Source organism: Polyangium fumosum (assembly GCF_005144585.1).
Taxonomy (GTDB): Bacteria; Myxococcota_A; Polyangia; order Polyangiales; family Polyangiaceae; genus Polyangium; species Polyangium fumosum.
Genome location: NZ_SSMQ01000004.1, coordinates 173,015 through 288,357 on the forward strand (window position 1 = coordinate 173,015; position 115,343 = coordinate 288,357).

Consider the following 115,343-nt stretch of genomic DNA (forward strand, 5'->3'; position numbering starts at 1 on the left):
GTTGGAACCATACATACGTAACATCATGAATTTGTTTCGTTCATTGACGACAGAAGGCAAAGACCAAATAGTTCTTATGTCACGACGCGCAGCGTTGGACGCGGAGCGTTGAGCCATGCACGGAACCTCCTCGCAGGTCGCCATCCTCGGTACGAAATCCCCCTCCCAGGACGATGTGCTCACGCCCGAGGCGCTTCGCTTCGTGGCCGAGCTCACGCGCACCTTTCGCGGGCGCATCGACGCGCTCCTCGCCCGACGAGCCGAGCGGCGCGCGCGCTTCCGCGCCGGCGAACGCCCCGAATTCCTCGAAGAGACGGCCGAGCTCCGCGCCGCCCCTTGGTCCGTCGCGGCCATCCCCGACGACATCCAGGATCGCCGCGTCGAGATCACCGGCCCCGTCGACCGGAAGATGATCATCAATGCCCTGAACTCCGGCGCGAACGTGTTCATGGCCGACTTCGAAGACGCGACGTCGCCGACATTCGCGAACCTCGTCGAAGGGCAAAAAAATCTCGCCGACGCCGTGCGCGGCACGATCGGCTACGTCGATCCCACGTCGGGCAAGTCGTACACGCTCGGCGAGCGAACGGCCGTCCTCTTCGTTCGACCGCGTGGGCTGCATCTGCCGGAGAAACACGTGCTCGTGGACGGTCTGCCCGTGCCCGGGTCGCTCTTCGATTTCGGCGTGTACTTCTTTCACAACGCCTGCGCCCTCGTGGAGCGCGGCAAGCGCCCCTATTTCTACCTGCCGAAGCTCGAGAGCCACCTCGAGGCGCGCCTCTGGAACGACGTCTTTTTGCGCGCGCAGGCCGAGATGGATCTGCCGCCCGGCACCCTTCGCGCCACCGTGCTCATCGAGACGCTGCCCGCTGCGTTCGAGATGGACGAGATCCTCTACGAGCTGCGCGAGCACTCGGCCGGGCTGAACTGCGGCCGCTGGGACTACATTTTCAGCTTCATCAAGAAGCTCGGAGCGGACCCGGCATTCATCCTGCCAGACCGTGGCCTCATCACGATGGATCGTCCGTTCCTGAAGGCCTACACGGACCTCGTCGTCAAGACGTGCCACCGCCGCGGCGCCCACGCGATGGGCGGAATGGCCGCGCAGATCCCGATCAAAGGCGACGAGGCGCGCGGACGTGCCGCCCTGGACAAGGTCCGAGCAGACAAACTCCGCGAGGTGCACGCGGGACACGACGGGACGTGGGTCGCGCACCCGGGGCTCGTGCCGATCGCGCGGCAGATCTTCGACGCGCACATGGACGGACCGAACCAGCTCGACGTGAAGCGCGAAGACGTGCGGGTCCTCGCGGAGGATCTGCTGCGTGTCCCCGACGGTCCGCGCACGGAGGCAGGGCTGCGGCACAACATCAAGGTCGGCATCCTCTACATCGAGGCATGGCTACGCGGCGTGGGATGCGTGCCGCTCTACGACCTGATGGAGGACGCCGCGACGGCCGAGATCTGCCGCGCGCAGGTCTGGCAGTGGCACCACCACGGCGTGTCCGTCGAGGGCACGCCGCTCGATCACGCGCGGCTCATCCGGACGATCGACGAGACGATGGAAGAGCTCGCGAAAGAGCGCGGCGCCGAGGCCTTCGCCCACGGTCGCTTCGAGGAGGCCCGCGAGCTCTTCACGACGCTGAGCACCTCGGACGATCTCGAGGAGTTCCTCACGCTGCCCGCGTACGAACGTCTCCTCGCCCTGTCTTCCAGGTTGGCGGGGGAAACCGACACGTCGCCCGTCGCTGCATGAACCGCTGAAGGAGAGAGACCCATGTCCGTCGCGTACCCGCTGCCCGTTCGATCGTCCGCCGTCCCTAGCACTGGCCTCGTGCCGAACCGCTGGGAGGGCATCGCCCGTCCGTACACGGAGGCCGACGTCGAGCGGCTACGCGGCTCGTTCCACATCGAGCACACGATCGCGAAGCTCGGCGCGCAGCGGCTCTGGGAGCTCCTGCACACCGAGGACTACGTGGCAGCGCTCGGCGCCCTGACGGGCAACCAGGCCATGCAGCAGGTGCGCGCCGGGCTGAAGGCGATCTACCTGAGCGGCTGGCAGGTCGCAGCGGACGCGAACCTCTCCGGCGAGATGTACCCGGATCAAAGTCTCTACCCGGCGAACAGCGTCCCGAGCGTGGTGCGCCGGATCAACCAAGCCCTGCTCCGCGCCGACCAGATCGAGCACGCCGAGGGCAAACGCGAGCGGCACTGGCTCGCGCCGATCGTGGCCGACGCAGAGGCCGGCTTCGGCGGTCCGCTGAACGCCTTCGAGCTGATGAAGGGGATGATCGAGGCCGGCGCCGCAGGCGTGCATTTCGAGGACCAGCTCGCCTCGGAGAAGAAGTGCGGCCACATGGGCGGCAAGGTGCTGGTGCCAACGAGCCAGTTCATCCGGACGCTCGTGGCCGCGCGGCTCGCGTCGGACGTGATGGGCGTGCCGACGCTCCTCGTGGCCCGCACGGACGCCGACAGCGCGAAGCTGCTGACGAGCGACGTGGATCCGCGGGATCGTCCGTTCCTGACGGGGCAACGCACGCCCGAGGGGTTCTTCCAGTTCAAGGGCGGGCTCGACGCCGCGATCGCGCGCGCGCTCGCCTACGCGCCCTACGCGGACATGATCTGGTGCGAGACGAGCACGCCGGACCTCGACGAAGCGCGCAAGTTCGCCGAGGGCGTGCACGAAAAGTTCCCGGGCAAGCTGCTCGCCTACAACTGCTCGCCGTCGTTCAACTGGAAGAAGAACCTCGACGATCTGACGATCGCGAAGTTCCAGCGCGAGCTCGGCGCGATGGGCTACAAGTTCCAGTTCGTCACGCTGGCCGGCTTCCACGCGCTGAACCACGGGATGTACGAGCTCGCCCGCGAGTACAAGGTGCGCGGCATGAGCGCCTACTCGGAGCTGCAACAAGCCGAGTTCGCCGCCGAGAAGGCCGGCTACACGGCCACGCGCCACCAGCGCGAGGTGGGCACGGGTTATTTCGATCAGGTCGCGCAGGTCGTCTCGGGTGGCCTCGCCTCGACCCTCGCGCTGAACGAGTCGACGGAGGCCCACCAGTTTTAGAGCGGTGCGACGGGGTTTCACCCCGGACCCCGACCAGGGGTTGTCCACCCCTGGACCCGGACCAGGCACGGCCTGGACCGAGGGTGCAAAGGCCGCGATGCGGCCTTTGCAACGGGCGGTCAGAGATCGATCTGGTGCACGTCGCCGAGCGGCTCGCCCAGGAATCGCTCGGCGACCGTGGAGAAGCTCTTCGGGAGGTCCGTCACGAAGAGCTCGAGCTTGCCCCGCGAAGTCCGCGACGTGTGTTGTCCGCGCTCGGCGAGGAACGCCGAGACGTCGTCCGCCGTCGCCGACGCGCTGTCCACAATCGGAATCGGCTTGCCCGCAAGCAAGGCCGCCTCCGCCTCGATCACCTGCTGGAGCAGGGGGAAATGCGTGCATCCAAGGACCACGCAGCGCGCCCCCGCGCGCACGAGGGGTTCGAGGTAACGCTGCGAGACGAGCCGCGGCACCTCCCCTTCGAGCCACCCCTCCTCCGCCAGCGAGACGAGCAGCGGCGCAGGCTGGCCAAACACCTCGGTCCGCGTGGAGAGCGAAGCCACCGCACGCGGATACGCGCCCGAGGTGATCGTGCCGGTCGTGCCGAGCACCCCCACCGCCCCGCCCTCCGCCGCCGCCACCGCCGCCCGCGCGCCCGGCACGATCACGCCAAGCACGGGCCTATCGAGCTCGACGCGCAACATGTCGAGCGCGACGGCGCTCACGGTGTTGCACGCGACCACGATCGCCTTCACGCCGCGATTCACGAGGACCCGCGCGCACCCGAGCGCATACCGCACGACCGTCTCCGCCGATCGCGTGCCGTAAGGCACACGCGCCGTGTCGCCGAGGTAAACGATGTCCTCCGCGGGGCAGCGCGCACGAAGCGCGCGCACGACGGTCAACCCACCGAGGCCGGAGTCGAAGACGCCAAGCGGCGCATCGGGATCCAGGTGCGAGGTCGTCACGAGACCTCGATGCGATACAGGCGCGGCGGCGCGGCGAAGAGGCCCTCCGCGCGCATCCGTTCGAGCGCAGCCGTCACGTTCCCTTCCCGCGCCACGTGGGTGAGGACCACGATGTCCACAGGATCCCCCGGCGTCGCAGGGCGCTCCGGCTGCACCATCTGCTCCAAGCTCACGCCAAGCTCCCCGAGCCCGCCCGCAATCCGCGCCATGAGCCCCGGCCGCTCCGGCGCCGAGAGGCGCAGGTAATACCGCGTCTCGATGTCCTCCTGAGGCTTCAGCGGGCGCGGCTCCATCGCAATGCCCCGCGTGAGCAGCCCCGACGCGCCGGCCACGATCGAGCGCCCGACGTCGAGGATGTCGCTCACCACGCTCACGGCCGTCGGCAGATCCCCAGCGCCGCGGCCATAAAGCATGCACGGGCCAAGCGCGCGGCCTTCGAGCAGGATCGCGTTCAAGACGCCCGACACGTTCGCGAGCACGCTCGTCTTCGGGATGAGCGTCGGGTGGACACGGAGCTCGATCGCGTCGCCGAAATCACGGCCGATCGCGAGGTGCTTGATCACGTAGCCGAAGCGCTCGGCATACCGATGATCCCGCTCCTCGATGCCCTCGATCCCCTCGACGTGGAGCGCGCTCGCCGGGACACGCGCGCCGAAGGCCAGCATCGCCAGCACGCAGAGCTTGTGCGCGGCGTCGTGGCCGCCCGTGTCGAGCGAGGGATCGGCCTCGGCATACCCCTTCGCCTGGGCCTCGCGCACCGCCGCGTCGAGGCCGAGCCCGCCCTCGCGCATGCGCCCGAGCACGTAGTTGCAGGTGCCGTTGACGATGCCCGCGAGCCGCTCGACCCAGTCGCTCGCGAACGCCTCGCGCAGGGTGCGGATGATGGGGATGCCGCCGCCGACGGCGCCCTCGAACGCGAGATCGGTCCCGCGCGCAATCGCGAGGTCGACGAGGCGCGGCCCATGCTTGGCCAGGAGCAGCTTGTTCGCCGTGACGACGCCTTTCCCCGCCGAGATCGCGCGCTCCACGAGCTCGAGCGCGGCCCCCTCGCCGCCCATCACCTCGACGACGACGTCGATCTCCGGGTCGTCGACGACGTCCTCGGGGCGCGTCGTGATCCAGCGCGGATCACAGGCCGCGACGCGCTCTTTCGCGGGATCACGGACGAGCACCCGGCGCACTTCGAGCGGCGCGCCGACCCGGCCTTCGAGCCACCGCGCGTTCGCCGCGCAAAGCTCGAGCACGCCGCCGCCCACCGTGCCACACCCGAGCAGGCCGAGTCGGATCGATCCACGCCGCGGAGACGTCGTCGAGGGGTCCTCGGCGTTCGCAGGGCCACGCATGGGCGCGGAGCTTAGCAGGGCCCGGCCCGCGTCAAAGAAAGCCGCAGAGCCGTGATTCAGGCCCCGCGATTGCCGCTTCTCCCGCGCGCGCTCCCCCCCTACACTTCGCAGCCATGGCCGCCGAAACGAAGGGCTTCATGAAGGGTGGGATGAACTTCAACGTGGGCGAAGAGAGCCCCGAGCAAATGGAGCAGGTCGAGGGGCCGCTCCTGCCGCTCCGCGTGCTCGTCGTCGCGGATCTCTTGCCGCGCGACGAGCACAACGCCGGCGCCAGCGCGCCCGAGCTCGCGGTGCGGGTCGATCCGCTCGCGTTCGACGACCTCTTCACGCGCCTGCGCCCGCGCGTCGCCCTCGAGGTGCCGAGCGTGCTCGCCGAGGGCAACCGCGCGCGCGTCGATCTCGCGCCGACGAGCCTCAAGAGCTTCCGGCCCGATGGACTGCTCGCCGAGGTCCCGCTCCTCCGCTCGCTCCTCGACGGCAAGCTGACGCTGGAGAAGCTCCGCGACGGCACCATCGATCGTGATCAAGCCCGCGTCGAGCTCGACCGGATCTGGAACGGTTCGCCCTTCGTGCGTGACGTCCTCCGCCTCGTCTCGGAGGCCGGCAGCGCGCCCCGCGCCGCCGCGTTCTCCGCGCCCGCGCAGAGCACGACCGACGCGTCGGTGGCCTCGATCCTCGACATGGTCGAGACCGGTCCGAGCCGCGCCGAGTCGACGCCCGCGCCCGTCGTGCCCACGCGGCCGCAGGCCCCCGCCGCCGACGCCCGCTTCGGCGCGCTCATCTCGGCCGTCGCGAACGCCGGCAAGTCGAGCTCGGCCCGCTTCAGCCCGCAAGAGGCCATCCAGCGCGTCGAGAAGGCCCTCGGCGCGCAGCTCGGCGCGATCCTCCAGCACCCCGAGGTGCGCCGCCTGGAGGAGGCCTGGCGTGGCCTCCAGCTCTTCGCCGATCGCTCGAAGGGGACGAAGGGCCTCAAAATAGACGTCGTCTGCGCGCGGCCCGAGCTCGCGGCGATGGCGCTCGAACGCGCGGTCCGCCACAACGCCGGCGGCGAGCCCCCGGTCTCCTGCGCGATCGTGGACATCACGATCACCGGCACCTCCGCGACGCTCGCCCAGCTCGAAGAGATCGCCCGCGTCGCCGAATCGCAGACCGTGCCCGTCGTGCTGAACGCGTCGCACGCGCTCCTCGGCCTGGATCGGCTCGGCGATCTCGAACGGCTCGACAACAAGATCGCCCTCTTCTCCACGCCGGATCAGGTGCGCTGGCAATCGACGGCACAGAAGCCCGCGATGCGCTGGGTGACGATGGCGATGAACGGCATCCTCGCGCGCGCCGCCTACGACAAGTCGACCTCGCGCGTGCGCGAGGCCGTCATCAAGGAAGAGCCCGCAGACGAGGGCGCGATGGTCTGGATCGCGCCGGCCTACGGCGTGGGCGCGCTCGTCACGCAGAGCTTCCGCGAGACGCGCTGGCCATGCCGGGTCGTGGGCGCCAGGAGCGGCGGCACGCTCGAAAACCTCACGATCCACGAGGTGCGAGGGCACGTCGACGACGCCGAGGTCGTGGCGATCCCGACGCAGGCGTTCGTCTCGACAGATTCGCAACGCGAGCTCTCCAAGGCAGGCGTGCTCCTCCTCGCGTCGGCCCCGAACAGCGACGCGGTCTATGTGCTCGCCGCCCCGACGTCCTACGTCCCGCCGCCCAAGCGCACGTACGACAGCGCCTCGACGGAGCCCGAAGCGCGGCTCGAGCGGGTCTCCTTGGTCGATCAGCTCTTCGTGGCCCGGATCGTCCAGTTCCTGCGGGTCATCGCCGGCCGTTTGCCCGGGAACGTCGCGCCCTCCGAGGCAAAATCGCTCGTGGATCGCTCGCTCTGGGCGCTCTTCGAGGACGCCAAGCCCGGCAGCTTGGAGATCGTGGTGAACGCGCACGCGACCTCGGACGGCACCGCCGTCGCCGTCACGATCCGCCCGCGCCGCTTCCTCGGCGTCGCCCTGGAAGAGTTTTCCCTCGAGTTCCTCGTCGGCTGATCGATCACGGGGGCCGGCGCGCGCCGGTCCCCCGCCCTCGCCCACGCGAATCACAAAAACACGAAGGCCGGCTCTTTCGAGCCGGCCTTTCGCGTTTGTCGGAATCAGCCGAAGCGGCTCATTCCTTGTCGAGCTTGCCGACGAGGCTCAACGTGAAGAATGCGCCCATGTACTTGAAGTGCGGGCGCACCTGCATGTCGACCTTGTACCAACCGGCGTTGCCCTCGACCTCGGTCACGATGATACGCGCCTTGCGGAGGGGGCGACGGCCGCGGATGCTCGCCGAGACGACGTCCTGATCGGCGACGAACTGCGAGATCCAGTCGTTGAGCTCCTTCTCGAGATCGGCGCGCTCCTTCCACGTACCGATCTGCTCGCGCTGCAGCACCTTCAGGTAGTGCGCGATGCGGGCCATGATGAACATGTACGGGAGCTGCGTGCCGAGGCGATAGTTGAGCTCGGCGGCGCGGCCCTCCTCGCTCTGGCCGAAGTACTTCGGCTTCTGCACGCTGTTCGCCGAGAAGAAGCACGCGTTGTCCGAGTCCTTGCGGTAGGTGAGGCCGATGAAGCCCTCCTCCGAAAGCTCGTACTCGCGGCGCTCCGTGAGCATGATCTCGGTGGGGATCTTCGTCTGGATCTCGCCCATCGCCTCGTACTGGTGGAGCGGCAGGTTCTCGACCGAGCCGCCCGCCTGCGGGCCGATGATGTTCGGGCACCAGCGGTACTTGGCGAAGCTGTCCGCCAGGCGCGTCGCGAACGCGAAGACGGCGTTGCCCCAGCAATACGAATCGTGCTGGCCGATGACGTTCTCCTCGTAGTTGAACTCCTTCACGGGCACGGTGTTCGCGCCGTAGGGGAGGCGGAGGAGGAAACGCGGCATCACGAGGCCGACGTAGCGGGAGTCCTCGGTCTCGCGGAAGGCGTTGTACTTCGTGTACTGCGGGCCTTCGAAGAGCGCCTTGAGGTCCTTCAGGTTCGGCAGGTTCAGGTAGTCCTTCAGGCCGAAGAACTGCGGGCCGGCCGCGGCGATGAAGGGCGCGTGCGACATCGTCGCGACGGAGGCGCACTTCTGCAGGAGGCTGATGTCCTGCGGGCCCGGGCCGAACTCGTAGTTCGCGATGATCGCGCCGTAGGGACGGCCGCCGAACTGGCCGAACTCCGCCGAGTAGACGAGCTTGTAAAGGCCGCTCTTGGGCACCTCGGGGGCGTCCTCGAAATCGGCGAGCAGGTCTTCCTTCGAGCAGTTCAAAAGCTCGACCTTGACGTTCTCGCGGAAGTCCGTGCGGTCCACGACGAACTTGAGGCCGCGCCACGCCGACTCCAGCTTCTGGAACGTCGGGTGGTGGAGGATCTCGTCGATCTGGCGCGAGAGCTTCGCGTCGATCTCCGCGATCAGCGCATCGACGAGGGCCTTGTCGACCTTCTCGCCCTCGCGCTTCGGCGCGATGAGCTCGGCGATGAAGGCCTGGACGCCGCGCTTGGCGACCTCGTAGCCCTCGTCGCCCGGAGCCATCTTGGTCTCCGAGAGGATGTCGTCGAGAAGGCTGCCACCTTCGAGCGTCTGTACGCCCGCGCCGCCTTGCGCCTGATGCTCGGAAGCCATCGGTTACTCCTCCCCCTGCTTCAGACCGAGCTCGTTGATGAGCCGGTTGCGCTGGGCCGGATCGTTCAAGATCGTCTGAATCTTGTTGCGGAACGCCTTCTCGTTTCCGAGCGGCCCCTTCAGCGCGGTGAGCGCGGCGCGGAGCTCGAGCAGCTTCTTCAGCTCGGGAACCTGGTTGGCGATCGCCGCAGGCTCCATGTCCGACAAACGCCGGAACTTGAGGTTGACGTTGAGCTCGTTGTCCTCGTTCTCCGACAGGCGATCCTTGACCGCCATGTTGAGCGAGAGCTTCTGCTCCGCCATCACCTTCTGGAAGTTGTCCTTGTCGACGTTGATGGGCTTCCGATCCTCGAGCGGCGTCGGGTCGGGGCGCATGGTGTAGTCGCCAAGCATGAGGAGCTTCAGCGGGAGCTCGACCTCTTCCTTCGCGTTCCCCGTCGCTGGCTTGTACGTGATGTTCACGCGTTCTTTCGGCGCGACTGATCCTTCTTTCATCGCGGAAGGCTCCTTTCCCCTACGCTTGGGAGCTACATGCTCCGAGCGGCCTTTCCGAGCCGCCCTACGTTGAATACGTGATTGCCGTCAGGTCGGGGCCCACCTCGACTGGCGGCCCGAGAATACCGCAAACTACCCCGACCTCGTCCATCGTTATCTTTCCGAACGAGTTCCCTCGTTTCACTACGCGGGCGCTCAGGTGATCGAGATGCGGAAGGCCGCCGCGGCGTCCAGCTCGCAGAGACGCTCGAACGCCTCGTTCTCGCGCTTACGCGCTTCCTCGCTCACCTCGTATCCCTGGTTCAACCCGCGGAGCGCCGTGTAGAGCGCCCCATAAAGCTCCGCGCAGAGCTCCGGATCCCACTCGTCGAGTTTGTGCTGCTTCGCCATGCGCTCGAGCCCGTCGAGCTGCGCGCGCGCGATCGCGAGCTGCCCGAGCTGCAGACAAACCTGCGCGATCGCGAGCTTGCCGCGGAACTTGTCGACCGGCGTGACCGCCTGCCCCGCGACCTTCGCCACGGCCTGGATGGCCCCGAGCGGATCGCCATTCTCGATGAGGTTCCGCGCCTCGCCGATCGCCTTGTCGAGCGCGCGGAACCCCTTGCCTCCCGGCGCGCCGCCCGCCGCCGCGCCACCACCGCCCCCACCACCGCCCGATCCGAGGACCGGACGAACCTCGGCGTCGATCCAGGCCTTCGTGAGATCGTCGGCGAGCGGGACGCCGTCGTTGAACGTGAACTCCACGAGCGTCGGCGCGCGCTGCAAGAGGAGCGCGACCTCGCGCAAATGCGTGAGCTTCGCGTCCGTATACCCGAGCTGCTCGAGCGCATTCGAGACGTGCCGGTGCGGATCGAGCCAGAGCCGATGCTCCGATACGACCTCGTCGACCGACGCGAGGATCCCATCCCAGTTGCTCGCCTCGGCCATGCCGTCGAACGCGCCGCGCACGTGATCCGGCGGCGAAGGCAGGTAGGTTTGTCCGCCCTCGGCCGGCGGATCCTGCTGCATGAAGAGCCAGAGCCCGGTGCGGCTCATCCGATACGCAAACGCGCTCGAAGGATCGGCCGCGCGCAGCGCATCACCCGCGCGCATGAGCAAGGTGCTCACCTGATCGAGCACCACGTTCGCCGAGTCCGCGTCCGTGATGGCCGTTCCATCCGGCACTTCGACCGGCGCCGTCTCCACGGCCGGCGCGGAATACGCAGGCGGAGGCGGCGGCGCTTGGCGCGCGACGGCCGCTGGCGGAGGCGGCGCAGCACGCTCGACGGGCGGAGGAGGCGGCGGCGGCGGCGGAGGAGGAGGAGGCGGCGGCGGAGGAGGAGGAGGCGGCGGCGGCGGCGGCGGAGCTTCCTTCGGGACACTCGCGAGCATGCGCCGCGACGACTCGCGCAAGGACCCCATGCCCGGGTACGCGTCGCCGAGTTTGTCCCGTAGCTCTCCGTCGAGCTGGCGGGTCTGTTGCTCGAGCGCGCCGACGAGGTCCGCGTCCTTCGCGGTCGGGTTGAAGGTCCCGATCGCGGCCGCGACCTGATCGCCGTACCAGCTCATCAAGTTGCCGCGCGTGCGCGGGCGCTTGATCGGCGGATACATCTTGTCCCAGAACGCCGTGTTCAGCTCGTTGATGACCACGAGCCCATCGACCGCGCCCTGGACCCCGTCCGTGTGCGCCTTCGCCGCCGCGTAATACACCGCGAGGCGAAAGTCCTTCGACTTCTCGCTGAGCAGCTCCTCGGCGTTCGTCACGATCTTCGCCCAGTCGATCTTGCCGCCCTCGAGGGACTGCGCCTTGTCGACCTCGGCCTTGATCGCCTCGAAGAGCTCGTCGTACGAGACGTCCTGCCCAACACCCCCCGAGATCGGCTCGATCAACGCCGACACTCGGTTCTTTGCCGCTTCCACCGCGTCACTCGCCGCCATGGACGGCATCATACCCGCGGGTCGCGCAGGTTCGCACCACGTGTGCGCGCCTCGAACGAAACGCGCGTCGTTCGGGCGCGGGGCGCGTTATTGCGAGAGGCCGTCGAGGAAGCCCGAGATCGTGAGCTCGGAGCGCGCCACGAGGGCGTCGAGCTGCACGCCGAGGGCACGACGCGAGGTGGGCTCGTCGACCGTCGGAGGACGGCAGAGCTCCACCACGTGATCGGCATAACCCGTCGGCGCGATGAGCTCACGGAACGAGGCCACGTGCGGCGGACCGAGGTGGAGGAGCATCGTCTGCTGCGGAACCCAGAAGGCATTGAGCAGCGTGTTCTTCCAGCGCGAGAGGCGGAGCGTCATGTCCATCCACACCGCCGCCGCGTACGCGTCGCCCGCGCCGAGCGGGAGGCGAATGCAGAGCCCCGTCTTCGGGTTCTCCTGGCCGATGAACGGCTCGACCGACGCGAAGACGTTCTGCAAGACCCAGAAGCGGCCCGCATCCGTGCCGAAGCCCGTCTCCCACAGCGCCTTCATCGACTGCGTGGTGAGCCACGAGCGATACCCGGCGCCCGCGGCGTCCGCGTCGTCGAGCGAAGGAGGGACGATGCGCGAAACGCGATCGACGAACGCGTCGACCGGGAGCGTTCGCCCGCTCGTGGCGACCTCGTACGACGAGGCGAGCAGCGACCAGAGCGCGATCGGGAGCGATGCGCCGGCCGACACGAGCTGGCCGTAATCGTACGAAGCAAAAACGACCATCGGGTACGTACGACCCGCGTTGTCGCCGCTCGCGGCCCAGGCGCCGACCATGCCGCGCGTGGGAGGTTCGTCGCCTTTGCCTTCACCGTGAAAGATGAAGAGCCCGACGGAAGGCTGGTACGCCGCGTCGAACGAGGAGCCGAGCGCGCGATGCGCGAAATCGAGGCCCCCGCCGAGCCAGCGATCGAACGCCGCAAGCTCGTCTCCGCCGGCATTGAAGCGGATGAAATCACCCGTCGCAGGCAGCTTGCCGAAGCAGCCAATCTGCGGGGGACTCGAAGGACCCTTCTTCTTTCGCCAGAACATCACCGGCCCGGCTCACAAATACACGAGCCCCCTGTTTTTACAAGGGGGCGTGCTGCCGCGGGCGAACCCTGGGAGGGCATTCCACAGGCTGCTACGCGGCGCCTGTGGAACGCCATCTCAAGAACCCTTCTTGCCGCCGAAGCTGTCGCCAATGCTGGGGGGGCAGTTGGTCGCGCGGAAGAAGCTGTTGACGAATGGATGATTGGCGCGGGTGGGGCGCACTTCCATCGTCACCGTCACGGGAGGCGCGGTCATCTGCCACGTCACCGTGAACACGCTGTCCTTGTCCTTCTCGGCCGTCGTCGTGCCCGCCTCGAACAAGCGGAAGATGCCCCAGGGGCCTTCCCGCACGAGCTCCTCGTCGAGCCCGCCCGCGCCACGCACGCGCAGGCGCGCGCCGGTCTGCTTCTCGCCCGGCCAGGTGAACGTGTGCCAGAACTCCTTCTCGTTCCGGTACTGGCGCTTCTGGCCGTCGATCTCGAAGAGCACCTCGCTGACGATCGGGCTCACCGTCTTCAGGTTGACGTGGAACGTCACCTGCGGTTTGTCGCCGCCGCCGCTCGGCCACAGGGCCTCGGTGATCTCGTGCGCCTTGTGCAGGCAGGGATAAAGCATCGCGTTGAAGGGCGTGAACGGCTTCGCCGGCTTCGGACGACCTTCGAGGCCGCCCTTCGGGATGAAGTCGTGGCCCACGCGGATGTGGAAGTCGTTGAGGTGCTGCTCGTAGAAGCCCCAGAGGATGCCCTCCTTCGGCTTCAAGAAGGCGACCACGTCCTCGAACGAAGCGTCACGCGACGCCGCGAGATCAAACGGATACCGATCCTTGATGTTCTCGCGGAAGGGCGGCCAGACGACGACCTCCCAAAGCCCGCTCGCGGACCCGCCGGCGCTGCGCATGACGGCCTTGTAGGCCTGGCGGAGAGGGTTCATGAGCAGCGGCGTCATGAGCTCCTGGCCCGTCTCGTCCATCTTGAGCAGGAGCTTCTCGGTCTCGCGCACGGCCTCGCCGAACTTTTCGCGCGCGCCCTGCGTGCTCGCGCCGGGCGGAGCGTCCTCGATGCCGCCCATCTCGGCCGCGAGCTGCTCGAGGTGGCCGATGTACTTCGAGAGCTCGGCCGGCTTCGGAGGCGGCGGAGCCACGCCCTCCGCCGTCTGCTTGGGCTGCTCGGGCACGCCGAAGCGCACCATCGAGCGGAACTTGTCCGGGATCGGATCGTAGATGCCCGGCGCGCCGCCGCCGCCGAAGTTCACGAGCTGCGAGAGGCGGCCGCTCGTGCCGGTGCGCGTGCTGAACGACGAGTCGATCCGGCGCTTCACGCGCTCCTTGACCTGATCGAGCACGCCGCCGTCCGCCATGACCTGCTGCTCGGCCTGGTTCTCGAGGACGTCGAACTGCGTGTTGTCCTCGAGCGCGCGGAGCAGGCGCTGGTAGGGCCAGTCCGGCGTGGAGAGGACACGGAACTCCTCGATCGCCTCTTTGTTGTTCGGCGGGATCTCGACGAGGATGTCCCGGAAGAACTCGAGCCACTCGCGGATGTACTGCGCGTCGTAGTCCTGCCGCACGCGCGCGAGGGCCTGCGCGATCTTGTCGCCCTGGCGCTCTTCTTCCTGCGTCAGCGGCACGACCCAGCGCTCGCGATCGAGGACCTTGATGCCCTCTTCGAGGCTCGCGACGACCTGCGCGTGGCCCTTCGCCGTGTACGGACCACGGACGACGAACCACTTGCTCGTGCGCTCCTTCTGCGCGCTCCGCACCTTGCTCAGCACCTCGGGGCGATCCGAGAAGAGATCGTCGAGCGAGAGGGGCGGGTACTTCAGGTTCTCGCGCGTGTTCGGGCCGTTCTCGTCGTACTTCTCGTCGATGAGCGCGGTGACGAACCGGTCGTAGTAACGCTGCGTGGGGCCGACGCGGGCGAGGATGTCGCGCGTGCGCTCCACGGTGCGCTTGTCGAGCTCCTCGCCCCGGATCGCGCCGCGGCGGAGGAGGTCGACGTAGTACTTCACATGCGGCGCGAGCTTCGCCTTGAGGTCCGCCTCGGGGATGTCCGTCGTCGGGCGGAGGATGTCGGTCCAGAGCTGCAGGAGCTTGCCCGTCTCCCACGCCGTCTCGGACTCGGGGAGCAGGTGGATCCGGTGCTCGTCGGCGAGCAGGAGGTACGTCTTGAGGTCGTTGTACTCCTCGAGGTACTTGCCGCCGGTCGCCGCGTTGAGGCGCTCTTCGAGGCGCGCGCGCACAGGCTTGACGAAGCCCTCGCGCAAGGACGCGATGTACTGGTCCTTCGTCGGCTCGAAGAGTTTGTCGCCCTGATACATCCCCCAGCGGTAGCTCACGGGCGCGCCCTCCTCGCGGTACTGATCGAGGAGCTGGGCGTGCGCGCGGAGGTTGTCGAGCTTGTCGACCTTCTCCAGCGGCGAGCTGCCGTCGGTCCACTTCACGCCCGCCGCCTCGCCCGAGATCCGCGAGGTCTCGGCCACGAGCGCGCGGTTGTTCGCGAACGACATCACGGACGGGATGAGCAGGACGACCGCGAGCGCCGCCGCCGCGAACGCCGCCGCGAAGCGCTGGAACCGCTGCCTCCGGACCTCGGCCGCGGTGCGCGCCGCGATGTCCTGGTCCGGGAAGATGACGTTCATGAAGACGTCGCGGAGGAAGTAGCTCTTCGCCTCCGTGGCGCCCGCCGTCGACGACTCGTCCGCGATCGCCGGACGCAGGCCGAACGCGCTCATCATCGTGCCGAGGACACGATCGAGGGGTTTGCCCTCCTGCACGCCGCTCGTCATGTAGAAGCCGCGCATGATCGGCGTCGCCAACCCCGCCGTCTTCGAGGGCTGGAACGCGACGTTCAGGAAGTGCGAGAGGTTGCTCTTGATCGCCGCGAACTCGAGCGGGAACTGGAAGACCTTCTCCTTCGTCCCGCGGTTGCGCTCGGTGACCATGCGGCGGAGCGCGCGGTCGTGCATGCGCTCGACGAGCGTGTCGAACTCGGCGTCGAAGAGCTTGCCGGGCTCGCTCTTGTTCGCGTCGAGCTTGACGGTCGCGCCGAAGCCCTGGCCACGCTCGCTCTTCTTGAGATCGCCGAAGAACTCGACGAACCCGGAGATGAGGTCCACCTTCGTGAACATCACGTAGACGGGCAGGACCATCTTGAGCGTCGACTGCATCTCGTCGATGCGCGCGCGGACCTTCTTCGCGATCGACTCGACCTGCTCCTCCGTCGCGTCGACGAGCTCCGAGATGCTCACCGCGCAGACGACGCCGTTCACGGGCTTGTCCGGGCGATACTTGAGGAGCTGCTCGAGGAAGGCCATCCACTCGTCGTGGTCATCGGCCTCGGTCGTGTAACGGCCGGCGGTGTCGAGGAGGATCGCCTCGTTCGTGAACCACCAGTCGCAGTTGCGCGTGCCGCCGACGCCGCGAACACCGCCGCCCGCGGGATCGAGGTACGGGAACACGAGGCCCGAGTGGCGCAGCGCGGTCGTCTTGCCCGCGCCGGGCGGGCCGACCATCACGTACCAGGGCAACGAGTACAGCGCGTTCGTGCCGCCCCCGAGCTTCGAGGACTTGAGCGCGTTGATGCCCTCCTGGAGCTGGCGATGCAGCTCCTGGATCTCGGCACGCCGCTCGGGCTTCGCGTTGAGCGCTTGCTCCTGGGCCTGCTGCGCGATCGCCTTCTCCAGCGCGCGCGCCGCACGCGCCGCGCGGATCCGTCGATACACGACGAGACCCACGAGCCCGAGGACCACGGCCGCCGTGATGGCGATCGGGATCCACGTCGGGAACACTTCGGCGCTCGGCCCAGGCCCTGTGGGTCTCAGGATGAACCACACGCCCCAGACCAGGGCGAGGAACAGGGCGCTCAGGATCCACAGCCACATGCAACGTCTCCCTCGGTCCGGAGCTTCTTCCCCGGGACTCTACTTGCCGCCGCCGAGCAGTCTCTTGATGGCTTCGGCAGTCGAGTCGGCGTTCGAGCCGATGATGAGCCAAAGGATGAAGATCACGATCAGCGCCAGGATGAGGAACCCGATCGCGATGAAGAGATACGGCAGCTCGCGACGAACGGCGCCACCGCCGCCGTCCTTGCGCTCCGCGTTCGGCGAGAGCTGATCTCCCCCGCCTTCCGCCAGCGCCACGTAGTTGCCGAGTCCCTCCACCACCGCCTGGAGCCCCTCCTGGTGTCGCAAACGATATTTCCCCTGAAAGCCAAGGGCCAAACAGAGGAAGTAGATTTGTGCGACATGCGAGCGGTTGCGCTGGCCGTGCAGGTTGTCCAGGTTCACGAAGAACTGGTCGCCGGCCGTGTTGAGCTGGAAGAACTGGAGCTGCAGCGGGTTACTGAGCCACTGCGTCTTGCCCGGCCAGCTCGAGTGGTAGATGACCTCGTCGGCGAAGGCCGCGAGCGCGAACTTCGCGTCGATCATGTCCTGCTCGGGGATCCGAGCCTCGCGACCGTTCTGCATCATCGTGTCGAAGAGCTGCAGGACGCGGCGCTGAAGGATGTCCGGCGCAGGCAGATCTCGAGAGTTCCTGAGCTGCAGGATCAGCGACAGGACATCCGAGCAGACCCAATACATCGACTGCGACAGGCTCATGCGCTCCCCATGATCTCAAAAGCCGCGCGCTTCATTCACTTGCCGCCCTGGACCGCGATCAGCCGCAGATCGACCTTCTGCGGGTCGATCGGCTGGTAGATGGCGATCGTGCCAGAGCCGAGGATATCGTTCCAGTAATCGCCAGCCTGGTCGACGCGGAGGTAGATGACGCCCGGCTTGACCGGGATCGCGCCCGGGGGCCGGTACTCGACCGCGACACGAACGCCCGGCATGGCTGCGTTCAGGATGTAACCGATCTGCGTCCACGACCCCATCTTGAGGAGCCGCGGCAAACGCTCGCGCAACGTCGCTTCGTCCGCGCCCTTCGCTTCGAGGAAGAGCTCGTGCGTGCGCGGGAGCTTCGGATCCTCGAACTTGCCGAGGTACATGCCGTCCTCGCGCTTCTCGAGCGGCACGACGGTGTAGTTCTCCGCGAGCACGCTCGCGACGAGCGTGAGCGCGCGATCGAAGACCGGCTCGAACACGCCCTCGAGATCGAGGTAGTTGAACTTCGGGATCGACGTCGGATCACCGTCCGCCGCGAACGTGCAGAGCTCGCCGATCAGCGACGCGATGAGGACGTAGCAATCCTCGGGGTGCGCGTTGCCGTGATCGACCATGTGCGAGACGGCGGGGATGAACGCGTTCAGCGTGTGGAGCATCCAGAACTTCGCCGTGTCGGAGAACTGGAAGTCGACCGACGCCGCCGTGCGAAGCCTGCGCCCCTCGGCGAGCGACTTCTGCTTGCCCACCATCGCCGAGAGAATGCGCCGCATCCCCGACATGATGTGGTCGGAGCTGCCGATGTGCGGGATCGGCGGGATGAAGCTCTTCTTGAGGACGATCGCGCCCGTCCTATCCCGCACGAGCTGCCCGATCCGCACGGTCTGGTACGCGTCGCGCGGCTCGGTGCCGAAGAGGATACGGAGGTTGTAACGCGCCCACACGACCGAGGTGTCGTTGCGGCCCGTCGTCAAATCAGGGACCGTCGTCGACGACGCGACGAACCGGATCGCCGGGTTCGCCTTCGCCGGATCGAGCGCGACGTTCGGGTGCGTATCGCGCACGTTCGGGATCGCCACGAAGACGTCGAGCGCTTCGAGCGCCGCCGGGAACACGCCCTCGAGCGGCCTCGCCTCGACCACGTCCTCGCCGCGATCCCCAACGAAGAACGGCGTGCCGTCGGGGAAGAAGCCGTGACACTTGACGAGCTTGAGTTGTCCCGCGGCGAGGGCGCGCTCGTCGAACTGCACGCCCATCACGCCCCACGGATAACTCAAAAGCGCGTTGGTCCGCGCTTGGAGCAGCGCCTCGTGGTACTGGTCCCCTTGCTGAAGATGCTGAGGGGTCATGAAGAGCCCCTCGGTCCAGACGGGCTTGCGCGGGTGGATCATATCGCCCGGTCAGTCTTATCAGAACTCGCCGCGCGGCCCTAGGGGGCCGGGGCGGCGGCCTTCGGCGGAGCGTTGCCGCCCGACGCCTTGGGGAGGTTGACCCTGCGGACCGATGTCGCGTTCGGGAACATCGATTCGTCGAATTCGCTGCCGTTGTCGATCTTCGTGGACTCGACGAAGAAGGCAGTCTTGGGGTCGGCCTGCGCACCGGCGTCGCTCTCGCGGCCGCCGCACTGGGCCTCGCCTGGCATCAAAGGAAACGCGTAGAACGTCTTCCAGCTCTGCCCCTTGGGGCTGTGGAAGAGCGCGACGCCTCCGAGCGTGCTCGCCTCCTTCGCACGCTCGAACTTCACCTCCACGAGATCGTTCGGGAAAACGCTGACTTCGTCCATCTTGACGATGTCGTCGGCGAGGACCTCCTTGTCGGAGAGGAGGACCTCGTCGTACGTCGCGTTCTGCATCCGCATCTCGTCCTTGAGCTGATACAGCCGGATGACGACGGGGCGCGGGTTCTGGTTCTCGTTCGGGTTGATGTTGTCCGCGGCGTAGATGCGAAGCGTGACGATCTGGACGTCACACGGCTTCGGCGCGGCAGGTGGCGGCGCGGATCCGCAGCCGATCGCAAACGAGGAGAGCACGCCAAGCCCGAGCCCGAGGAAGGAGAGAGAGGCAAGGGCCAGGGCCGCGCGCTTGCGTTTCCAGGAGGTGGTGGACGCTGAGGCCGCCATGGCCCTCCTTTTTATCGGAAGGTGCGGCGAGTGGCCTAGCTTTTTGCCGAAAGCGTCGGCCCAAAAACCAAAAGGCCCCCCTCGCCAAGCGCGAGGGGGGCCTTGACCCCGAGCGGGTCTTCCCCGGTCACTCCGGGAACGTCGCCGTGAAGTTCTTCTGATCGTCGATGTCGATGACGAGCTTCTTGGGCATCACGCCCTCGGCCATCCTCGTGAGGATCTCCTGCGACAACATCGGCAGGAGCGTCGCGCGCAGGATGTGGTCGATATTGCGGGCGCCCGTGTCGACCTCGGTGCACCGGCTCGCGATGAGATCGACCATGCGGTCCGTGTACGTCGCCTCGATGCGCTGGCTCTTTTTCAAGCGATCGACGAGCGCGTTCAGCTTGAGGCGCGTGATCTCGCCGAGGGCCGAGGGCGAGATCGGCACGTACGGCACGACGGTCATACGCGCGAGCAGCGCGGGCTTGAAGTGCGCGGACAGGGTCGGCTTGATCTCCTCGTAGATCTCGCGGATCACCGGCTCGCGTTTCTCTTCCCACGCGCTGACCACGTGGTTCGTGATCTTGTCCGTGGCGAGGTTGCTCGTCATGATGATGACCGTGTTCTTGAAGTCGACGAGCAGGCCCGTACCGTCCGTGAGCGCGCCCTTGTCGAACACCTGGTAGAACAGGTTCATCACGTCCGGATCCGCCTTCTCGCACTCGTCGAGGAGGACGACCGTGTACGGCCTCTGGCGCACGCCCTCGGTCAGCATGCCGCCCTCGCCGTAGCCGACGTAGCCGGGCGGCGAGCCGATGAGCCGGGAGGTCGTGTGTTTCTCCTGGAACTCGGACATGTTGATCGTGACCATCATGCGCTCGCCGCCGAAGAGCATGTCGGCGAGGGCGAGGGCCGTCTCCGTCTTGCCGACGCCGGACGGGCCGACGAAGAGGAAGACGCCCATCGGCGTGCTTTGCGGCTTGAGACCCGCGCGCGCGGCTCGGAGCTCCTTCGCCACCGTCTCGAGGGCGTAGCCCTGGCCCTTGATGCGCGCGTTGAGGCGCGACTCCATCTCGACGAGCGCCCGGACGCTGTCCCCGACCATCTTGCCGACGGGGATGCCCGTCCAGGCGCTGACGACGGCCGCGACCATCGCCTCGTCGACGTCGGGCCGGATCAGCGGCACCTCGCCCTGGCTCTTGTGCAGCTCGTCGATGGCCGCCACGACCTCCTTGCGGATGGCGTCACGTTCCTCGTCCGACTTCGCCTCGTTCATGCGCTTGCGCGCCTCGAGCACCTTCTTCGCGCCCGCGGACTCGTTGTCGTAGGCGACGCGCGTGTTCTCGAGCTCCACCTTCGACTTCGCGATCTTCTCCGTGAGCTGCTCGATCCGCTCCTCCTCCTGGAGGCGGATGCCGGCGGCGCGATCACGCGTCAGCGCGGCGAGCTCCGACGAAAGCGTCTCGATGCGGACCTCGATGTCCTCGACCTGCGCGGGCTTCTGCTGGAGTGCGATTTTCACGCGCGCCGAACACGTATCGAGGAGATCGACCGCCTTGTCCGGCAGCAGGCGGCCCGAAATGTAGCGGGCCGAGAGCTTCACGGCCGCCACGACCGCCTCGTCCGAGACGATGACGTTGTGCGCCTCCTCGAACTTGGGGCGCAGGCCGCGGAGCATCGTGATCGCCACGGCCTCGCTCGGCTCGTCCACCTTCACGGGCTGGAAACGCCGCGCGAGCGCCGCGTCCTTCTCGAAGTACTTCTTGTACTCGGCCCAGGTCGTGGCCGCGATCGTGCGCAGCTCGCCGCGCGCGAGGGCAGGCTTCAGGAGGTTCGCCGCGTCGCCCGCGCCCTGCTGGTTGCCGGCGCCGATGATCGTGTGCGCCTCGTCGATGAAGAGGATGATCGGCTTCGGCGAGCCCTTGATCTCCGAGATGACCTGCTTCATCCGGTTCTCGAACTCGCCCTTCACGCCCGCGCCGGCCTGGAGGAGGCCGAGATCGAGGCCCATGATCTCGACGCCCTGCATGAGCGGCGGGACCTGGTTGTTCACGATCATGAGCGCCATGCCCTCGACGAGGGCCGTCTTGCCGACGCCGCTGTCGCCGACGATGATCGGGTTGTTCTTCCGGCGACGACCGAGGATGTCGATCATCTGCCGGATCTCGCCCTCACGGCCGAAAATCGGGTCGATCTGGCCGGCGCGCGCGCGACCCGTGTAGTCCACGCAGTACTTCGCCAGCGCCGAATCCGCCGACGCGCTCGCCGCGCCCTGCGGCAGCCCGCCGGGGCCCGCCGCACCGCCCGTCGCACCCGCGCCGCCGCCCGGGGCCGTCTCCGCGTCTTCCTTCGAACCCGAGATGATCTTGGGGAGGTTGTTCTTGACGTCCTCGCGGGAGATGCCTTCGAGCAGCGAGCCGATGCCGCTCATCGAGTAGCGCGTCGGCTGGTTGACGAGCCGCGCGAAGAGCGCGCCGCTGCGCACCTTCGTGTAGCCGTACTCCATCGACCCGACGACGAACGCGTCCTGCATCCACTCGAGCATCGTCGGGGAGAAGACAGGCTTGCCGGCGTTGCCCGTGCGCAAATCCGAGAGGCTCCTCTGCAGGGCCTGCCGCAGACGCGCGGGATCCAGGTCGTAGTGCATCACGATGAACGCGATGTCGGAGTTCGCGTCGTCGAGGAGCGAGAGCAGCAAGTGCTCGACCGTCACCTCGTAATGCCTGGCATTGACGCATTGGACGACCGCCGCCTCGAGCGCAGCGGTGCAGACTTTGGTGAGCCGCTTGATGATGGATTTGGCTTCGACGAGCATCATGGCCCGGGCATCCTACAAGGACCCCGGGCCCGACGTCACCCGCGCGATCGGCTCCGGGAGCCTTTCTTTCCTTCGCTGCGACCCTTTTGCGCGTCCGTCTTCTCGGTACCGCGCGCTGCGTCGGAAGGACCCTTGTCCTTATCCTTGGTCGCGCTCGCGTTCGCGTGGGTCCCGGGATCGATGATGCGACGCTGCACCTCCTCGGCCTTGGCGCCCGCCTCACCTCCCTCGGCTGCGCCGAGATCGAGCGCACCGAGCACGCCGGGCTTGACGCGGAGCCTCAAAATGGATCCTGCGCGGAGTTTGTCCTCTTCGCCGAGGCGGTTTTCCCGCGCCACGTCTTCCACATCCATCGCGAATTGGCGCGCGACGCCGATGAGCGTGTCGCCCGGACCGACCTTGTAAAGCAACGTCTTGCGACCCTCGCGCTTCTTGCGCGGCCGGAACGGCTCCTCGTCGCCCTCGTCGTCGTCCGCCGCGGAGCCGACGCCCGCCTGCGCCGCCAGCTCCTCGACCGGATCCCGCAGCGCGCGCCGCTTCTTGTACGAAGGCAGGAGCGAGAGCAGGCTGTCGTTGTCGCGCGTCGCCGCGCGACGCCGCACGAAATCACGGCCGCCGATGAGATCGACCGGATCGAGCACGGCCGCATCCTCGGTCACGATGGGCTCGGTCTGCAGGAGGATGGGCAGCATCGTGTGCGCGCGCGACAGCGACTCGGGCGGCACGTTCACGAGGAAATCGCCCCGCCCCGGCGGCAGCCTGTCGCCGAGCAGATCCGGATTGAGCTGCCGCACCGTCTTCAGCGGCACGCCCGCGGCCTTCGCCAGGGTCTTGAGCGACAAACCGGGCGGCGCCGCGATCTCGGCGGCGTCGACGGGACGCACGAGCTCGACCTGATCGAACCCGAACCGCTCGAGGTTGTTCGCGACGAGCGCCGCTGCGGCGATCTTCGGGACGTACGACGCCGTCTCACTCGGCAGCGCTTCTTGCCGCGCGAGCTCGTTGAAGTCGGCCGTGCCGTACCGATCGATCCGATCGAGGAGCTGCTCGTAGCCCATGTTGTAGGCCGCGAGCGCGAGATCCCAGTTGCCGAAGCGCATGTAGAGGTCGCGCAGGTGGTGCGCGGCCGCGCGCGTCGCGAGCCTCGGGTTTTTCCTCTGGTCGACGTGCTTGTTCTGCTCGAGCCCGTATACCGCGCCCGTCGCCGGCATGAACTGCCAGAGACCCATCGCGCCCGCCGGCGACTTCACCCGCGCGTCGAACCCGCTCTCGATCATCGCGACCCAGATCAGATCCTCGGGCAAACGCCACTCGCGGAGCTCGCCCTGGATGAGGTCCTGATACCGGCCGCTGCGCTTCAGCCAGGTCTCGAACATCCCGCGGCCCCGATCGGTCCGCGTGAAGAAGCGGACGTACTTCAACGTGCGCCGCGTGATCGCCACCTTCAGATCCGGGAGCTGCATCCGCGACAGCGCTTCGGTGCCCGCCATGTCGAGATCGTCGACCTCGGCCCCCTCCCCCGCCGCCGCGTCCGAGTTGAGCCGCGGCGGCCGCGAGTACATCGGCCGATCGAGCGAGGACTGCTCGCCTCGCATCGCCTCCCGCATCTCGACCTCGCGCAGCCTGCCGAGCTGCGAAGACTCCGGTCCGCCCATCCGCGCCGCCGTGACGCCGCCCCGCAGAGGCTCCCCTCGCAGAGGCGCCCGCGAAGGATCCACGACGAGCGGCGCCGTTGCGGCCTCGAGACGAGGCGCCCCCGACGTCGGCGCGACCGCCACCACGGCAGCCTGGACCGGCGCGAGCGCCGCGTCCGGCGCGCTCATCCCCACGCCGTACCCAAACGCAAGGGCCGAAACGAGGGGCGGAATCTTGTGGAGGAGACTCATGTCGGTCAGGGTCGCATGATGTAGGCAAAGGTGTCAAAAAACCGGTTCGCCGCCCCGGGAGGCCCGCGAACGGCGCGACGCACCCGGCGGAGAGGGCGCCCGCGGGATCGGAAGAGGCTTCGTGGGATCGTCGCCCGCTACTTCTGGTCCCGGGACACTGTCTGCTAGTCTCGCACCCATGCCGCTGGCGCTCGTGGCCCGGGTCATCGATACCCAGGCCAATCAAAGCTTCGACGTTACATTCGAGCGCTTCCCCATCCGCATCGGCAGAAACCAGCTCAACGACCTGCACATCGATCGGCCGTACGTCTCGCAGTTCCACCTGGCCATCGACGTCCGCGACCGGCAGATCATCGTCAAGGATCTCGGCTCGACGAACGGCACCGTCTTCGCGGGCCGGCGCCTCACGCGCGACACGCCGACGGACGTCACGAGCACGCCGGAGCTGACGATCGGCCCGATCGTGATGCGGATGCAGCTCATCGACGCGGCGCCGAAGAAACGTGAAGCCCCGAAAGACGGGACCGTCCTCGACTTCGCCCAGGAGCAATCCGGCAACGCCGCCGCGTCGTGGAGGCAGCAGCAGAAGCCGATCACGCCCGGCGCCGAGGACGGCTACGTGCGGCAGGTCCAGCCCTACGTGGAGGCCTACCGCGCGGCCTGGGGCGGCGTCTACCGCGTGATCTACGATCACCTCCCGCGGCTCTCGCCCGAGGTGCGCCAGAACTACCTGAAGCGCATCGCGATGGAGCAGCCGACGATCGCGGCCGAACAGGACTTCCAGAAGCTCTCGCAGTACTACGGCGTCGATCCGCGCATGCTCGGCGAGCCGAGCCCCGCGCAGGCCGCGCACGCCGCGATGATCGAGCTCTCGCGCACGCTCGCGCCGGGCTCGAAGCCGATCGAGGACGTCGAGAGCGTGCTGACGTTCGGCCGCAAGCTCCGCGACGCGATGGAGGTCTTCCTCAAGTGCTTCGTGAGCCTGCGGAACGGCTACCAGGAGTTCGAGGCCGAGATGCTCGCGCGCGAGGTCACGCCGGACGAGAACGACCGCGTGGCCTCCGCGAAGGACGAGAAGGAGCTCGGCAACGTGCTGCTCGGCCCGCAGAGCGGCCCGGACGCGCCGCGGCAGCTCCAGGACATCTTCGTCGACGTGATGAGCCACCAGGTCGCGCTCATCAACGGCGTGATGGAAGGCGTGCGCTCGCTCCTCACAAAGCTCTCCCCGAAAACGATCGAGGAGGAGCTCGAGCGACGCGGCAAGCGGGGCGGGTTATTCTCGAACAAATTCGAAGCTCTCTGGAAGCTCTACGAGGTCGTCCACGGCGACTACGCTGGAGAACAGAAAGAGACCTTCCTGATTATTTTTGGCCCGCAGTTCTCGCGCGCGTACGCTGCGACCGCCGGGGATGACGAGAAAACCACCGGTGACGCGGGTGCGAAGAACCGTAGCCGCTTCACCCTCTCGGCGAACCAGATCAAACGATGAGCCGCGCCCGCCACGGGCGGCGCGCGGATGACGGAAGGCTCATCCGAATGCGTATCAGGGAGATCGTTCTGGCCACGTTGGGCCTCGTCTCAGCCTCCTTCGCCTACTCCACGGAGGCATCCGCCCAGACCGTCCCGGCCATCGCCCCTCGCGATGAGACGTGGGGCACGGTGAGCCACGTCATGCTTGGCGTCGGCGCTGGCACGGTCTTTCTCATGCCGCGCGTGTACTACAGCGACCCGGAGTCGACGGTCGGCTGGAAGGGACGCTGGCACTTCTCGATGTTTGCCCCGGCGATGACGATGGCCGCCGCGACGTTCCTCGTCGACGGCCCCATCCGCAACGCCCTCCAGTATCCGCGCCCCGGCTGCACCGTGGATCAGACGCTCGTCGCGAACACGGACTCGGGCTGCGAGACGTTCGGCGGGCCCTCGACGCACGCCTTCGCCTCGTGGGGCGCGACGGGCGTGGGCACGGGCATCTTCCTCGTGGACACGATCAAGTTCTCGAAGGGCCGCTTCAACGCGGGCTCGTTCATCGGGAACATCGGCGTCCCGCTCGTGGCCTCGATCCTCACCTCGGTCGGCCGCGGCGTCGAGTCGCCCGCCGTCGACGAGTTCGGCACGCAGACCCTGCCCTACGAGACCTCGAACCAGATCATCGCCGGCACGTTCGCGGGCTTCTTCACCGGCCTGCTCGTCGGTGGCGCGTACGCGCTCCTCCAGCGCCCCTCCTGCGGCTACGGCAACGCGATCTTCTGCTGGTGAAAGAAGCAGGACGTTGGTGCTCCAACCTTCGGAGCACCAACGTCCTCGGCTTCGCCGCTACCCGACCCAGCGAACCAGCGGCACCTACGCCGGGTAGTCCCGAACGAAGTGAAGCGGAGTGAGGGACGTAGGGTGCGGCCCATCGAGGCCGCACCCTCTTGATCAGTCCTGGCCGACGACGCGCTCCCAGAGCGGATCGTTCGAGGAGAAGAGCGCGTCGCGCTCCACCTTGAGGAAACGCGAGAACTCGACCTTGCGGAGCGCGCGGTCGCTGTCCCGGTTCGGATCCTCGTAGTGGATGATGCTCACCTTCACCTGCTCGAGGAGCTGGATCCCGTTCGGCTTGTAGCTGACGTCCGTTCGAAGCTGATACCGCGCGTAGAGCCCGCGCTCGGTGACCGACGGGAGCACCTGCACGCGCTCGATGTCGACCTTCGCCGCCTCGATCAAACGACCGCGGCGCGCGAGGAACATGTGCGCTTGTTTGCGACAGTCGTCCGGATCGGGGCAACGCTTCGCCTCCGCCACGACGAGGTTGTCGTCGCCGAGACGAACCGGCGAGATCTGCGACTTCGCCGGCCCGCGGAAGCTGCCGATCGCGTAGATCTCGGCGCGATCGTCGACCGCGCGCGCAAGAAGGATCGGCCCGCCTTCGTCGCCGTTTTCGAACTTGAGCACGCGGTACCAGAGCGTGCGCAGGCCGTTCGGGCCGGAGCGGACGTCGACCTCCTCCACGTCGAGCTTGCGCGGCCAGCCCTTCTCCGAGATGCCCCCGCGGAGCGACTCGTTCGCGAAGGCGTAGTGGCCCGTGCAGTCGACGTCCGTCGGGTTCAACCCCTTGTCCGCGTTGAACCCGGGGAACGCGATCTCGGCCCACTGATCGGGCTCGAGCGTGCGCACCACGGCCTTGCCGCGGCCCCCGCGCAGCGGGGAGAGCTTCTGCGTGCAAACCGCGATCGGCGTCTGCTCGCGGGTCCTGGCCTCGAGGTGCGGCTGCTCGGGCGCGGCGCCGCAGCCCATCGTGGAGGCGAGACCGATCGCCAGGGCGGCGAGGCTCCCGCGACGTGCCGTTTTCGCTTGGTTCCGGCGGTCTTGAAGAGACGGCTTCACGCCTCATTTCGTATCACGCAAGGCGCCTGCCACGAAAATTCCCTGTGGCCCTCCCTCGCACGATCCGTCGCCCCGAACTCCGACAACGCCCCCGCATGCGGACGACGGGTGACCTTTGATACAATGCGGGCGATCCCCTGCGAGACGGGAGAGCGCGGCCGGGGTTTGGGGGCTTCTGGTCGAGCGGGGCGAGGGGTAGAATGCTCCCATGGCTGCCTCCCTGCTCACGCGCATCGCCCATGCGGCCAACCCGCACTCGATGGAGAGGCATACGTGGAAGGATCAGGATCTCGAGCAGGCGGTGATCACGCACCTCGCGCGGATGCTGAACACGCGGCAGGGCAGCTCGCTCACCTGCCCCGATTATGGGCTGATCGAGGTGTCGGAGATGCTGCACGATTTCCCCGACGCGGTCGGGATTGTGCAGCGCGCCATCAAGAACAGCATTCAGCAGTACGAGCCGCGCCTGAAGAACGTGCAGGTCCGGCACATCAAGAACGAGGTCATGGGGACCATGTACCTCGAGTTCGAGATCACGGGGCAGCTCCATTACCCGGACGGACGCCGTTCGGGGCTGCGGTTCAGCACCTCGGTGGATCAGAGCGGCAACGTCAAGGTCGGTTGATCGGTTCGCGGAAGCGCGGACCTCTTCACGATCGTTGACACTGCCTCTCTGGAACGGTCGACTGTTCGGCGTCGGGCCTCATGTTCAACAAGTACTACCAGGACGAGCTTTCCTACCTGCGCGAGCTCGGGCGCGAGTTCGCGCAGGCGTACCCCGCGATCGCGCCGATGCTCGCGGAGCGCGGGGCAGATCCGGACGTCGAGCGGCTGCTCGAAGGCGTCGCGTTCCTCACGGGGAAGATCCGGCAAAAGCTCGATGATGAGCTGCCCGAGGTCATCCACTCGGTCGCGTCGCTGCTCTTCCCGCACTACCTGCGGCAGATCCCGGCGACGTCGATCGTGGAGTTCACGCCGCTGCCGAACGTGGTGCGCGAGAAGCTCATCGTCGCGCGGCACGCCGAGGTCGGCTCGGTGCCCGTCGACGGCGTTTCGTGCCGGTTCCGCACCACGCAAGACGTGGAGCTCTTGCCGCTCACGGTGGAGGACGTGCGCGTCGAGACCGGCGCGCAGCTCGCGCAGTCGCTCCGGATCGAGGTGAAGGTGACGGGCGGCGCGGCGCTCGCGGCGCTCGCGCTCTCGAAGATCCGCTTCTACATCCACGGCGAGCGGAGGCTCCAGGACGACGTCCGCGTCTGGCTCGGCGCGCACGTCGACTCCATCGCGCTCTGCGCGGTCGACGGCGCGGGCCGCGACACGACGCTCGCGACCTTGCCCGCGCGCAACGTAAAACTCGTCGGGTTCGAAGAGGACGAGGCGCTGATCCCCTACCCGCCCACGGTCTACGGGGGCTTCCGGCTCTTGCAGGAGTACTTCACGCTCCCGCAGAAGTTCGCGTTCTTCGAGATCCAGGGACTCGAAGCGATGCCGGCGGACAAACTCTCCGACCGGTTCGCGATCCTGATCCAGTTCAAGGACGGGTTGCCCGCGGGGACACGCCTCTCGAAAGAGAACTTCCGGCTCTTCTGCTCGCCGGTCGTGAACCTCTTCGAGCACTCGAGTGATCCCATCAAGCCCGATCCAAGCAAGTACGAGTACCTCGCGCGCCCCGCCGGCTCGACGCCCGTCGCGTACGAGCTCTACAGCATCGAGAGCGTGATCGGCATCGCGCGGCGCACGAGCCAGCGCGTGAAGATCCCGCCGTTCTTCTCGTTCGAGCACGAGCTCGATCCGGAAGCATCGGCGCGCGGCGTCTTCTACCAGACGCACATCAAGCCCGCGTCGATCGGCGACGGCGTCGACATCTACGTCTCGTTCGGCTCGGCGCAGGATGGCGCGTCGATCCCGGAGTTCGACGTCATCAGCATCGAGGCGACGTGCACGAACCGGCGTTTGCCCGCGCAGCTCAAGGTCGGCGATCTGCGTGTGCCGACGGCGACGTCGCCCGCGGTCGCGAGCTTCACGAACGTCACGGGCGTGACCGCGCCCTTGCCTCCGCCGATGGGCCGCGAGCTGCAGTGGCGCGTGCTCTCGCACATGGCGATGAGTTATCGATCGATCACGGAGCTCGACGTGTTGCGATCGGTCCTCGAAATCTACAACTTCCCCGCGCTCATCGATCGTCAGGCGGCGCGGGCAAACCAGCTCCGCATGCAGGCGATCAAGTCGATCCGCGTCCGCCCCACGGATCGGCTTTACCGCGGCGCGCCCGTGCGCGGCGTGGCGACGGAGGTCGAGCTCGACGAAGGGGGCTTCGCGGGTGAAGGCGAGATGTATCTCTTCGCGAGCATCCTGAACGAGATGCTCGCGGCGTACGTCTCGCTCAACTCCTTCACGCAGCTCAGCGTCACCGGCACCAATACGCGCGTGGTTTATCGATGGGAGCCGAAGAGCGGCAGCCTCAACCTGATCTGAGCGGCGGGCCGAACCCCGACGCCGCGTTCGCGCCGTCGCTCGATCCCGAGCGGCAGGCGAAGGCGATGATCTCGGCCAAGATGGCCGAACTCGAGCACAGCGCGCGGCGCTACTCGTTTTTCCGGCTCGTCTACATCCTCGAGCGCCTCTTCCCGGGCAGCGCGCCCGTCGGCCAGCTCGGGCCCGTGGCGACGGAGCGCATCCGCCTGCGCGGGGACACGAGCCTGATCTTCGCTTCGACGGACGTGAGCGAGCTCAAGTCCACGAAGTACCCCGACGAGATCGATCGCGCGCGCATCACGGCGGGCTTCATGGGCCTCTACGGCTCGGTCTCGCCGCTGCCGACGTACTACGTCGAGGAGCTCGCGCAGGACGACTACCAGGGCGGTCCGCAGCCGAAGCGCGAGTTCCTCGACGTCTTCAACCATCGCCTGCTCTCGCTGTTTTACCGGGCGTTCACGAAGTACCGGCACTCGGTCGGCTACCGGAAGAAGGGCGACGATCCCTTCACGCGGCGCCTGCTCTGCGCGGCGGGCATCGATGGATTCCGCGAGCACAAGAGCCCGCTGCACCGGTTCCTCTACCTGCGTTACGCGCCCCTGCTCGCGACGAAGTCCCGAAGCGCGCGCGGGCTCGAGGTCGTGCTGAAGGACATCTTCGGCAGCATGGGCGTGGACATCGAGCAGTTCGTCGGACACTGGACGCTGCTCGAGAAGCCGCTGCGCAACAAGATGGGCGTGGCGAACCATCAGCTCGGCGAGAGCCTGACCATCGGCCGATGGGTCTACGACGGGACGGGGCGCTTCAAGATCAAGCTCGGGCCGCTGAAGTACGACGAGTACATCTCGTTCTTGCCGGGCGGCTCGAACCGCGCGGTGCTCAAGGCGGCGGTCGACACGCTGACGCGCGGCGCGTGTGACGCGATGCTGGAGCTGCACGTGGCGACGGAGGACGCGCCGCGCTTCCAGCTCGCGTCCCCGCGCGCATCCACGCTCGCGCGCACGACGTGGCTCGGCGGCCCCGTGGGGCAGAACTTCGTGATCGAAGTCCCCCTCAACGACAAACCGCAGCGCACGGGCCAGGGCGACGAAGAAGAAGAAGAGCGTCTCGACCCGCCGCCTCTTCCCTACTAGGGGGGCTCCGGTCGGACTGCTTCGCAGTCCTTCCTCTGCCCCCCTAACCCCCCGCTGGGTTCGGCATGAAAGCTTCGAGCCCGAACCCCCCGCTGGGTTCGGGCGGAAAGCTCTTCCGGATCGGCGCTCTTGCCCCCTCTCCCGCGAGGGAACGCGGAAAGCTTCGAGCGCTCCTGCCCCCTCCCGCGAGGGAGAGGGGGATGGGGGTGAGGGCGTCTCTCAGTACACGAGCATGCTGCGCAGCGCGGTCGCCATCTCGTCGGCGACCGACTCGATGTTCTCGCCGTGAACGACCTGCACGAGCAGGAGGCGATGGTCGCTGCGGATCAAAACTTCGTGCGCGTACGAATGGTACGCCGGCTTCGCGGGCACCTTCGTCTTCACGATGTAGCTTCGTGCTTGCGCGTTCGCCGTCGCCACCGGCATGCGGCCGGCGAGGATCTGCGCGCCTTGGTCCTCGCAGTCGCGCTCGTAGCGCTTCATCACGTCGGGCCAGGTGTCCTCGGGGTGATCGATCCGCTCGTAGATCGAGAAGAGGAACTGCCGCGGCGATTGGTACGAGATGAAGCGCTGACCCGGCGAGTAGTCCGCGTCGCGCACGTACCAGTCGATCGGGCGCGCGAGCCGCACGTCCCCGTCGAGCACGCCGACGCCGACACGGCGCGGGAGGCGCTCGTTCTCGTCGGCGTTGAGCTTCGGGAAGTAGACTTCGTAGCTCTGGTTCTTGTCGATGACCCCGCTGCCGTGCAGGTAGAACACGTCGTCTCGCTGGGGCGCTGTGGGCGAGCCACCGCAGCCGAGCGAGACGATAGGCAGCGTCATCGCGCCCAGCACGAAGGCCAGGCGGCGAACAGAGCGGAGGGCGGGCAAAGAGAGGTCGACGGGCCTCATCACGGTTAACTTAGGATACCCTGGTCGCGGGGCCAAATGATCGCTCATGAGTTTGGCCTTCTCGCCGAGACCGTTGAATGATCGGGGCGGCTGTGGACAATGCTGATGCCAGGTCCGACGTCGCTCGCGCGACGCCTGGGGAGTGCACCGTGACGTATCTCGCAGAACGTAGCGTCCTTCTATCCCTCGCCCTCGCGCTCGGCGGCTTCGGCTGCGTCGGGCTCGAGGCTGGCATCGACTATCCGAGCGATTTGCCTTCGCCGGACGAGCATGTGACGACGCCGGAGGGCGAGGCGGACCCCAGCATTTCGCTGAACGGCTTCGTCATCAAGGACGAGGTCTGCAAGGAAGTCGACACCCACCCGGTCACGCAGCGGCTCGGGCCGGAGGACTTCGCGCGGTTCCTGGAGACCCAGGGCCTCAAGATCGAGCCGAAAAAGGCGCGCGACAACCTCTACTGGTTCGACTTCCCCACGGGCGAGAAGAAGGAGGGGGAGCCGCAGCAGTTCCTCCGGCTCCGCCTCGCCGTCCTCGACGACCACTTCGCGGCCACGCGGGATCTGCAGGAGTCGCTGCTCGATCACGGCCCGGGCTGGTGGGGGGTGCGCCGCTCGAACCTCGCGGTCCTCGCGCCGAAGACGGGCCTCTCCGAGTCCGTCGCCTTCGCGCTCAAGCACAAGCTCGTTTGCTGGGGCATGTTCGCGTACTCGGGCACCGACGACGTGTACGGCGTCCCGGGCCCGTACACCGAGCTCTGATCGAACCGCCCTCCCCCCGCGCAAAGAGCGCGAGACGGGAAGGACGCGCGCGGATGTAGTCCGGACGCGTGTCGTTCACGTAAACTCGGCGCATGCGCTTCCGGCTCGCCTTCGCCCTCACCGCCATCCCGACCGCCATCGGCGCGTACCTCGCCGCCTGCAGCCCCCCCGACAACCTCGACGATCTCTGCGGCTGGCTCGGAGACCCGAACAACTGCTACCGCAAGTTCGCCCAGGAGGTGACGGACCAGTGTGGTGCGGTCATCACCGACCTGAACATCCCGCCCAACGATCCGGCGCAGCCCTCTCCGCGCCGCGGCAGCTTCCTCAAGCGCGACAAACTCGACCTCTGCGTGTTCGATAGCCCGGCCGGCGGACAGGTCATCTTCGATCCGCCGCTCGACGTCGCCGAGTTCCCCGTCACGACCACCTCGTTTGCGATCGTCAACGGCAACGCGACGTTGTGCGGCGCGGGCGCTGTTGGCGCGGATGGGGCGTTCGCGATCTCGATCGAGTCGGATCCTTCCCTCCCCGACGGCGGCACGGGCGACGCGGGCGCCGTGGATTGCTCCTCGGAGCAGCAGCTCTGCGGCGGTTCCTTCTCGGTCAAGGCCATCACGGAGCGCGAGCTCATCGATACGAAGTGCCCGAGCGGCGAGACACATCGCTTCAACCGGCTGCAGCTCGCCAAGTGCGACGGCGATCAGGCGATCGAGCAGGACTACGACCAGCTCATGCCGCGCGCCGAGCTCCTCTCGAACGCGGGCAGCGTCGGCGTGAACGGCTTCGTGCGGTTCCGCGTGTTTTACCCGCCGAGCACGACCGAGATGCCGACCGACGAGAAGACGCCGCTGAGCGGCGCGCAGCCGGTCGTGGTCGAGTACTTCGAGTGCGCTGTTCCCGGTGCGTCTGCAACGTGCTCGAACGGCATGCAAGATCCCGATGAACCCTCGCTCGACTGCGGCGCGATCTGCGGCATCGGTTGTGCGGAGGGCCAGCGGTGCGTGGTGAACGCCGACTGCGCCTCCCGGAACTGCGCCAAGGACGCCACGGGGATCCTCAAGTGCGAGAAGAACCCCCTGTGCGCCAACGGGAAGAAGGACGCGATCGAGGGCGACGTCGACTGCGGCGTCGTCTGCGGCGCCCTCTGCGGCGAATGCCAGACCTGCCTCGTCAACGCGGACTGCGCCGTCGGACTCTGCGTCACCGATGCGATGGGCGAGAAGCGGTGCCGAACCGACGCCGATGCGGGTTCGTGCACGATGCCTGACGCGGGCCCGGACGGCGCCGGTGGCGCGGGCGGCGCGGGCGGTGCCGGTGGCGCAGGCGGCGCAGGCGGCGGCAATCCCTGAAACGCAACACCACGCGCGTGGAGCACGTTCGCCCCACGCGCGCGGCCCCCTCGATTCTCTTCAGGACACCAAGAGCTTGACGACAAACGTCGTGCTGCCGAGGCGCAGCCGATCGTTGTCGCGGAGCTGGCGGCGATCGCCGGGCACGAGCTTCTGCTCGTTCAAGAACGTCCCGTTGCGCGAGTTGTCGTCCTCGACAAACGCCTGCCCCGTCGCGGGATCCGCGTGGATCGTGGCGTGGCGCGACGACGTGCTCCCGTCCGAGACCGCGATGTCCACGCCGCTGTCCCCGCCGCTCCGGCCGAGCTGCGTGCGGCCGCTGTGGATCGCCCAGAAGCTCCCGCCCGGATCGTTCTGGAACGTCACGAGGAAGCCGACGAGCACGCGTTGCCCCGACGGCGCCACCGCTGCCGGCGGCGCGCCCGCGGGCCCCGATAGCGAGCCCGGCGAGACCATCTGCGGCGCGACCATCGGCGGCTGCCCGAGCCCGCCTCCCAGCCCGCCCGGAGACATCATCGGCGGCGGCGCCACCATCGGCGGCGGCGCGACCCCGCCGAGCTGACCCGGCCCCGTCAGGCGCGGCGGCGCCGCGGGCATCGCGCCCATGCCGCCTTGCGGGACCATCGGCGGCACGGCCATCTGCGGCGCCATTTGCGGCGCCATCTGCGGCGCCATCTGCGGCGCCATCTGCGGCGCCATCTGCGGCACCGCCATCGGCGGCGCGGACATGCCTGGATTGCCGAACGAAGGCGCGGGCTGCCCCATCGGCTGCCCCATCGGTTGCCCCATCGGCTGTCCCATCGGCGGTTGTCCGAACGATGGCGCGCCGGGCATCTGCGGCGCCCCCATCGGCGGCGCGCCGAGCGGCGCCTGGCCGAAGGGCATTGCCCCGGGCGCCGGCGCGGGCGGCGCGCCGAACTGCGGCGCCGCGGGCATCCCGGGCGGCGCGCCCATCGGCTGCTGCGGCGCGGGCTTCGGCGCCTCACGCGCCCAGGGCGAGCGCATCGGGCTATCGTCGACCTCGGCCGACGAGAACGCGCTCGCGGCCGGCATCCCGCCGCCGGCCATCGGCGGCGGCGGATACGCGCCGGGCGCGACGGGCGACGGCGGCGACATCCCGCCTGCGTTGATCTTCGGCGGGGGCGCCGGGTAACCGCCGCCCATCCCTGGGGGTCCCGGAGGCGCGTAGGCCCCCGCTCCACCCATCGGGGGCGGCGCCGGTGCTCCCGCGCCTCCTCCCACGGACGCTCCGCACATGTTGCAGACCGTGTCCGTGTCCTTGAGCATCCACTGACAACTGGGACAGGGCTTCATCCGCCCGCCACACTAACATTTTTGGCCCCCCGCGGGTCTCCCGCTCCGCGAACGTCCGGCGAGCCTGGGAAAGGCGCCACAAAAGACATCGGGGGCGGCGCGCGAAGCACCACCCCCGAGGTTCATTTCGGACAAACCCGCGTCAGTTGCTGCTGGCCGTGGGTTGCTTCTCGGCGTCCTTCTTCTCGCCGTCGCGCGCCTCTTCGGTCCCCTCCGGCGTCGGCTGCGGCATCGACTCGAGCGCCGCTTCGAGCACCTGCTCCATGCGGCTCGCGAAGAAGAACTGCAGTTCGTCGATGACCTCCTTCGGCACCTCTTCGAGGTCCGCGCGGTTGCGCTCGGGGACGATGATGCGCTTGATCCCCGCGCGGTGCGCCGCGAGCACCTTCTCCTTGAGGCCGCCGATCGGCAGGACGCGACCCCGCAGCGTGATCTCGCCCGTCATCGCCACGTCGTGCCGGACCTTGAGGCCCGTCAGGAGCGAGACGAGGGCGGTGAACATCGTCACGCCCGCGCTCGGACCGTCCTTCGGCATCGCGCCCGCGGGGATGTGGATGTGCAGATCGCTCTTGTCGAGGAAGTCCTTCGGGATGCCGTACTTCAAGGCATTCGTCCGGACGAACGACAGCGCCGCCTGCGCGCTCTCCTTCATGACGTCGCCGAGCTGCCCCGTGAGCTGGAGCTTGCCCGTGCCGTACATGCGCGTCGCCTCGATGAAGAGGATCTCGCCGCCCACGCTCGTCCACGCGAGGCCCGTGGCCACGCCCGTGTCCGCCGTGCGCTCGGCGACCTCGCTCGTGTACTTCGGCGCGCCGAGGAACTCGTGCAGGTCGTCCTCGTTGTCGACGCGACGCTTCTGCGTCTCGCCCTCGGCCACCTTCACGGCCACGCCGCGGATGACGCTCGCGATCTGGCGCTCGAGCGAGCGGACGCCCGCCTCGCGCGTGTACCGATCGATGATCTCTTCGAGCGCGCGATCGGTGATCTCGAGCTGCTCCTGCGTGAGCCCGTGATCCGAGAGCTGCTTCGGCAGGAGGTGCTGCCGCGCGATCGCGAGTTTTTCGCGGCGCGTGTAGCCCGGGATCTCGAGGATCTCCATGCGGTCGCGCAGCGGAGGCGGGATCGGATCGGCCGTGTTCGCCGTGGCCACGAACATCACGTGCGACAGGTCGTACGGGATCTCGAGGTAGTGATCGGCGAACGTGTTGTTCTGCTCCGGGTCGAGCACCTCGAGCAGCGCCGCGGACGGGTCGCCGCGGAAGTCGTGCCCGATCTTGTCGACCTCATCCATCATGAAGACCGGGTTCACGGTCGACGCCTTCTTCATGCCCTGGATGATCTGGCCGGGCAGCGCGCCGACGTAGGTGCGCCGGTGGCCGCGGATCGCCGCCTCGTCGTGCACGCCGCCGAGCGAGACGCGGTGGAACTTCCGACCCAGCGCGCGCGCGATGCTGCGCCCGAGCGAGGTCTTGCCGACGCCGGGAGGCCCGAGCAGGCAGAGGATCGGTCCCTTCTTGTCCTGCTTCAGCTTGCGCACCGCGAGGTACTCGAGGATGCGCTTCTTCACCTTCTCGAGGCCGTAGTGATCCTCGTCGAGGACCTTGCGCACCGCCGCGATGTCGAGGTTGTCCGTCGTCGACTGCGTCCACGGGATGTCGAGGATCCAGTCGAGGTAGGTCCGGACCACGGTGTACTCGGCCGAGCCCACCTGCATCGTCCGCAGGCGCTTGAGCTGCTTCTTCGCGACGGTCTCCGCCTCCGTCGGCAGATTCGCCTTCGAGATGCGATCCTCGAGGCCGTCGAGATCGCCCTGATCGCCGTCGTCCTCGCCGAGCTCCTCCTTGATCGCCTTGAGCTGCTGGCGCAGCACGTACTCGCGCTGGTTCTTGCCCATCTCCTCCTTGATCTGGGAGTTGATGCGCTCGCGCATCTTGAGGATCTCGAGCTGGCGCGTGAGCAGGCGCAGCACCTTCCGGATGCGCTCCTTCACGTCCACGGTCTCGATGAGCTGCGCCTTCTCCTCGACGGGCGCGTCGAGGTTCGCCGCCACGAGATCCGCGAGCGCGCCGGGCGCCTGGATCGAGTCGATGAGCGAGCCCGCCTCGCGCGGCAGCTCGGGCATCAACTGGATGACCTGCTTGGCGATGTCGCGCAGGCTCATCGCGAGCGCTTCGGCCTCGACGTCCTCCGTCGCGGGCTCGTCGATGCGACGGATCTTCGCCTTCATGTACGGCGACAACGTGACCACGCCTTCGAGACGGATCCGCGTCAGGCCCTGGAGGATGAGCGAGTAGTTGCCGGAGCTGTGCTTCAGCGCCTTGAGGACGCGGGCCGCACAACCGACCGGATAAAGATCCTCGGCCGCGGGATCGTCCGTCGACGGATCCCGCTGCGCGAAGATCGCGATCACCGGCCCGGGAAGGTTGTCGACGTCTTCGACGAGGGCGACGCTCTTCTCACGGCCCACGTCGAACGGCGCGACCGCTCCCGGAAACAGCACGGCGTTGCGAATGGGGAGGACCGGCAGCTCGTCGCCGAAGACCACCTCCTCCTCGGAACGCGGCTGACTGGGCGGGTTTTTCTTTTCCGACATGAGACGATCTCCTCTGCGAAGCTACCCGGGACGGGAGCAGCTCCGACCGGCATCGGCGGCACTTGCTGGACCCTACAGAGGCCAGCTCACGAATAGCGTCAATCGGTTTGATGTGTCCTCCCGAGGCCCGTGGAGCAAGCAGCGCCCGAACGGGGTCTCGGAGGCGGCGGTCAACGTAGACACGACGCACGCGCCATGCCAGGCCTCTGCGGGAGATTTCATCCGCTCTCGGGGGCCGGGGGGGTGCCGTAGGGCCTTCTCCGAGGTTTTGAAGAGCCCGCCACGGCTAGCGCCCACGTCCCGGGCAGGTACCATGCGCCCGGGCGCAGGCTGCTCCTCCGCTCGGCCGCCTCGACGAAACGACACGGGCGGGCGGGCGCGGGCAGCCTTTTCCTTAGCTGGAGGCCGCTGCTTGCTCGATCCGGTCGTCGCGACGTTGTCCCTCGCTGCCTTCCTGCTGCACGTCCCCGCAGCGCCTTCGCTCGATCCAGGCCCGACCCCCGCGTGCCCGAGCGACATGCGCCTCGTCACGGGTACGCACGCCGACGAGGTCCAGCACCTCTGCACCGACCCTCGCAAGGACGCGAAGACGACGCATTGTTTTGCGTATTTCGAGGGCCTGACGGGCGAAGAAGGGGCGCGGACGGACGTCCGCGTCTGCATGGATCAATTCGAGGCGCCGAACCGGCGCGGCGCGCGCCCGCTCGTGATGCAGTCGTTCCGCATGGCCGAGCGCTGGTGCGGCCAGCGGGGCAAGCGCGTGTGCAGCGAGCAGGAATGGGAGCTCGCGTGTGAGGGCGGCGAGCGCAGGCCCCTCGCGTACGGCTGGCAGGTGAACCGGACGCAATGCAACAGCGACAAGGCCTGGCGCCCGTTCGACGCGCGGGCGCTCGCGGCCGGCGGCGAGGACGAAAAGAAGGAGCTCGAAAAGCTCTGGCAAGGGTCGACGAGCGGCTCGTACCTGAGCTGCGTCTCGCCCTTCGGCATCTACGACATGATGGGCAACGTCGAGGAGTGGGTGGCGACGCGGCCCGGACGCAAATTCCCGGGCGCGCTCATGGGCGGGTTCTGGGCGAAGCCGTGGACGGGTTGTCGCGGGACGAACGACGCGCACGAGCCCACGTTCACGTTCTACGAGACGGGCTTCCGCTGCTGCGCGGACCCCGGCAAGCTCTCCGACACGACGAAGGCCCAGGACGGCGGCGACACCGCGAAGGACGAGAGCGGCGAGGCGAAGCCCAAGCCGGCGAAGAAGAAGCGCAAGAAGCGCGCGGGGTAGAGAGGATCAAGCGCCGAGGATCATGCCCTTCGTGAGGGCACGACCGGCGACGAGCTCCTGCGCGGACAGAGGCTTCCGTCCTTCGAGTTGCCCGCGCACGAGCGTGATCGAGCCTGCGCCGCACGCGACCTCCACGCCCCCTTTGTCTGCGGCCGTGACGGTGCCGGGCGCGCCGCGCACACCTTGTTCGAGGGCCACGCGCGTGGCGAGCACCTTCAGCCCTTTGCCTGCGCACGTCGTGAACGCGCCGGGCCACGAGGTCATGCCGCGGACGTGATCGTGCACGGCGCGTGCGGGCTTCGACCAATCGATGCGGCCGTGCTCCTTCTCCAGCATCGGCGCCATCGTGGCCGCCGCGTGATCCTGCGGCGCCGCGACGAGGTCCCCGGAGACCGCGCGCAAAAGATCTTCGCGCACGACCTGCGCCGCGAGCGCGCCGAGCTCGACGTACAGCTCGTCGGCGGTCGTGTCCTCGCCGATCGGGATCCGGTGCGTGGTGTACACGGGGCCCGTATCCATGCCCTCGTCCATCTGCATGAGGCAGACGCCCGTCTCGCGCTCGCCGTTCACGATGGCCCAGGTGATCGGGGCTGCGCCGCGGTACTTGGGCAGGATCGAGGCGTGCAGGTTCATGCAGCCGCGGCGAGGCGCGTCGAGTACGGCCTTCGGCAAGATGCGGCCGTACGCGATGACGAGCGCGACGTCGGCGTTCGTTTCGGCGATGAGGCGCGCGAAGTCCGGTGTCTTGACCTTGAGTGGTTGCTCGACGCGCAGGCCGAGCTCGAGGGCGCGCTGCTTGACGGGCGGCGCGCGCAGCTCGAGGCCGCGGCCGGCCGGGCGATCGGGCTGGCAAACGACGAGCGGGATCTCAGCGATCGCGTGGAGCGCATCGAGCGCAGGGACGGAGATGGCGGGGGTGCCGAAGAAGAGGGCGCGCACGGGCGGGGTGTAGCGCTTCAGAGGCGGCGGAGGAAGTCGATGAGGGGGTGGAACTCGGGACGGGAGAAATCGAACACGCGATCCCTCGCTCCAGGGCCCAGGCGAGGATCCTCGTCGCTGAGTACGGAAAGGAGCGCACCGATGCGTCCCTTGTCGGGACTCTTTGCCCGATGACCTTGGCCGTCCATGCAGGCGAGGTACGTCTCGACGCACCGCCTGGGCCCCGCATTCTCAGGGTCGTTCGCCCACGCTCGCCAGACGAGGGACTCGGCCTCGCCGGTGCTGCCGTCGCCCGAGACGACGAAGAGCCCGATGCGGGGTGGTCCTGCGGTCCACTGACCGTGACGGACGTCCTGCTTCGTGATCTTGTTCAGCGCCGTTTCGAGCGACTTGCATGTCCCAGAGAACGTCTCATCTGCATCGACGACCACGCCGATGGATGCTTTCGCGGCGAGAAAATCCGGACGAAGGTACGTCTCAAGCTTGGCGATCACATCGCGCTTGCCGTTCATGGGCTTGATGAAGGCCCAGTCGATGGGCCTTCCAATCCACTCGAGAACCTCGGCGTAGAACGGAAGATCACCCTTACCCTCGACGATCAGCACTCGGCTCGCCTTATTCTCGTCATGCATGTGATTGGCCATCACGATCTCAACGAAGCTCGATCTCTGCGGCGATGGCCGCTTCGATGTGCTTGCGGTCGAGTGTGCGTCCATCGGCCACGTCGCCCAGGCGATAGAGCTGGATCACGCGAAAGTCGTAGCTATCCCGCGCGGCGAAGCACTCGTGCGCAGCGACGAGACACTCGCGGGAGTGGGTCGTCGCGAAGACCTGGATGCCGAGGCGTTCGGAGACCTCGGCGATACCCTTCCAGACCGTGGGGAGCGCGGTGTAGTGGATGCCGTTCTCGATCTCGTCGATGAAGCAGATGTCCGGCTTGCGACCGAGCAACTCGGAGAAGATCGCGACGAGGCGATAGATGCCCTGGCCAGCCTGCGAGAGGGGAATGCGCTCACGCAGGCCGACATCGACGACGATGAACGGCTTGGCAGCGACAGCATCGAGGCGCACCGAGCGAATACGCGAGTCCACAGCGCCGAGGAGGGATTCGAGCTGTTGCTCGTCTTCCGGTGCTCGTACAGCCTCGGCGAAGGCATCGACCATCGCATCGGGCACACGATGCTGGACGGAAACAGCGTGCACGCGAAGACGAAGAACCCCCGCCGTGCACCAACCGTACAGGGAATTGCCCCGGTAGAAGGAGTCGAGTTTGTCCCCTTCGCTGGACAAAAGCCGGTCCTTCCTTGCCACGAAGACACGCCTTCGCTTTTGTCCGGGCGACGTCACCCGGAGCACCGTCTCCACGTCAGCGCCATGCTTCGGGAGCCAATGGTAAAAGCGAGCGTCCGGTACTCCGCCCCCCGTTCGGAAGAGTCCGTGCAGATCCCCCATCGTGGCAGGGTCGGCGAGCACAGTGATCGCCTCCAGCAGCGACGTCTTCCCCGTGTTGTTCTTCCCGACGACGAGGTTCACGCGGCCGAGATCGCTCAAGGCGAGCCGGGAGAACCCGCGAAACTGTTCGATCTCGATGGACTGGAACATGCGCCTCGTCGTTCCTTGCCCGTTCACCCGCCCAGCGGCAAGCCCCGCGCCTGCCGAGCGCAACAAACGTCCTGACGAGCCTCCGCCCTCGTCGGACAAGAGCCGCGGAACACCCCTGCAAAACGCAGCGTACCGGCGCCCGACCGAGGGATCCCCGATGCAAACCCCCACGCGCCTCTGCAAGGTGTGTCTTGCACGCGTTGCAATCGAGGCTCCCCGCTCCGCAGACCACGTCTGCACGTGTGCAAACCGGTCCTCGCGGCTGCAAGGGGTCGGTTGCACGCGATGCAACCGGCATCCGCACACGACACGGAGGCGTTTGCACGCGCGTGAGCGCGGCCCATCGGTGTGCAAGGGGGTGCTTGCACGCGTTGAAACACGCGGTTCGAACGTCGCTGGCTGCTTTTCAACGCGTGCAAGCACCCCCTTGCACGTGGCTTCGGTCGATTTCCACGCACGCAGGCCCCCCCTCGCGCGCGGTTCCTTCGCTTTGCGTTCGGCGCAAGCGTGGCCGCGTCTCGGTCACGCGGCCGGGATCACGTGTGCAAACGGGAGTTGTGCAGGGGGAAAAAGAGAGGACGGCGTCGGCTACACGCCCGAGGGATGCCAGATCGTCTTCATCTCGACGAAGCGCTCGATCCAGCGCGGGCTCGTCGCGCTGTCCGCGTCGAACCAGGCCGCCTCGTCGATCGATCGCGTCCGCACGCGCTTCACGTTCCCGATGGCCGCCTCCTCCGCCTTGCGCGCGAGCTCCGGCGCCACCTCGTGCAGATCGAGCGCCGCCACCTCCATGTGCTTCGCGAGGTGCGGGAGCAGCTCGGCCGCGCGGCCCGTCAGCACGTTGATCACGCCGCCCGGCAGATCACTCGTCGCGAGCGCCTCCCCGAGCACGAGCGCCGTGCGGGGATCCGCCTCGCTCGCGAGCACGATCACCGTGTTGCCCGCGGTGATGATCGGCAACACCGCGCCGAGCAGCCCGAGCAGCGCCGGCCGCGCAGGGGCCACGACGCCGACCACGCCCATCGACTCGGGCACCGTGAAGTTGAAGTGCGGCCCCGCGACCGGGTTCAGGCTCGAAAACAAGCTCTGGTACTTGTCCGCCCAACCCGCGTACGAGACCACGCGATCGATCGCGGCCGCCGTCTCCGCCGCCGCGCGCGACGCTTCGAGGCCGCCACGTTCGAGCGCGCGCGCGAGCTCGCCCTGCCGCGCTTCGAGCATCTCCGCGAGCCGGTAGAGGATCTGCCCGCGGTTGTACGCCGTGCGTCCGGCCCAGCCGTCCCACGCGCCGCGCGCCACGACGACCGCGTCGCGCACGTCCTTGCGGGACGCCCACGGCACGTTTTCTTTCGTCCCTCCGAGGCTCATCGGATCCGCCACCTGCATGTACCTGCCCGACTCCGAGCGGATGAACTGCCCACCCACGAGCATCTTGTACGCCTTGCGTACCGACAAACGGGCGGGCGGGACGAACCCGTTCTCGCGCTCGTCTGCACGGGCAGGCGCCCCCGCCGTCTCCTTGTCCTTCGCGCGCGCCATCAGTCCACCTCGAGATACGGCAAGAGCCCTTGCCGGCCGCCCTCGCGGCCGAAGCCGCTCTCCTTGTAACCGCCGAACGGAGAGCTCGGATCGAACTTGTTGTACGTGTTCGCCCAGACGACCCCCGCGCGCAGCTTCTGCGAGACCCAGAAGCTCTTCGAGCCCTTGTCCGTCCAGACGCCCGCGCTGAGGCCGTACATCGTGTTGTTCGCCTTCTCGACCGCCTCGTCGGGCGTGCGGAAGGTCATCACGGCGAGCACCGGCCCGAAGATCTCCTCGCGCGCGATGCGGTGCGACTGCGACACGCCCGTGAAGAGCGTCGGCGCGAACCAGTAGCCCCGCGCCGGCAGCTCACACGGCGTCGAGAAGCGCGTCGCGCCCTCGCGCTCGCCCGCGTCGACGAGCTCGCGGATCTTGTCGAGCTGCATCTTCGAGTTGATCGCGCCGACGTCCGTGTTCTTGTCGAGCGGATCCCCCACGCGCAGCGTCTGCATGCGATCACGGAGCCTTCGCAGGAGCGGCTCGAACGCGCCCTCCTCCACGAGCAGGCGCGAGCCCGCGCAGCAGACGTGCCCCTGGTTGAAGAAGATGCCCGAGATGATCCCCTCGACCGCCTGATCGAGCGGCGCGTCCGCGAACACGATGTTCGCCGCTTTGCCGCCGAGCTCGAGCGTGAGCTTCTTCTTCGTGCCCGAGAGCGCCTTCTGGATGCGCTTGCCGACGTCCGTGGATCCCGTGAACGCGACCTTGTCCACGTCCGGATGCGCGACGAGCGCCGCGCCCGTCGCGCCCGCGCCCGTCACGATGTTCACCACGCCCGGCGGCAGATCACACTCCTCGAGGATCTTCGCGAGCAAGAGCGCCGTGAGCGGCGTCGTCTCCGCGGGCTTGAGCACGCACGTGTTGCCCGCCGCGAGCGCGGGCGCGAGCTTCCACGCGGCCATGAGCAGCGGGAAGTTCCAGGGGATCACCTGCCCCGCCACGCCGAGCGGGCGCGGCGAGCGACCCGGGAACGCGTACGCGAGCTTGTCGGCCCAGCCGGCGTAATAAAAGAAGTGCGCCGCCACGAGCGGCAGATCGACGTCGCGCGACTCCTTGATCGGCTTGCCGCCGTCCATCGTCTCGACGATGGCGAGCTCGCGCGCCTTCTCCTGGATCACCCGCGCGATGCGGTAGATGTACTTGCCGCGCTCGATCCCGGAGAGCTTCGACCAGTATTTTTCGTACGCGACGCGCGCCGCCTTCACGGCGAGATCCACATCGCGCTCATTTCCCTCCGCGACCTCGGCGAGCTTCTGCTCGGTCGAAGGGCTCACGGTGTCGAAGTACTTGCCCGACGACGGCGCGACCCACTTGCCGCCGATGAAGAGCTCGTAACGCGGGTCGATCCGGACGTGATCCGCGGCCTCGGGCGCGGGCGCATAGGTCCACGCTTTGCCGAACTCGAGCGCGGCGCCGTGCGCTGGGCGAGCCGGCGACGACGGGGCCGCGTGGGTCTCGCCGTTCGTCGCAGGGGCGATCGTTTCCTTGGCGGTCATCGTGTCTCCTCTTCAGTCCTTGCTGAAGGAATCGCCTGACTGGTAGGCGCCCGTGCGCTCTTTTTCGAGCTGCATGAGCACGTCGTTGAGCAACGTGGATGCGCCGAGGCGGAAGAGATCCGGCGTGAGCCAGGCGTCCCCGAGCGTCTCCTTCACGAGCACCAGGTAATGCAGCGCCTGCTTGGCCGTGCGGATGCCGCCCGCCGGCTTCATGCCGATGCGCTTGCCCGTCGCGTAGAAGAAATCGCGGATCGCCTCCAGCATCACGAGCGTCACCGCGGGCGTCGCGGCCGGCGTGACCTTGCCCGTCGACGTCTTGATGAAGTCCGCGCCCGCGAGCATCGCGATCTGGCTCGCCTCGCGCACGAGGTCATACGTGCCGAGCTCGCCCGTCTCCAGGATCACCTTGAGGTGCGCTTGTCCACACGCCTCTTTCGTCGCGGCGATCTCGTCGAAGATGCGCGTCTTTTCGCCCGCGAGCAGCGCGCCGCGATCGATGACCATGTCGATCTCGTCCGCGCCCCACGCGACCGCGCGCCGCACGTCCTCGAGCTTCACGTCGAGCGCCGAGAGCCCGCTCGGGAACGCCGTCGCCACGCTCGCGACCTTCACGCTCGATCCGGCGAGCGCATGCTTCGCCACGGGGACGAGCTTCGGGTACACGCAGATCGCAGCACACGGCGGCACCTCGGGCGAGGCGTGGGGCCGCATCGCCTTCTGGCAGAGCTGCGTGACCTTGCCCGGCGAGTCCTTCCCTTCGAGGGTCGTGAGATCCATCATCGCGATGGAGAGCAAGAGCCCCGCGACCTTCGTCTCCTTCTTGATGCTGCGCTTGCCGAGGGCCGCCGCGCGCTCCTCGACCATCACCTTGTCCACGGTGGGCGCCGAAAAGTCGGGGTACGTCCGCGCCCCGCTCGGCCCCGCCGCGCCCTTGCCATTGCCGCCTTCTGCAGCCATCGACCGGCCTCCGGGGATTGGATGCGGGGGCAAGGCCCGGCTTGTCCGGGCGAGCCCCCTCTGCCTGCTTTCGCGGGACGCTAGCAGAACTATCCGCGCCGCGGCATCCCTGCTAAGGGTGGCAAGGTGCAGAGCGGGTCGGGCCTCGTCTTCGTCAATGGAATCCGCCTCTACATCCACCGCTTCCAGCCCGCCAGCGCCCGCCCGAGCGGCCTGACGGTCCTGCTCCTCCACGGATACCTGGACTCCGGCGCCACGTGGGATCTCGTGGCCGAGCCCCTCGCGCGCGCGGGGCACGACGTCCTCGCCCCCGACCTGCGCGGGTTCGGCGAGAGCGACTCCGTCGGCGCCGGTGGCTACTACCATTTCCCCGATTACGTCAGCGATCTCTCGTCGCTGCTCGACATCCTCGCGCCGAAGCGCCTCGCCCTCGTGGGCCACTCGATGGGCGGCACGATCGCGGCGCTCTTCGCCGGCGCGAGGCCCCAGCGCGTCGACCAGCTCGTCCTGCTCGAAGGCCTCGGCGCGCCCGCCTCCGAGCCGAGCACGGCCGTCGATCGCATGCGCACGTGGCTCGACGACATGCGCTCGCTCGATCGCACCCCGCGCCCCGTCGGCTCCTTCGACGAGGCCCTCGATCGCCTCGCGCGCAGGCACCCGCAGGTCTCCCGCGCGATCCTCGAGAGCCGCGCGCGCCTGCTCACGCGCACCCACTCGGGCCGTTTGTCGTGGGCTTACGACTCGATGCACCGTACGACGGCGCCGGTCCCCTTCCACCTCGAGTCCTTCAAGTGCTTCCTCCGCCGCATCACGGCGCCCACGCTCTACGTGAGCGGCGGCGTGAACGGCCTGCGCTTGCCCGACGAGGCCGAGCGGCTCGCCTGCATCCCGAGCACGCTGCACATCGACCTCGCCGACGCCGGCCACATGATGCACTGGACCGCGCCCGAGACCCTCGCCGAACGCCTGCTGCGCTTCTTCGCCACGCAGCCTGAGGGCCGGCCCGCCTCGCCGCGTTGACCCGCGCCTCCCCCGATTGAATTTTCGAGCGCGAAGCGCCACGCTGAACGCATGCGAAAGCCGAGCTTCTTTTCTTTTTCTTCGCGGACGTTCCCCTTCCTCTCGCTCACGCTCGCGACCGGCTTGCTCCTCACGGTGTCGAGCTCCGGATGCGGGAGCGATCGCGCCTGCTTCTACTGGACCGAGCTCGAAGGCGCGTGCCCCTCGCAGGGTGAAGCGTTCGACTTCTTCCAGGGCGATTTCTGCTCGACCAACATCACCGCGGTCAACAGCGAGGGCGCGTTCGAGGGCGACACCTGCTGTTACGACGTGACCGAGGACAGCTCGGGCTTCGGAAGCTGCGCCCCCGAGCCGGGCCCGTTCCCACCCGGGACCTCGATCGCGGTGGGCGTCGGCGGCGGCGGCGTCGGCGGCGCAGCGGGCGCCGGCGGCGCGGCCGGATCCGGCGGCGTGGGAGGCTCCGGCGGCGGCTCGACGTGCGCGTCGTGCAAGCAGTTCATGCTCGAAGACATGCCGCCCGAGCTCTGCCCCGCGTCCGTCCCGCTCTACGAAGCCTTCACCGACTGCAAGTGCCTCGGCACCTGCACGTCCGTGTGCGGCGAGGCGTGTATGTCGAGCCAGGTCCCCGCATCCGCGTGCGAGAGCTGCCTGCTCGACACGTCATCGAACGGCTGCGGCGCGCAGTTCTTCGCCTGCTCGAACGACGGCAACTGATCGAGGCGCCCTCTCCGGTCCCTCTCCACGCCGTGGAGAGGGGCCCCGGTGGAGCGGACAAACCTCTCAGAATTGGATCTTGCTGACGTTCGGCGCCGTGCCCGTCGCAGGCGCCTTCGTGCTGCCCGCGCCGAACGGCTTCGCGGAAGACGCGCCACCGCCGAGCGTCCCGGCAGGCTTCTGGCTCGGCGTCGGCTGCGGCGTGGTCGCGGCGGGCTCGACCTCGAGGCCGTCGCCGCCTTCGCCCGACTTCGACGCCGCCGCGGACGGCGCCGGCGCGACCACGCTCGGCGTCGGCGCAGGGGCCGCGCTCGGCGCGGGCGCTTGCGGCGTCGCAGCGGACGTTTTGTTCGGCGGCTCGGAGGGCCGCGCGTTCAGAAAAAAGAACGCCGCTCCGCCCACGCCCGCCGCGAGCGCGAGGAACACGAGGCCCACGACGGCCGCGGGGGACATGCCGCGGCGCGGAGCCACCATGGGGAGGGAGATCGGCGCGGAGGTCGCGCTCGGCCTCGACGTCGGCCCGCCCGGGAGCGAGGGCCGATCCTGCGCCGGCATCATCGCGGACTGCGCCTGCGCGGGCTGCTGCGGCTGCGCATACGGCATGGGCGTCTGCGTCGCGGCGTAGCCCGGATACGACGTCTGCGAGGGCCGGGGGTTCGCGACGCTCGCGGGCGCGATGAGGTGCCTCGCCGCGCTTTGTTCGAAGGCCATCGCGCGCACCGCGTCCTGCAGCGCGCGCAGCTCGTTCAGCATGTCCTCGGCCTTCTGGTAACGCGTCTGCGGGCGGCGCTGGACCGCGCGCATCACCACATTGACGAACCCTTGCGAGATCCGATCGTTCCGGCCCGTCTGCAGCGCCGGCGCGTCCGTCATCAACTTGGCGCGCGCGAGCTCGGCGTCCTGCGCGTCGCCGAAGATGTGGCGCCCCGCGATCGCGCGGTAGAGCATCGCGCCGACGGCGTAGAGATCGGAAGCCGCCGTGACGTCGCGTGAGTTCAGGATCTGCTCGGGCGCCATGTACTCGAGCGTCCCGAGCGCCATGTCCGCGCGCGTCAAGTTCGTCTGCTCGAGATCCTCGCCCGCGCCCGACTCGATGCGGCCCATGCCGAAGTCGACGATGATCGCGCGCGATTTCCCGTTCGGCGTCGGCTCCATCATGATGTTGCCGGGCTTCATGTCGCGATGGATGACGTGCGCGCGGTGCAGATCGCCGAGCGCATCCACCACGTCGCATCCGACGTCGATCGCCTCCTCGACGGAGAGCCTTCGCTGGTGCAGCACCTTCGAGAGCGGCTGGCCCTCGATGTACTCCATGACGAGCACGAGCCCGACGGTCGGGTCCTCGACGAAGTCCACGACACGCGCGACGTGATCACTCCGGATGCGGCCGAGCAGGTTCGCCTCGCGCCGAAAACGTGCGACCACCTCGCGATCGTAGGCAGCAGCAGCGAGCAGCGTCTTGATCGCCACTTTCATGCCGATCGCGAGGTGCTCACCGGCCCACACCTCGCCCATGCCGCCCGCGCCGACACGCGCGTCGACCCGGTACCGTCCCGCGATGATTGAGCCCGGAGCCAAATCCATACGATCGACCATGCTAACGGAAACCGACGGCGAACCGGCAAAAGGTTACGCCTCCTCCGCGAACTCGGTCGGCCGAGGTACGGAAAAGCCTGTATCTTTTTCCACACACGGCAGGCGCACGCCCGCCCCCGTCCTCGACACGTGCGCCCGCGCCACGACGGCGGTAACGGTCCCCGGTGCACATCGTCTTCTGCGGCACGGGCTGGTTCCCCATCGTCGACGCCATCCGCGCGCGGCTGCCCCCCGGCATCACGCTGCGCATCTGGGACCCGCGCCTGCCCCTCGCCGGCCAAGTCGAGGACGCCGACATCCTCCTGCCGTCCAACGCACACCTCGACGCCGCCGTCATCGCCGCGCCGCGCCACCTCCGCCTCATCCAGCAACCCGCCGTCGGGACGGAGGGCATCGACCTCGCCGCCGCGCGCGCCCGAGGCGTCCCCGTATGCAACGCCCCCGGCACGAACGGGCAATCCGTCGCCGAAGCCGCGCTCTTCTTGATCCTCGCCCTCGCGCGCCGCTTCCCCCGCGCGCGCCGCGCCTTCGCCGAACGCTCCATCGGCGCGCCCCTCGGCATCGAGCTCGCCGGCCGCACCCTCGGCATCCTCGGCCTCGGCCGCTCCGGCACAGCCCTCGCCCGGATCGCCGAGGCCCTCGGCATGCGCATCCTCGCGGCGCGCAGCGCCACGTCCCAAGAAGACATGCTCGATCTCGCCGCCCGCGCCGACGTGATCAGCATCCATTGCCCGCTCACGCCAAAGACACGGGGCCTCGTCGGCGAAGCCTTTCTCGCGCGCATGAAGCCCGGGGCCCTGCTGGTCAACGTCGCGCGGGGCCCGATCGTGGATCGAGGCGCCCTCCTCCACGCCCTGGAGGCAGGCAAGCTCGGCGGCGCCGGGCTCGACGTGTTCTGGGAAGAGCCGTGGGACCCCAACGACCCGCTCTACCGTCGCGACGACGTCGTCGTCCTCCCTCATGTCGCCGGCTCCACCGAAGAGGCCTTCGCCCGAATCGCCGACATCGTCGCCGGCAACGTGAAGCGGTTGCGGGAGGGGGAGCCATTGATGCATCGCATTGCGTGAGGGGGTTGGCTGCGTAGCGCCGGGGTTTCACCCCGGACCCGACCAGGGGTTGTCCACCCCTGGACCCGGACCAGCCAGGGGCTGGACCCAAGCTCGATGAACGGCGCGATGCGCAGTTCATCGAACAGACCCCATGGGCCAACTGGCCCGCCCCCTCGCATGAAACTCGGGCCCGATTTTCATGGCAGGCCCGGTCAAGACCAGCAACGGCGTTGCGCGACCGAGACAGCCGCGCTGCGGCTCCTACTGGCAACCTGGATTCTTCGTCAAGCTGTTTGAAAACCTGCGCACCGCGCAGGTTTTCGAACCTCGGTCCGGGCTGTGCCTGGTCCGGGTCGAGGGGCGGCGAAGGGGTCCGACCCCGGACATACAAGGTCCGCCCAGCTCGTGATTTGTCTTGCAGGACCCATTTGTCCTCCGGATAGATAGGCCACAGCTCATCACAGGAGGGGCCTTCCAATGAGACGAGGAGATTGTCTCGTCGCGGCGCTCGTCGTCGCGGCATCGGGCGTCGTGTTGCCTGGGTGTTTGTGGTCGTTTGGGGAGGATGAAGGGAAGGGGCGTTTTTGCGCGGCGCTGCTGCGGTTCTTTCGGCTTGGGCTTCTGGTGCTCGGCGCTTTTTGCGTCTCGGCATTGCTTCTCGGGTGCGGCGCGACGCCTGCGCATACGCAGACGTGGGCGCAGGCGACGCCGAGCGGAAAGCGCTTGTTCCGTATATGCCGGCGCCATCCCCAGGTCGATCCGAATGCGCGTTATTGGTACGATCGCGGGGACGGAACACCTCGAACGACGTCCCTGCCGCTCGACGCGCTTTTGGAGAGCCGCGAGGCCAAGGCCATCTTCATTCTTGATGCCAGCGCGCCGCCCGAGAGCCGAAGGCTTTTAGGGATTGCATTCCAGGATCTACCCTGCGACAAACCACCGCCGCCGCCACCCGCGCCGGAGAAGCTCGCGGCAAAGGAGAAGGAGGGCGAAACAAAGGAGGACGAGGCCCGGAAGGACGAGGCCCGGAAGGACGAGCCGCCGAAACCGTTGCCGCGACCGAATCCGCGCGGCGCGTCCGCGGTGGAGAGGCGCGTCGAGGTGCGTCGCTGCACGGCGTACGTAGAGCCGGGCCGGACGCCAATGCGTCGCAAAACCGCCGGGCGGACCTGCTCGAGGCTCCTCATCCACCGGGGCCGGGGCGACACGAAGCCCATCGTCGCGGAGAACCAGCCGCGCCCGGTCGAGGCGCCCGTGCCCGCCGAGCCGAGGGAGGTGCCCCGAGGTGAAGTCTGGCGATATGACGACTGGAGCTTGCCCCCGGAGGAGATGGCTCAGCTCGAACGAGCCTACGAGTGCCTCCAGGGAGTTTGCCATAAGAGGCACAAGAACTTTCAGGACGGGAAGACCAAGCCCGCCGGGACGCACAACGGGCAATCGTTGTCCACGGGGAGCGGTGGGGGAGCGAGCCCGCCGCAGCCCGCGCCGAAGACGAAGGTCCGGACCAAGACGCGGCCCTTCGGGAAACCAAACGGCGGGAAGCCAAACGGCGGGAAGCCAAATGGCGCGGCGGCGGGAGAGGCGTCACCGGCGAATGCGGGCGCGGCGGCGAATGAGAGGCGCGTGCCGAATCCGAATGGTAGGAAGGGCGGGGAGGCGCATCAGGACAAGGTCAAGGAGGTCACGAAGGATGTCGAGAAGCGGGGGCTCGAAGCGGACACGGAACATCACGTCAAAACCCCGGGCGGCCACAAGGAAAACCGCTACGTGGACGTCGCTGGGCTTGACAAGAAAACGGGGCAGCCCGTGGAATACCACCAGGTCGGGAAGCAAAGGAAGGACGGGCAGCCCGTGGAGCGTGAACGAAAGGCGCTTGACGACGTGGAACGCGCGAAGAGGCGGCGGCCAATGTTCCACCCCTACAACAAGAACAAGTGAGGAGCATCATGGGACATCAGTCAGCCTTCTACCTCACGCCCAAGGACAAGGCGGAGCTTGAGCAGCGGCTTCGGGAGAAGATGGACTTCATCATCCTCCTCCGGGAATCGCCTTCGGCGTCGCCACGCGTCGTGGACTCGCTGAACTTCTCCGAGCCCGACAACCCGTGGTTGAGCAAATACCTCGCGCGGCCCGAGGACCTCAACGAGATCGTGATGCACCACGTTCCCGAGCAGGGGTATTGGACCCCGGACGACCTATTTTCGCCCGTGGTCAAGTGCAGCGGCTGCTACTTCGACGGGAAGATCCTGCGCAGAGGGCGCGTGTATTACGTCGACGGGTTTTATGGTCCGGACGGCGGGTGGGTGGAGAAGAGCGAGGCGTTCCGGAAGTGGGCGAGGATGGTGCATACGACCCTCAAGAAATCGTTGAAGCGGCGTGATTCGAAGTATGTCGAGTACATCGGCGCGGACGCGCAGGCGTGGGTCGATGCAGGTGGGCAGCTCGTCGACTGAAGTGGGCAACGCGTAACGGGTAGCGGACGGCCTGTAGATCTGAGCCCGGCGTATCCTCGGGCCCGAGCGTCGCGCAGGTCGTCCGCTGCGCCCATCGCAACGGTGGCGAAAGAACCTCCACGACCGCCGCCGCAGCAACGTTTGCAGGAGCCGCGCTTCCCGCTCGCGGGTGGCACGGGCGGCCGGGTTTTCGCCGGACGATCCGTGGGAGGATTCGCTGACGTCGTCCGAGGTGCCGTGGGTGGTGCGTGGCGATCGAATACCGCGGCGATCGAGAAGGCGCTGGCCACGCGGGTGAGTGTTTCGCAGGCGGAGACGAGCGCATTTCTGGCCGCGCAGATCCGCGTCACGGAGTACGTGCGGCAGTTCATGGATGCGTCGGATTGGTTTCTGGATTCGCCGATCCCGCCGGATGTCCGGGCGCAGGTGGATGGGGTCCTGAAGAATGCTTTTGCCGATATGGCGGAGCAGATGAAGGAAAGCCTCAACGTGTGGGAGGCGATCGTGCTCGGGCCGGAGAAGGGCTCCTTCCTGGAGACGGTGCGGGCGTTTGCCGGGGCGATGTCGACGGTCGGGGAGGGGGCGGCTGCGTATGCGGAGGTGATGCAGACGCTGGTGCATGCGTCGTCGCGGATTGCGATCGGATTCGTGCCGTATGCGGGGCCGGCGCTCGATCTGTGTGAGGCGGTGACGGGGAAGCTCTTGTGTTTGCCCGGGGGGAAAGATCTGACCACGGAGGAGCGGGTCGGCTCGGCGGTAGGGTTCGGGTTCGGGCAGATCACGAAGGCTTGGGCGGGGATCAAGGCGGCCGGGGTCAAGCCGGGGGCGAAGATTGTCGCGGCTGGCGTGCTGAACCTCGGGGAGGAGTTTACCCAGGCACTCCGGGCCAGTAGGATCGAGCAGTGGAAGGGCTTGCGCCATGCCGTGACGAAGCTGCCGATGGATGACTTCGAGAAGCAGGCGGGGCTCTACTTGATGAAGAACGAAGGGCGGCGGATGATCGGGGTGGGCGATGACGGGGTGCGGTCGGCGATCGGGATCCCGAAGGGAGGAAACGGAGTCCCCAAGGATGTCGCCAAGGCACCGGACTTCCTCACGGTGACGAAGGAGAACCTGCTGGTGGTGAGCGAGGCGAAGGGCGGCGGCGTGAAGGGCCACGAGGTGGTCAATCAACTGGCCAATGCCATGAAGAAGCTGAAGGAGCTGAACCTCGACGGCGATGTTACGCGCCTCGAGCTCATCATGAAGAAGGGAGCGGAGATGAAGAATCGGAACTATGGGGTCGTCGATGACGTCCTCGTAAGCTACTTGGACGACGCAGCCGGCAAGCCGAAGCTCATCGAAGGGCACATCATCCGGGTGATCCAGCTATGAGCTGCGACGGCCCGCACTTCTTTGCGTGGTGCGACCCAACGGCCAGGGCCGACGCCTTCGTGGCGGCCCTGGCCGCGCTCGGCGGCGCCCCACTCTACGTGTATCTGAGAGCGCCCGGTGTGGATGACACACACGAGAATCTTTCGCTCGAGGAGGCGCAAAGGCTCGTGCGGGCCCACCTCAGCAACGACATGGCGGAGGCGGCGTTTTATGTGGGCACGCCGTTCCGTGTAGGGCGGTGGACCTGCAACCTGAGCGTCGAGAGTCGCGGGGAGGCGTATAAGCTCTCCGTGTACCACATCCCGATGAGCATATGGGGGGACGATCGCGATGAATTCTTTCTGCGTCGCGAGCCGCACCGCCTCGGAATGGGGCCGCGTTCCACGTCCGTCGAGGCGGCGGCCATGGCGATCGACACGGAAGGCGACGTGGAGGATCTCCTCCTCGGCCTCTGCGCGCCGGACGCAGGGCTCGTGACGTTCGGCGCGTGCGCCGATTGGTGGCCGTGGCGTGCGCCGCTGGAGAGCAACGCGACGTATCACGCCCATGCGGCAGCCGTCGCGCGCGACCTCGCCCTCTCGTGGGTCCACGTCCACGACGGGTACAAGATGGGGTCTATCGCGGAGCTCTCCCTCGACGAGCTCGCCGCGCGTGCCTTCGCCGCCCCCGAAGGCGCGCGCATCGGGATCGCGACCTTGGTCGACGGCGTGCGGATGCACGGCAAGGAGGATAGTGAAGCGAGCTTGGACGACCCCAGGCGCCGCTACTTCTCCCCACTGGCACGCAAGGGTGCGCGACCCATCGGACCCGGTGATGCGGTGCTGACCCGCGAGCAGGTCTTGCGCGCCCTTGCGACGCCGCCGGGTGTCCTCTTCGAGGCCCTCGAAGCGTCCGCGGCGGCCTTGCGCGATGACGAATGGCGCGCGGCCGAGCCGCTGGCCCGCCAGGCCATCCATGCGAGGACGGAGGGAGCGCCCACGCGGGAGATCGCGGTCACCGAGAGACACGAGCGCTTCATCGAGCAGCACGCCCCCTACCACGTCCGCAGGCTCCCGAACGGAGGCGTCCTCCTCGCGACGCATCCCTTCCGCACGCTCTGGCCCCTCTGGTCGAATGCGCTCGCGCTCCTTGGAATTCGGCCGAGAGACGGGGGCTGAGACCCTTCAGCGAAGACGACGGGGCTGACCGTTCAACGGGCAACGTACCCGTCGCCAGCTTGAAACCCCCTCCCTGGTCTTGCCACGGACCCGTTGGAAGAACTGCGCGATGCGCAGTTCTTCCACCTTCGGTCCAGGCCGTGCCTGGTCCGGGGTGAAGGGGGCGGACAGCCCCCTTCCGGGGTCCGGGGCAGCGCCCCGGCGCGGGCGGCTTCTCCAGGGGCTTGACCGGTGATGACCCTGCCTACCAATAACCGCAGCGCTGACAGGTCGGCGGGCAACGCCGGCTCCGTCCCTCCCCGCGATGGGGCCGTAGGCCTTCAGCGATGAACTGCGTGATCATTTCGGAATTGCCGACAGCAGGAGCGAAAATGCACGCGTGTTGACATCGTCGGAGGCGGGAGCGACCATCGCGCCGCCCTGATGCAACCAACGCCCCTGTTCGACCGCTCCCTGGCCCCGTTCCACCCGAACGACCCTCCTTCCCAGGCGTCTGGCGCATGAAAACCCATGACATCGGGAGACACACGCTCGTCTACGGCGACGACGACGTCTCCGTCATGACCTACCGCGGCCGCGTCACGTACAACGAGATGCGCGAGATCCTCGCGACGGAGGATCTCGCGAACGTGCCCGCGGCCGTGCTCCTCATCTGCGACATCCGCGCGTTCGAGGGGATGGACGGCGAGACGCGGCGCCTCGGCGCGACGAACCCCAAGCCCGCAAAGCGGTATTTCACGGCCTACCTCGGCGCCGGCTTCAGCCTGCGGGTCTTCGTGAACATGTGGAATCGGGCCACGAACTTCATCCACGGCGCGAAGTACGTCTCCGGCTTTTTCGAGGACGAAGCGGCCGCGCGGGCGTGGCTCCTAGAGCAACGAGAAGCGTTCGAGCGCGAGGAGATGCGCAGAACGACCGGGAGCGAAAGCGAAATTCTCGGTTGAAATTCCCGAGGCAGCCGAGGGGGGATCGGCTCAGGCCGTGGGCTGCGAGCGCCGCGCGCCGCCCGCGCGCCGCTTGACCGACAAGAGGACCCCGAGCGCGCCCAGGAAAAGCAGCGACGAAGAGGGCGCTCGTTCTGCATCCTCTACGCTGTAGCTGCATCCACCGCCGCCAGGGATGGGCCCACCACCCGGACCCGCATCGAAGCCGGTCCCCGCGTCGAACGGCTCACCGCCGCCCGCTCCCGCGTCAAACGGCTCACCGCCGCCCGTCCCAGCATCGAGCAGCTCGCCGCCGTCCATTCCCGCATCGAGCAGCTCGCCGCCGTCCATTCCCGCATCGACCGGCTCGCCGCCGTCCATTCCCGCATCGACCGGCTCGCCGCCGTCCGTCCCAGCGTCCTGCGGCTCGACCGGCTCCATGCAGGTCCCCGCCGAGCACACGTTCGTCCCATCGCCGCACGTCGTGCCGTCGAGCGGAGCGCACACCCCATCGGCCGGCGCGCCGGCCGCCACGCTGCACGCCATACAGTCGGTCGTATCGCCGCCGCCGCATGCCGTGTCGCAGCAGACGCCGTCCGAGCAAAAGCCGCTCGGGCAAACGCCGCAGGTCGTGATACGCGAGAGCCGCACGCGAACCGATTCGTAGGGGGCGCCCTCCACGAACCGCGAGAAGGCCGCCATCGTCTCCCCATTGCCGCGCGAGGCAAGCTCGACGGGCTTGAGGATGCCGGGCTCGGTCGAGATATCGAACGGCGCGCTGACCGTCCCATCCGGAGCGACGGTCACGCCCCGAAGAATGTCATGCCGCGGAGAAGCCCCCGGCGCGAACCGCGCGACGACGAACAGGCTCCCGTCGAACGCCACGGAAGGACGTTGCTCCCAATGGCTGTAGCGACATCCATTGTACCCGTTCGGGTCCGGGTGCTCGTCGAGAAAGACCCCCTGCGCATCGAGGACCACGCCAGCCGGCGTGATACGCGCCGCGCGCTCGCGGGTGACCTTCGTCGCGAGATCAAAGGCCCTCCAGGCGATCAGGTAGACGCCCCCGCCGAACGCGACGTCGAACCCACAAAGCAGCTCGTTCTGGTTCGCGACCGTGAGGCCCCCCGGATCGAGCATCACCCCGTTCGTGTCGAGGCGCGAGGCGCGCAGGATCGTCGGATTGCCGGATCCTGAGCCATTCGGGTCCGCGCCCCACACGTACAAGGCGTTCGTGCCGTCGGAAGCGAGCGCGCCGCTGGAACCATAGGGCAGCGCCGCGAGCTCGGTGACGTTCCCTTGCGCGTCGAGGCGGAAGGGAATCCGGGCGCCGTAGAGGTAGCCGCCCGCATACTGAAGGACGAGCAACGTGTCGGCCGCGACCGCCGTCGCCGCGACGACCCTGTACTCCCCGAGTTGAAGGGGCGGGTTGTCGAGCAGCATCCCTTGGTCATCCACGCGCGAAGCACGGAGCGAGTTTTGCTCCTCCAATGCCCCCGCCGGGAGGTCGTACGCGGACCACAGGAGCAGGGTCGACGGCCCGCCTGTGATCACGTGTGGATCATTCTGGTGGAGCGGGCCGATGGCCATCGGCAGCCCCGACGTGTCGAGCGCCTGCCCCGCGGGAGAGACGCGCGTCGCGAGGATGTCCCCGGAGCCCGACGCGTCGTTGCGATCGTCTTCCCAGGCGACGAGGTAATTCTGCCCATCCCAGGCGAGCGATACATCCGTCTGGCTGTTCGCGCTCCCCGAGATGAGGACCGGCGTCGTATCGATCTGCGTTCCATCCATCGCGAAGCGCGCCCCCACGATGTCGGCGGTGTTGGGCGCGCTAAAATCGTTCGACGCGAACGCGGACCAGGCGACAAACGCGTTCGTCCCATCAGACGTGATGGCCACGTCCCGGCCCGACGTCGTGACGACGCTCGGCGCCGGATCCAAAAAGCCTCCCTGCGCGTCCAGCCGCAGGAGCCGCAGCGTCCCGCCCGATTCGACGAGCTCGATCTCCCACCGGTTGCTCGACGTCATGAGGAACCCAGCGCTGGTCTCGACGAGCCCGACACGGATCAACTCGTCGTTGATCGGATCCGTGATGGCGAGCGTGTTCGGCGCGCCGAGCGGCACGGCCGCGGCCGACACGCGGACCGTATGAAACGCCCTCTCGGTCCAGGCCGTCTCCCACGCAACGAGATGGTTCGTCCCATCAAAGACCACGGCAGGCGCGCTGATGAACTCGTCGCCCGTGTAGCCAGCGAGCGTGGGCGCGAGGTCGACGCCGCTCGGGTCGAGCACGGCCCCCTGGGCGTCGATACGCGCGCCCCGGAGCATGCCGTTCGAATGCCAGACCATCAGCGTGTCCGCGCCCGAGGAAGCGAGCCCGAGGCCGCTGAAGGACCAATACGGGCCCGCGATGGAAGCGACGCCGCCCGGATCGAGGACGGCGCCGGCCGTCGTGATGCGCGCGTGGCGCAGGCCCGCCGGGGCATTGGAGCTCGACCACGCCACGACGAACTGCCCCGCCGCGTAGGCGACGTTGAATCCCGAGCCCGCGACGCCGGTGGCGCCAATCGTGATCGGGGTCGGGTCGAGCACGGCGCCACTCGGATCCACGCGCACGGCCTGGAGCTCCGTGCCGCTCAGGAACGCGACGAGAAACACGCCTCCGCCCACGGCGACGCGGGGCTCGCCCCCCGACGCGAGACCAAGCCCGTACGGATCGAGGACGCTCCCGTCGGGCAGGATGCGCGCGCCGTAAATCGTCGCCGGCGCGCCGCGGCCGTCGCACCAGACGGCGAGGTGCTGCGTGCCGTCGAAGGCCACCGAGGTCGAATGCTGGGCAAAGCCGGCCGGGCCAAAGATGGGATCATCCGTGCCCGTCTCGGGGGAAATGAGCGGATCGAGCACGGCCGGATAAGCGGACGTCTCCACGAGGTTCGCGGCGACGCGCATTTCGAGGCCCCCGGGGACGGCGCGCACGGGCACGTCGGCGCGGGCGCCGCGGGCGTCGATCCACGTCGCATGCCCGACACGGGCGCCGAGCCCGGTGGCGTGATCCGCGAAGTGATGCCCTGCCGCGCCTGCGCCTGCATACGCCTGGCCGGAGACCCGAAGGCGAACGGTGACGTCGCCATCGCCCTCGGGGCGCGCGGGGAACGTGTAACTCAGCTCCACACCTTCCGGCGTGGGACGCAGGTGTTGCGCGACCTCTCCTCGGTCGAGGATCAGCTCGCCGCCCGCGTCGACGGCCGGCTTTGCGGCAGACGCGGCATGGCCGAGCGAACGGCTGCCGCGCGTGACGTCCGTCGTTTCGATCCGGAGCGGCGACGGGCGCGCATCGGGGTTTTTGCCTTTTCCGTCGGCGAGGGGCGCGAGCTCGAATGCCTCCGCGGAGGCGCGCACGGCATAACGGTCCCCTCCGGCGGTCCATACCCCCTCGCCACCGCGGAACGCAGGCAGGAGCGGCCCCGGCGACCCCGCCGCGGCAGGCGAAGGCGCGCGCGCCCCCGTCGCCGCGACGACGGAGGCAGCGGCGGCGCCGAGGAGAAGCAACGTGAGTCCCGCGAGCCGTGGGGCGCGCAGAGGCCTCGTCGGCCCATGTATCCCAGAGCGATCGTCCATCAAGGCGTCTTCCTTTCTCGTCGAGCGCACGGCCCGTCGGGCGTGTCCACTGCTCGACGGTCGGATTTGCAAGGAAATGGCCGTGACGCGACCGAGCGCATCACGGCCAGCTTCCACGATGCTACACGCCGGTGCGGACGAGGACCATCGTGCTCCCGCGCGGAGCAGGATCGGGACGTGCTCTTGGAGGTGGGACAGACAGGTCCTGAGCATGGGTCTCATCGGGAAGCCGCTGCGCTGGGGCTTTGCCCCAGACCCCACCGGGGCTATCCGCCCCTGGACCTGGACCAGCGAGGCGCTGGACCCAGGACGATGAACTGCGCGATGCGCAGTTCATCGAACAGCCGGTGGCAAGACCTGCGACGATTTCGCCCAAGGCCAAGGCCGCAGCGCTGACGGCTCCGCTGGCAACGCCCCGTTGCCAGGAGAGACGCGCGTCCGTGGTCTTGCCATCGGCCCTTGGAAGAACTGCGCGGAGCGCAGTTCTTCCACGAAAGGTCCAGGGCTGGCCCTGGTTCGGGTCGAGGGGCGAACAGCCCCCGCGGGGCTCGGGGCAGCGCCCCGGCGCGGCGGCTTCCCGATGAGACCGATGCGCAGGCTCAGGTCCCGGGCGTATCGGTCCCGGCGGGCGGGTCGGCCTCGGCCTTGCTCGGCCTCGACTCGTTCACCTGGAGATCCTTGAAGAAGAGCTTGAGCTCGTCTTTGCGACCGAGCGAGACGAGGAGCCCGAGGACGATTCGCTTGGCGACGCCATTGTAGGCGACGAGGAAGGTCTCCCGCGCTGCGACGAGCGCCGTGGTGCCCTGGATGGCGTGCCCCGACGAGGTTCCTTTCCCCGCCAGCGCCCCGACGAGGGCGCCTTGTGTCCCTTCGATGCGCGCCCTCCACTTCGCGGCCTCGGGGAGGTCCTTGTTGGCGTTCGCGGAGAAGCCGCGGAGGATCTCCCCCGCCTTCTGCGCGAGATCGGCCGGCTTCAAGGCTGCGAGGCTGCCCTGGTTTCCGCCCGGGAAAAATGCATCGGCGTCGTGCGCGACGTCCTCGTCGAGCGAGCCGAGGTAATGGTAAAACTTCTCGACGTCCTTGCGGAGCGCGAGCGACCTCGCTTCGACTTCCTTGCGGTCGACGCGGACGGTGCTGCGCTTGATCCCCTGCTTCTCCAGCTCGGCCGCGACGCCTATCATGGCGCCCGCGACGTGGTCGTGGAGTTTTACGATGTCGACGAGCGCCGAGGCGCCCGCGAGCTTCTGGACCTCGTTCAGGAAAAAATCACCGTATTCGAGGCACTCGAGATAATCGATGTAGGTGTCGGCCACGCCGTCCGCTCCTCGCGCCCTTCGCCTGCGCCCGTAAAGATGTAAGGCCTCTATCACGCTCCAACGTTGGAGGGAAGCGCGTTCGGGACAACGAGGTGGGCATCCCACCGTGATCGGTCGGGCGCCTGGGCAGCCGAGAGGGGGTGGGACCGTCGTCGGAGGGCCTTCGGGGGGGCCGAGGGACGGGGCAACGCTCGGAGGAAGCGGCGCCTGGGCGAAGGAGGTGGCGGCCGGAGCGCGGTTGGAAGGACGGGGGGGCGGGAAGGTGTGAGGGGGATCGCGATGGGAGGGTCGCCTCGGCGGCCGAGGCGAGGATCCGATCGTGGTGGGAGGGTCACCTCGGCGGCCGAGGTGAAGGTCGGATCGTGCAGCGCGCCAGGTTCACCCTTTCTTTCGGCGCAAGGGGAGGAGCAAAAGCGCGAGCACCCACCACGCGCCGTGCGAGCCCCCGCCGACCTGACGGCAGCCGCAGCTCCCCTCCTCCGTCACGAGATCGCCGCCGGAGCCGCCCGAGCCCGATCCGGTCGAGGACGAGGACGACGCGCCGCCTGCACCACCTGCGCCGCCTGCGCCCATGCCGCCATTGCCGCCATTGCCGCCCGCGCCGCCTGCTCCGCCCGCGCCGCCATTGCCGCCCGCGCCGCCGGCTCCACCCGCACCGCCATGGCCTCCCGCGCCGCCGGCTCCACCCGCGCCGCCATTGCCGCCCGCGCCGCCATGGCCGCCCGCGCCGCCATTGCCGCCCGCGCCGCCGGAGCCGCCCGCGCCGCCATTGCCGCCCGCGCCGCTCGGATCCATCGCGCACGCCCCGTCGACGCACACGCCACCCGGGCACGGCGTGCCGTCGGGCTTCGCGGGGTTCGAGCACATGCCGCTCACCTCATTGCAGGTGCCGGCCTCATGGCATGCGTCGAGCGGCGTGCACTCGACCGGGGCCATGCCCGTGCACACGCCGGCCGCGCATTGATCCGTCTTCGTGCACGCGTCGCCGTCGTTGCACGCGCTGCCGTCCGCTTTCTCGGGATTCGAGCACACGCCGGTCGCGGGATTGCACATGCCCGCGACGTGGCATGCGTCGAGGGGCACGCACACGACCGGGGTCATGCCCATGCACACGCCGCCCGCGCATTGATCGATCTGCGTGCATGCATTGCCATCGTTGCAGCCCGTGCCGTTCGGCAACGCGGCATCCACGGGGCAGGTCGTCGCGACGCCATTGCACGTCTCGGGCGCGTCGCACGCAGACGCGGCCGCTCGGCACGTCGTGCCCGCGGCGATCGGGGTGCAGAGGCCCTGCGCCCCCGGGACGTTGCACGCCTGGCAGTCGTTCGCGGCGCCCCCACCACACGCGGAGTCGCAGCAATATCCGTCGACGCAGAGCCCGTTCGTGCAGTCCGCCGCGCCATTGCATGCGATCGGGGTCGTCGAGGTATAGATCTCGGCGTTCGCCGTGTAGAGCACGTTCGGCGGATCGCCGCCCGCGACGAGCACCGAGCCATTTTGCAGCAGGGTCGCCGTGTGGTAGCCGCGGGCGAGGCCGAGCGATGCGGTCGTGGACCACGCGCCGGTGCTCGGATCGTAGAGCTCGGCGCTCGTCAGGGACGAGGGGCCGACGCCGCCCGCGACGAGCACCTTGCCCGTGGGCAGGAGCGTCATGCTGTGCGCGTAGCGGCCTTTGACCAGGGAGCCGGTGAGCATCCACGCGTTCGTGGCAGGATCGTAAAGCTCGCAGAAGGCCTGGGAATCGGTGTTGCCGCAGGTGAGCGCCTTGCCATTGCCGAGGAGCACCGCCGTATTGTAGGCATGCGCCACGTCGAGCGGGCCCGTGAGGCTCCAGGCGTTCGTCGCCGGATCGTAGGCCTCCGCGGTCGACGAGGCGCCCGAGAGGCCCGCGCCGCCGATCGCCAGCACCTTTCCGCTCGCCAGCGTGACGAGCGCGTGCGCCTCGCGCGGATAGTTCATCGCGGGGCCGGCCGTCCAGCCATTCGTGGCCGGATCGTACAGCTCGGTCGAGGCGTTGGCGCCGCCCGTGACGAGCACGCGGCCATTGGCGAGGAGCGCGGCGCGATGCGAGTAACGCGTGATCGACATGACGCCCGCCGGGGTGAACGTGCCCGTCGCGGGATCAAAGGTCTCGGCGGCCGCGAGGCTCCCGAAGATGCTGCTCAGGCCACCCGTGACGAGCACCCGGCCATCGGCGAGCCGCGTCGACGAATGGGCGTACCGCGCATCCTGCATGGAGCCCGTGAAGCTCCACAGGTTCGTCGCCGGGTCGTAAAGCTCGGCGAATTTCGTGGCCACGTCGCCGACCGAAAAACCGCCGGTCACGAGGACCTTGCCATTCACGAGCAGCGAGGCCGCGTGGCTCTCGCGCGGCGTGTTCATCGGCGCGATCGTGGTCCACGCGGGATCAACGAGCAGCGCCGCGCCGGGCGGCGGCGCCTCTTCGAGGTAGAGCTTGATCGTCGCGCCGTCGAGCGCGAGGCGCACGCCGATCGGATGACCGCCCTCCGAAAAGGCGCGCGGCGCGGTGACGTGGAGGCGCGCCCGGCCGGCCGGATCGAAGAAATGAATGCCCGAAGCGTCGTTTCGCGCCTCGGCCCCGTCCACGCGCCACGCGCCGATCGCCTCGCCCGCCGCGGCGTGATCGGCCTCGATCACGAGCCACTCCTCGACGCCGCCCGCGCCGGCGACCCAGAGGGCCGTGCCGCCCCGGCGCGGATATGCGACGGCATCATCGACCGTGAATGCACGTCCGCTCGTGCCTTCTTCACGCACCAGAATCTCGAAGCCGTCGGGGGCCCGAAAGCGTACGGCGCCCTCGCCCTCCCGCGGGAGCGCGACGCTCAGCTCGTCCCCTGCGCCGGCCCCCCGGGGCAGGCGCCGACGATAACCGGCCTCGTCGGCTTCGAAGGGAGACGACCGAAGCACCTCCCCGACCTGCCCGGGAAACTGCGCTCGAAGGTTCGCGCGGAGCGGCTCGGCGGCCGCATCCTCCGGCTCGGGGAGGGACGCGCCGGGTTTCTCCGTGGCCTCGTTGCCTTCGCAAGCCCCGAGCGCGACGAGCGCCATTACAAACGATGAGAATCCCCACCAGCGTGCATACGATCGTTTCCTCTCCCCTCGAACCTTCGCTTCGTGCATGGCGCGGACCCTACCCACCGGCGGCGATCTCGTCAATGAAGGTCGCCCGAGCGAGCGCGAAGCCACGGCGTTTGCAGTCACTTTTTGGTCATGATCGCCCCAGCAACACGTGACCGTTTGCGCCTTGCCTACACGATCCCATCCACGTTAGCGTAGGTGAGCGCGTCGTCGCTGCCCCTGAGAAGGCCCCCGCATGAACAACGATTTGCTTGCATCGCCTGCGAACGGCGGTGAACCGAATTCCGAGAAGCCCCGGCTCCGGGGCGTCATCCACCAGTGGGCCGCGGTGGTCGCGCTCGTCGCGGGCGTGGCGCTCGTGTGCATCACCGCCGAGATCCGCCATTCGGTGGCCGCCGCGGTCTACAGCCTGAGCCTGCTCATCCTCTTTTCGGTCAGCGCGACGTACCACCGAATCAACTGGGGTCCGAGGGCGCGCCTGCGGATGCGTCGCCTCGACCACGCGGCCATCTTCGTCCTCATTGCGGGTACGTACACGCCCGTCGCCCTGATCGCCCTGGGGCCCGGAGATGGGACGAGGCTTTGCACATTGGCGTGGGCGTGTGCCGCCGTCGGCATCCTCAAATCGATCTTCTGGTCCGGATCACCGAAATGGGTGACCGCTGCCATCGCCGTCGCCGCCGGCTGGTGCATCGTGCCGTTTCTGAGCGCCGTGGGGCGCGCGCTCGATACCACGCAGCTCTTCCTGCTCTTCGGCGGCGGCATCGTCTACACCGCCGGCGCCCTGGCCTACGCATCGAGGCGCCCGAACCCCGTCGTCGGCGTCTTCGGCTACCACGAGGTCTTCCACGCCTGCACCGTCATTGCCGCCGCGATGCACTTCGCCGCCGTCGTGAAGATCGTTCGCGGGGCCTGACGATCCTGTCAGAGGGTTGACGGATCGCCGCTCCCCTCCCCTCTTTCGCAGCGCGGGCACCCGCTCTATCCTCGTCGATTCTTCCCCTTTCGTCACAGGAGGAGCTCGCCATGCGTTTCCGCGCGAAAAGCCGACTCTCGATTGCGTTCCTGATCAGCCTCCCGCTCGCCGCCTTCGCGACGGGCTGCTCCGACGGCTCGTCGACGACCTCCGGCACGACAAACCCCGCGGGCAGCGGCGGTGCGGGCGGCAACGGCGGAATCGGCGGCAACGGCGGCAACGGAGGCATGGGCGGCGGCGGCATGGGCGGCGCCGGCGGCTCCGGTGGACAGGAAGAGATGCGCGGGCCGGTCTCGTTCACCACGATGCCGGTGCTCGTCGCGCGCATCGGGGACCCGTACGTGTACGCGTCGCAGGCCGTTCAGGAAAACGCCCTTCCCGGCGACACGATCACCTACACGCTCGCGACCAAGCCCGACGGCATGCAGGTCGACCCCGCGACAGGCGCAGTCACGTGGACGCCCGCCGCCGGCCAGGAAGGGCCACAACCCGTCTCGCTCGTGGCCACGGGCCCCGACGGGCAAAACGCGAAGCAGGACTACACGATCGAGGTCGAGCCGGCCGTCAACATCCTCGGCATGCAACCGGCCGCCGGCAGCGCCGCGGGCGGCGAGCTCGTCACGATCAGCGGATATGGCTTCGTCGGCACCATCGGCGTCCTCTTCGGCAATGTCCCGGCCGCCGACGTGATGGTCCTCGACGACGGCACGCTCAGCGTCACCACCCCCGCCGCCGTCGCTCGCACCCGCGTCGTCACGGTCACGATCAACGGGCAACCCCAAGCCACCTTCTCCCCAGGCTTCACGCACCTGCCCGTCGCCGCGTCGACCGACGTCACGCAGGCCAAGCTCTCCTCCACGCTGAAGGTCCAGGGCCTCGGCTTCGATCCGGCGTCCGTCGAGGCAAACCAGCTCGCGATCCCGGGCCGCAGCGGCACGCGCCGCAAGATCGTCACGAACCAGGCGGCCTCCGGCGATCTCGCCTTCGCGCTCGGCGTCGGCAACTCCGAGTCCACGCTCGCGACCGGCGCCGTCGCGATCGAGATCAACGGCCTGCGCTCGAACTGGCTCCCCCTCACGATCACCGACGCGTCAATCCCCGCCGAGCTCGCGGTCACGGGCTTCGACGCGGCCCACGCGCCCGGCGAGAGCCTCACCCTCACCGGCGCCGGCTTCGTCGGCCTGCAGCCCGCCGACCTCGCCGTCACCTTCTCCGGCGCCGCCGCGCCCGCGACCGTCACCTCGATCAACGCGGCCGGCACGCAGGTCGTCGTGACCGTCCCCGCGGACGCCGTCACCGGCCCGATTGAGCTCGCCGCTCCGGGCCGCCAGCCCGCGCGGAGCTACGTCGCCGCCACGATCACGGGCAGCACGCCCGTGCTCTCCGTGCTCGACACGACCCCGGCCGGCGGCGCGCCCGGCAGCGCGCTCGTCCTCCGCGGCACGGGCTTCGCCGCGGGCGCCGCGATGAACAAGGTCACCTTCGACGGCGTGGAGGCCGTCGTCCTCTCGGCCGAGCCGAATCGGCTCGTCGTCGAGGTCCCGACGGTCGACTTCGGCCCGGCCGAGATCGTGATCGATTCGGCCGGACAAACCACGAACGCCGGCGTCTTCGGCGTCACGGGGGAGTACACGATCCTCGCCGGCGGCGGCCCCGAGGAGACCGAGATCGGCGACGGCGGGGATCCCTTGCTCGCCTCGCTCGAAGGCGAGTTCGTCACGACGGACGCGGCCAACAACTATTACATCGCCGATCGCAAGCGCGTCCGCGTCCTCAACAACGGCGCCGCGCCCGTCACGATGTTCGGCAAGACGATCCAGCCGAAGACCCTCCAGACCGTCGCGCAGGCGCCCGAGGGCGTCGCCGCCGTCGTGATCCACCCCGTCACGCAGGACGCGTATTTCGCCACGGGCTTCCGCATCTTCCGCGCCAAGCGCACCGACGGCACCATCACGGACTACGCCGGCACCGCGTCGAGCGGCAACGGCGGCAACGGCGGCAACCGCCTGAGCGCGAGCTTCAACGGCATCAGCGACCTCGCCTTCACGGCCGACGGCTCCATCCTGCTCGTCGCGGACAACAACAACGGCACGATCCGCGCGATCAACACCACGGGCACGGCCACGACGGCCTGGGGCGTCACGATCGCGGCCGACGCGGTTGATCAGATCGCGAACCCCGGCGTCGTCAACCCGCTCACCGTGACGCTCGACGCCGAGGGCAACATCTACACGACGACGTCGCTCCAGGTCCGCAAGATCCCTGCGACTCGACCGCCGGTGGGCGACCCGATGTACGTCGAGAGCGTGCACCTCGCGGGCGGCGGCAACAATTCGAGCCTGCCGGCCGAGGGCTGCCCTGCGATCACCACGTCGCTCGGCATCAACCGCGGCGCCGTCGTCGATCCCGTCCGCGGCGACCTGCTCCTCGGCAGCCGCCACGGCCTCGTGCGCCGCGTTCGCCCTGCCGGCGGCAGCCAAGCGACGGCGCTCGACGAGAGCGACTGCGTCGATTTCGTCGCCGGGAGCTGGACCGCCGGCAAGGCCATCCCGAACGCCGGATACGCGGGCGACGGCGGCCCCGCCAAGAGCGCCGCGTTCGCGCTCTTCTCGCGCCCCTTCGTCGATCGGAACGGCTCGCTGCTCGTCCTCACCGAGGGCCGCCTGCGCCGCGTCCTCTTCGACGCCGCGGGCAATCCCGGCCTCGTCGAGGCCGTCGCCGGCATCGGCCCGAGCAAGGTCGACAATCTCCCCGGGCTCTCGCTCCGCGCGCTGAACAGCCTGAGCTCCATCCGCGTCGACGAGGCGAACAACCGTTACGTCTACACCTCGGATGCGCGCGTCGTGGCGCACGATCGCACGACGAACCTGCTCACGCCCCTCGCGGGCACGGGCTACACCGGCAACACCATCGGCCCGAACGGCATGGCCACGGCCTCCGATCTCGCCACCCTGCGCGGCGTCGAGGTCGCGGGCGGCGCGCTTTATCTGCTCGAAGCGAGCTTGCCGCGCGTCGCGAAGGTCGACCTCACGACGGGCCTGCTCTCCGTCGTCGCGGGCGACGGCCGCGCCGCCACGACGGCCGAACAGCAGGCCGCGGGCGTCGCCGCGACCTCGCGCGTCGCCATCAACACCGGCGCGGGCAAGGCCGTCGTCGGCCCGAGCGGCGCGCTCTACTTCGCCGATTCGAACTACCTCCGCATCATCAACATCACGAACCAGCCCCTCACCACCTTCGGCGTCACGCTCCAGCCCGGCTACATCGACGATGTCCCGCTCAGCCTCGGCCCGAACATCAGCGGCGTCGCCTTCGCGCCGAACGGCGATCTCTACGTCGCCTCGTACGATTCGAACGCCGTGCGCCGCATCCCCGCCGCGGGCCCCTTCACGGCGGAGAACGTCATCGTCGGCGACAGCCAGCGGTATGGCGTCGCCAAGCCCGGCGCCCTCGCCGACCTGCGCCTCAACCGCCCGAGCGACCTCACCTTCCTGCCCACGGGCGAGCTCGTCATCGCGAACGATTTCGGCCACACGCTCGTCGTCGTCGAGCCCGACGCGAATGGCGCGATCGGGCCTTCGAGCCTCTTCGCGTACGTCTTCGGCAGCGGCGCGCCGGGCCGCCTCGCGAGCGAGGGCGCGCCGCCCCTCTCCGTCGCGCCGCGTGGCGTCCGCGCCGTCACCGTCGACGGAAAAGACCTCGTCCTCATCGCTGGTGAGCGCGTGGTCCGACTGGCGACGCCTTGATCTCCGGGGCCTCCGAGGGCGCCACCTCGCAGGCCCCGATGCTGTGCCCCTTCTCCCGCCGCATGCGTGATTTCCCCATGAAATCCCGGTGGTCGTCCACCGGATCCGCCGTCGCGGCCCGCGCCGCCGGCGACGCGGGCAAGAGCGTGTAATCGCCCCGCGACGGATCCACGAAGAGGCGCGCGAGCGGCAGGGAGAGCGAATGCCCGTCCTTGCCGAGCTGCTTTCGCCAATCGGAGAGCGACCGCACCTGTTCCCCGATGGCCACCCGATCGAGGACATTTCCGTCGCTCTCCACGAGCTTCGCGTCCTTCTCCGTCACGAGCTCGAGCCCCGCGCGGCGGGCGTCGCGGTGGAACAGGATGTTGTTCCGCACCACGTTCGGCCCCGTGCTCAATCGGAGCTGCAGCGCGTTTCGCGCCCCCTCGGGCATCACCACCGTGTTGTGCACGATCGAGAGCCCCTTCGGACCGGCGCGCCCGTCCCCGTCTTCCTCCGCGTCCTGCTCCATTCCGTCGGCGTCGCCGAACGCCACGATGCCCGACGCTGCATTGTCGTAGAGCACGTTCCCCTGCACGATCGAGTCCTGCACGCCGTCGAGGTTGATCCCCGCGCCTTTCCGCTTCTTGTTGTTCGCGAGCGCGCCCCCGCCGTTGCCGAAGATCAGGTTCCGCTCGATCGCGGCGCCGGTCACGAGCCCGTCGGCCACGCCATCGTAAAAACTCTTGCCGTACTTGTCCGTCTCGGGCCGCTCGCGCATGTCGGCGTTGATCTGGACGCCGCAGCCGTCGTTTTCGCGCAGCACGTTCGCGCGGATCGCGGGCCTGTCGCCGCTGTTCGACAGATAGATCCCGTGCTCGCGTCGGCTCCGCCGGATCTCGTTGTTCTCGACCGTCATGTCGTCCACGAACGACGAAAAGATCCCCCACCGCCCGTTGTCGAGGAACGTCCCGTTCCGGATCGTCACGTTCGTCCCGTAAAACACGGCCACCGCGGCGCGCGGCGCGCCGGACGACGAGAGCCCGTCGACGACGACGTGGTGGGATTTCCGAAGAATGATGTTGTCGCGACAAGCATTCTGGTTCTTGCAATTCGGGTCCGGGCGGACGACCGCGCGCCTGCCGACCGCGAAGATCGTGATGGGCCGGCCCGGCTCGCCTCGCAGCCCGTCCACGGTGAAGCGCGCGTATTCCCCGTCTTCCACGAGCAGCACGTCGCCCGGCGCCGTCGCGAGGGAAATGCCTCGCTGGATCTCCCGGCACGGATTGCGCTCCGAGCAATCGTTCGTGTCTTTCCCCGACGGCGACACACGGAATCGTCGCCCGCCCGGGGGCGGGGCCGGCCTCGTCTTCACGGGCCCGACGGACGCGAGGCTCTGCATTCGAGGCGGCCCGGACAGCGCCTCGGCCGACGTGCCGCGATCCTCGGGCGAAGCCGGGCGCGAGCACGCAAGCAGCAAGACAAGCGGAGCGGCGCCCAAGAAAACCCGCATGAACAGCACCTCCGCGTGAGTTCACGAAAGGTAGCGCCCGCATTCGACCCCGCCACGGCGAATTGAGAGACTACACACATTCCTGGCCGCTCCGGACACGCGGGAGACCGCCCCGAGCGGGATGGGTTCGTCCCGAGCGGGGTTTGGGGGCGCAGCTCGGCTTGTCCCAGCGTGGCCCCACGCGTTGAATGCGTGGTCATGCTCACGTCGCCTGCCTGGACGAACTCCCCTCGGACCCCCTCGACCTGGGCCTTCGATGCGCCTAGACTCGCGCCGCCTCGTCAGAGGACGCGGCATCCAACCAATTCCAATTCTCCCTGGAGTCAGCCGTGGCCACCGGACGAACGCGCGTTCAATACGATTGCAACAAGTGCGTGGCATTTTGCTGCTCCATCTACGAGCGCGTCGAGGTGACGGCCCGGGACGTCAAGCGGCTCGCCTCCCATTTCGGCCTCACCCGCGAGGCCGCCGAGAAGCGCTTCACGGTGCACCGCTTCGGCGGCCGCATCCTCCGCCGCAAGAAAGATCCTTTCTTCGGCAAGGCCTGCAAATTCCTCCACCCCGACACGCGCGGCTGCACCATCTACGAAGGCCGCCCGCAGGCCTGCCGCGAATACCCCGGCCAGAGCCGCTGCGGGTACCACGACGTCCTCCAATTCGAACGCGAAATCCAGAACGACCCCACCATCGTCCCCATCGTCCGCCTCACCTTCAAAAAACAGCTCCGCGACGCGGCCCGCTGATCCAGCCGATCCCTTTGCCGCCTCGGCATGCGGGACCACGGCCTCCGCGTGAGGGCGGGCCCGGCCACGCCCACCTACACCACCGGCAGCATTTTTCACGGCAAGCGCCTTCCACCGGCATGACGCGGGGTGTCGATATGCCTTTGCGTGGCCCGGCCCTCTTGCATGTCTCGCCCGCCTTTTCGTAGGCTGGGCCAATGGCGATCCTCGATCTCTCCTTCGAGTCCGGCGAGCAGAGCCTCTCGGTGCGGCACTTCTCGGTGCACGAGGGCATCTCGACGCTCTTCAGCGCCAACGTCGTCGCGCGCTCGCCGAAGGAGGACATCGACCTCGAATCGCTCGTCGGCAAGGCCGGCGGCCTGCTCGCGATTGGCAACTTGAACGTGCCGCGCGGCTGGACCGGCGTCGTCAGCCACGCCGAGCAGATCGACGTCGAGCCGCCGACGGGCACCTCGCTCGGGCTCTCCACCTATCTCGTCCGGATCGTGCCCACGATGTGGCTGCTCACGCAGCGCAAGGGCAACCGCATCTTCCAGAAGATGTCGATCCCCGACATCGTGAAGAAGGTCCTCGGCGAGTACGGCATCGAGCCGAAGGAGAAGCTCACCGAGCCGCACCCCGTGCACGAGTACCGCGTCCAATACGGCGAGACCGATTTCGCCTTCGTGAGCCGCCTGCTCGAAGAAGAAGGCATCTCGTACTGGTTCGGCCAGGTCCTGAAGGGCAACAACGTCGCGAGCGAGCTCCACCTCGCCGACGCGCCCACGCGCGGCGAAGCGCGCAAGCCGATCCGCCACGCGGAGAACCCGAACCAGCCGGGCAACAACGAGTGGATCTGCCGCGTCCACCTCGCGCACCAGGTCCGCCCCGGCGCCGCGATGATCCGCGACTACGACTTCGAAAAACCCAAGTTCCTCCTCCGCGGCGAGGCCGAGAAGGCCAAGAAGGAGGACTTCTACGAGCAATACGTCTACGAGCACGGCGCCTTCACCGACGACAAGGAGGGCAAGCGCCGCGCGGACATCCTGCTCGAAGCCGAGCGCCGCACGAAGCGCGTCGTGTCGTACGAGGCGAACGCCTTCGATCTCGCGCCGGGCATCATCTTCAGCATCGACAACCACCCGCGCGAGGACCTCGATCCCGGCAAGAAGCTGCTCGTCCTCGAAGCGATCCACGAAGGCACGCCCGACGGCGAGTGGACGCTCTCCGGCGAGGCCACGTTCATCGACGTGCCGCATCGCCCCGCGCAGCGCACGCCGCGCCCCAAGATCAACGGCCTGCAAAGCGCGTTCGTCGTCGGCCCGAAGGGCGAGGAGATCTACACCGACGAGTACGGCCGCGTGCGCGTGCAGTTCCACTGGGATCGCGACGGCAAGTACGACGAGACCGCGACCTGCTGGATCCGCGTGAGCCAGGGCTGGGCCGGCGCCGCGTACGGCATGATGACGATCCCGCGCATCGGCCAGGAGGTCCTCGTCGGCTTCTGGGAGGGCAACCCCGACGAACCCGTCATCGTCGGCCGCCTCTACAACGGCAAGAACCGCGTCCCCTACAAACTGCCCGACGAGAAGACGAAGAGCACCTGGAAGACGAACAGCTCGCCGACGACGGGCGGCTTCAACGAGATCATGTTCGAGGACAAGGCGGGCAAGGAGCTCTTCTTCGTCCAGGCGCAGCGTGATCTCTCGAAGCTCGTCAAGCGCAACGAGACCGAACGCACCGGCGCGAACCGCACGATGGTCGTCGGGGCGAACCGATCGAGCGTCATCGGCGCCGTCGACACCACGCTCGTCGGATCGAAGTACACGCTCGTCATGGCCAAACCCAAGGATCTCAAGGTCGAGGCCATGGGCAGCCCCGACGTCGAGAAGCAGGAGACCATGATCGAGATGGTCGACGGCAAGATCACGCTGACGACGGGCAAGGCCACCATCGTGCTCGACGGAGCCACGATCACGCTCAAGGCCGACGGGGACATCAACCTCAAGGCCGGCGGCGAAGTCGTCATCCACGGCGGCCCGTTCGTGAAGATCAACTGCTAGGAGCTCGCCATGCCGCAAGCCGCACGCAAAGGTGATCTGACGGTGCACGGCGGCGTGATCGCCGAAGGTTCGCCCGATGTCACCATCGGCGGGATGGCCGCCGCTCGCCTGCTCGACAAACACGTCTGCCCGCTGCACGGCCCTGGGCCCGTCACGCAGACCTCGCTTACGGTCTACATCAACAAGGTCGGCGCTGCGCGCGTGGGCGACGCGTGCACCTGCATGATCCCCTCCACCGCCGTGGGCGGCGGCAGCGGGGACAAACCCGACCAGGCGAAGTGGACCTTCAAAGCGGACGGCGCGTACGCGAAGGAGAACAAGTACGCGACCGACGGCGAGGACTACAGCGAGAAGTCGCTGCGCGACGCCTGGGACAAGGCGAACAACAAGGCCGGCGACAAGGCCATCGACCAGGTCGTGAACGGTCGCGATCCGAAGGACCAGGCGTGGAAGCCCAAGGTCGCGGTCGGCGCCAACAAGGAGCTCTGGAGCGCGAGCACGGTCCCGAAGGGCCCCGACGGCAAACCCGTCGACAACTACGCGCAGTTCTTCTCGGGCTCGACGAAGGGTTCGTACGGGGCAAACGCCGAGTTCGAAGGCGTTCGCAACATGAAGGCGAACGCCGGCGGCAAGGCCGAGGTCGAAGGCTCGCTCTTCGCGGCCTCGGGCAAGGCCGGCGACGCGAAGGGCTGGGGCGAGGTCTCCGGCGAAGCGAAGGTCCTCACGGCGAAGGCCGACGCCACCGCGGGCATCCAGGCCGAGGTCAAGGACGGCAAGCTCGAGTCGTTTTACGGCGAGGCGGCCGCGGGCGCGGGCGCGTCCGTCGTCGAGGGCAAGGTCGCGGGCAAGAAGACCTTCACGATCCCGCTCGTGAACCTCGACGTCAGCATCGGCGGCGAGGCTTCGGGTGCGCTGCTCACGGCGGAGGCGCGCGCGAGCGCGTTCGCGGGTTACCGCGACGGCAAGCTCCGCATGGGGTTCGGCGCGAAGGTCGGCGCGCTGCTCGCGGGCCTCGGCTTCAAGTTCAACATCGAGATCGGCCCGGCCGAACAGAAGAAGGAGCCCCCGAAGGCGCCCGGCGTCCCCGGCGTCGCGGGCATCGATCCGATCGCGATCGGCTGCATGACCGTGCTCATCGGCGGTGTCCCGCCGCCGTACATCCCTGGCGCGCCTCCGCCCGATCAACCGCCGGGGGTCGTCGTCGACGCGGTCGGCATCCGCAACAAATCCCAGGCGCTGACGCTCAAGGCTGCGAAACGCGCGGCTGCGCCGTTCACGCCCATCAAGTGCGATTTCTGAGGGGGAGCGAGGCGCGATGGACACCGGCATGAACGAGCACGAGTCCCTCCTCGTCACGACCGCGGCCTTCACCGACGACATCGAGCGCCTCGCGCGCGCGGGCCGTCTGTTTGCCGCGGTCGACGCGGCGGACGCGCCGTTCGTCGCGGAAAAGGCGGCGCAAGCCGGCCCCCACGCTGCGGTCTGTCTCTACAAACCCAAGGACGCGAGCGAGTGGGCCGACGCCGCGCCGTACCTCTTCCAGGTGGATCTCTCGACCTGGAGCTGGCTGCGCGAGGGCCTCGCCGAAGATCCGAGCCTCTGCATCTTCGCGATCGCCGACACGAACCTCGAAGGCGTGCGGCGGCATTTCCGCCGCTACCTCCTGGTGCAGTCGCCGGCGGGCACGAAGATGAACTTCCGCTTCTACGATCCGCGCGTGCTCGTCACGTGGCTCGACTGCTGCACCCCGCCCGAGCTCGACGATTTCTACGGCCCGGTGAGCGAGTACGGCATCCCCACGGAAGACGGCCTCGGCGCGCTCTTCTGGAAGCGCCGCGTCGAGGGCGCGCCGCGCAGGCGTGAGGATCTCCTCTACAAACTGCGGCCTGGGCAGATGCGCGCCTTCGCGAAGGCCTCGGAGGAGCGCTTCACGGATCGCACGGTGAACTTCCTCCAAGCGCAGTTTCCGGACGCGCGGGAGGAGCCGAGGCCTTCGCTCAAGTACTTCGTCGCCGATCAGATCGATCGCGCGCGCACGCTGCACGGCTTCACGACGGAGCTCGAGCTCGTGACGTACGTGATCACGGCCTGGGCGCTCGGCGGGGATTTCGACACGGCGATGCCGGCCGTGGCGGAGACGCTCGCGGCCAAGCACCTCTCGTCCGGTGACAAGGCCGCGTGGATCTCGGACTTCACGCGCAAGCTTCTTCGTACGCTCGAGGAGACCTGAGTCATGCCTGGTGGCGGTCTATTGCAGAGAGCTTGGGGTGCGGCCTCGAACGCGGCCCAGAAGACGGCCGGCGCCATCACGGGTGGCGCCAAGATGGTCGGCGACGGGATCGTCAGCGGCGCGAAGGCCGCCGGCAACGCGGTCGTCACCGGCGCGAAGACTGTCGGAAACGCGGCCGTCACTGGCGCGAAGGCCGTCGGAAACGCGGCCGTCACCGGCGCGAAGGCCGTCGGCAATGCGGCGGTCGCGGTCAAGGACGGCGTCAAGGAAGGGGTCCGCGGCGCGACGCGGGCCGTGGCCGACGCCGGCTACAACGCGGTCGGCGCGGGCAAAGACGCGCTCGACTCCGGCGCCAAGCGCGTCAGCGACGCGTATGGGAAGGCCAAGGAGTATTTCACGGGCAAACCCCCTGCCCAGCCTTGCATTGCGTGCACCGGCAAGGACGTCGACCACGACGGCGCGATCTTCGGCTACGTGAACGGCAAATGCGTGCCGCTCACGCAGAAGGGCCAGGAGGTCACGCGGGCCGATATCGAAAACGCGAAAAAGAGCGGCTACAACCCAAGTTCGCCGACGCATTCGGCCTACGACCCCGATCGGCCCGACGATCCGACGCGGAACACCTCGCAGGCGACGAAGGATTGCTGCGCGAAATGCACCGAGGGCAAACCTCCGCGCACGATCTTCTACGTCAACGGCATCAATACCACGCGCACCACGCATTGCGAGACGCTGAAGCAGCTCGGCGACATGACGTGCGCCACGGTCGTCGGCGTGTACAACGCGACCGAGGGCTTTGCGAAGGACGCGCAGCAGACCTCGAAGGATCGGCGCCTCATCCGCGAGGCGGCGGCGGGCAAGAAGGACCTCACGACGGACGGCCGAAACCCCGCCGTGAATACGTTGAGCGACCTCGTCGTGGCCGAGCGTGAATCGGGCCGCCCCGTCGAGATCTTCGCGCACAGCCAGGGCGGCGCCGTCACGAGCCTCGCGCTCTACGACGCGAACAACACGCTGAAGGCGGGCTCGCCCTCGCCGAACGCGGGCCTCGACGAGAACGTCAAGGTCACGAGCTTCGGCTCCGCGGCGCCGCAATGGGTCAGCGGGCCGAAGTACACGCATTACGTGCACGTGAACGACGCGACGCCGATGGTGTTCGGCCTCGGCGACAACCCGCAGAACCACGCGAAGTACGCGGGCGGCGGCAACGTCGTCACGTTCTCGGGCGAGCGCGGCCAGGCGGCCGATTTCGAGACGAACGGCAAGAACCTCGACAAGCACTGGCTGCCGGGGATGACCGAATACCACGGCATCGACGACGATCTTTATTTCAAGGCCTACCAGCAGCAGAACCGGAACACCGGCGACACCTGCGGCTGCGGCAAGAACAAGTAAGACGCCGAGGCGGAAGGCAAAGGGACGACGATGGCGACGAACAGCGCGATGCCGCCGGGGCGGGACAGGGCCGAGGCCCTCATGCAGTTCTACGCGCGCAAGGAGAACCGCTACGACGCGGAGCTCGACGCGAACGGGGACATTTCGTTCGGCGAATTCGGCTTCCGGCACGAGCCTGAGAAGGACGCGCTCGTGGCGCGCGCCTTCGTGGCGAAGGCGTGGCGCGACGGCGCGCCCGAGGCGCAGATCGACGCGTTCATGAAGGTCGGCCGCGCGCTCAACGATCCGGCGATCGGCGGGCTCTTCGACCAGGGCGGAGGGTATTTCCACCTCGACCCGGACAAACGCATCTATTTCCTGAAAAAAGACTTCCCGCTCGCCACGACGACGCGGGAGATGCTCGACGAGGGCGTGGAAAAACTCCGGGATCTCGCCGCCACGTGGACGACGCGCTGGTTCGCGCGCGTCGCGGACATCACGCACGGCCGCGCGCTTCCGCCCTTGCGTCCCGTGAAGCAAGGCGACCCGGACGACACGATCTGACGTAATCGAAGAGGAAGATCATGGCGCTGCTGGAGCTTGCCTTCGAAAACAATGAAGACTCCCTCTCGGTGCGGCATTTCGCCGTCCGGGAGCCGATCTCGGGCTCGTTCGACGTGGGCGTCCTCGCGCGCTCGCGCTTGCCCGGGCTCGATCTCGAAGGGTTCGTCGGGAGACCCGCGGCGTTCCTGATGATGGGCGGCCCGCTCGCGGGCCCGCGCGCCTGGTCGGGCGTCGCCAGCCACATCCAGATGGTGCAGGCCGAGCCGACGGGCCTCTCGACCTATTTCGTGCGCATCGTGCCGCAGATGTGGCTCCTCCGGCTCCGCAAGCGGAACCGCATCTTCCAGCACATGACGATCCCGGCGATCGTCAAGCAGATCCTCGACGAGTATTCGATCGTCCACCAGATGAAGACGGTCGACGAGCACCAGGAGCACGAGTATCGCGCCCAGTACGAGGAGAGCGATTACGATTTCGTGAGCCGCTTGCTCGAAGAAGAGGGCATCTCCTACTGGTTCAAGCAGGTCGGCGGCGGCAACGCCGGCACGTACACGACCGAGCTCATCCTTTCGGACAAACCCGAGGCGGGCGAGGAGCGCCCCACCCTGCCCTTCGTGTATGCGCCGAACCAGGACGCGCGCAAGGAGTTCGTCCGCAACGTCAAAGTCTCGCACCGCATTCGCCCCGGCGCGGCGAGCTTCCGCGATTACGATTTCGTGCGTCCCGATTTCCACCTCCTCGGCGACGCCGAGAAGGCTTCGAAGCCGGAAGACTTTTACGAGCTTTACCGGTACACGCCCGCCGGGCTCGTCAAGGATCGGCGCGAGCAGCCGCGCGTGCCGGCCGATCCCGAGGGCAAGCTCGTCGCCGACATCGACCTCGCGGCCGCGCGCCGCGGCAAGCGCGAGCTCCAGTTCGATTCGAACGCGTACGACCTCGCGCCGGGGCTGCTCTTCAAGGTGGAAAGCCACCCGCGCAGCGACGTCTCGGCGGGCCGCTTCCTCTGCACCGAGGTCAGCGTCGAGGGCACGCACGACGGCGAATGGACGCTCTCCGGGTATGCGGCGTTCGTCGAGGAGAAGACGCGGTTCCGGCCGATGAAGGTCACGCCGAAGCCCGTCGTCGAGGGCGTCGAGAGCGCGATCGTCGTGGGCCCGAAGGGCGAGGAGATCCACACCGACGAGCACGGCCGCGTCCGCGTGCAATTCCACTGGGATCGCGACGGCCAATACGACGACCAATCGTCCTGCTGGATTCGCGTGAGCCAGGGCTGGGCCGGCGGCGCGTTCGGCATGATCGTGCTGCCGCGCGTGAGCCAGGAGGTCTTGATCGCCTTTCTCGAAGGGGATCCGGATCAGCCCGTCCTCCTCGGCCGCGCCTACAACAAGGTCGCGCCCGTGCCCTTCAACCTCCCCGAGCAGCGGACGGTGAGCACGTGGAAATCGCAGTCCTCGCCGAAATCCGAGGGCTGGAACGAGATCACCTTCGACGACGCCGCGGGCAAGGAGGTGCTCTACATGCAGGCCCAGCGAAACCTCTCGAAGCTCGTCAAGGCGAACGAGAACGAGCGGACGGGCGCGAATCGCTCGATCTTCGTGGGCGCGAACCGCAGCTCCTTCATCGGCGCCGTCGACAACACCATGGTCGGCCAGCGCAGCGTCTCCGCCATGGTCGAGTTCCGGGAGAAAGACCCGGACAAACCGAACGAGCCGACGATGGTGCTCAAGGAGACGATGATCGAGACGATCCACCCGAAGATCTCGCTCACGACGGGCAAGGGCACGAGCATCATCGACGACGCGAACATCAACCTGCTCGCCGATCGCAACGTCGTCCTGAAATCGGGCAAGGACGTCATCATCGAGGGCAAACACGTCTACATCAACACGAAGAGCGTGCCGGGCAAGGCGCCCAAGGTCGAGGGCAGCGCGAGCGACGGCGCGCGCAGGCCCCAGGGCCGCACGCTCGGCGCGGTGCTGGAGACGTTTGGCCAGCCAAAGTCCAAGGCCGTGCGCCTCGCGATGCAGCGCCAGGTCATCGGCTTCCGCCCGCCGACGCCGCACATGTTCAAGATCGCCGGGGCCAAGGGGAACAGCGTCGAGCAGATCGCCGCCCGGAAGAAGGTCGCCCTCCATTTCTACAAGGACATGGGCCAGAAGTTCGACAAGGCCCTGAAGAAGGTCCGCAATTACAAGTACCCGGAGGAGATCAACGAGATCCTGAGCCACATGCGGGGCATCGATTTCAAGGAGCCCCTCTCCGTGGGCCCGCCCCCGCCCGCGCCGAAGCGGCTCACGCAATGGCAGGTCCCGGACGGGTTCAAGGGCAATTATTTCGCAAGCTCCATGGCAACGCCGCCCGACCTTGGCATTGGCAAGCTCGGGACGAAGCAGGATGGCACGGTCGTCGAGAAGATCGCGAAGCCGTACGCCATTCCCCCGTCGACGCCCTACCTGAAGACCACGGCGGCGAAGATCCTCGACACGTGGAGCGTGCAGAACAAGCCGTCGATGACCCCGGGCGGCATGGCCCAGTATTACATCGGCGACAACTCGAACATCCTCGAAATCGGCGCGAAGCCAGCCGCCTGATCCTGCATGAACCGTCCGATCGACAGCCGGAAGGAGTTTCTCGAAGTCCTCGAGCAGACGCGGATCGAAGCCGAGGCGCGCTTCCAGCGGGCGCCGCGCTCCGCCCTGTACGAATCCATCGCTCGCCAGCTCGCCGCCATGCAATCGATGACGGAGAGCGGCCGCACGCCCACCGAGGACGAGCGAGAGTCCATCACGATCGGCCTCCTCGCCGCCCGCGAGCTCGAGCCGGCGCAGGATCCGGACCTCGTTGATTTCATCGAACGCCTGCACGAGCTCAACGGATATTTCACGGCATGGCCACCCAACTAGCCGGACTCCGCTACCAGCACCGCACGTTCCACGCGCCCGTGCCCAGCGACGCCGTCCTGCGGCTCTGCCGGCTCGCGCCCTCCGGCCAACGTATCGCCTTCGTCCGCGAGGACGGCCCCGAGGGACAAACCGGCATCTGGATCGGCGAGCTCCACAATGCCCATTCGGCCCGGCTCCTCGTCCCGTTCAAGCCCGGCCGCGTCGAGGATCTCGCGTTTTCCCCCGACGGCTCGCACATCGCGTATCGCGTCGCGCCGCTGCTCGGATTCGGCGCGCGCGGCACCATCGGCTGGGCGAGCGCCGATGCGCCGGGCGAGATCCGGCGCGTGGAAGGCACGGGGTTTGGCTTTACGCCCGGCGGCAAGGCGATCCTCGTCGCGGATCCCTACCGCAAAGTGCTTCTCCGTTATGCGCTCGACGAGGAGGAGCCGCGCGAGCTCGGCCCCTTCGAGGACGACGCCGATCCCTCGTTCCCTGCGCAGATCGTGGTCTCCCCCGACGGCGAGCACATCGTGTACACGGCCGGGCGCGACGGCGAGGAGGTCTCCGAGGTCTGGCTCGTCAAGCGCGAAAACAGCGCGGTCGTCACCACGATCCTCACGGAGATCCCCGGCGGGAACGTCCACATCTTGCCTTTCTGGTCGCCCAAGGGCACGACGCTCGGCCTCTTCTGCGTGCACGAGGACCAGGAGAAGACCGCGCTCATCGTCGTCCCGCGCCTCGAAGGCGAAGGCCAGGTCCTCTACGAGAGCAGCTACCTCGACCCGGCGCGGACGCCCACGTTCACGCACGCGGCCCGCTCCATCGCGTTCTTCCGCACGGAAAAGCCCGGCGACGAGGAGCGCCTGGGGACCAGCCGCCTCGTCCTGCTCGACGTCAAGCGCGAGACCTTCGCCGCCCTCGCCGAGCCGGACGAGGTGTTCGGCACGCCCCGCTTGTTCGATGACCGCTCGATCGCCGTCGACGGCGAGGGCCTCGCGCACCTCTTCGTATTCGACGATCCGTTGTGACGAAGGTGCTAGACTCGACTCCAGCGAAGGAAGAGCTCGACATGGCGCTCGACGATCCGGATCTCCCGACCCAAGGTGTCTTCCCGAACGAGGAAGAGCTGAAGGATTGCATCACCGTCACGGTCCGGCAGCCGCGCTCGGATCTCGATTTCAGCATTCTCCTGCCCGACGGCTGGTATCAGCAGCCCGCGCCGATCGATAAGATCGACTTCTCCCAGGAGTCGGAGTTCGTCCCGCTCGCGCTCTTCAGCGCGGCGAAGGAGATGCTGCCGCCCATCCTCTTCACGGTCGGCGTCCGCCCTGCGCCGAAGAAGGGCAACGTGGCCGAATGGCTGGAGCGGCAATGTTATCTCCAGCAGCTCGCGCTCGAGCGCATCAAGCTCAACAAGTTCCCCTTTGGCTGGGCCGCGGAGGCCGTCGCGCTGCAGGCGAGCGAGTTCGGCAAGCTCAAGCTGCGCATCACGATGTTCGAGGACGGCAATCGCCTCTTCGCGCTCATCGGAATGGCGCCGCTCGACGTGTGGGACGTGTGGGTCGTCCCGCTCGGCCTCTGCGTCAATACCTTCGAGCTCCTCGAGCCCAAGGGGCAAAGCGCGCCGCTCGCGCCCAAGTACGAAGATCCCAAGCCGGAAGGCGAGTAGCCCCGGCGGGGGGCCCGCGGCCCCCGGGGCGCGTCGGGCACGGAATGGGCATTGCCTCCGGACGGCATGCGTGGAAGAGTGGACTTCCATCGTTTCGAGGAGGAGCCGATGCACCGCAACCCGAGCTTTTATTGCCAGGCGTGTCGCATGCAGGTGCAGCTCGTGCACCACGGTGAGCACAAGTACCAGCAGCAGGACGGGGCCTCGAAGGACTACGTCTTCGGTCATTGCGCCCGCTGCAACCGCGTCGGGCTCGTCGAATACGAGCACGAAGCCGACGGCGCGGCCGCGGAGCCGCGGCAGCTCTGGCCCTCGGTGCTCCGGCCCATCGATTTCGAGCTCCCGCCGCGGGTGATGGAGGCCTACCAGGAGACGCTGCGGTGCGAGGCGGCGGGCGCGTGGATGGCCACGGCGGTCATGGCGCGGCGCACGCTCGAGGTCGTGGTGCGCGAGTTCGCGCCCGATCACGAGCGTTTCCTCGACGGCCTGCGGGCGCTCTACACGAAGGGCCTCATCAGCGAGGAGCTTTGCCGCTGGGGCGAGGAGCTCCGGTTCCTCGGCGACGTCGGCGTCCTGCCCACGGACCCGAAGGCCTCGCACCAGGACGCAAAAGAGGCGCTCGAATTCCTGGGGGCGCTCCTCGAAACGCTCTACCACCTTCGCGAAAAATTCCGGCGCATGCAGGCGCGGCGCCAGCGAGGGCGGCTCGGGGCGGATGCGCCCGAGCGGCCCTCCTGAGGTCTCTCGTCAGAATTCGATCTTCGACGCGTCGAGCTCGTCGTTCACCGCATCCGCGGCCACGGTCTTGCTCGGCGGCGGCGCCGTACCCTTCTCGGCCCACTCCACGAGGGCGTCGAACGCGCGCTCGGCGTAGGGCTGCAGGATCGTGAACTTGTCCTGCGCGCCCTCCTCGGCCGGCGTGCCGTCGAAATCGAAATCGAGCACCCCGTCGGAATGCAGGTCCACGTGGCCGCCGCCGGCCACGACGTAGAGCCGGTACAGGTCCGGATTGCCGTACGTGGTCACCGCGTCGCGGTAGTCCTCCGCGTTCGAGATCACCCCGAGCAGCCCGTCCGCGTCGCCGTGAATGCTCACGAGCGGCGCCGAGAACTCGCCCGTGTTGGCATTCTTCAGGGCATACGACACGCTCTCCTCCGTCCAGCCGGCGTCCGGCGCCGAGGCCAGGAACGCATAAAACGGCGGCGGATCCATGTCGTTCGGCGGGAAGCAGCTATACGCCGCGCTCCCGGCCAGATCGTGGCCGAGGAGCTCCGCCTTGAAGTAATACGCCGTGAAGTTGTAGTAACCGATCCCCTTGAATTGCGGCAGCGACGCCTTGAGGGAATCGAACGCCGTGTTGTAGGCGCCCCAGATCGTCGCCGACGGCGCGCCGAAGCCCGCTGCGATCATCAAATCCTGCGCCCCCGAGAACGGCGGCGTCTCCGAGAACGCGGCCGGCGTCGAGAGCGTCGCCGCATCGTAGGCCCATTTCATCGCGAGCGCCGCGCGCTCGTTCGAGCTCACGAGGTGGTTTGCCGCGGCATACTCGGCCGGCGTCACCGTCCCGTTCTTGTCCTTGTCGAGCCCCCGCGCGTCGGGCCAGTACGCGCCCGACCAGTCGAGCCCGCCGGCGAAAACCCGCTTCCCGCCGGCCTTCTCGCGCTCGTGATCGATCTCCAGCGCGCGCCGCACCTGATATCCGCCGTTCGACAGGCCCACCGCATACACGTGGGTCGGCGCCCTGCACGTCGCGATCTCGATATGATCCGCGGCCCACTGCGCGAGATCCAGCATCATCGCGCCCCAGTGCTGCGTCGGGTGCGCCTTGTTCAGCAGCGTCGCGTTCCCGTCGACCCCGCCGTTCGTCATTCCCTTGTTCCCGGCCACGTAGGCATACCCGCGCCGTAGCACCCAGGGCACGATCGTCCCCTCGTTCGCGAATTCGCTGCGCGTGCCGGGCGTCCCCGCCACCACGAGCTTGCCGTTCCAGTCGTTCGGCATCTTCAGCACGATCTCCTGCGTCCGCGTGACCCCGCCCTCGGTCACCGTGAGCGTGCCCGTGACCTCGATGCCGGCCACGTTGTCCTTCGGCGCGAGCTTCAGCGAATGCAGGAGGCTCGCCTGCATCTTCTTGACCTTCGCTTGCTCCTCGGGCGGAAGGTCGTCGAATTCGGGCATCCCGGCCTTGAGGGTCCAGTAGTTGATGTGCGCGAGTCCCCCCCCGCCGGCGTTGTAGAACGTGCGCAGCGACCCCGTGAGCCCCCCATCGAGCCCTTCGAAGTCCATCGTCGGCACGCACGTCTGTGGGGGAGGATTGCAGGCATCGCCCACGCAGGGCGGATTTTGCGCCGGCTCGTCGCTGCACCCTGCGAGGGAGAAGGCCGCGAGGACCACGGCCGCCTGGAATGGGTTTGCCCGTCGAGTGAAGGATCGGAAGGTCTTGAGCATCGGGTGAAATCTACAAGGACACCCCGGCGCGCTCAACGTCGGCAAAGGCACGGCGCGCCACGTGCGCAGCCGCGTCGGCAGGATCCCACCCGTGGCCGCGTCCACCGCTTCGCAGGCACCTGTCGAATTTCGGGCGCTCATCGTCGATGTTCTGCACTTTCGGAACAGACAGGCCCAAGATCGCCCCCCTCCCCCCTTGCCGGCACGGCGCGTGCCTCTACCGTGATAGCTCGCTGGATGCCGCGATCTCCTTTTCGCGCGCCGGCGCCTTCGCCACGAGGTAACACCGTGCGATCACCTCCCCGACGCCTCCTCTCGTCCGCGCTGCTCACCGCCCCGCTCCTCGCGTTCGCGGCGCCCGCCGCGGCGGATGACGCCCCGCCCGCGCTCCGCTGGGACCAGCCCGTGAGCTGTTACAACCTGAAGGAGGGAAAGACGCTCCGCGTCCAATGCACGCAGGACGCCAAAGGAGAGACGTGCCTCGTCGCCCCCGGCGAGATGGTCGGCATCGGCGATCCGCTCGACAAGGTCCAGCCCTGCACGCCCTACAACGATGACGCCTACCGCGCGCTCGCGCGCCGCGCCCGCATCGTCCCCGCGATCGCCGAGGCGCCGCCCGGGTATGCGCGCGGCGAGAGCGGCCGGGCCTTCCAGGTCAAATTCGACCTGTTGAACCGCTTCTACATCGGCGTCGGTTGGGCTCCCACCCTGCAATCGACCCGCGGGTTCGCCCTCCCCCCGGGCTTCCCGTTTGCCCGGGCGAACGCCGAGATGGGCATCCACCTCAGCATTCTCTCGCCGCGACGGCGCGCCCGGCACGACCTCCGCCTCCTCGAAGGCAGCGCGACGTTCGCCGACCTCGAGCTCCGCGGCACGCTCCTCTCCTACGATTACCAGCACGAGCACAGGCGCCCGCTCTTCTGGATCAGCACCTTCTTCGGCGAGCCCGACGTTTTCCCGATCCTGCCGCGCATGGGCTTTGGCTTCCGCGTCCTCTCCGTCCTCGATCGCCAGCCCTCCTTCCGCGACGCCCTCGACATGGAGTTCGGCGAGTTCCACGTCGCCTGGAACCCCTGGCAATCCGACGACATGTACAGCCACCTCCGCGTCGAAATCGGCGGCAATTTCGGCGCGCACTGGCAGGATCGGACGATCGTCTCCGGCAAATCGGGCAATTATTTCATCGGCCCCACGGCCGCGATCGAGACGCGCATCAGCCTCGGCAAAGGCGGCCTGCATTATCTCTTCAGCGACCTCACGTTCCGGCGCCCCACCATCGTCGCCGGCGAGCTCACGGGCGAGACCGTCAATCGCCTCGCGGGCTCGTTCGCGTACGAGGGCGTGCTCATCGCGATCAACGACCAGCCGATCTCGGCCCGCCTCGCGGCCGAGGGCCGCACGCAAAACGATTTCGTGCGTGATGTCCGGGCGGTCGAGCTCCGCTTCTTCGCGGGCCTGCGCATGTCCTTCGGCGCCCCGCCGCGCGTCTTCGAGCCGATGCCCGCCTTCGAGGACCCGTGATCCGACGCTCCCTCACCGCCGCGATCGCCGCGATCGCCATCACCTCCGCGCCCATGGCCGCGGCGGATGAGGGGGGTTTGGGGGCGCAGCTCGGCTTGCCCGAGCGTAGCCCCCAAGCGTTGGACGACTTTATCCATTCGCCCAAGGGCCGCACCTTCCGCGTGCGTTTTGATCCCGAGAGCCGCATTCGCCTCGGCGCCGCCGCCTCCGGCGCGCGCAAGGAGAACGGCCGCATCACCCCCGCGCTCGAGATCCACGCGGGCATCTCCGTCCGCCGCCGGTATGCCTTCGGCGAGGGCCCCTCGCGGATCGAATGGCAATTCGATCAACGTATCCTCTCGGGCTTCGTCGCCCCCTTCGCCCGCCCGTTCGGCGACATGCCCTCCTTCGACACCGTCCTTTACGGCGCCGCCGCGCACCGCCACGACCTCGCGCCGCGTATCGTCCTGCCCTCCTCGCCGCCGCTCAGCATTCCTTTCCCCTTCGACGTCGGCTTCGACGCCGAGTTCGGACGCGTCACCGTCCCGCGGGCCCTGCCCACGGGCGCCGCGGACGGCGGGGCCATCCCCTTCCTCCGCGTTTCCGTCGCGCGCGCGACCGCCTACCTCGATCCTTTGCGCTCCAACCATCCCGGCCGCAGCCTCGAGCTCGGCGTGGGCGTGCGGTACGACCTCGACGCCTACGGCGCGCAACGCGGCACTGGCCCCGCGGACTCGATCGCGCGCCCTCGCCTCGTGCACCGCGTCGCGCCTGGCACGGCGGGCTCGATCCGCTTCCGCTTCGAAACGCAGGACGGGCTCCTCTCGCTCGACACCCGCGCCGAGATCACCCCGCACTGGACCAGCGAACGCACGTGGAAGCTCGCCGCGCTCGGCTACGGCCGCGTCGAGCGCACGATCCTCGCGATCAACGACGAGCCGATCTCCGTCTTCCTCGAAGGCAGCTACCGCCTCGTCCCGCCCACGCTCGAGCTCGCCACGCTGCATGACGTGCGCGCGAGCCTCGGCATCAGCTTCGGGCTCGATCTCACGCCGGACCCGCGCGTGAAGAAGATCCCACCGCGCTCGCGGCAGATCCCGACGACCACGCCCGCCCCCTGAACGTCGATTCCTTCGACCCCAAACGATCAGTGCACGGGAGACGCAGGCGTGGGCGCAGGCTCCACGACCTTCGTCTCCATGGGCACGTCCGGGAAAAACAGCGCCCCGACGAACGCGAGGACGCCGAGCACCGCGATCATCCAGAACACCGTCCCGAGGCCTGCGTCGAGCAGCCCGGCGATACGCTGCACGACGTCGGGCCCGAGCGCGGACATCCCCTCACGCGAGAGCGCTCGGCTCGCCGCGTCGCTCGGGAGTGTTGGGTCCTTCCGAAGCGAGGCCACGATCACGCCGCCCATCACGCCGACCGCGACGGCACCACCCATCGTCCGGAAGAACATCGTGCTCGCGGTCGCCACGCCGCGCTGCTCCCAGCGCACCGAGGTCTGCACCGAGATGACGAGCGCCGTGTTGGCGCAGCCCATCCCGATCCCGAAGAGCCCGGTCACGACGCGCAGCGCGAGGGGCCCTTGGTCGGCGACGAGGGGCAAGGCGACCGCGGCCGCCGCCGTGCAACCCATCCCGAAACGAACGAGGGCACGAAAGCCGACCCGCGGGAGGATCCTCCCGCTGAGCGTGCTCGCGATGGGCCACGAGACGAGCATCGGCGTGATGGAGCTCCCTGCTTGTGTCGGCGTCCCGCCGAGCACGCCCTGGATGAAGAGCGGCACGTACGTGAGGAGGGCGATCATCGCGCCGCCGATGACCGCGCCGATCGCGGACGAGAGCGCCATCACCCGGCGCGCAAAGAGCGAGAGCGGCAGGAGCGGCTCCTCGGCGCGACGCTCGACGAAGACGAAGGCCACGAGCAGGAGCGGCGTGGCGAGGATGAAGGCTCCGGACTTGTGCACCCCGGAGCTCGCGATGAGCAGCGACGTCACGAAGCCCGCGAGCAGCAAGGCCCCTGCGAGATCGAGGCGCCGCGTCTTTCGCTCCACGCGCTCGTGCAAGGCCGTCGCGACGAGCGCCGCCGCCGCCACGCCGAAGGGCAGGTTCATGTAGAAGACCCAGCGCCAGGACACGTTCTCGACGATCACGCCGCCGATGATCGGCCCGACGAGGCCAAAGAACCCCCACGCCGCGCCGATGTACCCTTGCAGCTTCGAGCGCTCCTCGATGCCGAAGATGTCGCCGATGATCGTGACCGGCATCGGCTGCATGGCCCCGGCGCCGAGCCCCTGGATCGCGCGGAACGCGATGAGCGCGGGCATCGACTGCGCGGCGCCGCTCGCCGCCGATCCCAGGAGGAAGATCGCGATCCCCGCGAGCAGCACGGGCTTTCGCCCATGCAGATCCGCGAGCTTGCCGAAGATGGGGACCGAGATCGCCGAGGTGATCAGGTAGGCGTTCGTGACCCACGCGTAATACTCGATGCCGCCGAGATCCCCGGTGACGGTGGGCATCGCGGTGGCCACGACGGTCGCCTCGAGCGCGGCCATGGCGAGGGCGAGCACGAGGCCCGCGACGGTCAGGCCTCTGTGCGTGCGTCGTTCGTCTGGAACCGACATGGCCAAGACGGTGTGGTTACTCCGCGGCCAGCGCCCGCGCAACCACGGCTCCGCTCAGAACACGCCGAATTGCCGCACGAGACCCGCGATCTCGTCGTCCTCGTGAAAGAAGACGCGATCGAGCCCCTCCTGGAACGTGTAGGTCAAGCTCGTCGCTTCCTTGAACAGCGCGTCGTCCCCGAAGGCTTCGAACGGCAGATCCGAGAGATGCCGGCGTTTGCCCTCGTCGGAGAGGATGCCCATGAACGCGTCGTACGAGCCGATCACCTTCTGCGCGGTGTCCGCGGAGATCGAAGGTCGGAGCAGCACCTCGCACATCTGCTCCAGCGGCGAGAGGCGCAGCCGCTCGCGCAGGAACCGCACGACGCGCGCAGGATCCACGCCGCCCTCGCCGCGCCGGAACTCGCCCTTGCCGAAGAGCTCGAGCGAGAAGCACGCGAGCATCCCGCTCGCGAAGAGCAACTTCCGGCTCGTGCGCAGCTTGACGTTGCGCAGCGCCCAGCCGCCCTTGAAGCCCTGCTTGTTCACGAAATCCACGGTGATCGTGCGCCAGTACCGGATGATGTCGTTCAGCAGGAAACGCGGCACGAGCTTCGAACGCTTGGAGAACAAAAGACCACGGTCGTCGCCGACGTAGCGGTGCAGCACGAGATCCACGACCCGCTCGAGCGCGTCGCGCTGACCGATCGCGATCGACTCGAGCAGGAACAGGATGCGCTGCGTGGTGTTGCGGTTCGTGTCGTCGTGCCCGCCGATGAGGTGCAGGAGCGGGTGGCTGAAGGACACGTTGTCGAAGACGCCAAAGGGGCTCGGCGGCTGGAACTTCGCCTCGTGCAGGATCTTCGTGATCGCGAGGGCCTTGTCGAAGTGGACCCGATCGGCGCGCCCGTCCACGAGCAGCGTCCAGTCGATGTCGCTGCCCGACGTGTACTCGCCGCGGGCAAACGAGCCGAAGACGACGATGCTCGCGTCCTCCGGGTCGTGCCCCTGCAGGAGCTCGCGCAGGGTGCAGAGCGTCTGCGCGGAGAGGTCACGCGCGGCGAGCACGTGCGGAAAGGCGCGGCCTGCCTTCGCTTCGAGTCGCTGGATCACCTCGGATTTCGCTTCCATTCGGTTTTCCTGAGGGTGGCGGACACTAGCACATGCCTCCCGTGGACATCGCGACGATGAGCCGATTATCCTCCCAGCCATGGCGAGAGACGTCACGCGCATCCGCACGAGGGATGAGTTCGTCGCGCTCCTCCGCCGCGTCGCCGACGCGGTCGAACGAGGCGAGCCGTTCCGCGTCCAGGTCGGCGGTGTTCGGGTCACGGTCCCGTACGACGCCGAGCTCTCGATCGAGCACGAGGCCGAGGGCGACGCCGAGGAGATCGAGATGCAGCTCCGCTGGCGCCGCGGGCAAGCCGAGAGCGACGGCGCCGACAGCACATGAACGACAACACGGCACGCGGGCGCATCTCCGTTCATCCCCGCGGGTTCGGGTTCTTCGTCGTCGAAGGCACGACCCCGATCTCCGCGTTCATCACGCCCCCGGATCTGAACCCCTTCCTCGACGGCGACGTCGTGAGCGCGCGGCTCAGCTCCGACGGCAGCGGCCGCTTCGTCGCCACCGAGCTCGCGCTCGTCAGCCGCCCCCGCGCCGAGGTCTTCGGCAGCGTCGCCCTCCGCGGCGGCAAACGCTACCTGCGGATCGATCGCTCCGTGGCGAACACGGACTGGCCCCTCGACACCACGAACGAGCTCGCCGAAGGCACGCACGTCGTGGCCGAAGTCTCGGGTGATCGCCTCGTCGTCGCGCGTCTCGTGCCCGAGGGCGCCGACCTCGGCGTCGAGCGTTGCATCGCGCGGCACGGCCTCCGCGCGGTCTTCGCCGACACCCTGGAGCGCGCCGCGGAGGAAGCGGCCGCGCGACCGATCCCGATGGAGCGACGGCGTGATCTCCGGAGCGTCCCGACCGTGACCATCGACGCGGCGTCCACGCGGGACATCGACGACGCGCTCTCGGCGTACCCGGCCGACACGAGCGGCGCGCTCCGCGTGCTCGTCTCCATCGCCGACGTCGACGTGTTCGTCCCCGAGCGCTCGGCCCTCGATCGCGAGGCGCGCCTGCGCGGCACGAGCGTCTACCTCGCAGGCCGCGTGCTGCCGATGCTCCCCGAGGCCATCTCGTCGCGCGCGGCGAGCCTCGTCGAGGGCGAGGACCGCCCTGCGCTCACGGCCGAGCTCCGCATCGATCCCGAGGGTCGCATCACCTCGGTCGACGTCTACGAGAGCCTCGTCCGCTCGCGCGCGCGCCTCACGTACGACGCCGTCGACACCTTCCTCGCCGAGGGCCACGCCGAGGGCGTCCCGCACGCCGTCGAGAGCACGCTGCGCTGGCTGCGCACGGCGGTCGCGCGCCTCGGGGCCGTTCGCGCCGCGCGGGGTGGCGTCAACCTCGCGCGCGAGGAGGCGCGTATCGAGCTCGACGCGCGCACGGGCGAGCCGACGGCGGTCGAAGCGCACCACGAGACGCCTGCGCACAGGCTCGTCGAGCGGCTCATGGTCGCGGCGAACGAGGCCGTCGCGGATTGGCTCGTCGCGCGGGGCCTGCCCGGCATCTACCGCGTCCACGACGAGCCCTCGCCCGAGCGCGTCCGCACGCTCGCGCAGCTCGCGCACAACTTCGGCATCGAGGCTGGCTTCGGCCCTCGCCTCTCGGCCCGCTCGCTCGCGGCGTTCGAGGCGCAGATCGCGGGCGCGCGCTTCGAGCCCGCGATCCGCACCGTACTCGGCCAGGCCCTCGGCCCGGCGCGCTACACGCCCGACCCCGGCGCGCACTTTGGCCTCGGCGCGCCGCTTTATCTGCATTTCACCTCGCCGATTCGCCGATACGCCGACCTCGTCGTGCACCGCATCCTCAAGCGGTACCTCGAAGGCCACCGCGATTACGAGGACATCCGCGCCGGGCTCGCCGTCCTCGCGGCTGACTGCGACAGATCCTCGCAGAACGCGGGCAAGGCGGAAGCCGAGCGCCATCGCATGCTCGTCGCGCGCCTTTATGCGGGCCGCCTCGGCGAGGAGGTCTCGGGCAACATCGTCGCGCTGAAGCCCTTTGGCCTGCTCGTGCAGATCGCCGGCACGGGCGCGATGGGCTCCATTGCCATGGAAGTGCTTCCCGGTGGCCCGTTCCGTACCGACCTCGCGGCGCAGGCGCTCATCGGCGCGGGTGTGCGGTATGCGGTGGGGGATCGGATCACGGCGACGGTGGCGGCGGTGCATGAGGAGCTCGGGAGGATCGATCTGGTCCCGGCGGGGTGACGAGGGCGTGAGGTCGGGTGACGAGGGCGCTCGCCGGGATGACAACGGCGTCCTGGCGTGATGACAACGGCGCTCGGCGGGAGGACTTCGGCGGGTGACGATGGGCCGCGGCCGGATGACAACGGGCTCGGGGGCGGATGACAACGGGCTCGGGGGCGGGTGACGGTGGCCGCGGGGCGTGCCATGCGAGAGCGTGGTAGCTTGCATGCGATGAGTGGCTCCCGTCGCGACCTCTGGAAGACCTTGCTCGATCGCTTCGATCCGGAGCTCGTGACGCGGCCGGAGTGGCGAGCAGATCGTGAGGAGAGTCCGGCGCGGAGGATCATCGCTGCGCTCGATCGCCCCCTCTCGACGCCGCCCAAGGTCCTCCTCACGGGTACCATCGGCACGGGTAAAAGTTCGGAGCTGTATCGAGTCGCCGAGGAGCGCGCGCGCCAGGGTGACGAGTTTGTCGTCGTGCTCGACCTCGTGCGACATTTCCGGCGCGCCGTGAGTGATCTCGAGGCGCTCCAGAACGTCACATCGTGGGAGGTCTGTTTCCTCGCGGGCCTCGCGTTGATCCGGGCGGCGAAGGAGCAGCTCGGGTACGACTTCGCGAGCGAGCAGCTCGAAGGGCTCGCCGGGGCCTGGACGGGCCTCGCCAAGGCTTCGCAGGTGTCCGGCGTCGCGCCGCCGACCATCGACATCCTCTCCGTGGTCAAATCGATGACCCTGCTTGCCTCGTCCGCCGCGGCCCCGGCCGCCGCGGTCGCTGGCGCGCCTGCTGCGGCGGGCGCGGCCGTCGCGTCGGGCTTGCGGGTGCTCTCCGAGATCGCCGGCGCGGGCAAGTGGTCCTTGCCCATGGGTCGAAAGGACACGAAGCCGCTCGAAGATCAGGACGAGCCGATGCAGACGCTCGCGGGCCGGGTGAACCACCTCATCGCGACGTTCCAGCAGTGGAATCGCCGCGTGCTCCTCGTCATCGACGGCCTCGATCGGATCGTCGACGGCGCGCGTGCGGAGTCCTTGTTCCTGCGCTCGCAGATGATCGCCGGCCTCGACTGCGCGCTCGTCGTCTGCGCCCCGTTCGCGCTGCGCAACGACATGGCCGCGACGGAGGCGCGTGGCTTCCGGCTGCGAACGCTGCACAACGCGCCGGTGCTCGATCACCAGAACCCGAGCGCGTACGGCCCCGGCGTGCGGTTCCTCGGCGAGGTATACCGGCGCCGCGTTCAGGACCTTCGCGGCGAGAACCTGATCCCGCAGCACTTGCTCGACAAGCTGGCCTATTACTCGGGCGGCCGGGCGCGTGATTTCGTCCGGATGATCGGGATGCTGGCGGAGCGGGGCTGGGACGACGACGCGAGCGAGGCGACGGAGGCGCACGTGGACGACGTGCTCAAGGAGGCGCGCCAGCTCGTCGAGACGGGGCTCGATCGTGGGCACATCGAGGTGCTCGAGCAGGTCGCTCGGGATCCCGATCATCGGCTGCCGCCTGGGGATCTCGCGCGCGAGCTCTTGACGTATGGCCGTCTGCTGCCTTTCCCCAACGAGTCGGAATGGTTCTACCCGCACCCCCTCCTGACGCTCAACCTCGTCCGGCGCTAGCGCCCTGGATCGAGCGAATCGAGCACCGCCTCCACCTCACGGAGCGAGGCTTGCTCCTGCTCGTGGATCGGGCTGAGAACGCGCAGCTCGGCGAGCTCGTCCGTGGTCTCTTGCCGAGCCATCCCGGGCTCGCGGTGTTGACGGAGGCGCCGCAGATCGAAGATGTGCCGCCGGGATCGGTCGTCGTCCTCGTGCCGCGGCCCGAGGATGCGGGGTGGTTGAACCTCGCGCGGCCAATCTTCGCGGAGCGGGAGTTGCGGGTCGTGCTTTTCTGCGAGGAGGAGGTCACGGCCGCGCTGGCGCGGGGGGCGCCGGATTTTTTTGATTGGATCGGTAAGCGCGTTGAATGTGGGAGGGGGGCGCCGCGGCATACCATTGCAGGATTACGCGCGGGGGTTTGCGCGAGGGCGTGGTCGATCGGGTATCGGGGGAATGCGCTTGGGGCGGCGTTCGAGGCGGCGTTTCCCGGGCGGACGTTTCTCCGGGTGAGCGGGGAGCTCGAGGATGGGGAGCTCGTCGCGACGGTACGGAGCGCGGAGCGCGCCTACCTGATCTGGACGAACGTGGGGGATACGAAGAATTTGCAGCGCATTCGTTCGGCGGTCGCGGCGGCAGGGCGACGCGGGCGGTGTATCGTCGACGATGCGGAGGTGTGGGGGGGCGAGGGGCTGTTTCCGGTGAGCGAAGCGGTGATGGAGCCGGAGGAAGCGGCGCGGGTGCTTTCGGCGGCGACGGCGCCGGCGAGGCTCGCGGCATTGCTCGGGCTGGAGCCGGAGGCGATCAAGCTGGCGGCGGAGATAATGGCGAAGGGGGTTGCGTCGGCGGAGATCGAGGCGGTGGTGGCGGCCGCGGGGGATCCGGGGGCGGCGCTGGCGCGGATGGCGTTCGAGGGGGAAGGGGTCGATGTGGAGGCGGTGGCCGCGATGCGGGCGGCGGCGCCGGTGGTGCGGGGGTTCTTGGGGGATGGGAGGGTGCGGGGGGCAAGGGAGCGGGGGCGGGGGCGGGGAGGTGAAGGAGTGCGGGCGGCGCTGACTTTGAGCGGGGGCGAGGCAAGCGTTGCAAAGATTATCGAAAATACGACGCCTTCGCACCCCGCCGTATCGACTGCGAAGGCAAACACCAGCCCCAAGCCCTGGTCGATCCCTGTGGGCGGGACACAACCTGACGAATCACGCCAACTCCCCTCACTGAGGGAGATTCTAGGGGATAGCTTGGACGGCTATCTCGAACTAGGGGACGCCCTGCGGGCACTATTGCGTGCATACACCGAACGGAATCACATAGCCTACGTGGAGAACGAGGGTTATTATACCTCGGCGCTCGATGGCGTTGCACCCGCAGGCATTCCCGGTCTGCGCGATCCGGTTGGCTTCCATGTGACGGGCTCGCGCCTCGACGTAACCGTGTACGACAAACTGATCCGCCGTGTCCTGTCAAACCTCGGAATACAGTGGGACCAGCAGGTACACATCGTCATCATTGCGCCGATAGACTGGTCCGTAGAAAACATCAAATTGCGGAAGGCCAGTAGCAGCCGCATCAAGGTCCACCTGTGGGGAAACCACAAAATTGAGCAGCTTATGCGGGAATGCCCCGCCATGTTCGCCCGGTATTATCCGCTCGCGGCCCGCGCCCTCCTTCCCGGTTATGACGGCCACGATCTCAAGGCATTCGCCCTGAAGTATCGTGAGAGAGTCGCCCTCGTTCACGGACGCCTACGCACCATAGGCATTCCACCGGAGACGCGCAGACGCGACAGCCCGATCGAACTTCCACTGGCGGACCTTTTTATTCCGCTGCACCTCTCTGAAACCCAAGTATTGGGCTACTGCTCGATCGACTACGTGCTCCAGCACCGGAATTCCGTGGTCGTGCTCGGTGACCCAGGGATGGGCAAGTCGACCTTGCTCGCCTACATCGCGCTGGTCTTCGCGGGAGGTGCCAGGCTGGAAGGCTTCAAGCCAGGCTCGCGCGACGTCCCGCTCTACATCCCGCTACGCGATTTCGTGCGTCGACAGAAAGTGCGGCCAGAGCTCACCTTCCTCGACTACATCGAGCTTGAGGCACGAGATCGCTACGAGCTACCCAATGTGCACCGAGCCTTCTTCGAGGCGACGCTGCGGATGGGCGAAGCCATAATGCTCTTTGATGGTCTCGATGAGGTAGGGACCGAGGCCGAACGGCACCGAATTTCAATAAAAATACGCGCATTCCGGGACGATTTTCCCAGGTGCCGCATCTGGCTTACCTCGCGTGTCTATGGATACACGGAAAACATTCGTCTCTCCGAATCGAAGTTCGAACATTACCGGATCGATCCTCTCGACAGCGACGAAATCAACGACTTCATCGAGCGTTGGTACACCATTCACATCCCCGACGACGCAAACGAACGGGAGGAACAGGCAGCCTCGCTTCGCGCGGCCATTCATCGCACGAGCAGCGTACGACGGCTGGCAGGCAACCCACTCCTGCTCACGCTCATGGCGTTCATCCATCACGGGATGCGGAGGCTGCCGAAGGATCGGGGCGAGCTCTACGAGAAATGCGTGGAGATGTTGTTGAAGACCTGGCAGGAGGCCAGACGCAAAGATGGCGAGGCGCACCGCGCCCTTGAGGGCCTCACGCTGCACATACCAACACAAAAGGATTATCTCGCGCACCTTGCTTACTACATCCAGCAGAAGAACCAGCGAGGTACGGACGACAATGCCAGGGGCCTCATCTCCCGCAGGGAAGCGCTCGATGTGCTGGGCGTAAGGCATTTCGCGCGTGCTCGGCGCGAACGACCAGAGATGACCGAGGTCGAGGCGCACTACGAGATGGCGCAATTCCTCGAATACATCAGCGATCAGACGGGGCTCCTGGTCGACCGGGGTAATGATCAGCTCTCGTTCATCCATCTCTCGTTCCAGGAGTACCTCGCCGCGTGGGTCTTCCTGACGGGCACGGATGTCCCCCGTGGTCCCGAATTTTTCGTGGCGCACCTAGGGGACCCAGCGTGGGAGGAGGTGCTCCTGCTCCGGCTCTACATCGTCCTTCGCGGCGGTGGTGGTGGAGAATCTGAGTTCGACCGTATCGTCGCGTCGATGCTGCGCGCGCTCGAAAGGAAGAAGCTCCCCGAAGGTTGGCTCACGCTGGTGCGGGCTGTTCGTGACGATCTTGAGTTCACGGAGCGGGATCGGAAGACGATCCTCCAGCAGGCGCTCTCTTACTGGCTTGAACGGCGAGACTTCGGGGATACGTGGTACTTGGCGCTCCAGGACGTGAGGCTCTTTTCGCCGCAAGCTTGCGGCATGCTGCGTGCGCTAATCGTCGAGATGCAGCAGAGCCCGCAGGTGGCCACCGAGCAAGCAATCGCGTGTCTGCACCTGGAGTCGAGGCTCTTCGGGTTTCCAGCGGAGGCGGCCGCGCGCATGCGACGGCGCGCAGACGTGTCGTGGCTCCTCGCGGACCTGGTGCCTTTCATGGGCGATCCCGGGATCGATGCGTTGCTCGCCGAGACCGCGACGCTCAAGGACTGGGCCCGTGGGCTCGGTCGACTCGCACCCACGAGCGACTCCGCATTCGTAGAGTGGTTTCTGAAGGGAAATTCTATTCCACCGACCGCCTTCGATGCTGCCACGGCCATCCTCTGGAACACGATCGTGATAGAGCCCCCATCGATCGCCGATGTGGCGTGGGAGGACGATGACGACGATGCGGAGGTGCTGGAACGGCAACGACTCAACACCGCCTACGCCTGGCCCGAGGAAGAGAAGTCCGCCCCCACCTCCGGCCCCGCCGCCGCCCTCTTCATCGCGCACGCCGCGTACACCAGCTTGATGACGGGCATCGATTGCACGCTGCCGGTCCCGTCGGATCTCGCGGACCCTCGCGTCCGCGTCTCCCATCTCCTCTACGAGATCGCCAACTTCCGGGACGTCGAATCCAACGCTAGAAAGCTGAAGCACGAGATCGAAAACGCCAGTCCCGAGCTGCGCCCCCTCCTCGAAATCGCCGGCCTCCTCCCCTCCGCCGCCAACACCCCCGCAGCCACCACCATCACCGCCCCCTCCAAGGACAACGCCCCCTCCCAGGAAAAACCCCGCCCCCTCTTCACCTGGCTCCACCTCTCCGACGTCCACTTCGGCCACCCGAACGTCTCTCACCGCTGGGACCAGAAGCTCGTCCTCGCCGCCCTCCGCGACGACCTCGCACGCCTCGACGATCACGGCATCCCCAAGCCCGACGCCCTCTTCCTCACCGGCGACATCGCCTTCTCCGGCAAGAAAGAGCAATACGCCGAAGCTCGCGCCTGGATCGATGCCCTCACCTCACGCCTCGGCATCGCGCCCGATCGTGTCTTCCTCGTCCCCGGCAACCACGACGTCGATCGCGCGATCGACAAGACGGACCGCAACGTCGCGCGCCTCCTGCGCGGCCTGCGCCAGGGGGCCGATCTGCTCGACGAGGTCCTCGCGAACGCCGACGACAAGGCCCTGCTCACGTCACGCTTCGCCGCTTATCTCGAGTTCGCGCGCGCCTTCCCCGCCGTCCATCTCCCCGATACGTTCTCCTGGGCGCATGCCTTCACCACAAACGGTCTCGCCCTCCGCATCCTCGGCCTGAACACCGCGCTCATCGCCGCCGACGATCTCGACCGCGGAAAGCTCTGGCTCGGGAACGAGGCCCTCGCGAAGACCCTCGCCGACGCCGATCGTTCACGCGAGCTCGTCCTCGTGCTCACCCATCATCCGCTGCGCGACGGCTGGCTCGGCGATCAACGCGACGCCGATCGCTACCTCCAGAGCCGCGCCCACGTACATCTCTTCGGGCACGTGCACGACGCGACCTCCGAGGACGCGCGCTCCGGCTCCGGCACGGGCCTCCTGCGGATCGCCGCGGGCGCCGCGCACGGCGACAACCTACCAGGGATCCCCGCGAGCCACGGGTACTCGGTTGGCGCCGTGATCCCCATGCTGGACGGCTCGGTGCACGCGCGGATCTGGCCACGCGCCTGGTCCGAGAAGAACAAGGACTTCCGCGTGGACAACCAGAACACGCCCCACGGACGCGACTTCGCCGAACATTTGCTGCCAGGCGTGCCCCCGCCCACGTCCCCCTTGACAACCCTCTAAAAATCACTCGACTCTCCCCCCATGCCCATTCAATCCAGCGACGATCCCATCCACACCCTCGAAATCCTCGCCGCGAAGGTCGGAGCGCCCCAGGCAGGATTGCTCGACGCGTTGCTCGCCGGCACCGACAATGAGCAACTCACGGAGAAGGGGCGCACGATCGCCACGAGTCGGATCGTCGTTGATGGGGTGCGCCTTTATCAGGAGGCGTTTCATTTCTGGCAAGGCGCCTCCGACCCCCAGAAGAAACGCCTCAAGGGCTTCTCGCTCCCCTTGCTCGCCGTCGCCGTGCATCAGCTCCACGCCCTCCACGCGCATTCGCAGAAGATCGCGGAGGACGCGACCGATGAGGTGAAGACGCGAGCCAAACGCGCGGCCGAGGCGACCCGCGCCGCGGCCCAAGGCCTCGCGCTGCGTGATCAGGCCACCTCGGCGCTGCGGGACGCCGCCGGCCTCGACCCGGCTTTGCGCGCGGAGGTCGACGAGGCCGTGGGCACGGCCGAAACCCCGGATACCCTCGCGCGCGGGCTCGACGGGCTCGCCGACGTCCTGCGCGGCTGGCTGAAAGCCCCGCCGGGCTCGCCCCTCCTTTCGCGCCTCGCGCTGGCGAGCCTCGACGAGCCGTACGCCGACGAGCTCACCGCCGCGGCGAACGCGGTGCAAACGACCGCGGCGCAAGCCGGCGAGCGCAACGCAGCGCGCGCCGCAGCGCAGGCCGGGCTCGATCGGGAAGACGGCGTCGCGATCCTCCTGCTCGGGCAGATCGTCCGGGCCTTCGACGGCGCGAACGATCTGGATCCGACGATCCCGCGCCTCCTGCCGAATTCGACGCGGCGCCTGTTCTCGCGGCGAACGAAGAAGAAGGAGACCGGCGCCGCGGAGGCGTGATCACTTCTGCAACACCCCGGCGAACCACCCGGGATCACCAACGCGATCCCGAGACCCGACGGCGAGGGCACGAACGGCAGCAAAACAACGGTAGGTCGCAGGGGTCGGTGGGACGGACCGGCCGGCAGCGGCGTCGCGAGCACCGGTCGGCTGGTCCAGATTTCTGCGGATCGGGAGGAGCGGTGACACCGGGTCTACGCTCAGCCCGAGAAGTTGACCGACAGGTGGTACACTGCATTCCCCGCCTGGTCGATGATAACGCGTATCCGCCGGTCGATGCCTGAGACCCTAGCGTCGTATGGGACCAAATTGCCGGCGCTGACAATTCGCGTGGTCAGCAGCTCAGCGGTGCCGGCCCGATCTCGGAACACGCGGAGCCGGACCGAGCCCTCGAGGACGTCCACGACGCCTGCTACCCTTTCGACGCGGCCATCGCTCCTGATTGTCCGATTGCCGCTGAGATCGAGACCACAGAAGTCGATCCCCACGGGGCAATGGGCCTCGGCAAACTCCGTGCGCGTCAGCGCCGACGACGCCTCGCCGACGCCTTCTGGGCCGCTGAACGGCTCGCGTATGGCCAGCGCCTCCGGGTTCCCCGCCTGGACGTCGGAGCTCACCTCGAAGGTATTCTGCGGCGCTTCGGTGTCGGCGCTGCAACCGACCATGGATGGGCCGACAATGCAGGAAGTCACGAAGGCGGATGCGAATATCGATCTTCGTCTCATGATATCCCCTTTGCTCATTGCTTCTCTAGCGTCCACGAGGTCAAGGCCCCCTACGCCCCAAGCCCCACAGAATCGATGCACCAGATGCAATGCTGGCTTCGCAATTCACGTGCCAGGCCATGCGAGCAAAAACCGGACAGGGGCGACGTGTCACCGAGCCGTGCTTATGGCTGGCAATCTGGACCGGCTGAAGGATGGCCATCAGGGGGCGGATCGATGCCCATCACGCGCGTGATGATGCACGCGTGCTCGCGGGGCGGTGGCACCATCGCGCAGATCCGCGCCATCAATTCGCGCGGGTATGGCTGGAGAAAGCTTGTAAAAGAAGAAGAAGGAGACCGGCACCGCGGAGGCGTGATCACTTCTGCAACACGCCGGCCACCGCCAGGAGCTTGATCAGGATCCCCATCAAGCTCTCGCCTGCGATCCACCCGCTCGACACCGGCACCGTCAGCCGCTCGCCGAGCGCCGGCTTCACCTTGCGCAGCACGTGCGCGATCGTCGCGCCGATGAACATCGCGATCGCGTTGCTCGCCGGGATCACGAGCGCGATGCCGAGGCCCGCCGGCGAAGGCACGAACGGGAGCAGCTTCTTCGGCGCGAATCGCTCCGCGAGCGCGAGCACCACGCCGAGCAGAAGGCCGATCCCCATCGCCCGGTCTGCCCCCGGAGGCAAACCACCGAGCCCGCCTGCGAATGCTTTCGAAACGCCGGCCCATACGAGGCACGAGGGCGCGGGCCACTCCTCGCTGCCGAGCACGGACGGGTCCGGCATGATGAGCCAGAAGGCCGGCACCACCACGAGCGCCCCGGCCACCACGCCGAAGAGCTGCCCTTTGAGCTGCTGCCTGGGGCTCGCGCCGAGCAGCCACCCGCTCTTCAGGTCCACCAGGAGATCCGCGGCATGCAACCCGACCCCGCCCGTCACGTTCGCGCTCATGATGTTGCCCGCGAGATTGCCGGGCGAAAGCACCCCGTACACCGCCTGCGTCACCGGCCCGAGCGCCTTCGTCGGCGTCACGTCCGTCTCGCCCGTCACGCGCGCCGCGACGAACCCCATCACGACGGACAGCGGCACGGCGATGATCCCAGCCCATAACGGAATCTGGAACAGGAACCCCATCAAGAGGATCACGATCGGCGCGAGCACGGCGAACCCTGCGGGGAACCACCAGGTCGGGCACTCCACCTCCGCGATGGGCTCCTCTTTTTCGGATTTCGCGCCACCCGTGAATATGCCCGACAAACCGCGGAACGAGCGGACGATGCTCTTGTAATCGAGGAAGAAGCTCGTCAGGCCCGAGGCCACGAGGATCGCGGCGCCTGGCCAGAGCGTCCACCCGACGATCGCCTTGTAGCTCACCTCTTTGATCGCGTGCTCCGCGGCGAGCCGCGGCGCGAGGATCGCGTAGCCAGCCATCCCCGAGAGCAGCAGCGACCACGCCGTGCGGAAGCTCATGAGCGCGCCCGCGCCGACCAGCACGAGCTCGCAGTTCAGCGTGATCGTCCAGTCCTTCGCCGCGCGCCCCGCGATCTGGAAGGGCAGCGCGATCGAGCCTGGCAGGTTGAACGGGATCCACGCCGCCTTCGCATCACGCAAGAACGCGAGCAGCGCGCCCATGAGCCCCGCGATCCCGAGCAGCCGCGCCTTCTCCTTGCCGCCGCCCGCGCCTTCTGCGCCCGCATCTCCGTGATGCGTCGCCTCGTGCATCGAGCGCAGGGTCTCGGCCGTCGCCGTGCCCGTCGGAAAGGCGAGCGCCTCCTTGTTGATGAGCTGCCGCTTGATCGGGATCGCCGCGAACACGCCCATCGCCGCGATCACGCCGAACCAGAGCATCAGCCAGACCGCGCTCGGCCGCGTCGTCGTGACCATGAGCAGCGCGCCGAACGCCGCCATGTTCCCGCCGCCCGTCATGTACCCGGCCGCGGACGCGACCGAGCCCATCGCGTTGTTCTCCAGGATCGTGAACTCGCTCTTCGTCAGCCGCGCCGCGCGAAACAACTCGAAGACGGCGAACGCGAGGATACACGCGGTCAGCGTGACCCCGAGGCTCCAGCCCGTCTTGAAAAAGACGTAGAGGTTCGACAAACACATCACCCCGCCGATGAGCATCCCGGCGATGATCGCGCGCGGCGTGAGCTGTTTTTCCCCTTTGCGATAGACCGTATCGAGCCATTGTTGCTCGGGGTCCGTCGCGCTCGTGGTTTCCTGCGGGGCAGCGGGCTCGGCGGTGGGCTTCATCGTGGTCATCGCGGGTCGAGCCGCGAGCGTACCGGAGAAACGTTCGAGGTGCGAAGAAAAACCTACTCGTCGAGCGCCGGAAGGATCGTCACTTCCAGCGCGCTCGGCATCGCCTGGGATCGATACACCCGGTGCGTCGCCTTCATGTAATCGCTCGGCTTGGCCTCGAAGATGTTCGGCACGAACTTCTGCGGGTTTCGATCGATGAACGGGAACCACGTCGATTGCACCTGGATCACGATCCGGTGCCCCTTCTTGAAGGTGTGGAGCACGTCGTTCACCGCGAACTTCACCTTCGTCGGCTCGCCCGGGACGAACGGCTTCGGCGCTTCATAACTCTCGCGGAACCGGCCGCGGAACGGCTCGCCGCGCACGAGGATCTGCTGGCCGCCCTTGTCTTTTTTGCCCGCCCACCGGTCTTCCTTGGTGAACCCCGGCATCTTTCCGGGGTTCTCGTCGATGAGCTTCACCACCCAGTCCGCATCGGTCCCCGTCGTGCTCACCCATACCTCGGCTTCGAGTGGCCCCGCGAGCGTGACGTCCCGCTCGAGCGGCTCCGACCGATATTCGAGCACATCGGGCCGGCGTGACGCGAAGCGTTGATCCTCGGCCATGTAGTTCGTCGACCAGTCGTTCCCCATCTCCTGCGTGTGCGGCACGGGTTTGTCTGGATCGCTCACGTATTCGTCGCTCTCGGCCTCCGTGTTCTTCGGCGGCTCGAAGGACAGCGCGCCGCTCGCTTGCAGGTAGAGGCGCCCCTTCTTCGCCTCGCGCGGGGGCCAGGCGTCGAACCGTCGGAAGCGATTGGCGCCCGCCTCGAAGACCAGCGCCTCCGAGAGCTCCGGCTCCGGCCCATCCTTCAGGTGATGCTTGAAGAACGCGAGCTCGAGATCCTGGAGCACGACCGACGTCGCGAACCCGAAATCCGCGTCGCCGAGTTTGTCCCCTTTCTCATACCACCAGCCCCCGTGTTTCCACGGCCCCATCACGATCGAGTTCTTCGTGCCCGGGTTTTGTGCCTCGATCGCGCGGTACGTGGCGAGCGGGCCGTAGAGGTCCTCCGTATCGTAAAATCCTCCCACGACGAGCACCGCGGCCTTGATGTTGCGCAGGTGCGGCAGGATGTTCCGGGCCTGCCAGAACGCGTCGTAGTTCGGGTGCGCCACGATCTCGCGGAAGAACGGCCGCTCGCCCTTGAAATGCTTCGCCTCGGCCTCGGCGAGGGGCCCCGCGGAGAGGAAAAACCGGTAGGCGTCGGGCGTCCCGTAGTCGACGCCCTCCCAATCGTCCTCGCTGTCCTCCTTGGGCTTCGGCCGCGGTTTGTCGAACGACGCGAAGAAGTGGAACGCGAGCTGCAAATTGAAGGCGCCGTGCCGGTGCATGTCGTCGCCGCGGAACCAGTCCCCGATCGGCGCCTGCGGCGAGATCGCCTTCAAGGACGGGTGCGAATCGATCGCCCCCGCCGACGCATAAAACCCCGGATACGACACCCCGAGCAAACCCGCGCGCCCGTTGTTCCCGGCCACGTTTTTCGTCAGCCACTCGAGCGTGTCGTACGTATCGGTGCTCTCGTCGATGTCCTTCGGCCCCTTCTTGTCGAGGTGCGGGCGCACGTTCACGAACGCGCCCTCGGACATGAAGCGGCCGCGCACGTCCTGATGAACGAAGATGAAGCCCTCCTTCTCGAACGCCTCCGATACCAGGCGCTCGCGGTACCGATCGGCCCCGTACGGCGCCACGGAGTAAGGCGTGCGCGTCATGAGGAACGGATACTTCCGGGAAGGGCTCGCGTCGTTCGGCACGTACAGCGCCGTGAAGAGCCGCGCGCCGTCGCGCATGGGAATGCGGTATTCGTATTTCGTGTACCTCGACCGAATGAACTCCGCGCGCGCGTTCGGCGCATCGCCCTCGCTCGTCGCTGCGGGCGCGGCGGCGGGCGCGGAGAGCGGCGGCGGTGTCGGGGCGGGTTTCTCCTCGACGTGGCACGCGGAGGAGGCGAGGAGCGCGAGGACGAGCGGGGATGTGCGGGCGAGAGAAACACGAGCGGACACGAACGACCTCCTGGGGACGCCGAGGGGCGCCGCACAGGATAGACGCCCGTCGTGACGCTTGTGAGCAAAATCCAATCACCGCCCCCCGGCCCGCCGCGGTGGTAGTCTCGGGGCCTGCTCCACGCGTCGTACCACGAGCGCATGAGCCCCGTGCAAAACCAATGAAGATCCCCCCGGCGGCCCACCGCGCCGCACTCGTACTCGCCCTCCTTGCGATCGTCGCCTTCCGGATCGTCGCGTTCGTCCCGAAAGCGCCGCCGGCGAGCCCGACGCCGCAGGCGTTTTCCGTGGATCTCGCCGCAGCCCACGTGGCGCACCTCGCCGCGGCGCCGCGTCCTCCGGGTACCTCGGGCCACGACGCCGCGCAGGAGCTCATCCGCGCCGAGCTCACGCGCCTCGGCATCCCCGTGGAGATCCAGCGCGCCACGGCGCTCGGCACGCACTGGGGCGTGCCGTACGACGGCGCCCGCGTCGAGAACCTCGTCGCGCGTTTGCCCGGGCGCGAGCGTGGCCCGGCCCTCGCGCTCGTCGCCCATTACGACTCCGTTCCGAATGCGCCCGGCGCGGCCGACGACGCGAGCGGCGTCGCCGTCTTGCTGGAGACGGCCCGCGCCCTCCGCGCAGGCCCCGCGCTCCGCAAGGACGTGATCTTCCTGTTCACGGACGCCGAAGAAGCCGGCGTGCTCGGCGGGAACGTCTTCGTCCGGGAGCACCCGTCCTTCCGCGACATCGGCCTCGTGCTGAACTTCGACGCGCGTGGCACACGAGGCCCCGTCGGGCTCATCGAGACGAGCGCCGACGCCGGCGCGCTCGTGCGGCATTTCGCGGACGCCGCGCCCGATCCCGTCGCCACGTCGCTTTTCCCCGAAATCGCGCGCCGCCTCGGCCACCAGACCGATTTTTTCCCGTTCCGCCAGGCCGGCGTGCCCGGGATGAATTTCGCGGCCGCCGACGGGGCCGCCCATTACCATTCCCCCGTCGACGCCCCGGCGCACCTCGACCGGCGCACCCTCGCGCACGCGGGGACGCTCGCGACCTCGCTCGCGCGGCGCTTCGGCGATCTCGAGCTCACGACCCTCGCGGCCGAGCCGGTCGTTTATTTCGACGTGCCGGGGCTCGGGCTCATCGTGTACGGCCGCGCGTGGGCGATGCCGATAGCGATGATCCCCGCAGCTTTGTTCGCCTTCGCGCTCCTCTCTGCCGTACGACGCGGACAAGCACGCCCGGCTCGTGTGCTCGCCGGTTTCGGCGTGCTCCTCGCCTCGCTCGTGCTCGCGGCCGGGCTCGCCGCCGGCTTCGTCGCCGCGCTCCGCGCCCTCGCGCCCGTGTGGGGCGTTTTCCGCGGGGATCCCTTCGATCCGGGCCTCGCGCGCATCGCCCTCGCCCTGCTCGGCGTCGCCGTTTTTGCCGCCGCCCATCGGTTTTTCCGGGCACGCCTCTCCCCCTTCGAGCTCGCGCTCGGCGCGGCCTCGGCCTGGCTCCTCCTCGCGTTCGTGACGGCCGCGCTCCTGCCAGGCGCGAGTTTTCTGTTTGCCCTCCCGCTCGCCGCGTCGCTCGCGGGCCTGCTCGTCTGGCAAAGGCGCCCTGCTCCGCAATCGCCGTCGAGCGGCCTCTGGCTCCTGCTCTCCGCGCTTCCTGCGCTCGTCCTCGTCGTCCCGGTCCCTTATCTCCTCTTCGTCGCCCTCGGCTTGCCGCGGGCCGCGCCGGCCGTCGCCGTCGTCGTCCTCCTCGCGGGCCTCCTCGCCCCGCTCTTCGAGGTTTTCGGCGCGGGCGCCTCGCGAAAGCCCGCCCTCGGCCTCGCGGCCGCCTTCGTGGTCACGCTCGGTTTGGCCGTCGTGACAAACCCCTTCTCGCCGGCGCGGCCGCGCCCGGCTTGCCTCGCTTATGCCTTCGACGCCGATCGCCGCGAGGCCGTCTGGACGACGACCGAGGACAAACCCACGCCCTGGACGACCTTGCACATCCCCGAGGCCACGCGCCGCGCCGCTCGTTTCTCGCTCCCCGACCAAGGGACGCTCCGGTACGAGGCCGAGGCGCCGCCGCTCGACCTCCCGCCGCCCCAGTTCGAGGCCCTCGGCGACACGATCCACGAGGGGATCCGCACCCTCCGCTTTCGCCTTCGCTCGGGCCGGAGCGCCCCCTTCGTCCTCGTCTCGGTCACCTCGGAGGCGCCCCTCCGCGGCGCGACGATCGACGGGCGACGCGTGGACGAGCCAAGCGCCTTTCGAGCGACGGCCGCCGAGCCCTGGGGTTTTACCTTCCAGGGTTTGCCCGCGGAGGGCATCGAAGGATCGATCGACCTCGCGCCCGGCGCGCCCGTGACCGTGCGGGTGGTCGATCGGACCTACGCCTTGCCCGAGCAGCTCCTCCGCGCGCCCATCCCCGCCGACGTGATGCTGATGCCCTTCCGAATCGCCGGCTCGACGTTCGTCGCCGCCGAGCGCACCTTCGGCCCGGGCCCCTGAATCAGGCCGGCTTCTTCCAGCCCCTCTTCTTCGCCATCCCGCCGGCGGCCTTCCTCGTTCCGTCGCGCAAAGGCTCCCATAACGGCAGCGCCGGCACGATCGGGTCATCGGCTTCGGCGGCGGCGCGCCGAAGGGCCTGCGTGTCCACGGGCCCGCCCTGGGGCCACAACACCTCGCCTTGCCCCTCGCCCACGATGTCGAGCGCGTCGATCACCTTGCCGCGCGTCACGCCCAGCGTGTCGTGCACCAAGAGGCCCGGCCGGAAAGGCTCTTCCCGCTCGACGAGCGCGCGCTCGAAGGCCGCTTCGTCGAACGTCGCGCTTCCCTCGATTCCGAAGCCGAGCTCCTGCGGAGAGGCAGCGATCGTCTTTTTTTCGTACGTCCGGAGGCCCCCCTTGTCGATCACGACGCGCTCGCCCTCCCCGTCGATCATCGCGCGGCCCTCGAAGCCGTCGGGCGTGAAACGCATGGCCACGTCGTAGTCGTTCATGTCCGACGAGGCCCACGCCACGTATTGCCAATCCCGCTCGCCTGCTTTCCTCCGCGCCTCGGCCGGCGCCGCGGCCACGTCGTCCCCGAGGAAGGCCTCGCAACCAAACGAAAAAGCGAGTGATTTCTGCCGGAAGTTTCCCGGGAAGTAAAACACCGCCTCGACGCGCGGGCTCACGGCCACGCGCACGAGCCTCTCGCCCGCGAAGCGCGGCTCCACGTCGGCCCACGGATCCACGATGGCCTTCGCCGAGCAGCGACGTTTGTCGTACAGATACGCGACGAATAGGTAGCTCACGGTACCGAGGAAAGCATGGGGGCGGCAGGACGACAACACGTCCCGCCGACGAACCCACGCCGATGGTACGACCCTGAAGCATCCATCGCTGGCATTTCCCGTTCGGATCGTCGTCCCGTCGAATTCGTGCCGCGTCTCCGATTCCGATCCCGTGGACGACGACGGCATCCCCCACGACGGCGGCCGCGGAGCCGTCGCGTCGGCGCGCAGTGTCAAGTGACACTTGACACTTTGCAGTCCTGCCGGTACAAGCGAGCCATGGAGCTCGACAAGGCCACGATCCAAGCCGAGACGCGCAAAAGCGGAGGCGCCGCGGATCTCCTGCCCGCCAGGATCGTCGTCCGGCTCGAAGCGCTGGTGCGTGACGTACGGACGGTCTTGAACGACTTCACCGGCGCGCGCCCCGCGCCGTACGCGGTCCGCAAGCCGCTCGCCCGGCACCTCCTCGCCTTCACGACTTCGCCTTCCCCCACGTCGAGCGCCGGCATCACGCCGCGCAGGCTCCGCGTCACGCGCGTCGTACGCGAGACCGCGGACGCCGTCTCGCTCTCGCTCACCGATCCCGAGGGCCGCCGCATCGCCTTCGTCCCTGGCCAGTTCTTCACCGTGCTCGTCACGCTCGCGAGCGGCGAGATCCTCCGCCGCGCCTATTCGATCTCGAGCCTTCCCGACGAAGACGGCGCCGCTGCCGAGGTGACGATCACCATCAAACGAATGCCCGGCGGCCGCGCCTCGAACCACCTGAACGAGCGGGTCGCGGAAGGAGACGTCCTCGACGTGCTCGGGCCCTCCGGCAGCTTCACAGCGGCGCCGGATCCCGCGGCGCGAAGGCACCTCGTCTTGATCGCGGGCGGCAGCGGCATCACGCCGCTCGCCTCGATCACGCGGACCACGCTCGCGCGCGAGCCCGAGAGCCGCGTCTCGCTCGTGTACGGAAACCGGGGCGAGGCCGACATCATCTTCCGCGAGGCGCTCGCTTCCCTCGTCGAAACCCACGCGGATCGCTTCACGCTCCGCCACGTGCTCTCCGAGCCGCCCGCGGGTTTCACGGGACGCACCGGCCTGCTCGATCACGACAACGTCACGCGCGAGCTCGACGTGCTCGCCGCGGCCTCCGGCCTCGACGCAGGCGCCACCGATTATTATGTCTGCGGGCCCGAGCCGATGATGATCGCGGCGCGGGAAGCGCTGCTCGCCCGTGGCGTCGCTCCTGCTCGCATCCACGAGGAACGGTTCTCCGCCCCCGCGCGCCGCACCACGCCGGCGCTCCCCACGAGCTCCGCCCCGATCGAGATCCGCCTCCGCGGCCGGACGAAGACCGTGACCGCCGCGCCCGGACAAACCCTGCTCGAAGCGGGCCTCGCCGCGTCGTTGCCCATGCCGTTCTCGTGTACGATGGGCGGGTGCGGCGTGTGCAAGATCAAGCTCCTGTCGGGGGACGTGACGAGCGAAGAGCCGAATTGCCTGCAAGAGGAAGAGAAAAACCAGGGGTTCGTCCTCGCGTGCGTGTCCCGCGCGGCGGCGCCGTGCACGGTGGAAGTCCCGTGATGGACGTCGCCCTCGCGAGCAAGGAGCCCACGCGCGAAGCTCGGCCTGCCCGAGCGAAGACCCCGAGCGTGGGGGGGTTCGGGGGCGAAGCTCGGCCTGCCCGAGCGAAGACCCCGAGCGTCGACCGCGAGGCGTACCCGTATCGCATGAAGGATCTCTGCGAGCGGACCGGTTTGCCGCGACAGGTCGTCCATTTCTACATCCAGCAGGGCCTCGTGCCGGAGGGCCACAAGACCGGCCGCAACATGGCGTATTACGGCGAGGAGCACCTCGCCCGGATCCTCCTCGTGCGCAAGCTCCAGCACGAGCGGTTCCTCCCGCTGCGCGCCATCAAGGCCCTGCTCGAAGAGCGCGACGAGGCCTTCAGCCCCGCGCAACGCAGGTTCGTCCACGAGGTGAAAGCCCGCCTCAGCAGGGCGCTCGGCGCGCGCGCGGACAAACCCACGACGGCGGACGCGAACGAGCTCATCCAGAAGCTCGGCCTCGCGCGCAAGGATCTCGAGGACATGGTCCATCTCGGCCTCATCGCGGCCGCGGAGGAGCACGACGCCTCGGGGCGCGCGCGGCTCGTCGTGGCGAGCGACGATACGTGGATCCTGGAGACGTTCGCCGAGTTCCGGCGGATCGGCTTCACCGAGTCGATTGGCTTTTCGGCGCGCGACATCGTGATGTACGAGGAGGCCATGAGCGCGCTCTTCGCCCGCGAGGCGAAGCTCCTCGCCGACCGCCTCTCCTCGCTCTCGCCCGAGCAAGCCGCCACCATGGTCGAGCGGGCGCTGCCGCTCATCAACGCCTTTTTGGTCCGTTATCACGACGCCCTGGCGAGGAACTTCCTCGCGACGCTTTGACATCAAACGGGTTTCGGAGGAGACATACGATGTTCGACACGAGCCGGCTCACGAGGTTCCTCCCGCCGAGGATGCAATCGCAGATCGACGCGTATTTCGAGGCGTTCGAGGTCCTCCTCTCGGTCAAAGATCCCAAGGTGCTCGGCGCGCTCGGCCCCTCGGGCGTGCGAGGGCTGCTCCTGCACCGGGGCAAACAAGGCACGCCGACGGACATGCCCGCGACGCACGCGGCCCATTTCGACTGGACGTACCCGAGCGATCAGCCCGAAATGGCCGACCTCTACCGCCGCGCCAAGCTCGGCCAATGGAACGGCGACGATCTGCCCTGGAATACGAGCGTCGATCCGCTCGATCCCGAGATCCCGCTCATCCCCGAGGAGTTCCTCTCCTTCGAGGACATCGAGGAGCTCGGCATCAAGCTCGATGCGCTGGAGCGGAGGAAGCTCAGCTACAGCATGTGCGCCTGGATGCTCAGCCAGTTCTTGCACGGCGAGCAGGGCGCGCTCTTCGCCGCCGCGCAGGTGACCGAGGCCGTCCAGTTCTTCGACGGCAAGCTCTACGGCGCGACGCAGGTGATGGATGAGGGCCGGCACGTCGAGGTCTTCAACCGGTACCTCGATACAAAGCTCGAGAAGCTCTACCAGATCAACGACAACCTCTTCGTGATCATCGACTCGCTCATGACCGACGGCCGCTGGGACATGAAGTTCCTCGGCATGCAGATCATGGTCGAGGGCCTCGCGCTCGGCGCGTTCAGCACGCTGTACAAGCAGACGAAGGAGCCGCTCTTGAAGGAGCTCCTCAAGATGATCATCCAGGACGAGGCGCGGCATGTGCATTACGGCGTCTGCGCGCTGCGCGAGCACTTCACGAAACACCTGACGGAACGCGAGCGGCAGGAGCGCGAGGACTGGGCCTTCGAGGTCGCGCTGCTCATGCGCAACCGCTTCGCCGCGTACGAGGTCTACGAGGAGTGGTTCGAGGGCCGGATGACGCGCGCCGATTGGCGAAACGTGGTGTACCGGTCGCAGGGGATGGAGGAGTTCCGGACCGTGATGTTCAGCCGCCTCGTGCCGAACCTGCGCGAGATCGGCCTGCTCTCCCCGCGCATCATGCCGCGGTACGAGGAGGTCGGCCTGATGCGGTACTTCGGCGGGCTCGCCGCGGACCAGCTCACGGCGGAGAAGCTGCTCTCGGATCTACATTGAGTCAGGGCGGGACGGGGAGCGTGACGGTCGTCAAGCGGCACGGTCGCCTCCACCATCCCCAGCGCCTCAGGATCCCTCGAGCCCGCGCCACGGCTTCGGGAAGAAGCGCCATTTGCCATTCACGCGCGTGAGCCCGTCGAACGCCATGCCGAGCGTCTCCCCGGGCTTGACGAACTTGAACCGAACCCAGCGGACGCCCGGCTTCATGGCCTCCACGGCCTTCTTGTATCCGCCGGGGAAGTTCGGCCCGTCGCCCTGGCCCGCCGCGATCTCCTCCGTCGTCGCCGAATACAGGAGGAGCTGGGTTTGTCCCTCTTTCGGGCTGATGGCCGCGTTCGGGTCGGACCACATCTTCTTGTAATGTGATTCGAGCTTGCCCGCGGCGTCGTCCTTGAAGACGGCCTTGTAATCGTCGGTCGTCGGCTCGAGCTGCTTCGTGAGCGCCGCATGATCCGCGCCCGGCCTCAAGAACGCCTCGAGCAGCGCCTTCGCCGCGTCCAGGTCCCCGCCGCCCGACGGCGCCGCCGCTCTCTCGCCCGCGGGGGTTTGCCCCGGCGCGGCCTTCCCCTCGGCGGCGGCCCTGGGCTCGGGCGCCGCCTCTCCGCCCGCCTTGTCGGACTTGGTGCACCCCGCGGAGCAGAACATCCCCACGACGAGCGATACGGCAAACAACGAACGAATGGACACGGCCACCTCCCTCGGGCGCACGCGCGCCGCGGCGCGCGAGTCTAAGCGACGCGCGCGCCGGCCGTAAACCCCGGCGCTCGGGAAAAGGGCGCGGCGAGCCGCGTCCGACGGGAAAGGTCGTCGCTCAAAAGACCTGCCCGGACGAGCCCGCGACGCCCGCGTTGCCAGACGAGGTGCCGCCCGCACCGCCGGTGCCGGGGGTGAGCGTGTTGCCCGTGACCGAGACCAAGGAGCTGCCGACACGGTACACGGCAAACGAGGGGCCTCCCGCGCCGCCGCCGCCATGCCCGCCATTGCCACCCTTGCCGCCGGTGCCGCCATTGCCGCCCTGGCCCACCTCGGCGGTGCACGTCGCCGCGCCCGCACCGCCGCTGCCGCCGGCGCCCCCTGCAGCACCTGCGCCGCCGCTGCCGCCGGCTCCGCCCTTCGCGCTCCGGATCGTATTGCCCGTCAGGGTCAATCCGTTCGAATTGAGGACGAAGAGCCCGAACGATCCCCCGCCCGCGCCGCCGCCGCCGCCGCCGGTGCCGCCGCAGCCGCCCGCGCCGCCGCCGCCGCCGCCGTTGCCCGTGCCATTGATGACGAACGCGCCCGTCTGGCCGCCACCACCACCACCGCCGCCGCCGCCATTGCCGTGCACGCCGGTCACGCCGGTCACGCCCGCGTTGCCGATCCAGAACAGGGTCGCGGTCGATCCGCCACTGCCGCCCGTCCCGTTCCCGCCGTTCGTCCCCGCCGTGCCGAGCTGGCCGCCCGCGCCGTCCGTTCCCGTATTGCCCGCGGAGCCGCCGATCCCGCCGACCGTGCCTCCGGTGCCCGAGAGCCCCGCTCCACCACCCGTCGCGTAGCCGCCTTTGCCGCCGAGGCCGCCGGTCCGGCTGCACACGCTCGACCCGCCCGAGCCGCCGGCGGCCGAGGTGTTGGAATCGCAGGCGCCAGGCCCGCCCGCGGCCCCATTGCCTCCGATCCCACCGGCGGTCCCCGCCGCCCCCGCCGCCCCGGCCCCCGCCGCCCCGGCGGAGAGCGCGCTGTTTTTCAGGACGAGCGACGGGCAGTTGTTGCAGTACATCGCGTAATTCGAGATGCTCGCCGTGTTCGTGTCGAGCGTCTGGATCGTCATCCTGTCGACGGTCATCGCCATGACGAGGTCCTTGCCCTCGACCGCGCTCACGCGCCCGTTCACCACGCCGCTCGATTGAATCGTCGCCACGTAGGCCGCGCTCCGCGCCCAGCCGTTCTGCGCCGAGTATCCACCGTACACGGACACGCCGTTCGCCAGCGTGATGCGTCCGTCGTAGAGCCCCTGCGACACGTACACCTGCTTCTTGCCGAGGACGACGGCCCGCGAGATCCCCGCGGAGATCGTCGCCATCGGCGACTCGCGCGTGCCCGGGTTCAGGTCATTTCCGGTTTTCGCGACGAACACGGCCGCGGACGCGTCGCCATCGATGCCGTCGCAATTCGTGTCGGCGAAGCCGTCGTCGGGCAAGTCTGCCCCGACGAACGTGCACTCGCAGCCGTTCTGCGGGGAGCCGTCGACGTCGACGTAGCCGGGCAGGCAGGAGACGAGCTGGCACATGCCGGACGAGCAGGTCGATTGCGCGTTCGGGATGAGCATCCCGCAGTCGTTGTTGCAGCCGCCGCAGTTCTCCGCGTCGTTCAGGTGGTTCGTCTCGCAGCCGGTCGAGGCCACCCCGTCGCAGTTGCCGAAGCCCATGGCGCAGGCGCCGAGCGTGCAGGTGCCCGACACGCAGGATTCGGCGGCGTTCGCGAGATCGCACGCGGCGTTGCACGCGCCGCAATGCGCGAGGGTCGTCTGGAGGTTCGTCTCGCAGCCGGTCGAGCCCATGCCATCGCAGTTGCCGAACCCGCTGTCGCAGGCGCCGAGCGTGCAGGTGCCCGACACGCAGGACTCGGCGGCGTTCGCGAGGTTGCACGCGGCGTTGCACGCGCCGCAATGCGCGAGGGTCGTTTGCAGGTTCGTCTCGCACCCGTTGCTCGGAATCTGGTCGCAATTGCCGAACGGCGCGGTGCACGCGGCCGGCACGCAGGCGCCGCCCATGCACGCCTCGCTCGCATTCGCGAGATCGCAGGCGTAGTTGCAGCCGCCGCAATGCAGCACGTCGTTTGTCACGTCCGTCTCGCAGCCATCGGCCGCCACGTCGTTGCAATCCCCGAATCCCGTGGTGCACGCGCCCGGCTTGCAAGATCCGGCCACGCAGACGGCCGTGGTGTTCGGCAAGCTGCACGCGTTGTCGCAGGCGCCGCAATGATCCGAGCTCGTCAGGATGTCCGTGTCGCAGCCGTTCGTCGGATCGGCGTCGCAGACGGCCTGGCCTTGCGGGCAGCCCTCGGCGGTCCCCACGATGGGCACGAGCACGCCGGCCGCCGGGGCGCCGCCGATCGTCGCTGTGACCTCCACGTCGAGCGGATCGAGCGGCTCGGCGAGGCCGGGCGAGGTATACGTGACCTCGAAATGCAAGGATGTGCCGGGCGGCCTGTCGAACGGCAACGTGACCGGCACGCGAATGGGCGGATTGGGCGCGTCCGGCACGAACCGGACCACCTCGACGGAAAAGTCGGGGCTCGCCACGTTCACCGACTGGAACGACGCGGTTGCGTTCGAGGCATTGTCCACGCGGAAGAGCCGCATCCGGGTCGTCCCTGCGGGCACGACGCCATACGAGAGTTCCTCGGGGCTCGCGCAAGCGCCCTCCGGCCCCGCGTCGTTCAGCACACAGAGCTCGAGTCCCACCACGGGACCGCCGCCCGCGCCGCCCGCGCCGCCTGCGCCGCCCGCGCCGCCGGCCCCACCTGTCCCCCCTCCACCGCCTGCGCCGCCGAGGCCGCCGGCGCCACCCATGCCTGCGTCACCGCCGACGCCGCCCGCGCCGCCGACGCCACCCACGCCGCCTGTGCCCCCCGTACCCGCGGCTCCGCCGTCGCCCCCGGTCCCGCCGCCTCCTGCGTCACCACCTCCGCCGCCGCTCCCGCTCGGCGATCCGCTCGCGCCGGCCGTGCCGCTCGTACCGACTTCGCCTCCTTCCGCGCATGAAACCGCGTGAAACGCCGCGAGGCTGAGCCAGGCGGAGGAAACCAGGAGGCCCATCGTGGTGCGGAAGGGTCGACTCGGCATGTCAAACCATCAAACACGAATTCGGTCCTTTGTCCACGAAGCAACCTGCTCAAGCAATCGCGGTCACCTTCTTTTCGTCCGATGCTTCGATCCTCCGTCGGAAACACCTCCCCGTGCGTTGCAAATTGCAACGGTTCGTCCGCGGACACTTCGGGGAGGTGTCGAATTTCCGACACGTCCCTCCATCGGCGCACACACGACGACCTTGTTTCGATCGGACACGAGCCGTGATAGCGTCTGTCGTCAGTATGATGGTGGCGCCGCCGCCCGGGACCATCCTGCTGGGCAAATACCGCGTCGAGCAAGAGCTCGGCTGCGGCGGGATGGGTGTGGTCCTCGAAGCGACGCACCTCGCGCTCGGCCAGACCGTCGCCATCAAGCTCTTGAACCCGGCGCTCGCGCTCTCTTCGGACGTCGTGACGCGGTTTCTCCGCGAGGCGCGCATCGCCGCGACGTTGCCCTCCGAGCACATCGCGCGCGTGAGCGACGTCGGGCAGACCGAGACGGGCGCGCCGTACCTCGTGATGGAGCGGCTC

At 68.2% G+C, this 115,343-nt stretch carries 82 protein-coding genes (1 of these 82 cut by a window edge); 45 read left to right on the forward strand and 37 right to left on the reverse strand.

Going from position 1 to position 115,343, the window contains the following annotated elements; genetic code table 11:
* Positions 1–115 precede the first annotated feature (115 nt).
* Together aceB and aceA are read left to right on the forward strand one after the other, a co-directional pair.
* Positions 116–1,756 carry a malate synthase A gene (gene aceB, locus E8A74_RS05825; RefSeq protein ID WP_136927920.1) on the forward strand — a complete coding sequence of 547 codons (1,641 nt, stop codon included), beginning with the start codon at positions 116–118 and terminating at the stop codon, positions 1,754–1,756.
* Positions 1,757–1,777: 21 nt separating this feature from the next.
* Positions 1,778–3,064: an isocitrate lyase gene (aceA, locus tag E8A74_RS05830; protein WP_136927921.1), complete on the forward strand. Its 1,287-nt coding sequence runs from the start codon at positions 1,778–1,780 to the stop codon at positions 3,062–3,064.
* Positions 3,065–3,183: 119 nt separating this feature from the next.
* On the opposite strand, the gene murI is transcribed toward aceA, so the two are convergent.
* Positions 3,184–4,011: a glutamate racemase gene (gene murI / locus E8A74_RS05835; protein ID WP_232379394.1), complete on the reverse strand. Its 828-nt coding sequence runs from the start codon at positions 4,009–4,011 to the stop codon at positions 3,184–3,186.
* Positions 4,008–5,354 carry a homoserine dehydrogenase gene (locus tag E8A74_RS05840; protein ID WP_136927922.1) on the reverse strand — a complete coding sequence of 449 codons (1,347 nt, stop codon included), beginning with the start codon at positions 5,352–5,354 and terminating at the stop codon, positions 4,008–4,010. The genes murI and E8A74_RS05840 overlap by 4 nt, the downstream gene beginning before the upstream one ends.
* 113 nt (positions 5,355–5,467) lie before the next feature.
* Between E8A74_RS05840 and E8A74_RS05845 the strand changes: the two genes are divergently transcribed.
* The gene (locus tag E8A74_RS05845; RefSeq protein WP_232379395.1) at positions 5,468–7,384 is read left to right on the forward strand and encodes a type VI secretion system contractile sheath domain-containing protein; all 1,917 of its coding nucleotides are present in this window, start codon (positions 5,468–5,470) and stop codon (positions 7,382–7,384) included.
* 118 nt (positions 7,385–7,502) lie between these two features.
* On the opposite strand, the gene tssC is transcribed toward E8A74_RS05845, so the two are convergent.
* The 10 genes from tssC to E8A74_RS05895 all read right to left on the reverse strand — a co-directional run bounded on the left by tssC (position 7,503) and on the right by E8A74_RS05895 (position 23,865).
* The gene (tssC, locus tag E8A74_RS05850) at positions 7,503–8,987 is read right to left on the reverse strand and encodes a type VI secretion system contractile sheath large subunit (RefSeq protein ID WP_136927923.1); all 1,485 of its coding nucleotides are present in this window, start codon (positions 8,985–8,987) and stop codon (positions 7,503–7,505) included.
* A 3-nt stretch (positions 8,988–8,990) separates the two neighbouring features.
* Entirely contained in the window at positions 8,991–9,482 is a 492-nt protein-coding gene (gene tssB, locus E8A74_RS05855; RefSeq protein ID WP_136927924.1) for a type VI secretion system contractile sheath small subunit, read from the reverse strand.
* A 195-nt stretch (positions 9,483–9,677) separates the two neighbouring features.
* The gene (gene tssA, locus E8A74_RS05860; RefSeq protein ID WP_136927925.1) at positions 9,678–11,399 is read right to left on the reverse strand and encodes a type VI secretion system protein TssA; all 1,722 of its coding nucleotides are present in this window, start codon (positions 11,397–11,399) and stop codon (positions 9,678–9,680) included.
* 87 nt (positions 11,400–11,486) lie between these two features.
* On the reverse strand, positions 11,487–12,464 hold the full coding sequence (gene tagF, locus E8A74_RS05865) for a type VI secretion system-associated protein TagF (protein WP_136928013.1): 978 nt from the start codon (positions 12,462–12,464) through the stop codon (positions 11,487–11,489).
* Positions 12,465–12,581: 117 nt separating this feature from the next.
* Positions 12,582–16,340 carry a type VI secretion system membrane subunit TssM gene (gene tssM / locus E8A74_RS05870; protein WP_136927926.1) on the reverse strand — a complete coding sequence of 1,253 codons (3,759 nt, stop codon included), beginning with the start codon at positions 16,338–16,340 and terminating at the stop codon, positions 12,582–12,584.
* Positions 16,341–16,379: 39 nt separating this feature from the next.
* The gene (locus E8A74_RS05875; RefSeq protein WP_136927927.1) at positions 16,380–17,057 is read right to left on the reverse strand and encodes a DotU family type IV/VI secretion system protein; all 678 of its coding nucleotides are present in this window, start codon (positions 17,055–17,057) and stop codon (positions 16,380–16,382) included.
* A 35-nt stretch (positions 17,058–17,092) separates the two neighbouring features.
* Positions 17,093–18,451, reverse strand: coding sequence for a type VI secretion system baseplate subunit TssK (tssK, locus tag E8A74_RS05880; protein WP_136927928.1), 1,359 nt, complete (start codon positions 18,449–18,451; stop codon positions 17,093–17,095).
* 38 nt (positions 18,452–18,489) lie between these two features.
* The gene (tssJ, locus tag E8A74_RS05885; protein ID WP_232379396.1) at positions 18,490–19,179 is read right to left on the reverse strand and encodes a type VI secretion system lipoprotein TssJ; all 690 of its coding nucleotides are present in this window, start codon (positions 19,177–19,179) and stop codon (positions 18,490–18,492) included.
* A gap of 127 nt (positions 19,180–19,306) precedes the next feature.
* Entirely contained in the window at positions 19,307–21,979 is a 2,673-nt protein-coding gene (gene tssH, locus E8A74_RS05890) for a type VI secretion system ATPase TssH (protein ID WP_136927930.1), read from the reverse strand.
* Positions 21,980–22,014: 35 nt separating this feature from the next.
* On the reverse strand, positions 22,015–23,865 hold the full coding sequence (locus E8A74_RS05895; RefSeq protein ID WP_136927931.1) for a lytic transglycosylase domain-containing protein: 1,851 nt from the start codon (positions 23,863–23,865) through the stop codon (positions 22,015–22,017).
* A 178-nt stretch (positions 23,866–24,043) separates the two neighbouring features.
* Between E8A74_RS05895 and E8A74_RS05900 the strand changes: the two genes are divergently transcribed.
* Together E8A74_RS05900 and E8A74_RS05905 are read left to right on the forward strand one after the other, a co-directional pair.
* Complete coding sequence (locus E8A74_RS05900; protein ID WP_136927932.1) at positions 24,044–25,354, forward strand: type VI secretion system-associated FHA domain protein; 1,311 nt, start codon at positions 24,044–24,046, stop codon at positions 25,352–25,354.
* A gap of 170 nt (positions 25,355–25,524) precedes the next feature.
* Positions 25,525–26,121: a hypothetical protein gene (locus tag E8A74_RS05905; protein ID WP_232379397.1), complete on the forward strand. Its 597-nt coding sequence runs from the start codon at positions 25,525–25,527 to the stop codon at positions 26,119–26,121.
* 162 nt (positions 26,122–26,283) lie between these two features.
* Here E8A74_RS05905 and E8A74_RS05910 read toward each other — a convergent pair whose 3' ends face one another.
* Entirely contained in the window at positions 26,284–27,231 is a 948-nt protein-coding gene (locus E8A74_RS05910) for a hypothetical protein (protein ID WP_232379398.1), read from the reverse strand.
* A gap of 208 nt (positions 27,232–27,439) precedes the next feature.
* Between E8A74_RS05910 and tssE the strand changes: the two genes are divergently transcribed.
* The 3 genes from tssE (at position 27,440) to tssG (ending at position 30,839) form a co-directional block, all read left to right on the forward strand.
* Positions 27,440–27,856 carry a type VI secretion system baseplate subunit TssE gene (gene tssE, locus E8A74_RS05915; protein ID WP_136927934.1) on the forward strand — a complete coding sequence of 139 codons (417 nt, stop codon included), beginning with the start codon at positions 27,440–27,442 and terminating at the stop codon, positions 27,854–27,856.
* Positions 27,857–27,936: 80 nt separating this feature from the next.
* Positions 27,937–29,706, forward strand: coding sequence for a type VI secretion system baseplate subunit TssF (gene tssF, locus E8A74_RS05920; RefSeq protein WP_136927935.1), 1,770 nt, complete (start codon positions 27,937–27,939; stop codon positions 29,704–29,706).
* Positions 29,670–30,839, forward strand: coding sequence for a type VI secretion system baseplate subunit TssG (gene tssG, locus E8A74_RS05925; protein WP_136927936.1), 1,170 nt, complete (start codon positions 29,670–29,672; stop codon positions 30,837–30,839). Before tssF ends, tssG begins: the two co-directional genes overlap by 37 nt.
* Before the next feature lie 219 nt (positions 30,840–31,058).
* On the opposite strand, the gene E8A74_RS05930 is transcribed toward tssG, so the two are convergent.
* The gene (locus E8A74_RS05930; protein WP_136927937.1) at positions 31,059–31,730 is read right to left on the reverse strand and encodes a hypothetical protein; all 672 of its coding nucleotides are present in this window, start codon (positions 31,728–31,730) and stop codon (positions 31,059–31,061) included.
* A gap of 149 nt (positions 31,731–31,879) precedes the next feature.
* On the opposite strand from E8A74_RS05930, the gene E8A74_RS05935 reads away from it, so the two are divergent.
* Both E8A74_RS05935 and E8A74_RS51940 read left to right on the forward strand, forming a co-directional pair.
* On the forward strand, positions 31,880–32,488 hold the full coding sequence (locus tag E8A74_RS05935; protein ID WP_136927938.1) for a hypothetical protein: 609 nt from the start codon (positions 31,880–31,882) through the stop codon (positions 32,486–32,488).
* A 92-nt stretch (positions 32,489–32,580) separates the two neighbouring features.
* Positions 32,581–33,840, forward strand: coding sequence for a hypothetical protein (locus tag E8A74_RS51940; protein WP_170228883.1), 1,260 nt, complete (start codon positions 32,581–32,583; stop codon positions 33,838–33,840).
* 60 nt (positions 33,841–33,900) lie between these two features.
* On the opposite strand, the gene E8A74_RS05945 is transcribed toward E8A74_RS51940, so the two are convergent.
* Entirely contained in the window at positions 33,901–34,569 is a 669-nt protein-coding gene (locus E8A74_RS05945; protein ID WP_136927939.1) for an FHA domain-containing protein, read from the reverse strand.
* Here E8A74_RS05945 and E8A74_RS05950 point away from each other — a divergent pair.
* A complete protein-coding gene (locus E8A74_RS05950; protein WP_136927940.1) occupies positions 34,568–34,993 on the forward strand; it encodes a hypothetical protein in 426 nt (141 codons plus the stop codon). The genes E8A74_RS05945 and E8A74_RS05950 overlap by 2 nt on opposite strands.
* A 303-nt stretch (positions 34,994–35,296) precedes the next feature.
* Here the strand turns inward: E8A74_RS05950 and lon are convergent, their stop codons facing one another.
* Positions 35,297–37,747: an endopeptidase La gene (gene lon / locus E8A74_RS05955; protein ID WP_136927941.1), complete on the reverse strand. Its 2,451-nt coding sequence runs from the start codon at positions 37,745–37,747 to the stop codon at positions 35,297–35,299.
* 412 nt (positions 37,748–38,159) lie between these two features.
* Here lon and E8A74_RS05960 point away from each other — a divergent pair, with 412 nt between their 5' ends.
* The gene (locus tag E8A74_RS05960; RefSeq protein ID WP_136927942.1) at positions 38,160–39,026 is read left to right on the forward strand and encodes a formylglycine-generating enzyme family protein; all 867 of its coding nucleotides are present in this window, start codon (positions 38,160–38,162) and stop codon (positions 39,024–39,026) included.
* Positions 39,027–39,032: 6 nt separating this feature from the next.
* Here E8A74_RS05960 and fmt read toward each other — a convergent pair whose 3' ends face one another.
* From fmt to deoC, 6 genes are all read right to left on the reverse strand, one after another.
* Positions 39,033–39,965 (reverse strand): methionyl-tRNA formyltransferase, encoded by a 933-nt coding sequence (gene fmt, locus E8A74_RS05965; protein ID WP_136927943.1) that lies wholly within the window; start codon positions 39,963–39,965, stop codon positions 39,033–39,035.
* Positions 39,966–39,982: 17 nt separating this feature from the next.
* Positions 39,983–40,609, reverse strand: a complete 627-nt coding sequence (locus E8A74_RS05970; RefSeq protein WP_170228884.1) for a DUF3226 domain-containing protein — start codon at positions 40,607–40,609, stop codon at positions 39,983–39,985.
* A gap of 7 nt (positions 40,610–40,616) precedes the next feature.
* Positions 40,617–41,567 (reverse strand): AAA family ATPase, encoded by a 951-nt coding sequence (locus tag E8A74_RS05975; protein WP_136927945.1) that lies wholly within the window; start codon positions 41,565–41,567, stop codon positions 40,617–40,619.
* A 588-nt stretch (positions 41,568–42,155) separates the two neighbouring features.
* On the reverse strand, positions 42,156–42,998 hold the full coding sequence (locus tag E8A74_RS05980) for an aldehyde dehydrogenase family protein (RefSeq protein ID WP_136928015.1): 843 nt from the start codon (positions 42,996–42,998) through the stop codon (positions 42,156–42,158).
* 107 nt (positions 42,999–43,105) lie between these two features.
* Positions 43,106–44,644, reverse strand: a complete 1,539-nt coding sequence (locus E8A74_RS05985) for an aldehyde dehydrogenase family protein (RefSeq protein WP_136927946.1) — start codon at positions 44,642–44,644, stop codon at positions 43,106–43,108.
* 12 nt (positions 44,645–44,656) lie between these two features.
* Positions 44,657–45,601: a deoxyribose-phosphate aldolase gene (gene deoC, locus E8A74_RS05990; RefSeq protein ID WP_136927947.1), complete on the reverse strand. Its 945-nt coding sequence runs from the start codon at positions 45,599–45,601 to the stop codon at positions 44,657–44,659.
* A 126-nt stretch (positions 45,602–45,727) separates the two neighbouring features.
* On the opposite strand from deoC, the gene E8A74_RS05995 reads away from it, so the two are divergent.
* Positions 45,728–46,621, forward strand: coding sequence for an alpha/beta fold hydrolase (locus E8A74_RS05995; protein WP_136927948.1), 894 nt, complete (start codon positions 45,728–45,730; stop codon positions 46,619–46,621).
* Positions 46,622–46,672: 51 nt separating this feature from the next.
* The gene (locus E8A74_RS51945; protein ID WP_170228885.1) at positions 46,673–47,335 is read left to right on the forward strand and encodes a hypothetical protein; all 663 of its coding nucleotides are present in this window, start codon (positions 46,673–46,675) and stop codon (positions 47,333–47,335) included.
* A gap of 66 nt (positions 47,336–47,401) precedes the next feature.
* On the opposite strand, the gene E8A74_RS06010 is transcribed toward E8A74_RS51945, so the two are convergent.
* A complete protein-coding gene (locus tag E8A74_RS06010; RefSeq protein WP_170228886.1) occupies positions 47,402–48,919 on the reverse strand; it encodes a serine/threonine-protein kinase in 1,518 nt (505 codons plus the stop codon).
* 176 nt (positions 48,920–49,095) lie between these two features.
* Here E8A74_RS06010 and E8A74_RS06015 point away from each other — a divergent pair, with 176 nt between their 5' ends.
* The 6 genes from E8A74_RS06015 (at position 49,096) to E8A74_RS06040 (ending at position 55,908) form a co-directional block, all read left to right on the forward strand.
* A complete protein-coding gene (locus E8A74_RS06015; RefSeq protein ID WP_136927951.1) occupies positions 49,096–49,998 on the forward strand; it encodes an NAD(P)-dependent oxidoreductase in 903 nt (300 codons plus the stop codon).
* Positions 49,999–50,457: 459 nt separating this feature from the next.
* Positions 50,458–51,918 carry a hypothetical protein gene (locus tag E8A74_RS06020; protein ID WP_136927952.1) on the forward strand — a complete coding sequence of 487 codons (1,461 nt, stop codon included), beginning with the start codon at positions 50,458–50,460 and terminating at the stop codon, positions 51,916–51,918.
* 8 nt (positions 51,919–51,926) lie between these two features.
* Positions 51,927–52,433, forward strand: coding sequence for a hypothetical protein (locus E8A74_RS06025; RefSeq protein WP_136927953.1), 507 nt, complete (start codon positions 51,927–51,929; stop codon positions 52,431–52,433).
* Between the two features lie 204 nt (positions 52,434–52,637).
* The gene (locus E8A74_RS06030) at positions 52,638–53,807 is read left to right on the forward strand and encodes a hypothetical protein (RefSeq protein WP_232379400.1); all 1,170 of its coding nucleotides are present in this window, start codon (positions 52,638–52,640) and stop codon (positions 53,805–53,807) included.
* Between the two features lie 119 nt (positions 53,808–53,926).
* Positions 53,927–54,964, forward strand: coding sequence for a hypothetical protein (locus E8A74_RS06035; protein ID WP_136927954.1), 1,038 nt, complete (start codon positions 53,927–53,929; stop codon positions 54,962–54,964).
* A gap of 500 nt (positions 54,965–55,464) precedes the next feature.
* On the forward strand, positions 55,465–55,908 hold the full coding sequence (locus tag E8A74_RS06040) for an STAS/SEC14 domain-containing protein (protein ID WP_136927955.1): 444 nt from the start codon (positions 55,465–55,467) through the stop codon (positions 55,906–55,908).
* Between the two features lie 30 nt (positions 55,909–55,938).
* Here E8A74_RS06040 and E8A74_RS06045 read toward each other — a convergent pair whose 3' ends face one another.
* The 3 genes from E8A74_RS06045 to E8A74_RS06055 all read right to left on the reverse strand — a co-directional run bounded on the left by E8A74_RS06045 (position 55,939) and on the right by E8A74_RS06055 (position 63,962).
* Positions 55,939–59,505, reverse strand: a complete 3,567-nt coding sequence (locus E8A74_RS06045) for a hypothetical protein (RefSeq protein WP_136927956.1) — start codon at positions 59,503–59,505, stop codon at positions 55,939–55,941.
* A gap of 599 nt (positions 59,506–60,104) precedes the next feature.
* Positions 60,105–60,818, reverse strand: coding sequence for a hypothetical protein (locus E8A74_RS06050; protein WP_136927957.1), 714 nt, complete (start codon positions 60,816–60,818; stop codon positions 60,105–60,107).
* Positions 60,819–61,199: 381 nt separating this feature from the next.
* Positions 61,200–63,962, reverse strand: coding sequence for a tRNA wybutosine-synthesizing protein 4 beta-propeller domain-containing protein (locus E8A74_RS06055; RefSeq protein ID WP_136927958.1), 2,763 nt, complete (start codon positions 63,960–63,962; stop codon positions 61,200–61,202).
* A gap of 193 nt (positions 63,963–64,155) precedes the next feature.
* On the opposite strand from E8A74_RS06055, the gene trhA reads away from it, so the two are divergent.
* A complete protein-coding gene (gene trhA, locus E8A74_RS06060) occupies positions 64,156–64,836 on the forward strand; it encodes a PAQR family membrane homeostasis protein TrhA (protein WP_136927959.1) in 681 nt (226 codons plus the stop codon).
* Positions 64,837–64,946: 110 nt separating this feature from the next.
* Positions 64,947–68,639 carry an IPT/TIG domain-containing protein gene (locus E8A74_RS06070; protein ID WP_170228887.1) on the forward strand — a complete coding sequence of 1,231 codons (3,693 nt, stop codon included), beginning with the start codon at positions 64,947–64,949 and terminating at the stop codon, positions 68,637–68,639.
* On the opposite strand, the gene E8A74_RS06075 is transcribed toward E8A74_RS06070, so the two are convergent.
* Positions 68,599–70,131: a right-handed parallel beta-helix repeat-containing protein gene (locus E8A74_RS06075; RefSeq protein WP_136927962.1), complete on the reverse strand. Its 1,533-nt coding sequence runs from the start codon at positions 70,129–70,131 to the stop codon at positions 68,599–68,601. The two genes, E8A74_RS06070 and E8A74_RS06075, sit on opposite strands and share 41 nt — an antisense overlap.
* A 329-nt stretch (positions 70,132–70,460) precedes the next feature.
* On the opposite strand from E8A74_RS06075, the gene E8A74_RS06080 reads away from it, so the two are divergent.
* From E8A74_RS06080 to E8A74_RS06130, 11 genes are all read left to right on the forward strand, one after another.
* Positions 70,461–70,874 carry a YkgJ family cysteine cluster protein gene (locus E8A74_RS06080; protein ID WP_136927963.1) on the forward strand — a complete coding sequence of 138 codons (414 nt, stop codon included), beginning with the start codon at positions 70,461–70,463 and terminating at the stop codon, positions 70,872–70,874.
* Between the two features lie 197 nt (positions 70,875–71,071).
* Complete coding sequence (locus E8A74_RS06085; RefSeq protein WP_136927964.1) at positions 71,072–72,916, forward strand: type VI secretion system Vgr family protein; 1,845 nt, start codon at positions 71,072–71,074, stop codon at positions 72,914–72,916.
* Positions 72,917–72,925: 9 nt separating this feature from the next.
* The gene (locus E8A74_RS53785; RefSeq protein WP_211365295.1) at positions 72,926–74,215 is read left to right on the forward strand and encodes a PAAR domain-containing protein; all 1,290 of its coding nucleotides are present in this window, start codon (positions 72,926–72,928) and stop codon (positions 74,213–74,215) included.
* Positions 74,216–74,243: 28 nt separating this feature from the next.
* On the forward strand, positions 74,244–75,146 hold the full coding sequence (locus E8A74_RS06095; protein ID WP_170228888.1) for a DUF4123 domain-containing protein: 903 nt from the start codon (positions 74,244–74,246) through the stop codon (positions 75,144–75,146).
* Positions 75,147–75,149: 3 nt separating this feature from the next.
* Entirely contained in the window at positions 75,150–76,541 is a 1,392-nt protein-coding gene (locus E8A74_RS06100; RefSeq protein ID WP_136927966.1) for a hypothetical protein, read from the forward strand.
* A gap of 30 nt (positions 76,542–76,571) precedes the next feature.
* On the forward strand, positions 76,572–77,084 hold the full coding sequence (locus tag E8A74_RS06105; RefSeq protein WP_136927967.1) for a type III secretion system chaperone: 513 nt from the start codon (positions 76,572–76,574) through the stop codon (positions 77,082–77,084).
* Between the two features lie 20 nt (positions 77,085–77,104).
* Positions 77,105–79,675, forward strand: coding sequence for a type VI secretion system tip protein TssI/VgrG (tssI, locus tag E8A74_RS06110; protein WP_136927968.1), 2,571 nt, complete (start codon positions 77,105–77,107; stop codon positions 79,673–79,675).
* Positions 79,676–79,681: 6 nt separating this feature from the next.
* Positions 79,682–79,987 (forward strand): immunity protein Tsi6 family protein, encoded by a 306-nt coding sequence (locus E8A74_RS06115; RefSeq protein ID WP_136927969.1) that lies wholly within the window; start codon positions 79,682–79,684, stop codon positions 79,985–79,987.
* Entirely contained in the window at positions 79,972–80,997 is a 1,026-nt protein-coding gene (locus tag E8A74_RS06120; RefSeq protein WP_136927970.1) for a TolB family protein, read from the forward strand. The genes E8A74_RS06115 and E8A74_RS06120 overlap by 16 nt, the downstream gene beginning before the upstream one ends.
* Entirely contained in the window at positions 80,994–81,638 is a 645-nt protein-coding gene (locus tag E8A74_RS06125) for a hypothetical protein (protein ID WP_136927971.1), read from the forward strand. Before E8A74_RS06120 ends, E8A74_RS06125 begins: the two co-directional genes overlap by 4 nt.
* A 108-nt stretch (positions 81,639–81,746) precedes the next feature.
* Entirely contained in the window at positions 81,747–82,376 is a 630-nt protein-coding gene (locus E8A74_RS06130; protein WP_170228889.1) for a DUF4145 domain-containing protein, read from the forward strand.
* 9 nt (positions 82,377–82,385) lie between these two features.
* Here the strand turns inward: E8A74_RS06130 and E8A74_RS06135 are convergent, their stop codons facing one another.
* On the reverse strand, positions 82,386–84,227 hold the full coding sequence (locus E8A74_RS06135) for an alpha/beta hydrolase domain-containing protein (protein WP_136927973.1): 1,842 nt from the start codon (positions 84,225–84,227) through the stop codon (positions 82,386–82,388).
* Between the two features lie 147 nt (positions 84,228–84,374).
* Here E8A74_RS06135 and E8A74_RS06140 point away from each other — a divergent pair, with 147 nt between their 5' ends.
* A complete protein-coding gene (locus E8A74_RS06140) occupies positions 84,375–85,607 on the forward strand; it encodes a hypothetical protein (RefSeq protein WP_136927974.1) in 1,233 nt (410 codons plus the stop codon).
* Entirely contained in the window at positions 85,604–86,707 is a 1,104-nt protein-coding gene (locus E8A74_RS06145; protein WP_136927975.1) for a hypothetical protein, read from the forward strand. The genes E8A74_RS06140 and E8A74_RS06145 overlap by 4 nt, the downstream gene beginning before the upstream one ends.
* A gap of 26 nt (positions 86,708–86,733) precedes the next feature.
* Here E8A74_RS06145 and E8A74_RS06150 read toward each other — a convergent pair whose 3' ends face one another.
* Together E8A74_RS06150 and E8A74_RS06155 are read right to left on the reverse strand one after the other, a co-directional pair.
* A complete protein-coding gene (locus E8A74_RS06150; protein WP_136927976.1) occupies positions 86,734–88,215 on the reverse strand; it encodes an MDR family MFS transporter in 1,482 nt (493 codons plus the stop codon).
* Between the two features lie 54 nt (positions 88,216–88,269).
* Entirely contained in the window at positions 88,270–89,325 is a 1,056-nt protein-coding gene (locus tag E8A74_RS06155) for a nucleotidyltransferase domain-containing protein (RefSeq protein WP_136927977.1), read from the reverse strand.
* Positions 89,326–89,404: 79 nt separating this feature from the next.
* Between E8A74_RS06155 and E8A74_RS06160 the strand changes: the two genes are divergently transcribed.
* From E8A74_RS06160 to E8A74_RS06170, 3 genes are all read left to right on the forward strand, one after another.
* Positions 89,405–89,647, forward strand: coding sequence for an amphi-Trp domain-containing protein (locus E8A74_RS06160; RefSeq protein WP_136927978.1), 243 nt, complete (start codon positions 89,405–89,407; stop codon positions 89,645–89,647).
* Entirely contained in the window at positions 89,644–91,515 is a 1,872-nt protein-coding gene (locus E8A74_RS06165) for a ribonuclease R family protein (protein ID WP_136927979.1), read from the forward strand. The genes E8A74_RS06160 and E8A74_RS06165 overlap by 4 nt, the downstream gene beginning before the upstream one ends.
* A gap of 210 nt (positions 91,516–91,725) precedes the next feature.
* The gene (locus E8A74_RS06170) at positions 91,726–93,102 is read left to right on the forward strand and encodes a hypothetical protein (protein WP_136927980.1); all 1,377 of its coding nucleotides are present in this window, start codon (positions 91,726–91,728) and stop codon (positions 93,100–93,102) included.
* On the opposite strand, the gene E8A74_RS55440 is transcribed toward E8A74_RS06170, so the two are convergent.
* A complete protein-coding gene (locus E8A74_RS55440; RefSeq protein WP_269749862.1) occupies positions 93,099–93,224 on the reverse strand; it encodes a hypothetical protein in 126 nt (41 codons plus the stop codon). The two genes, E8A74_RS06170 and E8A74_RS55440, sit on opposite strands and share 4 nt — an antisense overlap.
* A 96-nt stretch (positions 93,225–93,320) precedes the next feature.
* On the opposite strand from E8A74_RS55440, the gene E8A74_RS06175 reads away from it, so the two are divergent.
* Positions 93,321–98,222 carry a metallophosphoesterase gene (locus tag E8A74_RS06175; protein ID WP_136927981.1) on the forward strand — a complete coding sequence of 1,634 codons (4,902 nt, stop codon included), beginning with the start codon at positions 93,321–93,323 and terminating at the stop codon, positions 98,220–98,222.
* A gap of 21 nt (positions 98,223–98,243) precedes the next feature.
* Entirely contained in the window at positions 98,244–99,110 is an 867-nt protein-coding gene (locus E8A74_RS06180; RefSeq protein WP_136927982.1) for a hypothetical protein, read from the forward strand.
* Between the two features lie 200 nt (positions 99,111–99,310).
* Here E8A74_RS06180 and E8A74_RS06185 read toward each other — a convergent pair whose 3' ends face one another.
* The 3 genes from E8A74_RS06185 to E8A74_RS06195 all read right to left on the reverse strand — a co-directional run bounded on the left by E8A74_RS06185 (position 99,311) and on the right by E8A74_RS06195 (position 104,128).
* Positions 99,311–99,853, reverse strand: coding sequence for a hypothetical protein (locus tag E8A74_RS06185; RefSeq protein ID WP_136927983.1), 543 nt, complete (start codon positions 99,851–99,853; stop codon positions 99,311–99,313).
* 340 nt (positions 99,854–100,193) lie between these two features.
* Positions 100,194–102,086 carry an OPT family oligopeptide transporter gene (locus E8A74_RS06190; protein ID WP_136927984.1) on the reverse strand — a complete coding sequence of 631 codons (1,893 nt, stop codon included), beginning with the start codon at positions 102,084–102,086 and terminating at the stop codon, positions 100,194–100,196.
* Positions 102,087–102,139: 53 nt separating this feature from the next.
* Positions 102,140–104,128: a CocE/NonD family hydrolase gene (locus tag E8A74_RS06195; protein WP_136927985.1), complete on the reverse strand. Its 1,989-nt coding sequence runs from the start codon at positions 104,126–104,128 to the stop codon at positions 102,140–102,142.
* A gap of 161 nt (positions 104,129–104,289) precedes the next feature.
* Between E8A74_RS06195 and E8A74_RS06200 the strand changes: the two genes are divergently transcribed.
* Positions 104,290–106,593 (forward strand): M20/M25/M40 family metallo-hydrolase, encoded by a 2,304-nt coding sequence (locus E8A74_RS06200; RefSeq protein WP_170228890.1) that lies wholly within the window; start codon positions 104,290–104,292, stop codon positions 106,591–106,593.
* 1 nt (position 106,594) lies between these two features.
* On the opposite strand, the gene E8A74_RS06205 is transcribed toward E8A74_RS06200, so the two are convergent.
* Positions 106,595–107,380: a hypothetical protein gene (locus tag E8A74_RS06205; RefSeq protein ID WP_136927987.1), complete on the reverse strand. Its 786-nt coding sequence runs from the start codon at positions 107,378–107,380 to the stop codon at positions 106,595–106,597.
* Positions 107,381–107,638: 258 nt separating this feature from the next.
* Here E8A74_RS06205 and E8A74_RS06210 point away from each other — a divergent pair, with 258 nt between their 5' ends.
* From E8A74_RS06210 to E8A74_RS06220, 3 genes are read left to right on the forward strand one after another with little or no spacing between them, the layout of a single operon-like run.
* On the forward strand, positions 107,639–108,928 hold the full coding sequence (locus E8A74_RS06210) for a ferredoxin--NADP reductase (RefSeq protein ID WP_170228891.1): 1,290 nt from the start codon (positions 107,639–107,641) through the stop codon (positions 108,926–108,928).
* Positions 108,928–109,776 (forward strand): MerR family transcriptional regulator, encoded by an 849-nt coding sequence (locus tag E8A74_RS06215; RefSeq protein ID WP_232379405.1) that lies wholly within the window; start codon positions 108,928–108,930, stop codon positions 109,774–109,776. Before E8A74_RS06210 ends, E8A74_RS06215 begins: the two co-directional genes overlap by 1 nt.
* 29 nt (positions 109,777–109,805) lie before the next feature.
* Positions 109,806–110,984, forward strand: coding sequence for a ferritin-like domain-containing protein (locus E8A74_RS06220; protein ID WP_232379401.1), 1,179 nt, complete (start codon positions 109,806–109,808; stop codon positions 110,982–110,984).
* A gap of 66 nt (positions 110,985–111,050) precedes the next feature.
* Here E8A74_RS06220 and E8A74_RS06225 read toward each other — a convergent pair whose 3' ends face one another.
* Both E8A74_RS06225 and E8A74_RS55445 read right to left on the reverse strand, forming a co-directional pair.
* A complete protein-coding gene (locus E8A74_RS06225) occupies positions 111,051–111,671 on the reverse strand; it encodes a hypothetical protein (RefSeq protein WP_136927990.1) in 621 nt (206 codons plus the stop codon).
* 124 nt (positions 111,672–111,795) lie between these two features.
* On the reverse strand, positions 111,796–114,807 hold the full coding sequence (locus E8A74_RS55445; RefSeq protein ID WP_211365296.1) for a hypothetical protein: 3,012 nt from the start codon (positions 114,805–114,807) through the stop codon (positions 111,796–111,798).
* A 227-nt stretch (positions 114,808–115,034) separates the two neighbouring features.
* Between E8A74_RS55445 and E8A74_RS06240 the strand changes: the two genes are divergently transcribed.
* Positions 115,035–115,343 carry the 5' end (the start) of a serine/threonine-protein kinase gene (locus E8A74_RS06240; RefSeq protein ID WP_170228892.1) on the forward strand. It continues 1,074 nt past the right edge of the window, so 309 of the gene's 1,383 nt are visible here — the first part of the coding sequence; its start codon is at positions 115,035–115,037; the stop codon falls past the right edge of the window.

Bases quoted from the DNA above. Each gene is read 5' to 3' on its own strand.
- aceB (WP_136927920.1), top strand. From the start codon at position 116: ATGCACGGAACCTCCTCGCAGGTCGCCATCCTCGGTACGAAATCCCCC.
- aceA (WP_136927921.1), top strand. From the start codon at position 1,778: ATGTCCGTCGCGTACCCGCTGCCCGTTCGATCGTCCGCCGTCCCTAGC.
- E8A74_RS05840 (WP_136927922.1), bottom strand. From the start codon at position 5,354: ATGCGTGGCCCTGCGAACGCCGAGGACCCCTCGACGACGTCTCCGCGG.
- E8A74_RS05845 (WP_232379395.1), top strand. From the start codon at position 5,468: ATGGCCGCCGAAACGAAGGGCTTCATGAAGGGTGGGATGAACTTCAAC.
- tssC (WP_136927923.1), bottom strand. From the start codon at position 8,987: ATGGCTTCCGAGCATCAGGCGCAAGGCGGCGCGGGCGTACAGACGCTC.
- tssB (WP_136927924.1), bottom strand. From the start codon at position 9,482: ATGAAAGAAGGATCAGTCGCGCCGAAAGAACGCGTGAACATCACGTAC.
- tssA (WP_136927925.1), bottom strand. From the start codon at position 11,399: ATGGCGGCGAGTGACGCGGTGGAAGCGGCAAAGAACCGAGTGTCGGCG.
- tagF (WP_136928013.1), bottom strand. From the start codon at position 12,464: ATGTTCTGGCGAAAGAAGAAGGGTCCTTCGAGTCCCCCGCAGATTGGC.
- tssM (WP_136927926.1), bottom strand. From the start codon at position 16,340: ATGTGGCTGTGGATCCTGAGCGCCCTGTTCCTCGCCCTGGTCTGGGGC.
- E8A74_RS05875 (WP_136927927.1), bottom strand. From the start codon at position 17,057: ATGAGCCTGTCGCAGTCGATGTATTGGGTCTGCTCGGATGTCCTGTCG.
- tssK (WP_136927928.1), bottom strand. From the start codon at position 18,451: ATGATCCACCCGCGCAAGCCCGTCTGGACCGAGGGGCTCTTCATGACC.
- tssJ (WP_232379396.1), bottom strand. From the start codon at position 19,179: ATGGCGGCCTCAGCGTCCACCACCTCCTGGAAACGCAAGCGCGCGGCC.
- tssH (WP_136927930.1), bottom strand. From the start codon at position 21,979: ATGATGCTCGTCGAAGCCAAATCCATCATCAAGCGGCTCACCAAAGTC.
- E8A74_RS05895 (WP_136927931.1), bottom strand. From the start codon at position 23,865: ATGAGTCTCCTCCACAAGATTCCGCCCCTCGTTTCGGCCCTTGCGTTT.
- E8A74_RS05900 (WP_136927932.1), top strand. From the start codon at position 24,044: ATGCCGCTGGCGCTCGTGGCCCGGGTCATCGATACCCAGGCCAATCAA.
- tssE (WP_136927934.1), top strand. From the start codon at position 27,440: ATGGCTGCCTCCCTGCTCACGCGCATCGCCCATGCGGCCAACCCGCAC.
- tssF (WP_136927935.1), top strand. From the start codon at position 27,937: ATGTTCAACAAGTACTACCAGGACGAGCTTTCCTACCTGCGCGAGCTC.
- tssG (WP_136927936.1), top strand. From the start codon at position 29,670: ATGGGAGCCGAAGAGCGGCAGCCTCAACCTGATCTGAGCGGCGGGCCG.
- E8A74_RS05930 (WP_136927937.1), bottom strand. From the start codon at position 31,730: ATGAGGCCCGTCGACCTCTCTTTGCCCGCCCTCCGCTCTGTTCGCCGC.
- E8A74_RS51940 (WP_170228883.1), top strand. From the start codon at position 32,581: ATGCGCTTCCGGCTCGCCTTCGCCCTCACCGCCATCCCGACCGCCATC.
- E8A74_RS05950 (WP_136927940.1), top strand. From the start codon at position 34,568: ATGCCTGGATTGCCGAACGAAGGCGCGGGCTGCCCCATCGGCTGCCCC.
- E8A74_RS05945 (WP_136927939.1), bottom strand. From the start codon at position 34,569: ATGTCCGCGCCGCCGATGGCGGTGCCGCAGATGGCGCCGCAGATGGCG.
- lon (WP_136927941.1), bottom strand. From the start codon at position 37,747: ATGTCGGAAAAGAAAAACCCGCCCAGTCAGCCGCGTTCCGAGGAGGAG.
- E8A74_RS05970 (WP_170228884.1), bottom strand. From the start codon at position 40,609: ATGGCCAATCACATGCATGACGAGAATAAGGCGAGCCGAGTGCTGATC.
- E8A74_RS05975 (WP_136927945.1), bottom strand. From the start codon at position 41,567: ATGTTCCAGTCCATCGAGATCGAACAGTTTCGCGGGTTCTCCCGGCTC.
- E8A74_RS05980 (WP_136928015.1), bottom strand. From the start codon at position 42,998: ATGCTCGTGGGTGGGCAGTTCATCCGCTCGGAGTCGGGCAGGTACATG.
- E8A74_RS05985 (WP_136927946.1), bottom strand. From the start codon at position 44,644: ATGACCGCCAAGGAAACGATCGCCCCTGCGACGAACGGCGAGACCCAC.
- deoC (WP_136927947.1), bottom strand. From the start codon at position 45,601: ATGGCTGCAGAAGGCGGCAATGGCAAGGGCGCGGCGGGGCCGAGCGGG.
- E8A74_RS51945 (WP_170228885.1), top strand. From the start codon at position 46,673: ATGCGAAAGCCGAGCTTCTTTTCTTTTTCTTCGCGGACGTTCCCCTTC.
- E8A74_RS06010 (WP_170228886.1), bottom strand. From the start codon at position 48,919: ATGGATTTGGCTCCGGGCTCAATCATCGCGGGACGGTACCGGGTCGAC.
- E8A74_RS06020 (WP_136927952.1), top strand. From the start codon at position 50,458: ATGAGACGAGGAGATTGTCTCGTCGCGGCGCTCGTCGTCGCGGCATCG.
- E8A74_RS06025 (WP_136927953.1), top strand. From the start codon at position 51,927: ATGGGACATCAGTCAGCCTTCTACCTCACGCCCAAGGACAAGGCGGAG.
- E8A74_RS06040 (WP_136927955.1), top strand. From the start codon at position 55,465: ATGAAAACCCATGACATCGGGAGACACACGCTCGTCTACGGCGACGAC.
- E8A74_RS06045 (WP_136927956.1), bottom strand. From the start codon at position 59,505: ATGGACGATCGCTCTGGGATACATGGGCCGACGAGGCCTCTGCGCGCC.
- E8A74_RS06055 (WP_136927958.1), bottom strand. From the start codon at position 63,962: ATGCACGAAGCGAAGGTTCGAGGGGAGAGGAAACGATCGTATGCACGC.
- trhA (WP_136927959.1), top strand. From the start codon at position 64,156: ATGAACAACGATTTGCTTGCATCGCCTGCGAACGGCGGTGAACCGAAT.
- E8A74_RS06070 (WP_170228887.1), top strand. From the start codon at position 64,947: ATGCGTTTCCGCGCGAAAAGCCGACTCTCGATTGCGTTCCTGATCAGC.
- E8A74_RS06075 (WP_136927962.1), bottom strand. From the start codon at position 70,131: ATGCGGGTTTTCTTGGGCGCCGCTCCGCTTGTCTTGCTGCTTGCGTGC.
- E8A74_RS06085 (WP_136927964.1), top strand. From the start codon at position 71,072: ATGGCGATCCTCGATCTCTCCTTCGAGTCCGGCGAGCAGAGCCTCTCG.
- E8A74_RS53785 (WP_211365295.1), top strand. From the start codon at position 72,926: ATGCCGCAAGCCGCACGCAAAGGTGATCTGACGGTGCACGGCGGCGTG.
- E8A74_RS06095 (WP_170228888.1), top strand. From the start codon at position 74,244: ATGAACGAGCACGAGTCCCTCCTCGTCACGACCGCGGCCTTCACCGAC.
- E8A74_RS06100 (WP_136927966.1), top strand. From the start codon at position 75,150: ATGCCTGGTGGCGGTCTATTGCAGAGAGCTTGGGGTGCGGCCTCGAAC.
- E8A74_RS06105 (WP_136927967.1), top strand. From the start codon at position 76,572: ATGGCGACGAACAGCGCGATGCCGCCGGGGCGGGACAGGGCCGAGGCC.
- tssI (WP_136927968.1), top strand. From the start codon at position 77,105: ATGGCGCTGCTGGAGCTTGCCTTCGAAAACAATGAAGACTCCCTCTCG.
- E8A74_RS06115 (WP_136927969.1), top strand. From the start codon at position 79,682: ATGAACCGTCCGATCGACAGCCGGAAGGAGTTTCTCGAAGTCCTCGAG.
- E8A74_RS06120 (WP_136927970.1), top strand. From the start codon at position 79,972: ATGGCCACCCAACTAGCCGGACTCCGCTACCAGCACCGCACGTTCCAC.
- E8A74_RS06130 (WP_170228889.1), top strand. From the start codon at position 81,747: ATGCACCGCAACCCGAGCTTTTATTGCCAGGCGTGTCGCATGCAGGTG.
- E8A74_RS06135 (WP_136927973.1), bottom strand. From the start codon at position 84,227: ATGAGCGCCCGAAATTCGACAGGTGCCTGCGAAGCGGTGGACGCGGCC.
- E8A74_RS06150 (WP_136927976.1), bottom strand. From the start codon at position 88,215: ATGTCGGTTCCAGACGAACGACGCACGCACAGAGGCCTGACCGTCGCG.
- E8A74_RS06155 (WP_136927977.1), bottom strand. From the start codon at position 89,325: ATGGAAGCGAAATCCGAGGTGATCCAGCGACTCGAAGCGAAGGCAGGC.
- E8A74_RS06160 (WP_136927978.1), top strand. From the start codon at position 89,405: ATGGCGAGAGACGTCACGCGCATCCGCACGAGGGATGAGTTCGTCGCG.
- E8A74_RS06165 (WP_136927979.1), top strand. From the start codon at position 89,644: ATGAACGACAACACGGCACGCGGGCGCATCTCCGTTCATCCCCGCGGG.
- E8A74_RS06170 (WP_136927980.1), top strand. From the start codon at position 91,726: ATGAGTGGCTCCCGTCGCGACCTCTGGAAGACCTTGCTCGATCGCTTC.
- E8A74_RS55440 (WP_269749862.1), bottom strand. From the start codon at position 93,224: ATGGCTCGGCAAGAGACCACGGACGAGCTCGCCGAGCTGCGCGTTCTC.
- E8A74_RS06180 (WP_136927982.1), top strand. From the start codon at position 98,244: ATGCCCATTCAATCCAGCGACGATCCCATCCACACCCTCGAAATCCTC.
- E8A74_RS06185 (WP_136927983.1), bottom strand. From the start codon at position 99,853: ATGAGCAAAGGGGATATCATGAGACGAAGATCGATATTCGCATCCGCC.
- E8A74_RS06190 (WP_136927984.1), bottom strand. From the start codon at position 102,086: ATGACCACGATGAAGCCCACCGCCGAGCCCGCTGCCCCGCAGGAAACC.
- E8A74_RS06200 (WP_170228890.1), top strand. From the start codon at position 104,290: ATGAAGATCCCCCCGGCGGCCCACCGCGCCGCACTCGTACTCGCCCTC.
- E8A74_RS06210 (WP_170228891.1), top strand. From the start codon at position 107,639: ATGGAGCTCGACAAGGCCACGATCCAAGCCGAGACGCGCAAAAGCGGA.
- E8A74_RS06215 (WP_232379405.1), top strand. From the start codon at position 108,928: ATGGACGTCGCCCTCGCGAGCAAGGAGCCCACGCGCGAAGCTCGGCCT.
- E8A74_RS06220 (WP_232379401.1), top strand. From the start codon at position 109,806: ATGTTCGACACGAGCCGGCTCACGAGGTTCCTCCCGCCGAGGATGCAA.
- E8A74_RS55445 (WP_211365296.1), bottom strand. From the start codon at position 114,807: ATGCCGAGTCGACCCTTCCGCACCACGATGGGCCTCCTGGTTTCCTCC.